This is a genomic window from Alkanindiges illinoisensis, assembly GCF_004377485.1.
Classification (GTDB): Bacteria; Pseudomonadota; Gammaproteobacteria; order Pseudomonadales; family Moraxellaceae; genus Alkanindiges; species Alkanindiges illinoisensis_A.
Genome location: NZ_SNTY01000058.1, coordinates 57672 through 141532, shown reverse-complemented (window position 1 = coordinate 141532; position 83861 = coordinate 57672). Strand labels below are relative to the sequence as shown.

Annotated in this window: 80 protein-coding genes, 2 tRNA genes, 1 other RNA gene and 1 pseudogene (1 of these 84 only partly in view); 47 read left to right on the top strand and 37 right to left on the bottom strand. The window is 46.5% G+C overall.

Annotated elements, in window-relative coordinates:
- Window positions 1–545: 545 nt before the first annotated feature.
- A complete protein-coding gene (locus E2B99_RS14945; protein WP_240687819.1) occupies window positions 546–3266 on the top strand; it encodes an Ig-like domain-containing protein in 2721 nt (906 codons plus the stop codon).
- Complete coding sequence (locus E2B99_RS14940; RefSeq protein ID WP_240687818.1) at window positions 3263–8248, top strand: beta strand repeat-containing protein; 4986 nt, start codon at window positions 3263–3265, stop codon at window positions 8246–8248. Before E2B99_RS14945 ends, E2B99_RS14940 begins: the two co-directional genes overlap by 4 nt.
- Before the next feature lie 162 nt (window positions 8249–8410).
- Here the strand turns inward: E2B99_RS14940 and E2B99_RS12000 are convergent, their stop codons facing one another.
- Entirely contained in the window at window positions 8411–8746 is a 336-nt protein-coding gene (locus E2B99_RS12000; RefSeq protein WP_134245208.1) for a TIGR01244 family sulfur transferase, read from the bottom strand.
- 203 nt (window positions 8747–8949) lie between these two features.
- Here E2B99_RS12000 and E2B99_RS11995 point away from each other — a divergent pair, with 203 nt between their 5' ends.
- From E2B99_RS11995 to E2B99_RS11985, 3 genes are read left to right on the top strand one after another with little or no spacing between them, the layout of a single operon-like run.
- Window positions 8950–9837, top strand: coding sequence for an alpha/beta hydrolase (locus E2B99_RS11995; RefSeq protein ID WP_134245206.1), 888 nt, complete (start codon window positions 8950–8952; stop codon window positions 9835–9837).
- Window positions 9838–9861: 24 nt separating this feature from the next.
- Window positions 9862–10281: a thioredoxin TrxC gene (trxC, locus tag E2B99_RS11990; RefSeq protein WP_134245204.1), complete on the top strand. Its 420-nt coding sequence runs from the start codon at window positions 9862–9864 to the stop codon at window positions 10279–10281.
- A 33-nt stretch (window positions 10282–10314) separates the two neighbouring features.
- Window positions 10315–10677, top strand: a complete 363-nt coding sequence (locus E2B99_RS11985; protein ID WP_026471288.1) for an acyl-CoA thioesterase — start codon at window positions 10315–10317, stop codon at window positions 10675–10677.
- A 91-nt stretch (window positions 10678–10768) separates the two neighbouring features.
- Here the strand turns inward: E2B99_RS11985 and E2B99_RS11980 are convergent, their stop codons facing one another.
- Both E2B99_RS11980 and E2B99_RS11975 read right to left on the bottom strand, forming a co-directional pair.
- A complete protein-coding gene (locus E2B99_RS11980; protein ID WP_026471287.1) occupies window positions 10769–11269 on the bottom strand; it encodes a DUF4442 domain-containing protein in 501 nt (166 codons plus the stop codon).
- A 44-nt stretch (window positions 11270–11313) separates the two neighbouring features.
- On the bottom strand, window positions 11314–11802 hold the full coding sequence (locus E2B99_RS11975) for a YajQ family cyclic di-GMP-binding protein (RefSeq protein ID WP_134245202.1): 489 nt from the start codon (window positions 11800–11802) through the stop codon (window positions 11314–11316).
- Window positions 11803–11897: 95 nt separating this feature from the next.
- Between E2B99_RS11975 and E2B99_RS11970 the strand changes: the two genes are divergently transcribed.
- Window positions 11898–12212 (top strand): rhodanese-like domain-containing protein, encoded by a 315-nt coding sequence (locus E2B99_RS11970; protein ID WP_134245200.1) that lies wholly within the window; start codon window positions 11898–11900, stop codon window positions 12210–12212.
- 1 nt (window position 12213) lies between these two features.
- On the opposite strand, the gene mnmC is transcribed toward E2B99_RS11970, so the two are convergent.
- The 4 genes from mnmC to E2B99_RS11950 all read right to left on the bottom strand — a co-directional run bounded on the left by mnmC (window position 12214) and on the right by E2B99_RS11950 (window position 15881).
- The gene (gene mnmC / locus E2B99_RS14640) at window positions 12214–14304 is read right to left on the bottom strand and encodes an FAD-dependent 5-carboxymethylaminomethyl-2-thiouridine(34) oxidoreductase MnmC (RefSeq protein WP_430981479.1); all 2091 of its coding nucleotides are present in this window, start codon (window positions 14302–14304) and stop codon (window positions 12214–12216) included.
- Between the two features lie 230 nt (window positions 14305–14534).
- Entirely contained in the window at window positions 14535–14918 is a 384-nt protein-coding gene (locus E2B99_RS11960; RefSeq protein ID WP_134245198.1) for a hypothetical protein, read from the bottom strand.
- A 14-nt stretch (window positions 14919–14932) separates the two neighbouring features.
- On the bottom strand, window positions 14933–15229 hold the full coding sequence (locus E2B99_RS11955; protein ID WP_134245196.1) for a YciI family protein: 297 nt from the start codon (window positions 15227–15229) through the stop codon (window positions 14933–14935).
- Window positions 15230–15260: 31 nt separating this feature from the next.
- The gene (locus tag E2B99_RS11950; RefSeq protein WP_134245194.1) at window positions 15261–15881 is read right to left on the bottom strand and encodes an inner membrane-spanning protein YciB; all 621 of its coding nucleotides are present in this window, start codon (window positions 15879–15881) and stop codon (window positions 15261–15263) included.
- Window positions 15882–15925: 44 nt separating this feature from the next.
- Here E2B99_RS11950 and E2B99_RS11945 point away from each other — a divergent pair, with 44 nt between their 5' ends.
- Entirely contained in the window at window positions 15926–16774 is an 849-nt protein-coding gene (locus E2B99_RS11945; protein ID WP_134245192.1) for a PHP domain-containing protein, read from the top strand.
- Between the two features lie 21 nt (window positions 16775–16795).
- Here the strand turns inward: E2B99_RS11945 and E2B99_RS11940 are convergent, their stop codons facing one another.
- A complete protein-coding gene (locus E2B99_RS11940) occupies window positions 16796–17701 on the bottom strand; it encodes a bestrophin family protein (RefSeq protein WP_134245190.1) in 906 nt (301 codons plus the stop codon).
- A gap of 21 nt (window positions 17702–17722) precedes the next feature.
- The gene (gene radC / locus E2B99_RS11935; RefSeq protein WP_134245188.1) at window positions 17723–18403 is read right to left on the bottom strand and encodes a RadC family protein; all 681 of its coding nucleotides are present in this window, start codon (window positions 18401–18403) and stop codon (window positions 17723–17725) included.
- A 269-nt stretch (window positions 18404–18672) separates the two neighbouring features.
- Here radC and coaBC point away from each other — a divergent pair, with 269 nt between their 5' ends.
- Window positions 18673–19920 (top strand): bifunctional phosphopantothenoylcysteine decarboxylase/phosphopantothenate--cysteine ligase CoaBC, encoded by a 1248-nt coding sequence (coaBC, locus tag E2B99_RS11930; protein WP_134245226.1) that lies wholly within the window; start codon window positions 18673–18675, stop codon window positions 19918–19920.
- A gap of 85 nt (window positions 19921–20005) precedes the next feature.
- Here coaBC and E2B99_RS11925 read toward each other — a convergent pair whose 3' ends face one another.
- The 5 genes from E2B99_RS11925 to rsgA form a co-directional block, all read right to left on the bottom strand.
- The gene (locus E2B99_RS11925; RefSeq protein WP_134245186.1) at window positions 20006–20806 is read right to left on the bottom strand and encodes a YdcF family protein; all 801 of its coding nucleotides are present in this window, start codon (window positions 20804–20806) and stop codon (window positions 20006–20008) included.
- Window positions 20807–20935: 129 nt separating this feature from the next.
- Window positions 20936–21400 (bottom strand): protein-export chaperone SecB, encoded by a 465-nt coding sequence (secB, locus tag E2B99_RS11920; RefSeq protein ID WP_026471274.1) that lies wholly within the window; start codon window positions 21398–21400, stop codon window positions 20936–20938.
- A 60-nt stretch (window positions 21401–21460) separates the two neighbouring features.
- Window positions 21461–21730: a glutaredoxin 3 gene (gene grxC, locus E2B99_RS11915; RefSeq protein ID WP_134245224.1), complete on the bottom strand. Its 270-nt coding sequence runs from the start codon at window positions 21728–21730 to the stop codon at window positions 21461–21463.
- 51 nt (window positions 21731–21781) lie between these two features.
- Window positions 21782–22189 carry a rhodanese-like domain-containing protein gene (locus E2B99_RS11910; protein ID WP_134245184.1) on the bottom strand — a complete coding sequence of 136 codons (408 nt, stop codon included), beginning with the start codon at window positions 22187–22189 and terminating at the stop codon, window positions 21782–21784.
- Window positions 22190–22360: 171 nt separating this feature from the next.
- Window positions 22361–23410, bottom strand: coding sequence for a small ribosomal subunit biogenesis GTPase RsgA (gene rsgA / locus E2B99_RS11905; RefSeq protein WP_134245182.1), 1050 nt, complete (start codon window positions 23408–23410; stop codon window positions 22361–22363).
- A gap of 633 nt (window positions 23411–24043) precedes the next feature.
- On the opposite strand from rsgA, the gene orn reads away from it, so the two are divergent.
- The 4 genes from orn (at window position 24044) to E2B99_RS11885 (ending at window position 27468) form a co-directional block, all read left to right on the top strand.
- Complete coding sequence (gene orn, locus E2B99_RS11900) at window positions 24044–24592, top strand: oligoribonuclease (protein ID WP_407636757.1); 549 nt, start codon at window positions 24044–24046, stop codon at window positions 24590–24592.
- Between the two features lie 240 nt (window positions 24593–24832).
- A complete protein-coding gene (locus tag E2B99_RS11895) occupies window positions 24833–25990 on the top strand; it encodes a GGDEF domain-containing protein (RefSeq protein ID WP_134245180.1) in 1158 nt (385 codons plus the stop codon).
- A 73-nt stretch (window positions 25991–26063) separates the two neighbouring features.
- Entirely contained in the window at window positions 26064–26798 is a 735-nt protein-coding gene (locus E2B99_RS11890) for a Bax inhibitor-1/YccA family protein (protein ID WP_134245178.1), read from the top strand.
- 154 nt (window positions 26799–26952) lie between these two features.
- Window positions 26953–27468 (top strand): hypothetical protein, encoded by a 516-nt coding sequence (locus E2B99_RS11885; protein ID WP_134245176.1) that lies wholly within the window; start codon window positions 26953–26955, stop codon window positions 27466–27468.
- 64 nt (window positions 27469–27532) lie between these two features.
- Here E2B99_RS11885 and E2B99_RS11880 read toward each other — a convergent pair whose 3' ends face one another.
- Entirely contained in the window at window positions 27533–28171 is a 639-nt protein-coding gene (locus E2B99_RS11880; protein ID WP_134245222.1) for a glutathione S-transferase N-terminal domain-containing protein, read from the bottom strand.
- 293 nt (window positions 28172–28464) lie between these two features.
- Between E2B99_RS11880 and E2B99_RS11875 the strand changes: the two genes are divergently transcribed.
- On the top strand, window positions 28465–28761 hold the full coding sequence (locus tag E2B99_RS11875) for an SDR family NAD(P)-dependent oxidoreductase (RefSeq protein ID WP_134245174.1): 297 nt from the start codon (window positions 28465–28467) through the stop codon (window positions 28759–28761).
- A gap of 114 nt (window positions 28762–28875) precedes the next feature.
- Here E2B99_RS11875 and metG read toward each other — a convergent pair whose 3' ends face one another.
- Window positions 28876–30972 (bottom strand): methionine--tRNA ligase, encoded by a 2097-nt coding sequence (gene metG / locus E2B99_RS11870; protein ID WP_134245172.1) that lies wholly within the window; start codon window positions 30970–30972, stop codon window positions 28876–28878.
- A gap of 119 nt (window positions 30973–31091) precedes the next feature.
- On the opposite strand from metG, the gene apbC reads away from it, so the two are divergent.
- The 9 genes from apbC to E2B99_RS11825 all read left to right on the top strand — a co-directional run bounded on the left by apbC (window position 31092) and on the right by E2B99_RS11825 (window position 41712).
- On the top strand, window positions 31092–32408 hold the full coding sequence (apbC, locus tag E2B99_RS11865) for an iron-sulfur cluster carrier protein ApbC (protein ID WP_240687821.1): 1317 nt from the start codon (window positions 31092–31094) through the stop codon (window positions 32406–32408).
- Between the two features lie 94 nt (window positions 32409–32502).
- The gene (locus E2B99_RS11860) at window positions 32503–32718 is read left to right on the top strand and encodes a hypothetical protein (RefSeq protein ID WP_134245168.1); all 216 of its coding nucleotides are present in this window, start codon (window positions 32503–32505) and stop codon (window positions 32716–32718) included.
- Window positions 32711–33400: a nucleotidyl transferase AbiEii/AbiGii toxin family protein gene (locus E2B99_RS11855; protein ID WP_134245166.1), complete on the top strand. Its 690-nt coding sequence runs from the start codon at window positions 32711–32713 to the stop codon at window positions 33398–33400. The genes E2B99_RS11860 and E2B99_RS11855 overlap by 8 nt, the downstream gene beginning before the upstream one ends.
- A 112-nt stretch (window positions 33401–33512) precedes the next feature.
- Window positions 33513–34082, top strand: coding sequence for a dCTP deaminase (gene dcd / locus E2B99_RS11850; protein WP_134245164.1), 570 nt, complete (start codon window positions 33513–33515; stop codon window positions 34080–34082).
- 62 nt (window positions 34083–34144) lie between these two features.
- Window positions 34145–34753, top strand: coding sequence for a Uma2 family endonuclease (locus E2B99_RS11845; protein WP_134245162.1), 609 nt, complete (start codon window positions 34145–34147; stop codon window positions 34751–34753).
- A 332-nt stretch (window positions 34754–35085) separates the two neighbouring features.
- Window positions 35086–37245: a hypothetical protein gene (locus tag E2B99_RS11840; protein ID WP_134245160.1), complete on the top strand. Its 2160-nt coding sequence runs from the start codon at window positions 35086–35088 to the stop codon at window positions 37243–37245.
- 10 nt (window positions 37246–37255) lie between these two features.
- Window positions 37256–37921 carry a DUF6160 family protein gene (locus E2B99_RS11835; protein ID WP_134245158.1) on the top strand — a complete coding sequence of 222 codons (666 nt, stop codon included), beginning with the start codon at window positions 37256–37258 and terminating at the stop codon, window positions 37919–37921.
- Window positions 37922–37946: 25 nt separating this feature from the next.
- Window positions 37947–40253 (top strand): DUF6160 family protein, encoded by a 2307-nt coding sequence (locus E2B99_RS11830; RefSeq protein WP_134245156.1) that lies wholly within the window; start codon window positions 37947–37949, stop codon window positions 40251–40253.
- A gap of 22 nt (window positions 40254–40275) precedes the next feature.
- The gene (locus E2B99_RS11825; protein WP_134245154.1) at window positions 40276–41712 is read left to right on the top strand and encodes a hypothetical protein; all 1437 of its coding nucleotides are present in this window, start codon (window positions 40276–40278) and stop codon (window positions 41710–41712) included.
- 230 nt (window positions 41713–41942) lie between these two features.
- Here E2B99_RS11825 and cysN read toward each other — a convergent pair whose 3' ends face one another.
- The 3 genes from cysN to smpB all read right to left on the bottom strand — a co-directional run bounded on the left by cysN (window position 41943) and on the right by smpB (window position 45392).
- Window positions 41943–43571, bottom strand: a complete 1629-nt coding sequence (gene cysN / locus E2B99_RS11820) for a sulfate adenylyltransferase subunit CysN (RefSeq protein ID WP_134245152.1) — start codon at window positions 43569–43571, stop codon at window positions 41943–41945.
- A gap of 126 nt (window positions 43572–43697) precedes the next feature.
- A complete protein-coding gene (gene cysD / locus E2B99_RS11815) occupies window positions 43698–44606 on the bottom strand; it encodes a sulfate adenylyltransferase subunit CysD (RefSeq protein WP_134245150.1) in 909 nt (302 codons plus the stop codon).
- A gap of 306 nt (window positions 44607–44912) precedes the next feature.
- Window positions 44913–45392: an SsrA-binding protein SmpB gene (smpB, locus tag E2B99_RS11810; protein ID WP_134245148.1), complete on the bottom strand. Its 480-nt coding sequence runs from the start codon at window positions 45390–45392 to the stop codon at window positions 44913–44915.
- 155 nt (window positions 45393–45547) lie between these two features.
- Between smpB and coaD the strand changes: the two genes are divergently transcribed.
- From coaD to E2B99_RS11785, 5 genes are all read left to right on the top strand, one after another.
- Window positions 45548–46039: a pantetheine-phosphate adenylyltransferase gene (coaD, locus tag E2B99_RS11805; RefSeq protein WP_134245146.1), complete on the top strand. Its 492-nt coding sequence runs from the start codon at window positions 45548–45550 to the stop codon at window positions 46037–46039.
- A 39-nt stretch (window positions 46040–46078) separates the two neighbouring features.
- The gene (locus E2B99_RS11800; RefSeq protein ID WP_134245144.1) at window positions 46079–46351 is read left to right on the top strand and encodes a YfhL family 4Fe-4S dicluster ferredoxin; all 273 of its coding nucleotides are present in this window, start codon (window positions 46079–46081) and stop codon (window positions 46349–46351) included.
- Between the two features lie 56 nt (window positions 46352–46407).
- Window positions 46408–46771: RNase P RNA component class A (gene rnpB / locus E2B99_RS11795), an RNA gene on the top strand.
- Between the two features lie 107 nt (window positions 46772–46878).
- Window positions 46879–46955, top strand: a tRNA-Met gene (locus tag E2B99_RS11790).
- Window positions 46956–47277: 322 nt separating this feature from the next.
- Window positions 47278–48144 (top strand): spore photoproduct lyase family protein, encoded by an 867-nt coding sequence (locus E2B99_RS11785; RefSeq protein ID WP_346554164.1) that lies wholly within the window; start codon window positions 47278–47280, stop codon window positions 48142–48144.
- An 18-nt stretch (window positions 48145–48162) separates the two neighbouring features.
- On the opposite strand, the gene E2B99_RS15120 is transcribed toward E2B99_RS11785, so the two are convergent.
- Window positions 48163–48330, bottom strand: coding sequence for a winged helix-turn-helix transcriptional regulator (locus E2B99_RS15120; RefSeq protein ID WP_134245220.1), 168 nt, complete (start codon window positions 48328–48330; stop codon window positions 48163–48165).
- Between the two features lie 734 nt (window positions 48331–49064).
- On the opposite strand from E2B99_RS15120, the gene E2B99_RS11775 reads away from it, so the two are divergent.
- The 4 genes from E2B99_RS11775 (at window position 49065) to E2B99_RS11760 (ending at window position 53752) form a co-directional block, all read left to right on the top strand.
- Window positions 49065–50045: a metal-dependent hydrolase gene (locus E2B99_RS11775; RefSeq protein WP_134245140.1), complete on the top strand. Its 981-nt coding sequence runs from the start codon at window positions 49065–49067 to the stop codon at window positions 50043–50045.
- Window positions 50046–50270: 225 nt separating this feature from the next.
- Complete coding sequence (locus E2B99_RS11770) at window positions 50271–51236, top strand: metal-dependent hydrolase (protein WP_134245138.1); 966 nt, start codon at window positions 50271–50273, stop codon at window positions 51234–51236.
- 66 nt (window positions 51237–51302) lie between these two features.
- On the top strand, window positions 51303–52130 hold the full coding sequence (locus E2B99_RS11765; RefSeq protein ID WP_134245218.1) for an SDR family NAD(P)-dependent oxidoreductase: 828 nt from the start codon (window positions 51303–51305) through the stop codon (window positions 52128–52130).
- 56 nt (window positions 52131–52186) lie between these two features.
- Window positions 52187–53752, top strand: a complete 1566-nt coding sequence (locus E2B99_RS11760) for a flavin-containing monooxygenase (RefSeq protein ID WP_134245136.1) — start codon at window positions 52187–52189, stop codon at window positions 53750–53752.
- A 132-nt stretch (window positions 53753–53884) separates the two neighbouring features.
- Here E2B99_RS11760 and E2B99_RS11755 read toward each other — a convergent pair whose 3' ends face one another.
- Window positions 53885–54448 carry a TetR/AcrR family transcriptional regulator gene (locus E2B99_RS11755; RefSeq protein ID WP_134245134.1) on the bottom strand — a complete coding sequence of 188 codons (564 nt, stop codon included), beginning with the start codon at window positions 54446–54448 and terminating at the stop codon, window positions 53885–53887.
- 197 nt (window positions 54449–54645) lie between these two features.
- Here E2B99_RS11755 and E2B99_RS11750 point away from each other — a divergent pair, with 197 nt between their 5' ends.
- From E2B99_RS11750 to epsC, 4 genes and pseudogenes are all read left to right on the top strand, one after another.
- Window positions 54646–55209 (top strand): hypothetical protein, encoded by a 564-nt coding sequence (locus E2B99_RS11750; RefSeq protein WP_134245132.1) that lies wholly within the window; start codon window positions 54646–54648, stop codon window positions 55207–55209.
- A gap of 29 nt (window positions 55210–55238) precedes the next feature.
- On the top strand, window positions 55239–56036 hold the full coding sequence (locus tag E2B99_RS11745) for an SDR family NAD(P)-dependent oxidoreductase (protein ID WP_205669677.1): 798 nt from the start codon (window positions 55239–55241) through the stop codon (window positions 56034–56036).
- 304 nt (window positions 56037–56340) lie between these two features.
- Window positions 56341–56589: a hypothetical protein gene (locus E2B99_RS11740; RefSeq protein ID WP_134245130.1), complete on the top strand. Its 249-nt coding sequence runs from the start codon at window positions 56341–56343 to the stop codon at window positions 56587–56589.
- A gap of 544 nt (window positions 56590–57133) precedes the next feature.
- Window positions 57134–58069: pseudogene (epsC, locus tag E2B99_RS11735) on the top strand (serine O-acetyltransferase EpsC).
- Between the two features lie 33 nt (window positions 58070–58102).
- Here epsC and E2B99_RS11730 read toward each other — a convergent pair.
- A complete protein-coding gene (locus E2B99_RS11730; RefSeq protein WP_240687820.1) occupies window positions 58103–59017 on the bottom strand; it encodes a LysR family transcriptional regulator in 915 nt (304 codons plus the stop codon).
- Between the two features lie 229 nt (window positions 59018–59246).
- Between E2B99_RS11730 and E2B99_RS11725 the strand changes: the two genes are divergently transcribed.
- From E2B99_RS11725 to E2B99_RS11680, 10 genes are all read left to right on the top strand, one after another.
- Window positions 59247–60488, top strand: a complete 1242-nt coding sequence (locus E2B99_RS11725) for an acyl-CoA dehydrogenase family protein (RefSeq protein ID WP_134245126.1) — start codon at window positions 59247–59249, stop codon at window positions 60486–60488.
- Window positions 60489–60546: 58 nt separating this feature from the next.
- The gene (locus E2B99_RS11720) at window positions 60547–61683 is read left to right on the top strand and encodes a phosphotransferase family protein (RefSeq protein ID WP_134245124.1); all 1137 of its coding nucleotides are present in this window, start codon (window positions 60547–60549) and stop codon (window positions 61681–61683) included.
- A gap of 6 nt (window positions 61684–61689) precedes the next feature.
- Complete coding sequence (locus E2B99_RS11715; protein ID WP_134245122.1) at window positions 61690–62382, top strand: histidine phosphatase family protein; 693 nt, start codon at window positions 61690–61692, stop codon at window positions 62380–62382.
- Between the two features lie 99 nt (window positions 62383–62481).
- Window positions 62482–63255: an SDR family oxidoreductase gene (locus E2B99_RS11710; RefSeq protein ID WP_134245120.1), complete on the top strand. Its 774-nt coding sequence runs from the start codon at window positions 62482–62484 to the stop codon at window positions 63253–63255.
- 51 nt (window positions 63256–63306) lie between these two features.
- Window positions 63307–64419 carry an amidohydrolase family protein gene (locus E2B99_RS11705; RefSeq protein WP_134245118.1) on the top strand — a complete coding sequence of 371 codons (1113 nt, stop codon included), beginning with the start codon at window positions 63307–63309 and terminating at the stop codon, window positions 64417–64419.
- A 320-nt stretch (window positions 64420–64739) separates the two neighbouring features.
- Entirely contained in the window at window positions 64740–65765 is a 1026-nt protein-coding gene (locus E2B99_RS11700) for an MBL fold metallo-hydrolase (RefSeq protein ID WP_205669676.1), read from the top strand.
- A 450-nt stretch (window positions 65766–66215) separates the two neighbouring features.
- Window positions 66216–66292, top strand: a tRNA-Met gene (locus tag E2B99_RS11695).
- 265 nt (window positions 66293–66557) lie between these two features.
- Window positions 66558–67148 carry a BLUF domain-containing protein gene (locus E2B99_RS11690; protein ID WP_134245116.1) on the top strand — a complete coding sequence of 197 codons (591 nt, stop codon included), beginning with the start codon at window positions 66558–66560 and terminating at the stop codon, window positions 67146–67148.
- A 102-nt stretch (window positions 67149–67250) separates the two neighbouring features.
- On the top strand, window positions 67251–67517 hold the full coding sequence (locus E2B99_RS11685; protein WP_134245114.1) for a hypothetical protein: 267 nt from the start codon (window positions 67251–67253) through the stop codon (window positions 67515–67517).
- Window positions 67518–67595: 78 nt separating this feature from the next.
- A complete protein-coding gene (locus E2B99_RS11680) occupies window positions 67596–68063 on the top strand; it encodes a DUF305 domain-containing protein (protein WP_134245112.1) in 468 nt (155 codons plus the stop codon).
- Window positions 68064–68119: 56 nt separating this feature from the next.
- Here the strand turns inward: E2B99_RS11680 and E2B99_RS11675 are convergent, their stop codons facing one another.
- Window positions 68120–69241: a hypothetical protein gene (locus E2B99_RS11675; RefSeq protein ID WP_134245110.1), complete on the bottom strand. Its 1122-nt coding sequence runs from the start codon at window positions 69239–69241 to the stop codon at window positions 68120–68122.
- 6 nt (window positions 69242–69247) lie between these two features.
- Window positions 69248–70897 carry an NAD+ synthase gene (locus E2B99_RS11670; protein WP_134245108.1) on the bottom strand — a complete coding sequence of 550 codons (1650 nt, stop codon included), beginning with the start codon at window positions 70895–70897 and terminating at the stop codon, window positions 69248–69250.
- Between the two features lie 442 nt (window positions 70898–71339).
- Here E2B99_RS11670 and E2B99_RS11665 point away from each other — a divergent pair, with 442 nt between their 5' ends.
- Complete coding sequence (locus tag E2B99_RS11665; protein ID WP_166739042.1) at window positions 71340–71819, top strand: type IV secretion protein Rhs; 480 nt, start codon at window positions 71340–71342, stop codon at window positions 71817–71819.
- A 75-nt stretch (window positions 71820–71894) separates the two neighbouring features.
- Here the strand turns inward: E2B99_RS11665 and msrA are convergent, their stop codons facing one another.
- From msrA to lgt, 6 genes are all read right to left on the bottom strand, one after another.
- On the bottom strand, window positions 71895–72419 hold the full coding sequence (msrA, locus tag E2B99_RS11660) for a peptide-methionine (S)-S-oxide reductase MsrA (RefSeq protein ID WP_134245104.1): 525 nt from the start codon (window positions 72417–72419) through the stop codon (window positions 71895–71897).
- Window positions 72420–72485: 66 nt separating this feature from the next.
- Entirely contained in the window at window positions 72486–73004 is a 519-nt protein-coding gene (locus tag E2B99_RS11655) for an META domain-containing protein (RefSeq protein WP_134245102.1), read from the bottom strand.
- Window positions 73005–73176: 172 nt separating this feature from the next.
- Entirely contained in the window at window positions 73177–74265 is a 1089-nt protein-coding gene (locus tag E2B99_RS11650; protein WP_134245100.1) for a DUF4105 domain-containing protein, read from the bottom strand.
- 14 nt (window positions 74266–74279) lie between these two features.
- Window positions 74280–74804 (bottom strand): dihydrofolate reductase, encoded by a 525-nt coding sequence (locus E2B99_RS11645; RefSeq protein WP_134245099.1) that lies wholly within the window; start codon window positions 74802–74804, stop codon window positions 74280–74282.
- 40 nt (window positions 74805–74844) lie between these two features.
- Entirely contained in the window at window positions 74845–75687 is an 843-nt protein-coding gene (locus E2B99_RS11640; RefSeq protein ID WP_134245098.1) for a thymidylate synthase, read from the bottom strand.
- Between the two features lie 105 nt (window positions 75688–75792).
- Window positions 75793–76608 carry a prolipoprotein diacylglyceryl transferase gene (gene lgt / locus E2B99_RS11635; protein WP_134245097.1) on the bottom strand — a complete coding sequence of 272 codons (816 nt, stop codon included), beginning with the start codon at window positions 76606–76608 and terminating at the stop codon, window positions 75793–75795.
- A gap of 109 nt (window positions 76609–76717) precedes the next feature.
- On the opposite strand from lgt, the gene E2B99_RS11630 reads away from it, so the two are divergent.
- Window positions 76718–77506: an NRDE family protein gene (locus E2B99_RS11630; protein WP_134245096.1), complete on the top strand. Its 789-nt coding sequence runs from the start codon at window positions 76718–76720 to the stop codon at window positions 77504–77506.
- A 5-nt stretch (window positions 77507–77511) separates the two neighbouring features.
- Here the strand turns inward: E2B99_RS11630 and E2B99_RS11625 are convergent, their stop codons facing one another.
- From E2B99_RS11625 to E2B99_RS11595, 7 genes are all read right to left on the bottom strand, one after another.
- On the bottom strand, window positions 77512–77961 hold the full coding sequence (locus E2B99_RS11625; RefSeq protein WP_134245095.1) for a DUF2059 domain-containing protein: 450 nt from the start codon (window positions 77959–77961) through the stop codon (window positions 77512–77514).
- Between the two features lie 38 nt (window positions 77962–77999).
- On the bottom strand, window positions 78000–78623 hold the full coding sequence (gene rdgB, locus E2B99_RS11620) for an RdgB/HAM1 family non-canonical purine NTP pyrophosphatase (protein WP_134245094.1): 624 nt from the start codon (window positions 78621–78623) through the stop codon (window positions 78000–78002).
- Window positions 78624–78736: 113 nt separating this feature from the next.
- On the bottom strand, window positions 78737–79327 hold the full coding sequence (locus tag E2B99_RS11615; RefSeq protein ID WP_134245093.1) for a tetratricopeptide repeat protein: 591 nt from the start codon (window positions 79325–79327) through the stop codon (window positions 78737–78739).
- Window positions 79324–79917: a methionine biosynthesis protein MetW gene (metW, locus tag E2B99_RS11610; protein WP_134245092.1), complete on the bottom strand. Its 594-nt coding sequence runs from the start codon at window positions 79915–79917 to the stop codon at window positions 79324–79326. Before metW ends, E2B99_RS11615 begins: the two co-directional genes overlap by 4 nt.
- On the bottom strand, window positions 79907–81157 hold the full coding sequence (gene metX, locus E2B99_RS11605; protein ID WP_134245091.1) for a homoserine O-succinyltransferase MetX: 1251 nt from the start codon (window positions 81155–81157) through the stop codon (window positions 79907–79909). Before metX ends, metW begins: the two co-directional genes overlap by 11 nt.
- A gap of 162 nt (window positions 81158–81319) precedes the next feature.
- Window positions 81320–82999: a 2-isopropylmalate synthase gene (gene leuA / locus E2B99_RS11600; RefSeq protein ID WP_134245090.1), complete on the bottom strand. Its 1680-nt coding sequence runs from the start codon at window positions 82997–82999 to the stop codon at window positions 81320–81322.
- Window positions 83000–83346: 347 nt separating this feature from the next.
- Window positions 83347–83861: the 3' portion of a Fe2+-dependent dioxygenase gene (locus E2B99_RS11595; protein WP_134245089.1), read on the bottom strand. Its footprint extends 169 nt past the window's final position; 515 of the gene's 684 nt are visible here — the last part of the coding sequence; the start codon falls outside the window, past its right edge; its stop codon occupies window positions 83347–83349.

Here is an 83861-nt window from a genome sequence, read left to right as displayed (position 1 = left end):
CCTTCCCGAACTCAGAAGTGAAACCACGTTGCGCCAATGGTAGTGTGGCATTCGCCATGTGAGAGTAGGGCATCGCCAGCTCATTATTCCTAAGGGGATCAGTTCAATACTGATCCCCTTTTTTATTTAAGGGCCGTGCCCTACAGGTCTTGCGTGGCAGTGCCACTCACAGCTCATTATTCAAACCGCATCAGTAAACTGATGCGGGTTTGTTTATTTCTACAAAAACGTGCCCTGCACCTGCGCTAATGCTTCGGCCTTGCGACTGGACAAAGCCTCAAAGCGAGACACTGTAAAAATATTTAAATGTATTAACGATGTTTTATAGGGATTATTTTCTTCATCCTTATAACGCTTTTAAAGTTTTTCTTCACATTAAATTATTTTTTCAATAAAAATAGAAACATTCTAAATACTCATTGATAAACATGTACGACTTAAGTAAAGTCTTACCTAAACCAGCCAGGTAAGGCAACTGCTTGTAACACAAGAATCGTTCTAAAGCATTTGACTTCTAAATTTAAAAAACTCCCGGGTAAGCTGTAATGACAAATCTTCAAATTCATCTTCAAAAAGCAAAGCGTCTTGGCGTAAACCTAACTGTTCTTGCTACTTCAATATCTTTGGCTGCTTGTGGCGGTGGTGGCAGCGAAGGTTTTTATGGCAATGGCACTTCTGGTACAGGCAATAATGCAGGTACAGGTAATGATACGCAAGTTAAGGAAGTAGCGGGCATCACTTTAGCTTTAAGTAAAAATGAGCTTAATGTTAAAGGTGATACTATTACACTCACTGCTAAAGCGGTAGATAAAGATGGCGGAGGTGTTGCGGGTAAAAAAATTAGCTTAAACATAAAAGATGCCATTAAAAATGGTGCAACGGCTGACTCTTCTGAAGTTATAACGGATGAAAAGGGTAATGCCACATTTACTGTAACTTTAAATGGTTCAAACTCTACTTTATCAGAGTTATTATTTACTGTAACTGTTGCAGGCACTACTATTAATGATGTAAAGAAAGCAGCAGTCACAGGGGCGGGTACTGTTACCCAAAGCCAGTATGAACTAAGATTTGATACTGCTGCCTCTTTGAAAGTGATTGGTGGAGAGACAAATGTTCGTGTTCGTGCTGTAGATGCCAATGGTGGTGGTGTACCTAATGAAAAAGTTGCTTTAAAAGTTAAAGATTTTCAAAAAAATGGTGTAACGATTAAAGGGCTATCCACCGCAACAACTGATAATCAGGGTTATGCAGAATTTACGCTTGAGTTGCCAGCCGGAAAAGAGGCGGATCGCGCTGCCCTTATTGCAGAAGGGGTAGGTTTAGAGGCAATATTAACTGAAGCAAACGGTGCTACTAAAACCCAAGTTTACACGCTAGGAGTCAGCTCGGTCAGTAACGTTGTGAGTAACTTGACTTTAGTAACTGGTAATAATAACAAGGTAGATGCTGTAGATGGTTTAATTAACGTTATAGTAACGGCAAAAAATCCAGAAGGAATTGTAGTTGTCGATAAAGATATCCAGTTAACCCTGGATGAGCAAGCCGTAAAATATGGCGCAAAACTGGTTAATACAGTTGTTAAAACTAATATTAAGGGTGAAGCAGTCTTTACCATTCAAACCGGTATTAATCAAGATAATCCAGATGGTAAAATGCTGGTTAGTAATGGAATTACTGTTCAGGCATTATTAAAAGAAAATGCTGCTATTGCTACCCAAAGTACAAAGATAACTGTAGTAGCACCAGTAGCGGAAGATGTGACCAGTTTGAGTCTAGCCACTGCGAATGATATTAATATCTCAGGCGGAGAAGCTGTTATTACAGTAACTGCCAAGGATAAAAATGGCGGTGCATTGGTGGGTAAAGCAATTAATTTAAGTATTCCACAAATTGCAGGACTCAGTATTAAAAATGGTTCCAAGATTATTACCGATAGCAATGGACAAGCTAAATTTAATGTAAGTTTTAATTCTTCAAATGTTCCTAAGACCACGACTGATGAGTTATTGAGTAAAGGTATTATCGTTAGTGCCCAATATACGGGTTTAAATAATCAGGCAATTACTCAAACTACAAAATTAGGCTTTTATCAGATTAATGTAGAAAAAGAAGTTCAGCGCATTGAGTTGACAGCAACCAAGGGAATTGTTTCTTCTACTGGGGATTCTGTTCAGGTAGTGGCGCGGGCACTCGATAATGAAGGAAAGCCAGCGATTAATAAAGCCATTAGTCTGGGTCTAACCGATGAGGTACAGCAAAATGGCATAAGTTTTGATGGTGCAGTGACAAAAAACACTGATCAAAATGGCTATGTGACTTTTACCATACGTACTAATGCACTTAATGAACAGGCTATTGAAAAGCTGGTTAGCTCTGGAATTGCAGTTGCAGTAAGTACCAAGCTCACTGATGGCAACTCAGTAACTCAAAATACCACCATTATGGTCGCTGCCTCTGCACTGTCTACCGCAGAAGTGGCTTACTTGGACATTGTTGAACCTGCTTCTTTGGATGTCAGCAAAGCCAATAAAAATATGGCAGTTGTAGTACGCGCGTATAAAAGTAATGGCGCGACCGCAGCCAATAAAGATATCCGTTTAACTTTGGATAAAAGTTACTCAGCAATTTCAATTGATAATTCAGCGCCTACCACCAATAGCTCAGGCCAGGCTACTTTCATATTAAAGTATGATCCTGCACAATTGTCTGCTAGTGAGCGAAATGAACTGCTTCAGTCTGGTTTAAGTGTTACGGCAAGATTTGGCTCTGTGACGCAAAAGACCAAAGTTTCTTTTTATAGTCTTGAAGCGAACATCCAGCGTATGGACTTAGTGGTGGACAAGCCAGCACTGGTTACTAGCGTGGGTAGCGCGCAGACCGTCAAGGCCACCGTGACGCTAAAAGATGCTAATAGTGCAGCAATCAAGAACCGTCAGGTCATCATTGCTGTAGATCCTGCTGCCTTACAGCAAGGCGTGAGTTTTACCGGAGGAACTGGTGGTGCAATAGCTGTAACTACTGATGCCAATGGTCAGGCAACTGTTGAGTTCACGGTTAATGCTAAAGACCAGGCGATGCTAGATGCCTTGCTATCTTCTGGTATTGGTATCGGTGCCTCAGCAGTACAGGGTGATGGCAGTGGCACGATTAGCCAGAGCACCAAGATCAACGTTCTGTCAGAAGCGGCTGAGAATGAAGTAGGGTATCTGACTGCTGAGAGCAGTGATGTGATTGCCACCACAGGCGGCATATCCACCAAGTGACTTACACTGCTGCAACCAGCCTGAGTGCAGAGCAGATTAAGGCGCTACTGGCGGGGATCTCGGCCACAGCCAGCTATACCAACAGTGCAGGCAAGACCATCACGCAAGGCACTACCGTTCAGTTTTATGTCAACCAGCAGAATATCCAGCGTATGGATCTGGTGGTGGACAAGCCAGCACTGGTTGCTAGCGTGGGTAGCGCGCAGACCGTGACCACTACCGTAACGTTACGGGATGAGCAAGGTCAACCTATTGTTAACCGTCAGGTAGCTTTGGCGCTTAATGATAGCGCGTTCCAGGCTGGGGTAAGATTTGCCCAGACTTTAGGTGGCACTGCACTGGTCTATACCAGCAGTACAGGTCAGGCAAGCATTGAACTGAGCGTTAATGCAGCAAATACTGCATCCTTTGATAGTTTAGTTGCAAATGGGATTACCATTTCAGCAGCGGCAGTACAGGGTGATGGCAGTGGCACGATTAGCCAGAGCACCAAGATCAACGTTCTGTCAGAAGCGGCTGAGAATGAAGTAGGGTATCTGACTGCTGAGAGCAGTGATGTGATTGCCACCACAGGCGGCATATCCACCATTAGCGTTAAGGCATTCAATGCCAAGGGCATCGCAGCTGCAGGCAAGACTGTTAAGCTAAATCTTGGTGCTATTCCTAATGGTTTAAACATTAAATTGGATAACGCCAGCCAGGTAACTGATGCTGCTGGCAATGCTACATTTAAAGTGACTTACACTGCTGCAACCAGCCTGAGTGCAGAGCAGATTAAGGCGCTACTGGCGGGGATCTCGGCCACAGCCAGCTATACCAACAGTGCAGGCAAGACCATCACGCAAGGCACTACCGTTCAGTTTTATGTCAACCAGCAGAATATCCAGCGTATGGATCTGGTGGTGGACAAGCCAGCACTGGTTGCTAGCGTGGGTAATCCACAAACCGTGACGGCCACTGTGACGCTAAAAGATACAGCTGGAGCAGCAGTTGAAGATCGTCAGGTAACATTGGCGCTTGATCCGAATGTTCTGCAAAATGGCGTAAGTCTAACTGGTAGAAATGGTGTTGTTGAGCTGATCAATGGTGGTTCAACCACTGTTCAGACTAATAATAAGGGGCAAGCCACAGTAACCTTGAGTGTGAATCCCGCAAATCAGACTGCGCTTAATGCCCTCCTGGCTTCAGGTATTGGTATCGGTGCCTCAGCAGTGCAGGGTGATGGTACTGGAAGCATTAGCCAAAATACCAAAGTTGATGTGGTGTCTGAGGAAGCTACTTATCTTACCATGAGCAGCAACACAAGTATTGCCACCACAGGTGGAGAAGCTGTTGTTACTGTTAAGGCAATGAGCGTCAAGGGCATTGCAGCGGCCAACCAGAAAGTTAAGCTATCACTAGACCTTACTGGTCTGCCAAGTGATCTTGACCTTAAAGTTAATGGTGGTGACGCGCGACAAGGTGTAGAGGCAACAACTGATGCCAAAGGTGTGACACAGTTTACCGTGCTGTATACTGCTAAATCGAATTTAAGTACCGAGCAAATTCAAAAGCTATTGGCAGGTATTCAGGCAACAGCCAGCTATACCGCAGCTTCAACTAATGAAAAGACTACTCAGAGTACAATAGTTCAGTTCTACGTGAACCAGCAAAATATCCAGCGTATGGATCTGGTTACTGCAATGAGTCAGTCACCTACTCAAAATGGTGGTGCGCTCTCACTAAGGCTCAATGATAAAAAATGGTTTGACGCTACAGTGACGCTCAAAGATAGGGATGGCAAGCCTATTGCTAACCGTCAGGTGATTTTATCGCTAGATAATATTGCTGTGGATAACAATATCTTGTTTAGATTGGTTAATTTTAAAGGCGTGATTGGCGGTTCGACTGTTGTAACAACCGATGTTAATGGCCAGGCCAAAGTAACCGTTGAAGCGTTAGTGCAAAATCAGGCTGACCTTGATGCTCTGGTTGCCTCAGGCATTACCATTAATGCCTCAGCAGTACAGGGTGATGGTTCTAGCACTATCAACCAGACTACCAATGTCCGTGTAGTGTCTGAAGCAGCTGAAGCTGAAGCTGCAAATGCAGTAAGCTACTTAACAGCTGTCAATTCGCAATCTTTGGCGACGACGGCTAATGGCAGCACTGAAATTACCGTTAAGGCTTTTAATGCGAAAGGAGACGGGCTTGCAGGCAGAGGCATTTCACTGGCATTAGCTGATATTCCAGCAGGCTTGACGATTACGGCAGCGCCTAGCTCATCCATGTCAGATATTACTGATAGTAAAGGCGAGGCAAAATTTACCGTAACTTATACCGCGCCAGCTGATGCTAACCTTACCCCTGTTCAAATTAAAGGCTTATTAGCAGGAATACAGGCAACAGCCAGTCATACTGATAGCGGCAAGGCGATTACTCAAAGCACAAAAATTCAGTTCTATGCCAATAGTGCTGCAATTGCTAGGGATGCACAGCGTTTAGAGCTGAGCACTTCCAAAGGTGAAGTAGTGGCAAACAGCGACAGCTTTACGCTCACCACTAAAGTAATTGATAGAAGTGGGAACCCGGCAGCAGACAGATTCGTTAATCTTAGTCTGGATGCAGCAGCAATCCAAAATGGCGTAACTATTGCTGGTATTTCCCAGCAAAAGACCGATACCAATGGTAACGTCACCTTTACAGTGAATGTAAGGGGCGCAAACCAGCAGATGATTGACAATCTGGTTGCGAATGGCATTGGTTTGACTGCTTCAGTCGTTCAGTCTAATGGGGCAGAGATTAAGCAAACTACCCAGGTAATGGCAAAGGCTCCACAAACCTTGGCTGTAAGTAAATTAGAGGTTAATCCTTCGTCTGCAAGTATTGAAAGTACAGGCGGTAGTACGGTTATTGTTGTTCGTGCTGTTGATGTTGCTGGCAATCCTGTAGTTAATCAAGATATCAGTTTTGCTTTGGGTGGAGTCAATGCCACCAATGCCCGGGTGAGTGTGGATAAAAATTCTGCCACTACCAATAGTCAGGGCTATGCATACTTCACTGTAAATATTGCGAACGGTGATGTAGACAATGACTTGGTTAAAGATGGTTTAATCTATGCTGTAAATACTATTAATCAAAACGATGGTAACTCGGTAAATCAGGTTGGCAAGATTAATGTGAGTATACCAGCAGGTACGTATAACCTGCTCCCGTTAACGCCATCCAAACCCTCATTGTTAATTACAGGCGATACAGTTACTGTCACCTCTAAGTTGGTTGACAATAACGGTGCCCCGTTAAAATCCCAGCCAGTGACTTTAGTGGTGAATAATGTCGCGGTCAACGGTGGGGTCAATGTTGAAAGCGGTATGACAGCCGTTACTGACGTAAATGGTAATGTCAGTTTCAAAGTTACTTTACCTGCTAAAACCAACCAAGCTCAGATTAATGAGTTATTAACGAATGGTCTGATTATTAAAACGTCAGTGACACTGCCGAATGGTAATAAGCGTTTTAGTGCTGATCTGAAACTGGCAGTGGAAGATGCCATTAATTCGAATACTCTATCATTTGGTAGCGATAAATGGAGTCTTAATGTTGATGGAGATAAAGCTGTAGTTAGTGTATCTCTTAAGGACTTAAATGGTAATCCGGTTAAAAATAAAGAGATTAAACTTAAGATAAAACAAACTGCTTCTACAACTGCAACTAACGTAGGAGTGGATGTAGGGGAAGCTGATCTAGAGCCAGTTCGCCCGCTTAAGCGTGAAGCGGTAGTAGTATCTGATGACAATGGTAACGCTTTCTTTACGGTCATTATTCCAACCGATGGTCATGATAAAGATACATTAATTGCGAGTGGTATTGAGCTTGAAGCAAGCCAAACCAATGAGCAGGGCATAGTTAAAAGTAATATTGCGCGTCTGGCTGCCTTCCGGCCAACTCTTCCAGGTTCTCCGCAGCCTCAACCCCCACGTTATAATTTACGTATCAGTGTAGCTAAGCCAGCGCTAAATGTACGGAGCGATACTACTGATGTAACACTTACATTGCTTGATCAAAACGGTGGCGGTATAGCGGATAAGTATGTGAGTCTGAACATTGCAGACATTATTCGTAATGGTGCATCTATCGTCGGGCCATCTATGCTGATGACAGATATAAATGGTCAGGCTACCTTTAAAGTGAAGGTAGACGAAACTGCACGAAATCAAAATTATTCTGCTGCTGATTTTGCGAACGATGAACTGAATATAACAGCAATGTTTGTGGAAACAGGGTATCAGGATGCTATCACCCCTTGGAAGATTGATGTAGTTCAATCCACGCCACCCACCCCGGTAGGCAATATCACTTTTGGTGATGCAGCAGAAATCCAGAAGTCTGCAGATGGCCTGTATTACACTGAAAATTTATCAGCACATCTGGTGGACAGTACAGGCCGTCCAATTGCAAATCAGCCTGTTGCACTTGGGGTTAATATTAGTCGTATCTGGAAAGGCTTTTACAAGACTAAGAAACAGCTTGAAGGTGAAAATCAGGCAGCTATTCTAACCTTGCAAAATCAGCAGACTGCAATACCTGCAAATGATAACATTGAGCCTAATCAAACACTCACAAATAATCAGCGACGTCAAATCTTACAAAATCAGATTGATGCGCTGAAAAATATTGTGCTTCCAGGCCGGGATCAAGTGAGTTGCCCTATTTTCCCAGTTTCTGCAAATACAGCACTGGCAACAGCTTTTATTAATACACAGGGTAATGAAGCAACTACTGCCAATTACATTACTGACAGTACTGGAAAATTTGATTTCCAAGTTCGTTACTTGAGAAAGTATGCAAGTTGGCAGAGTGTTAATGTAACTGCTAGAGTTACTTTGAATGGCCAAACGTTACAGGCGGCACTTGCTTACCCAATGGGTATTCTCAAATCTGATGCCGATGCAGAAACAGGTCAACCGTTTGATAACAGCCCTTACGGAACGAGCTGCCCATAACTTTCACAGGTATAAAGAACGGCTCCCTGCGAGCCGTTTTTTATTACCTATTTTTTATCTTATAAACCATGCCCAATACTGACCGTAGCGGTAGGTCGAACCTCAAGATTTTGACAACCGCTTAAGGTACAGCAAAATAAAGATAGCATTACAACATATAGTTTAATCATCCAGTAAATCCATTTGCTTAGCCAGTTGATATAAATTGCTGGAACGACTACCGGTACGGCAAAACATCAAAATAGGCTTGGGCAATTCATTGTAGTGACGGGCAAAGGCTTCCACATCAAGCTGGCTAATTTGCCCAGCCACTACGGGCTGAAACACATAATCAATGCCAGCATTACGTGCAGCTTCTTCAAGCTGGGCACTGGTAGGTTGATCATTACCACCCTCAAAATCCGGACGGTTATTAATGAGGGATTTAAAGCCCTTTTGTGTCACTTCCGGCATATGTTCAGGATAAAGCTGTCCTGCAAAACCCACTTGATCGGTCATATTCGATTTCCCATTCATTAAAAAAACATATGGCTAAACTTTACCTAAGTTAAGACAGTATCAACAAATAATTTCAGCAAAAATATGTTGATGACTGGTTAAATGATGAATCTTCTATTCTATACTGTAACCGGAAAACAGGGACTAAAAAACCATGAGCCATGTATGTTTAGGCATCTACTTCTAGGACAGAGGAATAATAAATGGGACAGTACAACATAGAACCATTATTTTTAAAAAGTAGTGGAGAAACACTGGGCGCGGACTTTTATCGACCCGCCAAGGTACGTAAGCCTGCGGTCATTATCATGGCACATGGCTTTGCAGGGGAACGCAAGTTTAGCTTACCCGATACAGCCGCCGCCTTTGCTGAGGCAGGCTACGCGGTTGTATTGTTTGATTATCGCGGATTTGGTGGTAGTACTGGCAAGCCGCGTGAGCTGGTATCAGCGCCCAATCATGTCGCGGACTGGAAGGCTGTATTGACCCAGGTTAAAAAGCGCAAGGATGTGGATACTTCGCGTATTGTGCTGTGGGGCATGTCCATGAGTGGTGGTCATGTGATCACGACGGCTGCCCGGGAAAAGGGCATTGCTGCCATTATTGGGCTGGTGCCGCATGTGGATGGTTTTGCCAGTGCCATGATGTATCCCAAGCATTTGCTGCCGCGCGCTACAGCTTTGGCCTTGCAGGATCTGGCTGGCTCCAAGATTGGCCGTGACCCGATCCGTATTCCGGTGGTGGCTGAGCAGGGCCTGCGCTGTCTGACCGGAGATGATTGTTATGCAGGTTATATGCAAATGGTACCCAAAGGCAGTAGCTGGGTAGGGTTAGTGCCTGCACGCATTATTATTACAGTGAATCAGTACCGGCCTACCAAGGAAGCAGCCAAGGTTCAATGTCCAGCCTTGGTTATTGCAGCACAACAGGACAGCCTGATTCCGTTATCCGCAACTCGCAAGGCCGCTGCAAAGATTAAGCAGGTTGAATATCTGGAATGGCCAATCGGGCATTTTGATTTGTTGCAAGGCCGCTGGTTTGAGGAAGGAATCCGGGTGCAACTGGCTTTTTTAAAGAAACATATTGGTTAATGGGTAAATTCACAGGATAAAATCATGATTGTTGCCTGTCCGCATTGTCTGGCAAAAAACCGGCTGGAACAAAGCCGTTTGGGTGAACAACCCAAGTGTGGTCGCTGCCATGAGGCGTTGTTAAGTGGTAAACCGGTGGAGCTGAATGATCAAAACTTTCAGCAATTTATCAATTCTACTGAATTGCCTGTACTGGTAGACTTCTGGGCGTCATGGTGTGGGCCATGCAAGTTGATGGCACCGCATTTTGAACATGCTGCCGGGCAGCTACCTGCTGTTCAGTTTGTTAAAGTCAATACTGAGCAGGCAACCAGGACAGCGCAACAGTTTGCCATTCGCAGTATTCCAACGCTGGTAATATTAAAGCAGGGTAAGGAAGTGGCACGGCAGGCTGGTGCCATGACCTCAGCACAAATCCAGCAGTGGCTGCAGGCGCATCAGTAATTTTATCAGGTACTTAATTGACAAGGGTGAACTATGCCAGAAGGTGATTTGTCTTTACAGGTAATTCCAATGCCTGCGGACACCAATTGGAATGGAGATGTATTTGGCGGCTGGCTGGTTTCCCAAATGGATTTGGCCGGGGCCGTACATGCGCGCAGGCTTTCCCGCGGGCGTGTTGCAACCATTTCAATTAACAATATGGTGTTTCATGTGCCAGTTAAGGTAGGCGAGGTGCTGGCCTGTTATACCCGTATTGTCAAAAAAGGCACGACATCAATGCAGGTGATGGTCGATGTCTGGGAAAGTAACGATATTGAAAATCCGGTGCTGGTAACCAATGGTATTTTTACTTATGTGGCCATTGATGAGCATGGTAAAAAACGTCCACTGCCATAATTGGCTATAAAAATTCAATTCACTTGAATAAAAAAGCTGCCCGTCACATTGATCGGGCAGCTTTTTTAATAATCAGACTCAGTTTAAGTCATTAAGCCTGTTTCTTTTTCTTGGGAAGCCATGCCCAGTTCATGGTGCATTGAATGGGTGACTGGCCAGATTCATCTACGACTGTGATCGGAACAATCAGCTCACCTTTTTCATTGTCTGCAATATACTGGCGCTGCTCATCACTCAAGGTGGCTGTAGCGACCAAATCGCCTTTGGCAATACGTTTATAATCCACATGCAAGGACTTGATCAGCATGATGCGGTTATCTGGCACATTCAGGCCCACCACAAAACCTGTGGCAGTTTCGGCCAGCAGTGCCATAGCTGCGGCATGAACGCCCTTAATATGGTTTTGCATGGGGCGCTTGTTTTTAATGCTGACCACGACTTTTTCCGGGGTGACATGCTCATAGCGAATCCCGGCAGTGCCCACCATAGGAACAATCGTGCCAAATGCTTTGGAAATGGCAAAAGTACGCATGGATTCAGGCAGTTTTGAGGTGGCATTCACCACTTTCATCATACGGTTTGGTTTGGTCATAAAGTTTCCCCGGAAATTTAAAGTAAAAAATTGTGAAGTAAAAATCAGTCTTTGAAATTGTTAAATTGAAGAGGCAGGCCAAATTGCTGTTCTTTGAGAAATGCCATGACCTGCTGCAAGGTATCACGTTTTTTGTCGGTAACCCGGATTTTATCACCCTGAATGGACGATTGTGCCTTAATGCCGCTTTCCTTGATGGCCTTGTTGATTTTCTTGGCGGTATCAGAGTCAAGGCCATCTTTAAGCTTGATCACTTGAACAGTGTGCTTGCCTGAGGCAGTCATTTTTTGCGGATCCAGGCTTTGCAAATCAATTTTGCGCTTATGAAAGTGGTTTTCCAGCATGTTATAAACCTGTTCAACCTGAAAGTCACTTTCGGCACTGATCTTGATTTCTTTGGCTTTTTCATTCAGCTCAATACTGACCTCAGAACCACGGAAGTCGAAGCGGGTCTGGATTTCTTTTTGGGTATTTTGAACCGCGTGGTTGACTTCAAAAATTTCCAATTCCGATACAATATCAAATGACGGCATGATTTATCCTTTACATTGAGTGGAAAATTATTGTAAGAATGCTAGGTGGTATTGTAGTTTTTGCCAAGTGCTGATTGTAGTCAAGGAGTGTATAAATGATTCGCAAGCTTGAAATTACAACCTTTGATTTCCCGGACAATGCAGTCATCTGGGATGTAAGGGACGCCAAGGCCTTTGCTGAGGGCCATGTGAAAGGTGCAGTAAACCAGCCGATTAATGATTTATCTGCGGATCAGTTAAGCCAGATTGATGCGGGTCAGCCCATTTATGTGTTGTGTGGTGGTGGTAGCAAAGCCCCCCGAGCTGCCGAGCTGCTACATTCTTTTGATGAAAACCGCGATATTGTAGTGCTGATGGGTGGCACCCGCGCTGCCAAAGCTGCTGGCATCGAACTTGAGCAGGGGCAGTAATTTATTCAAGGCCATTTTGCCTGTAAGTTTGAGTAAAGCGATTAGGATCAACACTCGCAGCCACGCTGGCTGACACTGGCCAGACTTCACCCAGTAACTGTGCACACATCAGTTCAGCGCAGAGTGGCGCAAAGCTAAAGCCTTTTGAACCCAGTCCTGTGAGTGTCCACAGGCCTGCATGCCCATTAATCTGGCCTGCCAGCGGTAAATAATCCGGCGACTGGGCACGAATGGCTGCACGGCCTTGCCAGATGCTAATGGGTGGAAAGCTGTCGGCAACGGCTGGTGCAATGGCCTTGATTAAATCAAGGTTATGTTGATGGTCAGCCAGCCGAAGATCAGTCTGGTTATCCTGCCGGATAAACGAGGCGCCCAGTAAAACAGTAGCTTCAGATTCGGGGTGGTTAAGCTGGGCTATATAGCCGCCATACGTCATGGGCAAAGGCAGGGCAGGCATTTTATCAGGCTTGCTAAACCATGAAACCTGCCCCCGAATTGGCTTTAGTTGCGGTAATAGGTTGCAGAGTTGCGGACTATTTAATGCCGTACAGATCACCACATGATCATAAATCCCTAAACTTTCTTGCTGGCTATTGATAAGCTGCCATTGTGCGTTTTGCGAAGGGATATCCAAGGCATGTATCTGGGAAATTTCCGCCTGATGGTACTGAATCGCAGGATTTTGCAGGATGACTTGTGCTAGCTGATGCGGGTTAAGTAAGCCTGCCTGCTTAAACCAGATACTGGGTAATGCACTCCCAGAGTCAACTTGAGAGGGCTGTCCCATAGCTTGTGATTCAAGAAGGTCGTGGTGATAGGCGCTGGCTTTATCCAGTTCCTGCTCTGCACGCTGGTTCAAAAGATGAACAATACCGGTTTTCTTCACCACAGTTGCAAACTGCTGCCAATAGCGCAAGCTAAATAGGCAGCCCAGATTCAGCAAATTGCCAGAAAACTTTGTCAATGCAACCAGCTTGGGTGCAAGCAAAGCGCGTGGATTGCCGGATGCGCCGGCCAATGGCTGTGCCTGATCATACAAATCACAGGTATAACCACGGCTTGCCAAGGCATGTGCCATGGATAACCCGGCAATGCCAGCCCCAATAATGGCAATTTTGGGCAGGGGTTTTGTTGGTTTCAATATGGCCTGTTGGTCTCGGGTTTCTAATCCTTGCACCTCAGGCATAGCCTTCGGGCTTGTGCTCGGGAAACGATTATTAATCGTTTCTATTTCATGTACCTCAAGCATAGCTTTCGGCCTTGCACTTGGGAGGGAATTATTAATTGTTTCTGTTCCTCGTACCTCAGGCATAGCCTTCGGTCTTGCGCTCGGGAAATGATTATCAATCATTTCTGTCCCTCGCTCAGGCCACCACGCTTTCAGCATTTCGCGTTTGCGGCCAAAACCAGCAGGCCGGGTGACCTTAATGCCAAACTGGCGTAAGCCCTGCTTGACCACGCCGGCTACGCTAAAGGAAGCAAAGGTGGTGCCGGGGCCAGAAAGCCGGATCAGGTGCTTGAGGATATTGTCCTGCCAAAGTTCCGGATTGCATTTGGGTGCAAAACCATCCATAAACCAGGCATCAACCGGATGGCTGGTTTGAATTTCTGGTAGGCAATCCGCTGCATCACCTAGCCATAGGTCAATGGAAAAACGCTCGCCAGCAAACACCAACCGATGACAACCTGGCAAGGCAGGTGGATACTGGTCAATCAGCTGACTGGCCACATGAGCAAGCTCAGGCCATGCTTTTAGGGCACGCTGTAGGTCATCACGCGATAGCGGAAATTTTTCTACGCTAATGACATGCAGGCGACTGTGGTTGTTGGGTCGGCATTGTTGCCACAGCTGCCACAGCGCCAGAATGTTTAGGCCTGTGCCAAAACCAGTTTCGCCAACACAAAAATACTGATGCGAGTGCAGTTGTGCCAAGCGCTCAGCCAGTTCATTGCCTTGCAGGAATACATGCCGGGTTTCGGCCAGTCCGTTGGCTTTGGAAAAATACACATCGCCAAACTGCTTGGATACCGGAATTTCAACACCGTCCTGAGTGATCCACTCAAGGTCGGCATGCAGGATAGGAGCAGTCAGGCTGGAGGACACGCGTATTAAATCCTAAAAAAGACAATTAAAACTAAAGAGACCAAGCGCTAGAGCAGTCATTTTATCCAACAGATATGCGCTTGCGACAAAGGCAAGATGCGGTTCAATAAATCTGGTAAAGGGCTAGAGGGAGCTAATCTTGCTTGTTCAGGCATTACTTTGCATCGGACAGGCAGATATAGCATTAGTAACAAGACAGCTCAGACTTTTCACGGTCATTACCAGCGACGGGTACGTTTGCTTAAAATATAGTTGGCCAGAATAAATCCAATAAACGCACCAACGGCCAAAGTCACGGCCCCATACAAAAACATTTGCGCGCTACGTTCACTTTGCAATACCTGCACTTGCACAGTGAGGTTGTCGTTCATCAGTTGCAGTTCCTGATTGCGCGCCAGTGCATCCTGATTGGCCTGTTCCAGTTGAGCCAGCCGGGCAGTATTTTGCTGGATTTGCTGGTGCAACTGCTGGTTAATAACAATCCCGGTAGAAGTGGCAGTTTTTGCAGGCGCAGTTTTGGCATTGGCAACAGGGGCTGCATAGGCCAGCGTGCTCAACAGCATACCAGCCAGCAACAGCCAGCCTGTTAAAATTATCCCCATTGTGCGTAACACCATTACGGCAGAGCCTTAATAAATGGCTTAACGTCAATCTGGCTATACACACCTTCGAGCAGGTAAGGCTCCTCGGCCAGCCATGCATCCAGACTGGCACGATCCGGAAAATCCAGCACCAGCAGGCTGCCATAAAATCCCTGAGCAGTATCATCTGCATTTTTTGGACAAGGCCCGGCCAGAATAACCCGGCCTTGTTCGTTAAGCGCTTTTAAGCGCTCCAGATGACGTGGACGAACTTCCATCCGTTTGGCCAAGTGGTCAGGAGCATCAGTGCAGTGAATGGCAAATAAAGGCATGCGGTTTCTCGGGGTTTAACTAATGATGCGCTTAGCTTTCGTTGCTGGAAATCTTGATGTGTTTTCTCAGAATAACCATTTGGGCAATCAGGAAACTAAACATGACAATTATATCGCCGAATGCCGTGAATTCGCCCCAGTATTTGCCATTAAAAAAGAGAAAAGCAAAGAAAATATGCAGTGATGCCATGAAAAAGAAAAATAGCCCCCACGCCAGATTCAACTTTTTCCAGTTGCGGTCATCCAGTTCAAACACCGGGCCAAACAGGCGCTGAATGAGTGGCTTACGGTCTTTCATGAGCATTGGGCTAAGCAGGAAGCCAAAACCAAACACCACGTTAATGATCACGGCTTTAAGGCGGATATAAAAATCATCACTCAGCATCAGGGTAATGCCGCCAAAGATTACTGTCATACCCAGCACAAACCACTGCGATTTTTCCAGCCGGAACTTCTGGAATACCAGCAGCGCCCCATAGACCACCAGGGTTGAAATCAGCAGGGCACAGGTGGCCACCAGAATGTTGTTGTTATCAGGCGCGCCTTTACTGCCAATGAGCTGCAACAGGGGATGGGTGCGATCCGCCGGATCCGTGGTTTTGTAGAAGTAAAAGAATATAATTAATGGAACATAGTCCAATAGGGCTTTCATGCTACAGTGAGCCAGGTCAAATTAAAGTGCCGAAAGTATAGAATATGCAACGCATGGATTTACATACCCACAGCCATTTTTCTGATGGAACTTTGTCACCGGCAGCCTTGATGGAGCATGCCAGTTGCAGCCGTGTGGATATGCTGGCGCTCACTGACCATGACACGCTGGATGGCTTGCCTGAAGCACGGCTGGCTGCTACAGAGCATGGTGTCACGCTGGTAGAAGGTGTAGAAATTTCAAGCCAGTGGCATAAGCCCAATAAAAAAAATCCGTTTGGCGTGCATATTGTGGCGCTGGCGCCAAAGAATCTGGCCCCGTTGCAGGAATTATTGGCCGAGCAGCAGCAGATTCGGGCTAACCGCGCTGTGCAAATTTGCCAGAAACTGGAAAAAACCACCAAAACTGATCCGTGGCCTGAAGTATTGGCACTGGCGGATGGCCGGGCAGAAGGCGTTACCCGCTCGCACATTGCCAGCTGGCTGGTGCAAAAAGGCATTGTGGCGCGGCAGCAACAGGCCTTTGACCAGTACTTAAAAGAAGGTAAAAGCGCATTTGTACCGCTGGCATGGGCAGAGATGGATCATGTGCTGAACATCATTAATGCCAGTGGTGGACAAGCAGTACTAGCACATCCAACCCGTTATGGCTTATCGGCCACGCATATTCGTTATCTGGCAGGATTATTTAAAAGTCTGGGTGGACATGCGATTGAGTTACCATCAGCTGTTGAGCCACCAGCTACCCGTGCCATGATGGATTACCTGATTGCCCAGCATGACCTGGCGGTATCGGTTGCCAGTGATTTTCATGGCAGCAATATGCCGTGGCTGAAACTGGGACAGGTGCCTGTGATGAAAGAAAACCAGCGTGGCGTGTGGGAACAGTTCTAACTGAGCTGCTTTAATCACATATCAGGTCAGTACATGGTCAATTGGCTGTAGCGGCGCGGGAATATCGGCAGCATTTAAGCCCGTTAAAATATCAATTTCCATGGTACGCAGCAGGGCGTCCAGCGGCAGGTCATTTTTTTCCAGTCCAAACGGTTCTTCCAGTTCACTGCCCAATGCATCCAGCCCAAAAAAAGTATACGCCAGCAAACCCACAACAACTGGGGTAAAAAATCCAAGACTATGTGCCAAACCAAATGGTAACAGCAAACAAAACAAATAAGCCGTGCGGTGCAACAGCAGGGAATACGCAAAGGGGAGCGGCGTTGAGACAATCCGGTCGCAGGCTGCCTGTACAGCTGCACATTCAATTAAATGGCTGTTCAGTTGCACATAGCAAATGTCAGTAAGTTCACCGTGTTTCAAACTTTGCATTAAGACCTGATGTGCTAGCAGTAGCGCATATTGCGGCGGATTACTGTGCAGCTGGATTTCCTGAAATTGAACCGGGCTAAGCCATTGCTGAATTACTGTCGATAGCGGAATTTTGCGCAATCTGGCCAACAGTGCATAATTAAATACCAGAACATACTGCATCAGTTGCTGGCGTTGCGCAGCTGGCAACAGTTGGCTATTGCGGTCCAGATGCCGTACCTGGGCAATCAGGTTGCCCCACAGCTTGCGCGCTTCCCACCAGCGTTCATAACAGGCATTATTGCGAAATACCAGAAAAATGGACAGGGTCAGGCCAATCAGCGAAAACGCTGCAATAGGCACATCAGCCAGTGCATGAATCGCCCAGTGATTGAGTAGCAGTAACAATGCAGACAAACCAATCACGGTTAACAGTTGCGGCATGATTTGCGGCAATATTGAACCTTGCATGGCCAATAGTAGCCGGACTGAATTGGGACGTTCACGAACAATCATAGTGCCACAAACCTGTAAATTTTAACCCGGCATATCGCCCTGTTCAGCAAAGGATAACACCCTGTCCTGACCCACAATCACATGATCGACCAGCTTGACATCCAGTAGCTGGCAGGCCTGTGTCAGTTGCAGGGTGAGCTGATGGTCAGCGCGCGAAGGATCAGCCGGGGCATCGGGATGATTATGCGCCACAATCAGGTTCACTGCACGATGTGTAAGTGCCAGTCGCATGATTTCCCGGATATGCACACTGCACTGGGTAATTGAGCCATAAAAGATTTTTTCAAACTGGATCAGGCGCAGCTGGCTGTCCAGAAACATGGCCGCAAATACCTCACGTGGTTCATGGCGTAATTGCTGTAAAAAATACTGTTTGACCAGCGCGGGTTCATCCAGTTGGTGATGTTGTTGCAACTGATGGCTAACATAGCGCCGACCCAGTTCCAGTGCCGCCATCAGGTGCGCGACCTTGGCTTCACCCATCCCATGACAGGCCAGCAACTGCGCCTGACTGGCATTGAGCAAATCAAACAGGCTACCAAATTCGCCAATCATGCTGCGTGCCATTTCAATGGCAGAGGCTCGTGCGCTTCCTGTGCGCAAAAAAATCGCCAGTAGCTCGGCATCAGACAGTGCCGCAGAACCTTGCTTTAACAGTCGTTCACGCGGTCGTTCAGAGACAGGCCAGCATTTAATACTCATTATTGATCCGTTTATTTGTGGTCATTAGGGCTACAATGTTCTTTGTCGTTCTGTTTATAAAAATCTTTGATTTCTGGTTTTCACCGCTTTTAAAGCGTGGGCATTTTAATATGAATGTCTGGTTTGGCGCCAAGGTTTTATTTGGGTAATAAACACTTTAGTGCTATTGTGTGCGCCATGTTGCAGGTGCGAAACAACAGGTATGGGAAAACAGCATGAGCACGACATCAAGCCAAGACAATAGACATCAAGATGGTAAAAATCCGGACATGGATCAGGCTGGCCAGCAGGCTGGTCGAATTGTACTGGGCGTTAGCGGCGGTATTGCGGCCTACAAAAGCGCCATACTGGTACGCCGCCTGAAAGATGCCGGGTTTGATGTACGTGTAGTGATGACGCAGGGCGCGCTGGCATTTATTACCCCACTGACTTTTCAGGCATTGTCCGGCAATCCGGTGCATACCACCTTGCTTGATCCGGCTGCTGAGGCAGGCATGGGTCATATTGAACTGGCACGCTGGGCCGACCTGATTCTGATTGCACCTGCCAGCGCTAATACTGTTGCACGGCTGGCGGCTGGGTTGTCTGATGACTTATTGACAACTGTGGTACTGGCCAGCAAGGCTCCAGTTTGGCTGGCGCCTGCCATGAACCAGCAGATGTGGGCCAATGCACTCACTCAGCGTAACCTGCAAACCCTGACTGATTATGGCATGCAGGTGATTCAGCCCGATGCTGGTGAGCAGGCCTGTGGTGATGTAGGATTAGGCCGTATGCCGGAGCCTGAGGCACTGGCTTTACAAGTGGCAAATTATTTTCAACAGCTTGCCCAGCCAGCACACTATCAGCCAAAAATTCTGGCAGGACAGCATGTGGTGATTACTGCCGGGCCAACCCGGGAAGCCATTGACCCGGTGCGTTATGTGAGCAATCACAGCACGGGGAAAATGGGCTTTGCACTGGCTGAAGCTTGCCGTGATGCAGGCGCACGCGTGACATTAATAGCAGGCCCGGTTACTTTGCCAACGCCGCAGGGAATTGAACGCATTGACATTGGTTCGGCGCAGGAATTGCTGGCCGTGTGCTTGAAAGTGGTAAATCAGGGCTGTGATATTTTTATTGCAACCGCTGCCGTGGCTGATTATCGCGCTGCCGAAGTGTCACCGCAAAAAATCAAGAAAGCAGGGGAGCAGCTTACCATTCAACTGGTCAAAAACCCGGATATTGTGGCCACAGTGGCCCAACAGGAAAAACGTCCGTTTATGGTGGGCTTTGCGGCGGAAACCCAGCACATGGAACAATATGCCAGTAGCAAACTGGTGAGCAAAAAGCTGGACATGATTGCCGTGAATGATGTGTCCCGTTCAGATATTGGCTTTGGTAGCGACCACAATGCCATGACCGTGTTTTTTGCGGAAAACTATCACTTGGTGCAGCAGCATCTGGACAAAGCGTCCAAAGCGCAGATTGCATGGCAACTGGTGGAATGTATTGCCAAGGCGCAAGCAGCACGCTAATAGGTTTAGAGAGTTAAAATTTCATTGTTTGATGTTATAAGCCATCAAAATGATAGTGTTTTATTTAATATTCCATAGCGCCCAATTAATATTCATTCAGCACCCAGCCACTCAAAAACGCAAAATACTCACGCAGCCAGGCGTTATAGCGCATCAATAATGGCGTTGGTGCGCTAATCATGGTGATGTGCTGATAACCCTGTTTTATAGCAATCGCTGCTGCCCGAATGGTATGAAAGTCACTGGTAACAATAGCCACCGGATCAGTCAGATTAATCTGATGCTGCGCCAGTATGCCTTTGCTGTTTTTCATGTTTAGTTCGGTACTGGTGCTTTGATCTTCCAGCGCCATATGTGACAAAGGAATCGCATAATGCTGCCGAAGATAGCGTGCCATAATCACAGCTTCAGTTTCCTGTTCGCCAAAATCAAGCCCGCCACTTAAGATGAGCAATGCCTGCGGTGAAGTTTTTGCTACCGGCACAGCAGCATCAAGGCGCTTGGCCAAAGCTGCGGATGGCTTGCCGTTTTCAACACCACTACCCAGTACAATGATGGCTTTAACAGGAGTGCTTTCAATGGTGTGACGCATGTTTTGCTGAATCTTTAAAGCAAACCAGCCCAGACTCACACACCAGAGTGCAAACAGGCACCAGCCAGTTTTCCAGAGCCGTCTGATGTACATATGCTGATTAAGCCAATAGTGGATTTTATGCCACCCAATAGCGTAAATGAGAAAAACGGCGCCAATGAGCAAGGGCAGGACAATACCAATATGCAGTTTTTTCTGAATAAGTAAATACAAGCTGTCCAGAAGTAAAACTAAGCCCAGGATCAGCAGCAAAAATCTTGGTATGAAACTAATAAGTGAACGATAAGAAATCATAATTTTTTTAAGGCAGCTTTTTTGGGTGTTTGGCAAGCATTTAACAGTTATAAATTTTAGCTAGTCATCAATCATGCACGTATAAAAAAGCCACAGCAAAACTGTGGCTTTTAACAGCGCTATACAGAATTAGGCATTGCCAGTAGCAGCTTGCTGTTGTTCCTGCTGGGCACGTGCCAGATTTTCAGCAAAGGCCGCATCAAAATTAATCGGTGCCAGCAGCAGTTGCGGGAAACTACCTTTGGTCACGATGTCATTAATGGCTTCACGCGCAAACGGAAACAAAATACTTGGACAATAGGCACCCAGCAGTTGTGGCAGTTGTTCCTGATCAATATTTTCCATCAGGAAAATACCAGCTTGCTGAACTTCGGCAATAAACGCAGTTTCCTGCTGGTTTTCAGCGCTGACAGTGACTTTTAATACCACTTCATAATGAGTGGTATCAATTTGCTCAGCGCTAGAGGACAAATTGATATTTAACTCAGGCTGCCATTCTTTGGTAAATACTTTAGCGCTGGGCACTTCAAATGAAAGATCCTTGGCGTAAATACGCTCCAGTGCCAGTTGTGGTTGAGCTTGTTGTTCACTCATAAACATGTCCCTAATCTAATGTCGTTAAATGTGTTGCATTAAAAAATCGGTCTAGGCCGATTAGCCATTATTGGCGTTAAGCAATTCGTCCAGCTTGCCCTGCTTATCCAGTGCATATAGCTGGTCAAAGCCCCCAATAAACTGATCATTAATAAAAATTTGCGGTACAGTACGATGCTTGGTGCGTGCCATGAGTTCAGAACGTACTTCACTAGGCTGTTTGTTCAGGTCAATTTCCTCATACGCAATATTCTTGCGCTGCAATAATTGTTTTGCACGGACACAGTACGGACAAACTGTTGTGGTATAAACAAGAACATTGGCACTCATCATCGTACTCCAGTCAATTTCTATTTCATCTATATTTAATGTGCAAGCATACTAGCGCGCCTTAACCAGCGGCAAGCCTTGCGCCTTCCAGTTACTAATGCCACCATCCAGCCGATAGCATTTGGTGTTGGTAATCATTTGTACAGCAGAACCTGCAACCTGACCCATGTTGCAAATCATGACGATGGGACGGTCACTCTCGCGCAGCTCTTCAACATGGTTTTTAAGCTGGCTGAATGGAATATTACGGCTTCCACTAATGTGTCCGGCCTTAAAGTCCTTTGCATCACGCAGGTCAATTAATAAAGCATTTTCACGCTGAATTAAAACGCCAAGGGACTGAGGAGATATCTTGTGGCCGCTACGACGGTTTTCAAGGATAAAAAACAAAACAATCAACACCCCCAGAATTCCAAACAGGAAGGGATGATTTTGCATAAACTCTAGCCAGCGTTCCACAGTGCACCTGATCACATCTAAAATTGCACACAGTATACCGATAATCTGCTGCTTTTTTGCAGGGTTTTATATGATTGCTTTGTTTTAACCCAGCCATAGGAACATAGCCCCAGTCCTAAAAATAGGGTGCTATGCTTAAATCATAGAAACAGTAAGGATGTTGCAGGCGCTTTAACCGTCATTCTCGCGGACTTCGGCCTCCAGCCGGTTCAGGCTTTTGAGGCGGCGTTCCAGAATTTCACCACGCTCGCTGGCGGCCAGTAATGCACAGCCGGGTTCCTGCCGATGCATACAGTTACGGAACTTGCAGGTGCCATAATAATCCTGCATTTCAACAAAACCAGCGCGAATAGCGTCCACGTCAAGATGCCATACGCCAAATTCACGAATGCCCGGCGAGTCAATCAGTGCGCCACCGTCCGATAGGGGAATCAGTTTGGTGGTGGTGGTGGTATGCTGGCCCAATGCCGAGTTTTCAGAAATAATATTGGTTTTTTGCAGGGCATTGGGTGCCAGCACATTAATCAGTGAGCTTTTACCCACGCCAGACTGTCCCACAAACACCACAGTCTGCTGTACCAGCCGGGCTTTCAGATTTTCCAGACCTTCATTTTTATTGGTAAGCAGGGTTTCATAACCCAGTGCCTGATATTCCGCCAGCAATTGATACAGCTCGTCATTTTCTTTTAACAAGTCAGATTTGTTAAGCACCAGTAGCGGCTTGATTCCGGCCTGTTCGCACGCCACCAGATAACGGTCAATCAGCAGCGGTGAGGGCACTGGAAGCGGGGCAAATACAATCACAATCAGGCTAACGTTGGCGGCAACCGGTTTTACCTTGTGATAGCGATCTGGACGGGTCAGCAGAGAGGAACGCGGATGCATGGCATTAATCACACCCAGCCCTGTATTGCTATCGGCCTGCCAGCGCACCCGGTCGCCAGTGACCAGCAATTCCAGGTTGGTACGGGTATGACAGCGCCAGACTTCACCTTCCACCACAGGACGCCAGAACGGTTCAGGCTCACCTTCTTTTACCACCGGAGGAGTTTGCTGTTCAGGGACTGACAATGCCTGAACTTCAAGCTGGCGGCCATAATGCGCCACGACCAGCCCTTCAAGCTGCTGACTGTCATCAATATCATGCTGGCGACGTTCCTGCTGTGCCTGCATGCGGCGTTCCTGTTGTTCAGTCAGGCGACGTTTGCGGATTAAAGCCATAAGCCTAAAAAAGCTCCATAGAGGGTCAGTCCCATTGTTGGGTGCGCGGTGAATTTACAGTGGAAAACTGCCTATTAGTATACGGTTTAATTAATGGGGCAGGTAAATAGTTTTATCAGTGTAAAACCTAAAAGAGGGCACGGAGTTGAAGCAGTGTGTTTTGAAATTTTTGTTGTCAAAGCTGGTTTTAATGAGAAAACAAAGTGAGCTTAAACTAAAAACCCCGCACCTTTCGATGCGGGGTTCCTTCAATTGCCCACTACGAGAGCAGGCAACAGAACAGGGACCATTAATATAGCGGAAAATACTAGCCTAAGAAGCAGGAGGGAATGACTGGATAGTTTGTCAACAGCAGCACAGAAGGACTTGACGTTTTTAAAATGTCAATTTTTTATAAAATTAGAGTAGTTTTTAGTATAGCTGATCCTGATTACAAGCAATTGGCCGAAAATTTCATTTTAAAAGTCAGTTTGGTCAATAAGTGCACATGCAAAATTATACTTTTGTGGCAAACAGTCATAGCTAACTTTCCTGAACTATTAAAATTGTTGTGAATTTTTTTTATTCATGTAGCAAGACCTGTGAGTTTGCTAATATAACTCTTTTAGCATAAGACTTGTGGATGCAACACTGATGAGTAGCAGCGATCAACGCTTGATATGGATTGATTTGGAAATGACCGGTCTGGATACCGACCGTGATCATATTATTGAAATTGCTACCATTGTGACTGATGAGCATTTGAATATTCTGGCAGAAGGCCCGGTGCTAACAGTGCATCAGAGCGATCAGGTGCTCAATGCCATGGACGAATGGAACACACGCCAGCATGGTCAGTCCGGCCTGATTGAACGGGTACGCCGTAGTACTTTAACCAGTCAGGATGCCGAAGCACAAACCATTGCCTTTTTAAAAAAATGGGTAGACCCTAAAAAATCACCGATGTGTGGCAATTCCATTTGTCAGGATCGCCGCTTTATGCACCGTGAAATGCCGGCACTTGAGCAGTATTTCCATTATCGCAATCTGGATGTGTCATCGGTTAAGGAGCTGGCACGTCGCTGGCGTCCAGAGATTATGTCTGGCTTGAAAAAGCAGGCAACCCATCTGGCGCTGGATGATATTCGTGATTCGATTCGCGAACTCAAGTATTACCGTGAATACTTTTTTAGAATTAATTAATACTGTATCCTCAATTTATCAATAAAAATAAGCAGATAGCATATTGGCATTTTGTTGTATGTTATCTGACTTTTATCACAGTTTGTCGTAAGACTAATGATTTAGTAGACAAAATTTTCTGAGAACGCTATTGTCAAAGCAACATGGACGTGGCGGTTAATTGTATGCCAGTTAAACTGTAGTTAAAAACAGTCTGGCAGGTTTAACCAGTAAGTGGTCCCACCCAACGAGGACAGGGTTATGGGGTTTAGTAATAGGATTATAAGACATTTTGACGATGTACTGGACTGGACGCCGGTACGCAAGTCACTGCTGGTTTTGGTCATTTTGATCGTTATTTTGGTGCACTACTGGGCTTTTCAGCTATACCAGATGTATTTTCCCAGTAAATATATTAATTATGATTTCTTAATGGGCACGCAATGGGGCCTGCCATTAATAATTTTTCTGGGAGTGTTGTTAATATATTTTGGCAAACGGCTAGAGGACAAGGACTGGGCCCAGCAATTATTTGCCTACCTCAGCACGTTTTACTATTCAATTACGCTGGTCATTTTGGGGTATGTCATTGGTTTGTCCAATATGACCACTGGCCTGGTGATGGCAGGTGCGCCGCTGTTTGGCTTTGTGCTGTTTCAGCGCAAGATTGTATATGCGGCATTTTCCACCGCAACCGTGATGATTCTGGCGTTGTCCACATTAAGCGCCTATGGTTATATTCCCTATGCCCCGTTGTTCAAGCCCGAGTTTTTTTATGCCTTTAAGGCACGGCCTTTTTACCTGCTGTGTATGATTTATTTTGCCTTGCCGCATTTTGTTACTATCTTCGGGTTTTGTGATTTGTTCTTTATTCGCTGGCGGCAGCGTGAACGCAATATTCACCATATCAGCATTACCGACAGCCTGACCAATTTGTACAACCGGCGTGCCATTACCCATTGTCTGGAAAATGCACTGGCACAAAATGCCGAGCTGGTGTATCCGGTTTCTGTGGTGCTGCTGGATGTTGATTTTTTCAAGAAAATCAATGACGCGCATGGTCACTTAATTGGTGATAAAGCCTTGCAAGTGGTGGCTGCTACCCTGCAAAGCACATTACGCAAAGCCGATCAGGTAGGGCGCTATGGCGGTGAGGAATTCCTGATTGTGCTAAGCCAGACTGAGCTGGAGCAGGCAGTGATTATTGCAGAGCGTTGCCGGGTAGCCATTAGTAATGCCTATGTGAGCGATGAGCAAGACCAGCGCTTGCAGGTAACGGCCAGTTTTGGTGTGAGTTGCAGCGAACAGTGTGGTTATCAGTTGGACAAAATTGTGCGTCAGGCTGATAAATACCTGTATGAAGCCAAGCATCAGGGCCGTAACCAGGTGGTTTCAATTTTAAATACAATTCGCACCTAACTCTTCATATAATGGTGATAAAGACATGCTGTAATCTGTCTAACCTGTAGTGCAACCAATAAAGAGAAAGAAGATGCAAAGTAATAATCCAATGTTTAAAAAGGTCGGGTTTGATGCGACCTATACCGAGCCGATGACGGTATCCGGGGCGGTTAATAAAGCGGTACTAATGACTGGTGTGGCCACTGCCATTGCTTTGGTGTTTTATTTTTACTGCCTGAATCTGGGCTATATCAATAGCCCGGCCATGCTGGGTGCAGTGGTTGGTGCAATTGGTGGTTTTGTTCTGGCGCTGATTATGACTTTTAAACCGCATACCAGTAGCAGTCTGGCTTTGCCGTATGCAGTGCTGGAAGGCTTGTTTCTGGGTGGTATTTCAGCTGCTTATGAATACCGCTATCCGGGTTTGCCGCTGATTGCCGTGGCTGCAACCTTTGTCACCACGTTTGGGCTGTTAGGGTTATACAAAGCTAAAATTATCCAGGCCACTGAAAAATTCAAGGCTGTGGTGCTGTCTGCCACCCTTGCTATTCTGATCTTGTATCTGGTGCAATGGGTGATGGTGCTGGCATTTGGTAATAGCATTCCTTTCCTGTTTGAAAACGGCATGATTGGCTTGGGCTTTGCGGCATTTGTGGCAGTTATTGCCTCATTAAACCTGATTCTGGATTTTGATCTGGTTGAGCGTTCTGCTGAATATCATGCGCCTAAATATATGGAATGGTTTTGTGGTGTTGCGCTGCTGGCCACATTGGTCTGGATGTATATTTCATTCCTGCGCCTCTTGGGCATTATTCGTTCCAATTAAAACGCAGTCGCGTTATATCAAGCCTCAGGACAGAAATGTTTTGAGGCTTTTTCATTGGGCCAGCTTTAAATGTGCGACAATGGCCTATTCTGACCGTATTTATTCTGTTGAGCTTCTCGTGCTAACCAAAACGGGGGCGAGGAAAACCAAGCGCATGACATCTGACTTATCCAGCAACTCACCCGAGCAGGCCATCACTTATTTAAATAGCTTAAAGCAAACCGCGCTGGATGAAGAGGCGCATGCCTTTATTCGCAAAACCTTGACTAAGTCCAATGAAGCCAGCACTTATACGCAGGCGTTTAGTGTTTTATACCAGCGTTATGAGGAAATGCTACAGCAAGCTACTATTGCAGCGTTTGGCTTAAATGACTTTCAGGCCAAGAAAATACTCTACAAGAAAGACCGGATTCGCCTGTTTAAAAAACATGGTATTGATTTTAATGCACTGGCAGGTGCTGATGCGATGAATACCCTGTCGCTGATTGTGAATGCTTCCCACTATGAAGGCTTGGTCACCGAAGCACTGGCCGATAAATTTCCATACTGGAAGGAAGGCTTTGCCATGGTACAACTGGATCAGGCCTATAAAAAACTGGTGCCACAATGTATTGAGCACCAGCAGGCATTACTGGATGCTCTAATTAATGTGGTACAGGAACAGTACTAACCAATCTATTGGTTTTATTTGCCCGTAGCACCAAAGCCTAGGAGCTGCGGGAGAGTGATGTAGCTTAAACCATTACGTTATCTTTTTGCGCCAAAGCACGCTGCACCGCAGGACGGGATCTTAGGCGCTCAATCCACTGATTCACATGCGGATATTCAGCAATACTGATGTCCTGCCATTCCCAGCTTAAGGCCCAGCCAATAATGGCCATGTCAGCAATGGAATATTCACCTGCCACATAGTCACGGTCTGCCAGCCGTTTATTTAGCACGCCATACAGCCGCTTGGTTTCATCCACATAACGATTAATGGCATAAGGAATTTTTTCCGGGGCAAAGCGGTTAAAGTGGTGGTTTTGTCCCAGCATGGGGCCAAAGCCACCCATTTGCCACATCAGCCATTGTTCAACTTCAATCCGTTGTCGCTCATCCTGCGGATAAAATAAACCTGTTTTACGTCCCAGATACTGCAAGATCGCACCAGATTCAAAAATTGAAACTGGCTGGCCATCCGGGCCATTGGGATCAATAATGGCGGGCATACGGTTGTTGGGCGAAATGTCTAAGAACGCTGGTTTGAATTGGTCACCCTTGCGGATATCCACCAGTTGAATGTCGTATGGAAGCTGCATTTCTTCCAGAGCAATAGTGATTTTATGGCCATTTGGAGTAGGAAAATAAAAAAGCTGGATAGGAGCTTGCATGCCTGTTGTCATATTGGAACCAAAGTATTTGCTATTGGGAAAGGTATAACGGGTGGCTTTTTGAATATCAAGTTTAATCACGTATGTCTAAAAGTTGGTTTTTTGCATAATAAATGTCCTTTATTAAAAAACTCTGCTGTAAGTTCGTTTTGGGAACTAACGAGTTAATAAGTAGACTTGTTTTATTTATAGCCCTATTAAGGGCATTAAAGCTGTACAGCAGAAATATTTAAAACAGTCAGACATGGCAATATGGATAAATAAGTGATGAATACTAAAGACTTAAACCACAAGTGATTCGCCAGCGTTGTGCGGTAGTCGTTGGCATGGGTGCCTCACACGGAATCGGCGCTGCCGTTAGCCGTCGTATAGGCCACGAAGGTCTGCTGGTGTATGTAGCAGGGCGCACACCGGAAAAACTGGAGGGGGTGGTTGCTGAAATTCAGCAGGCCGGTGGACAGGCGGAAAGTTACATTCTGGATGCTACCAAGACGCGTCAGGTAGACGCATTATTTAGCCATATTAATGCACGCCAGCAGGCTATTGCCCAAACCTGCTGGCACATTTATCAGCAACCCCGTTCAGCGTGAAGTCAGGAATTAAGTGTATGGAAATAACTGCCATTCTAATAGGTTGATGTCAGCCTGATTTATAAAAAAAGGGCTGATGAATGCAGCCCTTTTAATTAGCTATTTATTTAGGCATTAACTCACCTTATCACCCGGCTTGGCACCAGAATCCGGTGAAAGCAGGAAAATGCCTTCGCCATTACCTGCGGCCAGCACCATGCCATTGGATACACCAAAGCGCATTTTACGGGGCGCCAGATTGGCCACCAGCACGGTTAAACGGCCCACAAGGCTGTCTGCTTCATACGCACCGCGAATTCCACTAAATACATTGCGTGGTTCTGCTTCGCCAACATCCAGCGTTAGTTGCAACAGTTTGTCCGAGCCTTCTACGGTTTGCGCATTGAGAATTTTAGCAACCCGCAAGTCAACCTTTAAAAAGTCATCAATCTTGATACTGTCGCCAGTCGCTATATCAGGTTTGTTGGTAGCCGTTTTACTGTCTTGCTTGGTAGATGCTGGTTTGGCAGCTTTAGGCGCTGTAACTGGTGCAGCTGTGCTGGTTAATGATTCTTTGGATGCTTCCACCATCAGTTCTACTTTGGCTTTATCCACCCGTTGCATCAGCGGCTGGAAGGTATATACCTCATGATCCAGCAAAACCTGCTGGCGTGAGGCAAAGTCCATGCTGTCCAGTTGAAAGAACAGTTGCACCTGTTTAGCAAGGCTAGGCAAGACTGGTGCCAGATAGACCACCAGTTGGCGGAACAGGTTAAGGCCGACGGAACAGACATCCTGCACTTCAGTGTACATGCCATCCATTTTGGCCAGTGCCCACGGTTTTTTCTCGTCAATATACTGGTTGGCTTTGTCAGCAAGACTCATAATGTCACGAATAGCCGTGCTGAATTCGCGTGCTTCATAAGCTTTGCCAATTGATTCACCGGCATCAATAAAGCTTTGCACCAACTCAGGCTCACTGCACAGTGCGGACATTTTATTGTCATATTTGGTGTTAATAAACTTGGCACAGCGGCTGGCAATGTTTACTACCTTACCCACCAGATCACTATTGACCTTTAAAATAAAGTCATCAAGATTCAGGTCGCTGTCTTCCACTTTATCCGATAGTTTGCTGGCAAAATAATAACGCAGGTATTCCGGGTTCAAATGTTCCAGATAAGTTTCAGCCTTGATAAATGTACCACGTGACTTGCTCATCTTCTGGCCATTTACGGTCAAAAAGCCATTCACAAAAACACCGGTGGGCGTACGATAGCCAGCACCTTCCAGCATGGCTGGCCAGAATAGCGCATGGAAATACACAATATCCTTGCCAATAAAATGGTACAGCTCAGCCGTGCTGTCCTTGCCCCAGTAATCCGTGAAAGTCAGGCCAGCCTGTTTGCCTGCTTGCGTGGTTACATAGTTTTCAAAACTGGACATATAGCCAATTGGCGCATCCACCCACACATAAAAATACTTGCCCGGCGCATCTGGAATTTCAAAACCAAAATACGGTGCATCGCGTGAAATATCCCAGTCGTTTAAACCCGCTTCAAACCACTCATTCAGCTTGTTGGCAATGCTCACTGGCAAGCGATTTGGTGTGCGGGTCCAGTCCTGTAAATACTGCTCAAAATCAGGCAATTTGAAAAAGTAGTGAATCGATTCTTTTTCAATCGGTGTAGCGCCACTCAACGTGGAGTAGGGATTTTTAAGCTCGGTAGCATTATAGGTGGTGCCACACACTTCACAGGAATCACCATATTGATCCGGCGCGCTACATTTGGGGCATTCACCCTTAATAAAGCGATCAGCCAGAAATAAGCCTTTTTCCGGGTCAAACAGCTGCTTGACCGGACGGGTGCTGATATGACCGGCATCACGGTTTTTAATATAAATTTCCTGTGAGCGGTGGCGGTTTTCTTCACTGTGCGTGGAGTGGTAATGGTCAAAACTAATCCCAAAACCGGAAAAATCCCGTTCGTGTTCACGCTGTACCTGTGCAATTTGCTGCTCTGGCGTCACGCCATTGGCCTCGGCTTTAAGCATGATTGCCGTGCCGTGTGCATCATCTGCACAGACATAAGTTACCTGATGGCCCATGGCGCGCATTGCACGTACCCAGATATCAGCCTGAATATAGCCTAATAAATGGCCTAAATGGATGGGACCATTAGCATAGGGAAGCGCATTCGTGACTAAAATGCGACGTACAGAATATGGCACGGGCTTATACTCTCTTGGTAGTCTTATGATAGCGGTTAATATAACATGCTTCACCGCTAAAATTGCCCGCTGTTGACCTGTTTGGAGTTGTCGTTATGTCGTGGTTTAAACCGTTTAAAATGGAATTTGCGCCATTTGCTGAGTTCGGAAATCCGCAGATTGATGAAATTCTCAAAAACCATTACTTGCCGAATACCCAGCATACTGTTTTATCGCTGGTTACCCAGCGCCAGCAGCAAAATGATGTACTGGGCTTAACGCTCAAGCTGCCAGCAGGGTATCAGGTCAATTCAGAAGCTGACTTTGAACAGTTACATAACAGTCTGGCAAGTGATCTGGAAAAAGCGGGCATTCGCGAGCTTAACCTGCATTTTGTGACGCAAAAGGCCAGTGGAAGTCAACAACAGCAAAGCCAGATGAATTTACCACCAGTGATTGATGCACAAGTAGCCGCTCAAGCCAACTCTGCCTTAACACGGGCAGAATTACCCCCAGTAACTAATGCGCAAGCACAATCTGCTGTTCAACATCAAACAGCACACGCTGAAGCAGGCGGCAGTGAAGCCGTGCAACGTGAAGATCAACTCACTTCAAAGCGTCCGGCACCACCAACCCAAAGCCAGCTACAAGCTCATCCGCGTATCAAGCATGTGATTGTGGTGGCGTCAGGTAAAGGCGGTGTGGGCAAATCCACCACGACGGTGAACCTCGCGTTAGCCTTGCAGCAAACGGGTGCCAAAGTCGGCGTGCTGGATGCTGATATTTATGGCCCAAGCGTCCCAACCATGCTGGGCACAGCAGGTAAAACCCCGCTAATAGAAAATGAACAGTTTATTCCGTTAGAAGCCTTTGGTATGGCCGTGCTGTCTATTGGCAACTTAACGGGTGATGACAACACCCCTGTCGTTTGGCGCGGCCCCAAGGCAACAGGTGCACTGATGCAACTGTTTAACCAGACCGCATGGCCTGATCTGGATTACCTGCTGATTGACATGCCGCCGGGCACAGGTGACATTCAACTCACGCTGGCGCAGCGCATTCCGGTTACCGGGGCTGTAATTGTTACCACACCGCAGCATGTGGCATTAATGGATGCGCAAAAAGGCATTGAGCTATTTAACAAGGTCAATATTCCAGTGCTGGGCGTGGTGGAAAATATGTCCACGCATGTATGTTCCAATTGTGGCCATACGGATGAAATCTTTGGTACAGGCGGCGGTGATAAATTAAGTGCTACCTATCAGGTGCCTTTATTGGGTCGTTTGCCGCTTAACGCCAGTATTCGCCAGAATGCAGATCAGGGCACGCCCAGCGTAATCGCAAAAGACAGTGCCAATGATAACGTTGCCAGTCAGTACAAAGACATTGCACTGGCCATGCTGGTGCAACTGGCGAAACTTCCCACTCGCAAGCGGGATAACAATCGGATTCTTTGATGGTCTGCTTTGCCTGATGGGTATACGCCACTGTATCAGGCAACATGTTATGATAATAGTAGTATGAGGTTCTGTTTTCTCAGGGAGACTGGGCATGACTATAGCAAATACAGTTGTTTTACAAGACTATCCCCAACTTAAGCTCATTGCATGGCACTGGCAGGGATGTAATGCTATTGTGGAAGAGGAAGCATTTGCGCTTTATGAGCGTAACTGGCGTTATATTGACGAGGCAACGTTAAAGCCGCATGAACGACAACTAATTACCGAGCTGAGCAATAAATTTGGTCACGGAGTGATGAATGTTTAAGCGGCTGCACCATCAGCATATTAGTCAGGCATTAAACTTGCTTAATTCAGAGTTATTGCAGGAAGCTGAATGTTATTTCGCTGGGGGTACAGCAATTACACTGCTGCTTGAGGAATACAGAGAGTCGGTTGATATTGATTTTTTATGCGCTTCAAAGTATGGCTACCGCCTATTACGCAACACAGTTTCACCCAATACACTGGGCGCATTATTTAAACAACCCATTAAATTATTACGTGAAGTTCGCACGGATCGTTATGGTATTCGAACGTTCATTGAAATTAACGACACGCCCATAAAATTTGAAATTGTCAGCGAGGGACGTATTCCAATTTCTAGTGCTGATTATCCTCATTTTAATATTCCCTTGCTATCAAGACATGACATGTTTGCTGAAAAACTGCTTGCCAATACAGACAGGGGACTGGATAAGTCAACTGCTAGCAGGGATATTATTGATATTGCAATGATGATCCATCATTGGGGAAGCATTCCATTAGAAGCATGGAGCAAAGCAGAAGAAGCCTACGGTGGGACAGTGGCTAAAGCTTTTCATGCCTCCTTGCTGTTAATTCAAGATGAGAACTACTTAAGACAATGCTTAAAAAAAATGAATATGGCCGATGAGCTTATTCAAACAATATATTCGGCACTGAGTCGGCAAAATTTATCAAAGTCTTAGGGAGACATTTTTATCAATGTGTCAAAGCGGCAAAAATAGGCATTGTGATGCCAAATAAGTTGTTTTTAAGGTAAAGTAGCCGCAATTTTTTAAACCATATCTGGGAAAATCAATGAGCATTAAATCGGATCGCTGGATTCGTGAAATGAGCGAAAAGCACGGCATGATTGAACCCTATGCCGAAAATCAGGTGCGTCTGGATGACAATGGCCAAAAGCTGATTTCTTACGGTGTATCCAGTTATGGCTACGACGTACGCTGTGCGCGTGAGTTTAAAGTCTTCACCAATGTGCATTCAGCGATTGTCGATCCCAAGAATTTTGACGAAAAAAGCTTTATTGATATTGAATCCGATGTTTGCATCATTCCACCCAACTCTTTTGCCTTGGCACGTACTGTGGAATACTTCCGCATTCCACGCAATGTACTCACCATTTGTCTTGGCAAGTCCACTTATGCACGCTGCGGTATTATTGTGAATGTCACCCCGCTGGAACCGGAATGGGAAGGGCATGTCACGCTGGAATTCTCCAACACCACCAACCTGCCAGCACGTATTTATGCAGGAGAAGGTGTGGCACAAATGCTGTTTTTTGAAAGCGATGAAGTCTGCGAAACCAGCTATAAAGACCGTGGTGGCAAGTATCAGGGGCAGCGTGGCGTCACCTTGCCTAAAGCTTAAGAATTCGCTAGTCTAATATTTAGCCAGTTTTATTATAGCCAGCACGAGGAGAAGTTATTGCCATGACTATTGTCAGCAAGTTTTCTACTATCAGTGAAGCAGAATATCTGGCTGGTGAGCAGCTGAGTGATATTAAACATGAATATATAGACGGCCATGTTTATGCCATGGTAGGCGCGCACAGTAATCACAACCGCCTTGCTGGCAATATCTATACTGCTTTTCACGTTCATCTGAAAGCTAAACCCTGCCAGCCTTATACCTCAGATATGAAAGTTAAGACTGGCAGTAAATACTTTTATCCTGATGTAATGGTGGACTGCACCGATGTGGACGGTTATTTTACCGAAACTCCAACGCTTATTGTCGAGGTCTTATCAAAATCTACCCGTCAGCATGACAAGACTTTCAAACGCGACCAATATATAAAAATTCCCACATTACAGGAGTATATCTTGATTGAACAAGACTTTGTGGATGTGGAAATTCAACGGCGTAGTAATGGCTGGCAATCTGAGCATTTTTATTTGGATGATGTAGTAACATTTGAATCTATTGAACTACAGACCACGGTATCGGCTATTTACGATCGGGTGAAAAATGAAGACATGCTAGAGTGGCAGGCGCAAAAGGCGGAGCAGTCGGCAGAACCTGAACAGCTTTCCGAATGAGCAAAAATGTAGCTTATGCCTTTTGATGTGGCATTAAGCTTGTGTCGTTACGGCTTAAGCCATGACGGATGGAAAAATAACCCGATAAGTGGTTAAGTGGTTTCAAGCGATTGTTTTTTATAAATAAAATTTAAAAAATTTGCCCTAAAGCATATATAACCATAAAACAATTTTTGCATTTTGCCAAATAAGCCTCATAATATAAAGTGTAGTACTGTATACCGTACTATAGACATCACAAGGCACAATAATAATACCTTTGATGTATGAGGACCAAGAGGATTGAACTGCTTTACGGCAGTTAGGCATTTAAAGAAGGAAGGTTAGCCAGCATGTCTTATTTACGCGTTAAGTCCGGTTTACGATCTAATTTTAGGCTAAGCACACTGGCATTGTCTGTAAGCCTGTCTTTAATGTCCTCTCATGGGTTTGCCCTTGAAGCTCTGGATGATGAAAGCCTGGCGGATTCTACCGGTGAGGGCCTTGCCTTTTTGCCTCAGGATTTTGGCGTGGTGATGCAAGGCACCACCTATCGTGACACAAATGGTAATATTTCGAGTCTCAATAATCCCAATCAAGCCGATTTAGATAATCGTGCCAATGATACAGGCTATATTCGCCTGATTCCGGTCGGCCCTTTAACTGCTGAATCACAGGATACGAATAAAGATGGTGCGGTTAATACCAGTGACCAGCCAGTAGGAAAAGCCGATATTTATCTTTATGGTTTGGCTATTTCTCAATCCAGTCAAAATTATGGTGCGGCACGTTCCAGCACCGACTGGAATGGCAGATTTGGCCGCAATATTGACTCCTGGGGCAGTGCCATTAACCCCTGGGTTTTTAAAGTTGCAACAGAAAAAGATGTACCAAACTTTTCAGCAATTTCACCAGCTGATGCCGGAAAAGGTGATGTCAGTTATTTAGCGCTGGAAGCGCCGCTGTATCATGCTGATAGTGATGGCAATTCTGCCGATGGGGTTAATGCCGGGATTGCAGGTTTAAGCCCAGCAGAACAATCCGCCTATAACCTTAAATTAGGGCTGTGGGCAGATATTTTTGTCCGTGATCCCAAAGTGGCTGAAAATCTGACTTCTACAGGTACCCAGTTTGATTTGGGCGGCGCAGGGCGTGCTAACCGCTTGCGTTTTCAGGCGGTGTGGGATGGTTTTAGCCTTAATGGTTCAAACCTGAAGATATTCCAGACTCTGGGTGGGGCAACCAACACCGGGGGTATGAGTAGCTTTTACAATAATACCCTGGGTATTTCAGGATTGCTTCGTTTAAACAGTGGCGATGGACAAACCTTAAGAGCAAGTGTTTCTGGCACAGAAAGTAAAAGTCGCGCTGAAGGCGCATGGACGCTTTTGCATGATGGAAGTGCTGCCGATTTTGCTACTACCAGTGTAGCTGGTTCTGGTGCCAGTTGTAATAATGGGACTCAGTCTGCTGCCCCAAATTATGGAGCTACTGGTTGCCAGTATCAGGTTAGACAGCGTGCTATTACTGATACTTCTACTGCTGCTACATGGACGCCGCCTAGTAAAAGCAGTGTTTTACGCATTAGTACTCGCGAAACAGGCAATACAGGGCGCTTGGCAACTCCTGCTATTAATGCTGGGGTAGCACCCAGTTTTGACCCTAACGAAGGTTTATTTTTATATAATCCAAATATTAACCTGGTATTGGGTTCTTTATACCAGCCGTTAACGGTGGGGGTGGCACCCGATGGTAAAAATATTACCCTGGAAATTGCCCGTATTCCCAATAAGGAAAGCATTTACAAGCAGGTATATACCAACTATGCAGATATTAACCCCGCAACAAATGGTGGATATTATGGTTCAACCTGTAATATTTATCAGTGTGGCGCACAAGCTAATTTAGATGGCACAAGGTATCAGGGTTCCAATGCAACCCATAGCAGTATTACGATAGGCTCAACAGTTTATAACCCTACTACCAATACGCTAGAGGCCTATAAGGGAATTGAAGCTGTAGGTATTTCCTTTGGCGCTATGAATTCCTATGCCAATACTGCTAAGGCTACTTATACAGAGCTTCAGCAGCGTCAGCGTCAGCAGGCTACAGTGGGTACCTGGACATATAATTGTTCATCCACTTTTTTTGGTGGAAGTTGTGGTAATTCCAGTACTGGAACAATGTATGACTGGGTTTATAACAACAATGGCACATATGAAACTAATGATCGTCAGCCTTTACCTGCTAATGGAACAAACAGTAGTAACCCAGGCGTGGTACCCAGTAGCGCTCAATTTCCGACAGTAACCAATAGAACATGGGATGCCTCTAGCGCAACATGGATGACAGCTGATTCCACTGCTCAAAACTTTGTAGGGATTGTTCCCTCAACGATTCCGGCAGCGCCTATGGTTAATGCTACGCCATCATCTGCTGCCAATAACTTTGGCTCTGCTGCTATTGATGGCTTATTAATCCAGCATATGAAAATAACCACCAAAGGCCTATAAGGAGTAAGTGATGAAAAATTTAGTTTTAGCTTGTTCCTTACTGTTGGCATCAGTTTCAGCCAGCGCTGGTTTAGAGCCATTGGCCAATAGCGAGTTGCAGCACATAGATGGCCAGGCCGGTGCAGATATCAGTCTTGATTTACGTCTTAATCAAACCAGCCGCGGCTGTGCAAGCCTGGAATTCTGCCGTTTGGCTGTTTCGATTAACAATCGTTATGATGATGGAACGCAGGATAGCTACGATGCAAATGGTAATCGGGTTGCTTCTGCCACCGGCAAAAAATTATGGCTGGTGTTTAAGGGAGTCCAGGGCGCAATTAATATTCAGCAAATGGCACTGGATGGTGCAGATTTAAAGTATGGCAATATTACCAAACCTGCTGTTCAGCTGGGTTTTGATCCACTAAAACCCATACAGATACGCAATCTGGGTTTTAGCGCCCTGTCTATTGAAACCGATGGGGGTGTTAATGAAAGCGGCACACCCGGTTATCTGGCGATGGGTAGTGGGGGTAGTGGTGCCAATGCCTATAGTGCCGGAAAATATTCAGATCCTACCAATCAGTTTGATTTTGGCAGGGAAACTGGGTTTACAGGGTTAAACATTAACGCCAACCTTTCTGTAGCAGGCACGATCAAGATCTTCAGTTGTGATGGGTCACATCCACGCTGTTAATCATATGGATTTAGGGATAAAAGCCATGACATTCAACAATAAACGTTCTCGCTATTTTGCACTGTCAACTTTGGCTGGCAGTTTGCTGCTGGCTCAGGGTTCGGCCTACGCCTTGCAGGAAATGAATGAACAGGATATGCGTAAAATAGATGGCCAGGATGGTATTTATATTGGTACAGAATATGATCGTATAGACGTGGATAAGGTCTATTGGGAAGATAAAGCCGGCACAGCATCAAATAGTGAAGAAAGCCTGAGGGCCTATGCCAATGGTGTTTCAATTACTCCAAATGTAGCGGGAGAAAAAATTGGCGCAGGCATTAGCATCAATACCGGGAGTAATGGAACAACAACCGGAATAGACCTGGATGTCAACGCAACGCTGGGTACTGTGGCGGTCAATAGTTTGCAGATTTGCAATGAAACAGCAGCAAATGAAACAGCAGCAGGCTGTGACCCTAGTATAGGTAGCCTGGCGCTTCAATCCAGCACGCCAGTACAGTTTCATTTGAATAGCCAGGATGGATTTTTTAGTGAAACCGGTCAGGCCGAGTTAACGCTGGGTTTGCGTAATATCAATGTTTACCTGGGACAGCAGCAGAGCCCTAGCATTACCAATCAGCTGATCATGCGAAATTTTAACTTTAATTTCTTTGGCCAGGGCAATATGTTTGTTAGTGATACCGGTGGGCTGCGCTTTCAAACTGGCCCAACAGGATACGTTGATTTTACCCGGGTAAACGATCCCCAATACACGGGGGGGAGTTTTAATGGCAGCAACCCCGGTTTAAACCTTGAGTTTATGCATAAATCCAATGCAGTTGCTGGAGTATACAGTACCGATGGTGCCAAAGGCATTATCCGGGTAGGGGCCAGTGGCCGCATGAAAAATGCCTATCTGGTAGTTAGGGGGGTGGATGCCCGCGATGCCAGCAATAATATTTTAGGCTATGCCTCCAATACCACTGCTGCAGGCAGCGGAAGCAATGCCAGCGTGATTGGCAGTACAGGCATTGGCTTTAGGATGAAAGGCGAGTTTACCCGTGATGCAGCCGATGCAGATGGGGGCACGCCCACTACCCTTGAGCTGGGCGGTGCCGGTAAAAATGCTTATGGGGTTGAATTTGGCAAGCTGACCCCGCTATTGACCCGTACTACAGAAGGGGGCGCCTTAAATAGCGGTCGTGCCTATTTTGATAGTGGTGACGTATATATCAACCTTGCCAATACCAAAACGTTAAGCATGCCTGAAAACAGTGTGCTTAATACATCCAAAATTGGCAATACCGACACGCTTACAAAACCAGTAGATTATACCCAGCAAATTCATGGGCAAACCAGCAATCCAAGCAGCGTGGTGATTGGTGTTCGCGGCATGGAGTTTCAGGCCTTGTCACGGCGTGCGCGGTTTATAGTCAGTAGTGATGTAACCAGCGGCATGAATGGCTATATAGCGCCCAATGCAGGACTGGACAATACCTGGGGTATTGGTTTACCCATTTATAATTTAAATGCCAACATTGCTACCTATGGTACGACCTATACTGGGTTATTGGCAGATGGTAGCACTGTTACGGGTTCACAGCGCTTGGGCTTTGCTGCTGCATTAAGTACAGAAGGCGTAAGTAGTGATGGTAGTAAGACAACCTCTATTTTCCTGATTGATGGCGGGCCAAATGCGAACGATGGCGGTAATCCCACAGATTACTACTTTGGCCTGCGCAATATTGATATGTACCTGAAAGGCTATGGTTCTGTTGGCGTAGAAAATGGCAAGTTAAATGTGGATATGCCCAATTTGCTGATAGCGATGTCTACCGAAATTGCAGCAGGCTACTTGCCGGGTGCCAAATACAAGACTTGTCCTGATAATGGAGGTTCTTGTTATTCGCCACTTGATAATTTCAAGCAAAAGACAGATGTATTATTTGGCTTGAAAATTAAACTGGATGGCGCCATGAATTTTGCGCTGGTGCCCAGTGAAGCAGGGTCTTTGTCAGGCCCTCAGGAAGGCGCCAACCGCCTGGGATTTATTGGTTCGTATAATATCAATAATGGTGCCGTCCAGATTGTAGAGCCAACTGATGGTTCTATTTTAGGACTAGATAATATTTCTGGTCGAGTAGGTTTTGATAACGCCATTGTAGTTAATCAGGACAATGTTGGTTTTAATGTGGGTTTAAAATTTAATCCCAATCAAACGCCTGGGGATGTCTTCCGGGTGAAAGATATTAATCTGTACCCAGCAGGTGGCACGGCTCAGCGTTTAGGAGAAATGGTTATTACCGGTGGAACCTTAAACGCCAATATGACCATTGTGCCACGTAACTGATCGGCTAAGGATGAGCAAAGAAATGGTAAAATTTAATCAAGTTACTTTGGCAGCTTCTATTGGTGCATTACTGTCATTGAGCACAGTTACTTTTGCAGGCCAGGGGTTAACCAGCTTGTCTGATGAGGAAATGGCTAAACAAACAGGTCAGGTATTATTTAATGCCTCTTATTTAGCGCCTTCCGATAGTGGTAACTTTGAAAGCGCTAACAATGTGGGGTTTTACAAGCTTGGGCTGGAAGCTGAACTGCAAATTAATGCCAATATCAAAAAATTGCAGCTTGGTTGTGGTGGAGTTAATGGTGCCAATGGATGTGATATTGACATAGATAATTTAAGTCTGAGCGGAAATTCAGCCACAAGAGAGGGCAGGGTTGGTTCCGATGCAGTATTAACTAATCCATTTATTGAGTTTGCTATAAAAAATCCGGATAGTGCCTCCTTAAGAGAAGTGGTGGGTTTTAGGGTAAGTAGTGAGAAAATGCAGGGACTGTTAACTGCAGGTACTGCAAACTCGAGCACTGCCAATGGTATTAACAGTATTTCCGGTTATATGAAAGTCCAGTCAGACCCCAGCGGGATCATTAAAGGCTATGCAAAAACCATGGCTACAAGAGATAACTTGTATGGGCCCAATGAGGTACAAGGTACGTTGCAGGCCTTGGGTTTAGGTGGTGTAGCAGAAGCTGACTTTAAGACGACCAATGGCGGTTTTAATGTTCCAGCCATTAATAACAATTACTTTGAAACACCAGCGATTAAGGTAAATGGCACTAGAATTAAATCTGTAACGCTAAGCGCACCCGTTAAAGTACCCAATATTTATGTGGGTAATGGGGCAGACTATCCGGTGGCTGGAACAGTGCAGTACAATGCCACACCGCACCAGGCTGGCATACCAGAGCCTTCTGCAATATATACCCAGGGTGGCCCGGTAGAAGCTACTGTCACTCAGTGTAGGGTTATAGCATGTCTTATAGCACCCAACGGCACCAAGTTACCCAACGTATACATGAACGGAACCATTAGTAATATTACTGCCAACCTGAATCTTCAGCAGTCTTTAGGGTTAATTCACAGTTTACCTATTGATTCGCCATTTTATTTAAGCCTTCAGAAAAATGCCATGCACTGGCCTGGTGCCAAAGCAGATGATATTGCTCAAAAAGGATGGTGGCTTTCCCTTGCCGATCCTGTAAATATTGGTAATGTTAATCTAACCGATGCCATAGACATTAGTCCATTATTTCCACAAATATCCACCTTTGTTTCTCAGTATCTACAAGCCAATCCGGCTAAAACCAATGATCTGGCCGGCTTACTGAATATTGGTGATTTAACTGCTAACATTGGTACCATTGATTTAAAAGATGCACCGCTGACGTTAAACCTTAGTAACTTGCAGCTGACCAATCAGGACTTTGTACCAAACTGCTATGGCGGCCTTACCTTCTGCTAAGTGTTACGGTTGTTAAGTTTTCCTGTTAAGTAGTTTTCCTGTTAAGTAGTTTTCCATCCAATAAAAAAGCGGCCCAAGCCGCTTTTTTATTGCCCTATCTCTTTATAAACTAATGGTGACAGCTGACACGTACAGTCTTATCACAACTACTATCAGTCTGACCACAGCCACTACAGGCTCATCACAACCACTACAGGCTCTGCATAACCATTATTGCTTCGCCGCAACCACTACAGCCTTACAAATTCAACAATTTGTTCAACCGCTTGCTCAAGGGAGGCTGCTGTCACTGTTGAGTCGGCCTGAATCTGCTCACTCACCAATACAGCAATTCCTGTGCCGCGCAGCAGGGCCGCATCATGCGCATTGAGTGTGGCATTGGCAATGGCCACAATGCCACGCTGTAACAAGCGTCGTTCCAGGGCTTCAGCTTGACCAAGCAAAGGCGCAGGCAAGGCCAGCACCGCAGGTTTTTGACCCAGCCGTGCGGCACGCTCTTCCGCACTAACTGGCCGCTGCTGATCGGACAATTGAACAGTATCTTCAATCATGCCGGCGCCAATGGTGACGTTGCTTAAGCGGTCAATAAAAATAAACGAACCGGTATAGCGGCTGTCGGCATAGCGATCAAAGGCAATCGGGCGGTCAAACTCGACCACTACATCGGCAATGCCATTGAGTTCGACCTGTTCGGCGCTGTTTTGTTGTAGTGTATTGACATCAACCCGGTAATTAATCTGACTTACGATAGCAGGTACATTTTGTGAACCCACCTTGATGTTATACAGCTTGCCCTTAACCAGTGGCTGCTCGGTCATCCACACCACGGTAGCACGTACCGCGCGTGACATCAGCGGCTGGTTATCGGCATGGGTAAGCATGTTGCCACGGCTAATGTCGATTTCATCATGTAATGTAAGCGTAACTGCTTGCCCGGCAAAGGCTTGTTGCAGGTTGCCATCATAGGTCACAATTTCCTTAACGGTGCTGCGCTTACCAGAAGGCAGCGCCACAATTTCATCACCCACACGCACCGAACCTAGCGCAATGGTACCGGCAAAGCCACGGAAGTCCAGGTTGGGACGGTTAACATACTGAACCGGAAAACGGAAATCACGCTTGGCGGTATCGCGGTTAATTTGCACGCTTTCCAGAATCTGCATTAGGGTTTGGCCCTGATTCCCATTGGTGTGGTACCACGGGGTATGCGTCGATGGATTCACCACGTTATCGCCATTTAGGGCAGACATTGGCACAAAGTGAATTTCACTGGGCTTGCGGTTGCCAAGCTGATCAACAAACTTGAGGTAATCCTGCCTGATTTCATCAAAACGGCTTTGCGAGTAATCCAGCAAGTCCATTTTATTGACTGCCACAATAATGTGCTTAATGCCCAGCAGTCCTGCAATGTAGCTGTGACGGCGGGTCTGGGTTTGCACCCCATAACGCGCATCAATCAGGATAATGGCCAGGTCACAGGTTGAGGCGCCAGTGGCCATGTTGCGGGTATATTGTTCATGCCCCGGCGTGTCGGCAATGATGAACTTGCGTTTTTCGGTTGAAAAGTAGCGATAGGCCACATCAATGGTAATGCCTTGTTCACGCTCGGCTTGCAGGCCGTCAACCAGCAGCGCCAAGTCAGGAGCATCACCAGTAGTACCCACTTTTTTACTGTCACGGGTAACGGCTTGCAGGTGATCTTCGTAGATCAGTTTTGAATCATACAGCAGGCGGCCAATGAGGGTACTTTTACCATCATCCACATTACCGCAGGTTAAAAAGCGGAGCAGGTCTTTTTGTTCATGCTGCTTTAAATAGGCCAAAATATCCTGGCTAATCAGCTCGGACTGATGAGACATTCCAATAACTCCAAAAATTTTATATGGTGGCTTTCTATGCGCAGACGGGCTGTAGGCTGGCTATAGAACAATCAGGAAAAACGCTAGAGTGCCAGTCAAGGTAATGCCAGCACCAGTTGCATCTGATTAGAAATAACCTTCCTGCTTTTTCTTTTCCATTGAGCCGGCTTCGTCATGGTCAATCATGCGGCCCTGACGCTCGGAACTGGTGGCCAGCAGCATTTCCTGAATGATTTCAGGCAGTGTGTCGGCAGCAGATTCAACCGCACCCGTTAATGGATAGCAGCCCAGCGTACGGAAGCGTACGGACTTCATTTGGGGGACTTCACCATCACGTAGCGGCATGCGTTCATCGTCCACCATAATCAGGGTGCCGTTGCGCTCAACTACCGGACGCTCAGCTGCGTAATACAATGGAACCAGCGGAATTTGTTCAAGGTAGATATATTGCCAGATGTCCAGCTCAGTCCAGTTGGACAGCGGGAACACGCGAATACTTTCGCCCTTGTTCACTTTGCCGTTATAGATATTCCACAGCTCAGGACGCTGGTTTTTAGGATCCCAGCGATGCTTGGAATCACGGAAGGAATACACACGCTCTTTGGCGCGGGATTTTTCTTCATCACGACGTGCACCACCAAAAGCAGCATCAAACTGGTATTTGTCCAGGGCCTGCTTGAGTGCCTGTGTTTTCATGATGTCGGTATATTTGGAGCTGCCGTGGGTAAAAGGGTTGATGCCCGCTTCACGGCCTTCCTTGTTCTGGTGAACAATCAGCTCAAGGCCCAGTTTGCTGGCCATTTGATCACGGAAGCTAATCATGTCCCTGAATTTCCAGCCGGTATCCACATGCATCAGTGGAAACGGGAGCTTGGCAGGGTAAAATGCTTTCATGGCCAGATGCAGCATGACCGCAGAATCCTTGCCAATGGAATACAGCATCACCGGATTATCAAATTCGGCGGCAACTTCACGAATGATGTGAATGCTTTCAGCTTCAAGCTGTTTCAGATGTGTGAGTCTTTCCTCAGTCATTTATTTACCCAGCAAGGACTAAATTTTAAACGCAGTATTGTAACACGTTTTGCCTTGGGCTATGGCGGCTTTTACAGGAATCAGACTCAGATAGGCTGATAAGCGATATTGATAAAACTGCTAAATACTCGGATATTTATTAATTTTGGTTAGAATAATAGAGATAAAAAACTTAGAGATCATTTTCAAATTCGTCTAGCCCGTGAAATTTAAAAATAACGGTTTCATAAATTAACTCAGTGAGAGAGCCAGTTGAAGGTTACAATCATAGTTATAATAGTAAGGCTAATCTAATAAAAGCGGTGCTTAGGCAGTCCTAAACACACGCTGTTTTTCACGCGACCAGTCACGGTCTTTTTCCGTTGCACGTTTGTCATGCAGTTGCTTACCTTTCACCAGTGCAATTTCACACTTAACCAAAGCACCCTTCCAGTAGCAGGCTAATGGTACACAGGAATAACCCTTCTGGTTGACCGCACCCATGAGTTTTTCAATTTCACGGCGCGACAATAAAAGCTTGCGGGTGCGATTGGCTTCAGGGACCACATGGGTTGAGGCAGACAACAGTGGCATGATCTGGCTACCAAACAAAAATGCCTCGCCATTTTTAAAAATGACATAGCTTTCAGACAGGTTCATTTTGCCGGCACGCAAGGATTTAACTTCCCAGCCCAGTAGCGACATACCAGCTTCAAATTTTTCTTCAATAAAATAGTCGTGACGGGCACGACGGTTCTGGGCAATCGTACCGCCCTGATGCAGTTTTTTAACAGTAGCTTTATTCATATTTATCAAGAATCCAATAAGAACACTAGTTTACCTAATTTTAGCGGCTGGCTTTAGTTAATTTTGGTTATAGCATTAATCAATCATGCTGACTTCGCGTTAAAAACAAGTTTTTGCTAAACTAGGGCAAATTTATCGGCAACCGAGCATAAGCAATGGCCACTAAAGTACTTTATCCGGGCACATTTGATCCTATTACCAATGGCCATGTTGACCTTGTTGTGCGTGCCTCCAAGATGTTTGATGAGGTGGTGGTCGCCATTGCAGCAGGCCATCATAAAAATCCGGTCTTTAGCCTGGAACAGCGGGTTGCCCTGGCACAGCAGTCATTAAGTGATCTTAAGAATATCAAGGTGATTGGGTTTAGTGGCTTACTGGTGAATTTATTTCAGGAACAGCAGGCCACCGCAGTGCTGCGTGGTTTACGTGCAGTGTCTGACTTTGAATATGAGTTTCAGCTGGCCAATATGAACCGTCAACTGGATAGCCAGTTTGAATCGGTGTTTTTAACGCCATCCGAGCATTTGTCTTTTGTATCATCGACCTTGGTACGTGAAATTGCCCGGCTTAAAGGTGATGTCACCAAGTTTGTGCCTAAAGCCGTATCTGAAGCCTTTGCCCAAAAGCATGCGCAAGGTGGCTGGTAAAAAAGGCGAGTAGTTTTACTGATAAACCCGGGATAAGCCATGGCCTTAAAAATTACGCTGGAATGCATTAATTGTGATGTGTGCGAGCCGGTGTGTCCCAATCAGGCCATTTATATGGGTGAGGAGATTTATCAAATTGATCCTGACCTATGTACCGAATGCGTGGGACATTTTGATACGCCACAATGCCAGCTATTTTGCCCGGTAGACTGTATTCCGCATGACCCTGAGCATGTGGAAAGTCAGCAAGCGCTGCTGCAAAAATATGAAGGGTTGCAGGCTTTGCAAAATGAGCCTGCAAAACCCGAGTGAAAAACATTTGAAAAGTAACAGCGCACGGCTGTTTTTTTTGTTACCATGCGCGCCTTGAAGTGAGTTGGACGGTCGCTGCTGTGGAGGTTATCAAAACTAAAGCAGGGGAGGAAAGTCCGGGCTTCATAGGGCATGGTGCCAGGTAACGCCTGGGCGGTGAAAGCCGACGGAAAGTGCAACAGAGAGCAGACCGCCAGCTTGCTTAGGCAGGTTGGTAAGGGTGAAAGGGTGCGGTAAGAGCGCACCGCGTGTCTGGTAACAGGTCACGGCATGGTAAACCCCACCAGAAGCAAGACCAAATAGGAATCCTTTGGCGTGGCCCGCGTTGGATTCGGGTAGGTTGCTTGAGCGTATTGGTGACGATACGCCTAGAGGAATGATCGTCCTCGACAGAACCCGGCTTATAGACTCACTTCAAGCCTGATTCCTGAAAAAAATTTGATTTATTTGCCTGCTTTTTATGCGCGCACGCTAAAAATAGGCTTGACGGCAGTCTAAGAAATAATGATAATGCGCGCACAGTTTAAGGCTATGTAGCTCAGTTGGTTAGAGCACAGCACTCATAATGCTGGGGTCGCAAGTTCGAGTCTCGCCATAGCCACCATTTTATAGGTCACTCACCCGAGTGACCTTTTTTTATGCGTTTTGTCCTGTTAGATGATGCCCTAAGCAGTTATAAAATACCTTGCAAGCACGTAAGTTAGATTCACTGAATTGCCTAAGAAAAACGATAATATGCTAGACAGTGAGGACTTTTGACCACAGCAAAAACGCTGGTTAATAAAATTTATCCTGTTAAATTTATTGTTTTGGTTTAAAAGGAATGATTAAACGCCAGTTATGAATATACCTTAGTGCTGCGATGTCTATTGAGGGTTAATGGGTATTGCCTATCGTTATTCTATCCATCCAGGAGCACAGCTTGAATGATGAGATACATCAATAGACGTGCGCTCACCTGTAGAGTCTCCAATCGAAGTACAAATTTCATTGCGCCTGATCTGGTGACGGGGTGTGCTTATCGCTGTGGCTACTGTTATATGCGGCGTAATAAGCCTTTTGGAATTGATATTGCCAAAAATCAATCCGATATTATTGCAGCCATTGATCAGCATGTGAATGGATTGGCGTGGCCAAAGAATCCTGATCAAACCCATGAGACTTACTGGACCTATGACATTGGCTGCAATACCGATGTGGCTTTACATGTTAAACATGCGGACTATCTTCAGCTGTTTGATTATTTTAAAAGCAGTGAAAAAGCCTTTGGTTCTTTTGCCACCAAACGGGTGAATCTCAAATTACTGGACTATGATCCCAATAATAAACTACGGATTCGCTTTTCAATTATGCCTGAAACATTTCGGCAGATACTGGAACCTGGCACCTCATCTATCCTAGAACGGTTAGACGCGGTTCAGTTATTTATTAAGGCGGGCTGGGAGGTGCATTTAAATTATTCGCCGGTAATTGCCTATAATCAGTCATCACAGCAGTATGAAGAGTTATTTAGATTGGTCGACCATAAAGTACCTGATCAGTATAAAGATAGGGTTAAAGCTGAAGTGATATTTTTAACCCATAATGAAAAGATGCATCTCTACAATGTACAACAAGGCCATGAAGCGATTGAACAGCTCTTATGGCAACCACAGTTTCAGGAAATAAAACAGTCGGGTTATGGTGGGGAAGTGCTTCGCTACCGATATGATATTAAGGCACAGATGATCCGTAAGTTTAAGCAGCTGCATCAGGCCATCATTCCCTGGAACACCATCCGCTACATCTTTTAATGGCCACTTGAACTGGCTTTACATCTCTTCTTTTAACAGTGACGATTGGTGGATTTGCAGACAGCGCCTGGCATGGTTTTCACCCCAGACGTGGATGGCTTGCACCATGGGAAACAGGGTTTGTCCCTGTTCAGTCAGCGCGTATTCAACTTTGGGGGGAACTTGCTGATAGTCAAACCGCCTGATGACGCCATCACTGACCGGGCAATGGCAACATCTGTTGGTTGTTCATACAACAGCATATACAACACCTTGATAGTATCATCGAATCTATAAACTGGCGTTAACAGGTGCAAACGAACGGTCTAACGATTTTAAGTTGCATCAAACCCGCACTTAAAACTGTGACCGCTTGCTCACAATGTGCTGGGTTATCGGTCTAAAATCTGAATAGTATCCTAAGAATGCTAATTCAGCTCGATATTTACCGCTAAATCAAGTCCAAGAGTCTTAATATAATGATAAGCTCTGAAGAAGCTATAAAAATATAATCATTAATTTAAACGACTAAATTTATTAGAAATTTCTAAAAAATAAAATTATTTTTTTGATTGGCTTGATCTAGCCAAGATCTTTTAATGAATGTTTTAATCATCTCCTGACTTGGTTTTTTTATTTAAAAACACCCGACTTGAATCCGAACAAACTGTCATTCTAAGATGGAGTACGGTAAGGTCAGGCTCAAACCTTGCAAAGCGTATGTTTAATCTGTGCTAGGTCGCCATGTTGATGGTCATGCTAGAGAGACAATAACTTTTGCGGCCCGAGCATTACTACTTTTTAAGCTGCAGAAACATGCAAAAGCAGACGCCATAAGCATGGGCTATCGGTTAACAAATCCATTTTAATAGTTGGAAGTCAACCCAACTCGGCTAGCGTCTGCCATTTTAGATGAACCATTTCAGTGCGAGGTATTTGTAATGATTACGACAGCGATTCGGAAAACAGTTTCCCGTACATTCAAGCCCAGTGCATTGAAACCACGGAATCAAGCACAACTGCCTGATTTTGCCATAAAAAGTTCTATTCCAATTCGCCATTTAGCCATTGGATTCAAAGGCAAGGAAATTGATTTATCATTTTATATGAACAATCAGTTTGCCACCCTGTTTTTTGCCACTCTATCGGTTTTTTTAACCTATGGCGAAGATCTGGTGATTGAAACGGCGCGCCATCATCGCGAGTTTATTAAAGATCCGGTATTAAAGCAGCGTGTTACTTCGCTGATTGGCCAGGAAGCTATTCATTCCAAATTGCACAACGAATTTAATGATGCAATCACTGAGCTGCAATATCCGGTAAGGTTATATCGCTTTCTGGGCGAGCAGTTTTTTAAGCACGTTTTCCTGCGTTTCCCACAGCCCCTGAAGTTGTCGATGATGGCAGGTATCGAGCATTTTACTGCAGTGCTGGCCGAATACATGATGAAGCATGAACAGAATTTTTATCATTCTGACGATGCCAAAACCCGTGCATTGTGGATGTGGCATATGCTGGAAGAATCTGAGCATAAAGACATTGCTTACGATGTGTACCAGCTGCTAAATGGCAATTATAAGTTGCGGGCTGGTGGCTTTCTGTTGGCCTATATCACTATTCTGGTGCTGGTGCCATTTGCTGCCTTTATGGTGCCTGTCTTGCGCAAGCCGCAGGAAATGCTAACCGGTAAATTCTGGAAAGACATGCGCCGTGGCATTAACCTGCTGTTTAGTCCAACAGAAGGCGTGTTTGGCAGTACACAAGGCCAGATTTTTGATTATTTACGTCCAGACTTTCACCCCAATGACCATGACACCACTGAGTATCTGGACTATTACAAGAACAAGCTGCTGACCGAGGGTGGGGCATTGCATTCTTTCTTTATCAAGGAATTCACCCCCAAGGTACAGCAGGCAGCCTAACGGCCTATATGTTTTTTGCTACCCAGCAGCAATAAGGGCCGGGTAGCGAAAACTATCAAAAAACTGGCAAGTTTTTCTCATTTGCAAGCTACGGGCATTGTGCTGAGATGCTAATTCTTAACCAAGCAAGCGCTTGCTCAATCGATACAAAGGCCCGGATCAGGGATTTTCTTTGCAAGTGTTTCTTAAGATGAAGTTAATGTTTTTATTTAGATAGGTGTTGTTATGATTGCTACCGCCGTTCGGAAATCACTCAAGAAGCTCAAGTTCTATCGTGAAATTCAGCTACCTGATTTTGCCAGCAAACAGCCTATTCCAATTCGTCATTTCAACTTTAAGTTTGATGCCAAAGAGCTGGATCACCGTTTTTTCCGTAATACAGAACTGGCCTCTGCCTATTTTGAAGCCTTGTCAATTTTCCTGACCTTTGGTGAGGATCTGGTGATTGAAACGGCACGCTATCATCGTGACCTTGTGCAAGACCCGGTACTAAAGCAACGGGTCACTGCGCTGATTGGTCAGGAAGCCATTCACTCCAAGGTACATAATGAGTGGAATGAAATCCTGAAAAAACATGATTTTCCGGTTGAGTTTTATCGGTTTCTGGCCAAAAACGTATTTGATTACGGCTTTTTAAGGTTTCCACAGCCGTTAAAGCTATCTTTGATGGCCGGGATTGAGCACTTCACTGCGGTGATTGCTGAATATGCCATGAAGCACGAGTATATTTTTGACGCCATCATTGATGATGAAAAAACCAAAGCGCTATGGCAATGGCACATGCTGGAAGAGTCCGAGCATAAGGACATTGCCTATGATGTATACCAGTTGTTAAACGGCAGTTATGCCTTGCGTATGGCTGGTTTTGCGCTGGCAACCTTTACCATTATCGGGCTGGTATCGCTGGGTGGCTTTTTAATCCCATTTTTGCGCAAACCGTCCAACCTGGTAAGTCCAACCTTTTGGAAAGATGCGCTTTATAGTGCCAAGGTCATGTTTAGCCCAAAAGACGGGGTATACGGCAGTACCATTCGCCATGTGTTTGATTATGTGCGCCCGGATTTTCACCCAAATGACCACGATACCAGTGAGTATCTGGATTATTACAAGGACAAGCTGCTAAATCAGGACACTGGCCTGCTGGCCCGTTATATGACCAAGGAATTCTTTCCCCCGGTTCGTGCAGCCTAAGCGTTAATCCCTGTGTCGCCATAACCCGACTTATGGCTACTTTTCCCTGATTGTTTTGGATAAATGATAATGTTATTTGGCAAGAAAGAGCAGAAGCCCAGCCACAAAGCCTATGCAGTGGTGACGGGAGCAGGCAGTGGGATTGGCCGTAGCTTTGCGCTGGAACTGGCGAAACGGGGTGGCACCGTGGTGTGCTCAGACATTAACCTTGATGCCGCCAGAGAAACGGTAGGCCTGATTGAAGCCCTTGGTGCAAAAGGCTTTGCCGTACAGTGTGATGTGGGAAAAGAAGAGCAGGTCACGCAGCTGGCCGAGCAAGCCGGGCAGTTGATGCAAAGCCCGGTTACGCTGGTGATTAATAATGCGGGAATCGGCCTGGGTGGCAAATTTGATGAAATGACCCTGGAAGACTGGCAGTGGTGCATGAATATCAATTTATGGGGCGTGATTTATGGTTGCCGTGCCTTTGTACCGAAATTTAAGCAACTGGGTCATGGTGCCATTATCAATGTGGCTTCCGCTGCTTCTTATACTGCCGCGCCCGAAATGACCGTTTACAACGTGTCTAAAGCCGGGGTTCGGGCCTTGTCAGAGACACTATCGGCGGAACTGAAGAAATTTGATATTAAAGTCAATGTGCTGTGCCCGACCTTGGTGCCAACCAATATCATCAAAAATGGCAAGGTGCCGCATAAGGGGCTACTGGATTATGCCTTGACCAATCTGGCCTTTACCACCAGTGACAAGGTGGCAAAACTCACGCTGGATAATTTGGATAAAGGCAAGTTGTATACCATTCCGCAAATCGATGCCAAGCTGTTCTGGCTGATGAAACGCGCATCACCAGACCTTTACACCAAGTTTCTGGGCATAGGCTACAGACTGTTTAAATAAGCAGGCTGTTTAAGACAGCGTCTGTGTAATTCACCAATTTAGAGGTAGGTTTTTTCATGACAACAGCAGCAAAAACAAACAGCCGTGCCAAAAAAACGGCAACTCCGGCACACATCTATGACACCTTTATTGTGGGTGCGGGCATTTCCGGGATTGCGGCAGCCATTCGCTTAAACAAGGAAGGCTACAGCAATTTCAAGATTATTGAAAAAGCCAGCCGCGTGGGTGGAACCTGGCGCGAAAATACCTATCCGGGGTGTGGCTGCGATGTACCCTCATCGCTGTATTCCTACTCCTTTGCGCCAAGTGCCAAGTGGAGCCACCTGTTTGCCCGCCAGCCGGAAATTTTGAATTATCTGGAAGAAACCAGTAACCAGTTCAACATTACCTCGCTGATTGAGTTTAATAATGAACTGCTCAGTGCCGAGTGGAATGAAGCCCAGCATGTGTGGCAACTGGAAACCACCAATGGCCCGTATTTGTCCAGAACGGTGATTTTTGCCACTGGTCCCATTACGGAAGCGCAAATTCCAAAACTCAATGGCATTGAAACCTTTACCGGTGAGATGTTCCATTCTGCCAAGTGGAACCATGATTATGACCTCAAAGGCAAACGGATTGCCGTGATTGGTACAGGTGCATCCGCCATCCAGTTTGTGCCACAAATCCAGCCACTGGCCAAAGAACTGTATGTGTTCCAGCGGACTGCTCCGTGGGTGGTGCCAAAGCCGGATACAGACCTGAGTGAATTTAGCAAATCAATCATTGCCAAATATCCAGTGATTCAAAAAAGCTGGCGCAAGGCCGTGGCACAATCACTGAATGCCATTAACTTTGGCCTGAGAAATCCAGCCGTGTTAAAGCCAGTGGGCGAAATTTTTAAACAGGTGCTTAAAGCTCAGGTAAAAGACCCGGAACTGCTGAAAAATGTGACCCCTAATTTTACCATTGGCTGTAAGCGCCTGCTGTTTGCCAACAATTATTATCCGGCCTTGCAGCAACCCAACACCACGCTGATTCCGCACGGTCTGGTGAAGGTTGAGGGCAATACCGTGGTGGCTGCCAACGGCGAGCGCCATGAAGTGGATGTCATTATCTGGGGCACGGGCTTTGAGGTGTCTCATCCGCCAATTGGCAAGCGCGTGAAGAATGAAAAAGGTGAAGTGCTGGCTGAGCTGTGGAAAAATACCTCGCCAGAAGCCTATCTGGGCACCAGCATTGAAAACGTCCCCAATGCCTTTTTGGTACTGGGGCCAAACGTACTGGTATATGATTCCTTTATTGGACTGGCCGAAGCCCAGCTGGACTACATTGTGGATGGCCTGCTCAAGATCAAGCAACAGGGCATTAGCAAACTGTCAATCAAGCCTCAGGTGTTAAGACATCATAACGAGCAGGTGCAAAAACACCTGAAAACCACGGTATTTAATGCGGGTGGTTGCCAGAGCTATTATCTGGATGCCAATGGCCGCAACTTTGCAGCATGGCCGTGGTCGCTGAAAAAACTGAAAGCCCGACTGAAAACCTTGAATCTTGAAGACTACACCCTGCAATATGGTGCAGCCGCCAATAGCGATACTAATACTAGCGTTGCCGCCAATACCGCAAAGCAGGCGTCATAATCCTGTTTGACGAATCATGAGTTGTCGTTGCAACACCATAAGGCCTGTCGATTGATGGGCCTTATTATTTTATAGGCATTGCTATGGAGATACTTATAAGTCCAGATATTTAACGGGTTACTGAATTTCGAATTAATTAGTACGGACGCTGGTCTGTTGCGGAATACCAAGACTCAAGGTTTGGCAAATTTGCTGTTTCTGGCTGGCGCTTAGAGGATGGGTCAGCAGGCCTTCAATGGTAAACACCCAAATGTTCATTACAGTCTCAAGATGGTTTGCAGCAATTCCTGCGGCTTCAAGCTCTACGCGCAGCATGGCTTCAATCAGGCGATGAAACTGCTCATGCCAGACCTGAATAGCCGGGGCCAGCAGGGCACGGGCATGTACTGTACTCACCAGTGGACTAACCAGCTCCAGTTGATGAACCACCCACAATAAGCGCGCCGCCATGTCTGTAAATGACTGCTTCAGGTAATCTGCCAGACGTGCTGCCAATTCCCGGTCCAGCACCGCAATCAGCACATCATCCTTATCCTTGAAATACCAGTAAATGGTATTGGGGGCGATACTGGCTGCATTGGCCAGCCGGGTCATTGAGGTGGCCTCGTAACCCTCGCGTAGGAACAATTGCTGTGCAGCGTCGATAATCAGGTTGCGCTTTTCTTCCCGATCCTGCATGCGGTTATTACGTGGCATTAGGCCTCCTGTAGTTAAATCACGCTTTAAATCAAAGCCTAAACTAAAATCCGGTCTTAACTGTTCAAACTGCCAATAAATTGCTCTTGCTACACAGCCAATGACAACGATCCAAAGTAGCTTGACAGTGTTACATTAAGCTGGCTAGTATTATATCTTGAATGGCGTTCAAGATAAATAACCAGTTTGGGGAATCCATGAATAACAACAGCAAATTAATTGATGTGCACCAGCTTGCCACCGATCAGCTGGTGGCATTGTTTTCCACCTTGCAGGCACCTAGCATTGAGGAAATGCATGGTGAATATGCTGCCAGCATGCTAAGCCAGCCTAATCCACTGGCCACCCTTGCAGGTTTAAGCCTGACCAATCCGCTGTTGCCATGGCAATCCAAGGCATTTCGTCCGGTTAACCAGCTCACGGGACGGGGTTACAACACTTTTTTGCTGGGCCGCAAGACCATCCAGCTTTATCCCATGCACACCCTGATTGCACCCTCACGCTTTGACGGGCAGCCTGCCTATCAACTGGTGTACCGCTATTTTCATTCGCTGTGCGGTGCCATCAACATGGTGGATGAAATCCGCCGTCTGGATGACGGACGTTATCTGGGCATTGGCACCTGGGGGTTTAACAAGAAACAGTGCCAGATTCCGTATCCGTTTTTATTGCAAGGCCCGCATCATGACTACCGTGGTGATATTGGCCGTCGCCGCCGTGGTTTTGAGGTTAGCAGCGCTCAAATTCCAGCTTTAACCTAATCCTAAACTTAGTCCTATCAGTGAGCAACATGATGAAAAAACAAAACCGTACAGCATTAATTACTGGTGCTTCAGCAGGGATTGGCGCGACTTTTGCGCGTTTTCTTGCCAGTGAAGGCTATGACCTGTTACTGGTTGCGCGCCGGGCCGAACGACTTGAAACGCTGGCCGCAGAACTCAGCAGTAAGTATGGCATCCAGTGTGATATTTTTGCTGCCGATTTAACGCTGACCAGCGCCCCTGCTGACATCATGGCCTATGCACAGGCGCAGGGTATCAGGATTGATGTGCTGATTAACAATGCCGGGCTGTCTGGCAAAGATGCCTTTGCTAATACGCCATGGGTGACATTGGCGGCTGAAATTCAGCTCATGGTGACCGCAGTAACCGAATTGTGCCATCGCGTCATTCCAGACATGCGCAAGAAAGGCTGGGGCCGTATTATCAACCTGTCATCGGTTGCGGCCTTTTCACCACCGGGCGCCAGCCTGCTGTACACGGGCATTAAAAGCTATGTGCTGGATATTTCACAGTCGCTGGATATGGAACTCAAACCGCAGGGCATTCATGTCACGGCCTTATGTCCGGGTTTTACCCATAGTGAATTTCACGACATCATGGGCACGCGCAATCAGGCCAGCAAGTTGCCGGATATTTTGTGGCAGCAGCCAGAAGATGTAGTGCGCGAAGGCTGGGCAGCAGTGATGAAGGGCAAGCCGGTGTGTGTACCCGGCACCATCAACAAGCTGATTGCCAGCAGCGTGCGACCATTACCGATTAGCCTGCAATATCACTTGGGTAATCGCCTGAATCCGTTTAAAAACTGATTGTTTAAACATACGTGCATTTAATCGTTAGTCTTTTAAGATTTTAAGGATCGAATGAGCAGCGCTATCCAGTTCATTTTAATGATAGCGCTGCTACCAGAACTGGATTTTAAAAATAATGAATCAAACCAGTATTAAGCTTTAAACATGGTACTTTGGTCTATTTTTCTAAAGAATATAAATGACTTATTCAGGCCAACTGTTGCTGGCTTTACCGATAAAAATGCTGTGACTTTATACCTTTTTAGTCAAAAAAGCGCATAATCAAAGGCTATGACTAGCCAGTAACACGAGAAAAACAGCAATGCGCAGACTGATTATTATTTTATTAATTGTTGGTGGATTAGGATTTTTATTTTCAAAAAGTTTTAATCAGCAGCCTGCTCCAGCTACTGTACAGAACCCGGCTGTTACAACACCAACGACACCGATTGCTGGCCCGGATCATGCAGCCATTACCAATATGGCACTGCAAAGTGAAGCCAAGGCTAAACAGGCCGCAGCCATTGCAGCCACTGATCCTGTGGCCGAATATGAAAAAAGCCAGGAGTAGCCATAGGCTTTAGCGTGTTTTAAGGACTGATTTGTCTGCTTAATCAGCCGCTGTTAACTGCTTGATGCGAACCAAACCTGTTAGCCAAGACAACTGGTTTTAAACAGGCGCTGGCTCTGCATAAAACGGAATATGCTTGGCAGTTTTTATGATTTTCCCATACGAGCTTCTTCTTCTACACTGTCACGTTATGCGCTGACATGAGCCTATCAAGATCAGCCCATTAACAGCAGCTCATTAAAAACAACCTGAAACGCGGTTTAGCCAAAGGGTAGGCTTTAGTTTTTCCTGTTTCGCTGCGATTCGCTGTCAGGCATTTTTTATTCCGATTTTATTTAGAGTCACCACATTGCCTTATCCCGTAAATCGTATTTACACAATATGCTGTTTTATCGCAGCTTTACTACACAAATGAACTTGCAGGAATAGGGGGCAGGCGCGGTTTAATAGCGTGTTCATTAAATAAATATAGCCTGAATTTTTTAAGTTTTAGAGACCAGATTTCGGGTGCTGATTTTCGAATAATGAGTTTGAGGTGGTTGCAGTGGCAAACTGGAAAATTGACAATATTGTGTTGGGCTTGCAACAGGCACGCCATGACTGGCGTGAGTCACAGCATCGTCCCAAGGAGTTTGGTGGCCGTGAATTGCCCTCAAAAGAAACCTTGAAAGCCATTGTCGATGACCTGTGCGGTATTTTGTTTCCCATGCGGCTTGGCCCGGCAGACTTGCGGCAGGAAGGCGAGGATGTCTATATTGCCTTTACCCTGGACAAGGTATTGTCGGCACTGTATGAGCAGGTGCGCCTGACGCTGGCCTATGAAGCACGCTACCGCATTTCAGCTACCATCCGCGACAGTAATCACCAGCCTGATCCGGCCATAATCCAGCAACAGGCCAGCAGCGTGGTATAAACGTTTGCCAATGCCTTGCCGGATATTCGCCGTCTGCTGGATAGTGACGTACAGGCTGCCTATGAGGGTGACCCAGCCGCGCGCAGTGTAGACGAAGTATTGCTATGCTATCCGGGACTGCTGGCAATTACCTATCACCGGCTGGCGCATGTGCTGTACCAGAACAATATCCCGTTACTGGCACGCATGATTGCCGAACTGGCGCACTCAGCCACGGGTATTGATATTCATCCGGGTGCGCAAATTGGCAAACGCTTTTTTATTGATCATGGCACAGGCGTGGTGATTGGCGAGACCTGCATTATTGGCGAGCGGGTACGCATTTATCAGGCCGTCACTTTGGGTGCCAAACGCTTTGAGGTGGACGATGAAGGCCACCTGCAAAAGGATTATGCCCGTCACCCCGTGGTTGAAGATGATGTGGTGATTTATGCTGGGGCCACGATTTTAGGCCGGGTTACCATTGGCAAGGGTTCGGTGATTGGTGGCAATGTGTGGCTTACCCATGATGTGCCAGCGCATAGCCAGATTATGCAAAGCATGCCCAAGCCCAAAATCAGTGTTTAAGCCTGTTTAGTTCAGCAGGCTTAAGCAGATTATTCATTCAACGGGCTGTTGCGTGTTGAGCAGCGCCATCAGCTGCTGGCGAAACCACAGTGTTTGCTGCTCCAGATTTTTGCCCCTATCCCAGTATAAATGCAGTTCAAGATCTTCAATGACAATGGGTAGCGGCAAAATCTGAATCTCCAGGTGTTCAGCCACCTGATGCGCCAGACTGCGCGGCATGGTTAGCAATAAGGCGCTGCTTTGCACAATACGGCCTGCCGATTCATACTGCTGGCAACGTATTTTAATCTGCCTTTCAATGCCTTGTTTTGCAAATAAAAAATCCTCTACCGCACGTCCAGTACGCCGGGCAGACACGGCAATATGTTCAGCCTGAATATAGTGACTGGCCGCAGTTTCCACACTAAGTCCCGTTTGTGCCAGCGGATGTTCGGGACGACTCAACACCACAAATTCATCACGCAGCAGCAACTGGTGCGCAATGCCGCGCTCACTGGGCTGGGCAATATCAATCGCCAGATCAATGCGCCCGCTGCTTAAATCACTGCGCAGGGTTTGACGGTCAATCCGTACACTATGAAGCTGGATTTGCGGCACCTGCTGCTGAAACCATTGCACGATTTGCGGTAAAAAAACCGGCTCAATTTCATCATTCATCGCAATGGTCAGCTGCTTGATATCGCGGCTAGCCTCAAATGATGTCGAGCGCTGCATGGCTTGCTGAAACAACAGGAGTGCCTGTTCAATGTCTGGCCACAAACGGTTTGCCAGAGGAGTTGGGCACATACCGTGGCCTTCGCGTATAAATAGCGGATCATCCAGTTGCTCGCGCATGCGTCCCAGCGCATGGCTAACGGCAGATTGACTTAAAAACAACTGTTCGGCAGCGCGGGTCAGGTTACGCTCCCGGTAAACCACAGCAAAAATACGGAACAGGTTTAAGTCCATCCGGCTTAATGGATGACGGCTTGGCGTGATGTTGTGGTTTGACGTATTGTCATTCGGCAAGTTGCTATTTTGGAAATTAGCATTCAGTAAGGGACCACCATGCACAGTATTCATACTATAAAATTAAAATAATTCATTTTATTCATTGTATAAAACCCATTAGATTTAAGCCAGTCGATAAAACAAATCATGCCATAAACAGTATCACCGCACAGACAGGACAGCTTACATGAACTTTGAACTCAGCCAGCGCGGGCAGCAATACCTGGAAAAAACCAGACAATTCATCCAGCAACATATTGAACCCATCGAAGCGGAGTTCTGGCATGAAGTCCATAGCACCAACATTGGTGGTGACTGGACCACCTGGCAATGGCCAGATGTGCTGGAAGAGCTTAAAGCCAAGGCTAAAGCAGCAGGCTTGTGGAATATGTTTTTGCCGGACGAGACGCTGGGCGCTGGTTTGACCATTCAGGAATACGCACACATTGCCGAGCAAACCGGACGCAGCCTGATTGCGCCCACGGTGTTTAACTGCAATGCGCCCGATACCGGCAACATGGAAGTGCTGTGGCGCTATGGTTCTGAGGCACAAAAACAGGAGTGGCTGATGCCGCTGCTGGCTGGCGACATCCGTTCGGTATTTTGCATGACCGAACCTGCTGTTGCATCTAGCGATGCCACCAACATGCAGGCCACTGCCGTGATTGAAGGCGATGAGATTGTATTAAATGGCCGCAAGTGGTGGTCATCAGGGCTGGGTGACCCCAATGCCCGCATTATTATTTTTATGGCACACACGCCCGATGACAGCAAGGATCGCCATCATCAGCATTCCATGGTGCTGGTGCCGGTCAATACATCGGGCGTGACCATTGAGCGTATGCTACCCGTCTTTGGTGACTACGATGCACCGCATGGTCATGGCGAGGTGAGCTTTGACAATGTGCGTGTGCCAGTGAGCAATTTTATTGGCGGGCCGGGCGAAGGCTTTGCCATTGCACAGGGCCGTCTGGGGCCGGGCCGCATTCATCATTGCATGCGTTGCATTGGTGCTGCGGAAAAATCACTGGAGCTGATGATTGACCGTGGCATGAGCCGCGTGGCTTTTGGCAAGCCAATTTTAAATCTGGGTGGTAACCGCGAAAAAGTAGCTGAAGCCCGCATTGCCATTGATCAGGCGCGCTTATTGACTCTATATGCCGTATGGAAAATGGACAATTTTGGCAATATGGCGGCCATGACTGAAATTTCAGCCATTAAAGTGGTTGCGCCAAATGTGCTGGAAAAAGTGGTCGACATGGCCATGCAAATCCATGGTGGGGCAGGCATGTCACGCGATACGCCACTAACCGGATTTTTTGCACAGGCGCGCAGCTTGCGATTGGCGGATGGCCCGGATGAAGTGCACAAAGGCGTGATTGCCCGCATTGAACTGGCCAAACGCGGCTATTCCAGACGTTCCAAATAAGCAAAGACAATTGAGCTGAGGCAACAGGAAACAATAGGAAACAATAGGAAACAACAAGATGTCAGTGATTGATATTGGCGGCACGGTGCGTGATGGTGAGGAACTGGATATTGCGGCAGTAGAGCAATGGCTAAAAACGCAGGGAATGGATTTGCAGGGCAATGCGCGGGTGACCCAGTATTCCGGCGGTGCATCCAACTGGACGTACCGCATTGAATATGACAATCAGGATTTGATCCTGCGCCGTCCACCCGCAGGCACCAAGGCCAAATCCGCACATGACATGGTGCGTGAATACACCGTGCAAAAAGCCCTGAAGCCTGCTTATCCACTGGTGCCGGACATGGTGGCGCTATGTACTGATGAATCGGTGCTGGGCTGCGATTTTTATGTGATGCAGCGGGTAGAAGGCATTATTCCGCGCGCCAATTTGCCCAAGGAAATCAACTTTGGCAAAAGCGAGGTTCGGCAGCTCTGTATCAACGTGCTGGATGCCCTAATTGATTTGCATCAGGTGGATTATCACGGCACCGAACTTGAAAGCTTAGGTAAAAATACGGGTAAAGGCGCAGGCTATTGCCAGCGGCAGGTGGAAGGCTGGGACAAGCGCTATGAAAAGGCCCGTACCTTAAATGTGCCCAGTTTTAAGCTGGTGCGGCGCTGGCTGAAAAATAATCTTCCCGCCGACAGCAAAACCTGTGTCATCCATAATGACTGGCGCTTTGACAATGTGATTTTAGACCCGGGAAATCCAACCCAAGTGATTGGTGTGCTGGATTGGGAAATGGCAACACTGGGTGATCCACTAATGGATCTGGGCAGTGCGCTGGCGTACTGGGTGCAACCGGATGACAATATGATTTTGCGCGCCATGCGTCGTCAGCCCACGCATTTGCCTGGCATGTTTAGTCGCAAGGAAGTGGTGCAGTATTACCTTGATAAAACCGGCATGCACACCCGCAACTGGACATTTTATGAGGTGTTTGGCATGTTCCGGCTGGCAGTGATTGCCCAGCAGATTTATTACCGCTATTACCATAAGCAAACCCGCAATCCGGCCTTTAAAAACTTCTGGCTAATTGTGCATGCCTTGCATGTGCGCTGCCTGACGCTGATGGCACAGCATACCGTGGCACGCTTTAAGGCAAACGCAAGCCTTGGGTCAAAACGAAACAGCCAGAAAAAAGGACAGTAAGCAGCAATGGCACTCATTACCTTAATCCGGCACGGCCAGGCCTCGTTTGGTGCGGCCAATTATGACCAGCTTTCACCCACGGGCTTTGTGCAGTCCAGACAGCTGGGCGAGCTGTTTGCCAGTCAGCAGCAACAGTTTGACCAAGTGTGGATGGGCGCAATGGCCCGTCACCAGCAGACTGCAGAAACCTGTCTGCAAGCGGCTGGTTGTGTACTGGATCCAGTCATCCATGCGGGCTTTAATGAATTTGACCATGAACAGGTTTTGATGAAACTTGATACAGCGCGCTATCCCACCCGAGAAGCACTGATGCAGGCCATTGCGGCCACTGAGCATCCCAAAAAAACGCTGGGTAAACTGTTTGGTGCCGCCATGCAGCGCTGGCAATGTGGCGAATATGATGGTGATTACAGTGAAACATGGCCGCAGTTTCAGGCGCGTAGTATTGCTGCACTCAATGATATTGTGGCGCAAAGTGTAGGGCAGCATAGCGTGGTATTTAGCTCAGGCGGGGTAATTTCCGTGATTGTGCAAGCGCTGATGGGCTTAAGTGATCAGGCCACCTTTGAGCTGAACTGGGCACTGGTTAATTGCGGTATCACACAAATTCGCAGCGATGGCCGCAAACATACTGTACTGAGTATTAATGAGCACAACCATTTTCGTGGTCAGGCCAGTCACTTGCTCACGTGGCATTAACAGCAGGCATTAAAATCGGGCATTAATCCCAACTATTCATGATGTGCTGGTGGGCTGGTCGCACTCTGGTTTTTTATTTGATAAAACAGGAACAAGAATATGGCAACAAATCCGCAAGTATTAAGCAGCAATGGCAAGGTGATTTTAATTACAGGTGCCAGTTCAGGCTTGGGCGCAGGCATGGCACGCGAATTTGCTGCACTGGGTTATAACCTGGCCTTATGTGCACGCCGGCTGGAACGGCTGGAGCTGCTAAAAGCCGAGCTTGAGCAACAATATGGCATTACAATTGCCATTCAAAGCCTTGATGTCAATAATTATGACCAGGTGTTTAGCGTGTTTCGCGAGTTTGCTGCGCAGTTTGGCAGGCTTGACCGCATTATTATCAACGCTGGCGTGGGTGAAGGCCGCCGCATTGGCAAGGGTCATTTTGAGATTAACCGCAAAACTGCCGAAACCAACTTTATTGCTGCACTGGCGCAATGCGAAGCGGCGGTTGAGATTTTCCGCAAGCAAAATCATGGACATCTGGTGACGATGTCTTCGATGTCGGCCATGCGGGGTTTGCCAAAACACCTGTCTACGTATGCTGCCAGCAAGGCCGCACTGGCGCATTTAACCGAAGGCATCCGTGCCGAGCTGATTGATACCCCCATTAAAGTCTCAACCATTTTCCCGGGCTATATCCGCACCGAACTTAACGAAGGCGCCAAAAAACTACCATTTGAAGTCAGTGAAAAAGTGGGTAGCAAAGCGCTGGTTAAAGCCATTGAAAAACAGCCGATCAAGGCCTATGTACCCGACTGGCCATGGAAACCATTAGGCTTTTTGATGCGTCATTTGCCGTTGCGACTGGTCAATAAATTAAGCTGATTGTTAGCACCCATCGTATTTAAAACAAATAGATTCAACAGGGAACAGGGCATGAGTTTAATTAATTTTCCAATAGTTGATCCGCATATTCACCAGTGGGATCCGTACCATACGCCGCATCGGGCTGCGTTGCTGGTCAGGTTACTGGGTAAAGATCCACAGCTGATGGATCAGGTGGCGCGAAAAGCCATGGCAAAGCCGTTGGTAAATTCACTGGGTCTGACCGATTATGCACTGGCACCGTATTTACCAGCCGATTATGCTGCTGATCTGGACAATGCTGGATTGGCTGGCGATCAACTGTCTGACCAGCAACAGTCCGGTTATCAGGTCGAGCAAGTGGTGCATATTGAAGCCAGCTGGCATGACCATAAAGGCACTGGCGTGGTAGGCGAAACCCGCTGGGTGAAACAATTGCCGTTTGAACAGCATGGCATTCGTCTGGGTGGGATTGTCGCTACAGCTGAGTTTAGCGACCACCGGTTTAAAAAAATCCTCGAACTGCATCAGGCACAAACGCCCTTGTTGTGCGGCTTGCGGCGCATGGCATCGCATCATCCTGACTGGGGCGTGCATCAATGGAGCGATGAAGCGCATTTGTATACCAGCCGCAAGTTTCTGACAGGCTTTGAACAGTTTGCCAAAACCGGCCTGAGCTTTGATGCATGGGTATATTCCAGCCAGATTCCCGATGTCACCCAACTGGGCAGGCGTTTTCCAGAAACGCCGATAGTCCTGGATCATCTGGCCACACCCGTTGGACTGTTTGGGCCAGTGGGCAACCATACCGGGGTAACGCATGCTGCCCGTCAGGACATTTTTGCACGCTGGCAAGATGATATTGCGCAACTGGCTGAACAGCCCAATGTGTATGCCAAAATTTCCGGCCTGATGATGCCGGTACTCGGCCATGCGTTTTATAAAAACCGCGAGTTGGCCAGTGCCAGCCAGATGGTTGATTTACTTTCTCCACTCATTGAACATGCCATTGCCGTGTTTGGGGTTGAGCGCATCATTTATGCCTCCAACTTTCCCATGGACAAGGTCAATACCAGCCTGAGCAACCTGATGGAGGCTTATGCCCGCATGATTCAGCCGTATGGAGATGCTGCCATGCATGCTATTTTCCGCGATAATGCCAAGCGTTTTTATCGGCTGGATTAATAAATTAATTCATTTAAACGAAAAATTTTATCAGAAAAACTGGCTGTATGATGAACGTACAATCTGGATTTCCGTGAGAAATATGAAAACTAAGTTATTGAGTATAAAAATATTTATGGAAAATTTTTTGCACTGTAGCGTGAATTATTAAAATTATGCGTATGGGAAATATGCATTTTAGCAGTGAAAGAAACAGTCTGAGTAACCGTCTGGCGCAATTTGTATAAAAGCTGGTAGAAGCTGTCAAAACTTTTGTCTTAAAAAAAATAATACTGCCAGTTAAATATAAGCCTATGCAAGCAATCAGGACGCAACCAGCCATGAATGACAACAAAAATCGTGCAACCCGCGCTTTGCAGCCTCCAGTAACTAAATGGAGTTCGCCCAAAATGAATCACTTTAAAATCAGCACAGCAGCTATTCAGGATAACAATCGCCAAAGTACACCCCATGCCAAGAATGATCAGGCCAATAATGGTGATAAACAACGTAACTCTAGCAAGGCTAGCATTATACGCATTCATCATTTAAATTGCGGCACCATGTGTCCGGCCTGCCAAAAGCTGATTAATGGCTATGGCAGCTGGAAAAAACCGGCCCGGCTGGTTTGTCATTGCCTGTTGGTTGAAACCACCCTCGGATTGATTCTGGTGGATTGTGGCTTTGGCAGCCGTGATATCCAGAATCCCCGTGGCCGACTGGGGGACACTTTTTTACGACTGGCCAGACCCACGCTCGACAAGACCGAAACGGCGCTGTATCAGATTCAGGCGTTGGGTTATGACTTAAAAGAGGTACGCCACTTGATGCCAACGCATCTGGATCTTGATCATGCTGGCGGCTTAAGTGACTTTCCTGATGCCAAAGTGCATGTGCTTGAGCCGGAATTCCTACAAATTGTACAAGCCGAGATGCGAGACCTATTGCGTTTCCGTTCAGTGCAGTTTGAGCACCAGCCACAATGGGTGGTACATAGCCAGCATCAGGATCGGGCACAAAAATTGTGGTTTGGCTTTGAAGCCATCGCCCCAATTGCCGAACTGGCTGATGACTTGCTGTTGATTCCATTGATCGGTCATACCAAAGGGCATGTGGGTGTTGCAGTACGGCAGGATAAAAAATGGCTATTGCATTGTGGTGATGCCTATTTCCATCACAGCCAGATTAGCGCACAGCCACGCATGCCAGCAGGCCTGCGGTTTTTTGAAAGGCTGGTTCAGACCTACGCGCAACCACGGCGAGAAAACCTGGCGCGCTTACGACAACTGGCGCTCCAGCATGCTGACGAAGTATCGTTATTTTGCGCCCATGATCCAGAGGAGCTAAGGCGTTATCAGGTTAGTTAAGACAAAGATAGTCAGCCTAGGGCAGTCAAGGCAGGATTAACAAAATAATAGTTAGCTAATTAATAAATAGCTCAATCAGCGAGACAATGTTCTAACTGTTCTGGTTGCTGGCACTTTAACCCATCGCAGGAAGTATGCTGGTTAAGCGCTTGCTGGTCATGACGCCCCCATTGTAATCGGGCTTAAATATCTGTTCAGTAGTCTATGGCTTCCTTGTTAAGGTAACTGAGAGCCTGCCATGAAAATGAACCAGATCATCCTGATTTCTGTTTTTTTACCCTTGTTCCTGATTGCCACCTATGTGCTGTTCAGTACGTCGATGATAAGCTATCACTAAGCCATTTTTTGAGCAAAAACACACAGATTTAATTAAATAACGTGCAATGGATAAAATAAACCAAAATTTTTGTTGACTGGGAAGCCACAGGCGCGTATAAATGCCACCTCTGCTGCGGGGTGGAGCAGTCTGGTAGCTCGTCGGGCTCATAACCCGAAGGTCGTTGGTTCAAATCCAGCCCCCGCTACCATTGTTTAATGAGACAATGGTAAAGATTTCTGAAATACAAGTTTTATAGTCCAGTCTCTCAGACTGGACTTTTTTTATGTCCAACTTTTATCTGCATGTAGTGCCATTAAATCACCTACAGGGATTGATAAGCCCCAGCTTCATAATTAGTAAGAAATATTTACGTTTATATTAAGTTATTTTTAAAAATAATAGATTTGATTATTTTTTAGGCGTACACTGAAGCCTCGAGAAGCCAAGATGGCTCCGCTTAATAGAAGATAATAATGATACCTTATGTTCGACTGGCCTATGCCAGTACGGCAACTGCCAATCCGGCGCATATCCGCAATGATCTAATCCAGATTTTTGAATCTGCCCAGCAGTATAATTTTAACCATCAGCTTACTGGCGTACTGCTCTACGGCAATGGCTATTTTTTCCAGTATATAGAAGGCAGAAAACCCGAGGTTGACCGCCTGTATCAGCACTTGCTAAAGGATTTGCGCCATCAGGGTGTTTCACTGCTGTTTTACGATGTGGTAGAGCAGCTCAAGTTTGACCAGTGGGGCTCGTGCTATACCCATTTTGAACCACCTATTGAACATTTTTTCCGGCAGCATCAGCTGGCAGGCTTTAATCCTTATTTACTCAATAATCAGCTGATCCATTCATTTCTCGATGTGCTATACAGCCGTAATTCCAATAGTTCTGCCAGTGCTACGCAGGCATTAAGAGGACTTGAAGCTAATCAAAGTAGTTATGTCATGAGCCTTAAGGATATGGCCACTGTGGGTGTGCTTATCCTGTTAATCCTCATTCCATTGTATTTAATTGTTACCTTAATGCCGAGTACATCCGGTTTTTTCCTGTTTTAACCCAGCTTTGTGAAGATTAGATTATTTTGTTTAACTAAACAGATATAGCACCGATTTTTTCTCGTTTTACCATAAAAGGATAGGAAATGAAGGGAGAGCAGCATGATTATTGACTTACTGGTACAAGACAATCCTAATGTCTCTTTTTCCATTGATGGCGAACCTGCCTATATGGAAGACGATTTATACATTCACCGCATTACGTCCGGCTATGAAAAACTGTGGCAACAACTCAAGCTAGAAAAATTCATGCATGTGGCGCTTAAAAAAACTTTCCAGCATACATTGAGCAAGGTTTATCTATACGATTTACAGCATCATACGGTGCTTGACGAAATCGGGTTTTGTGAAGTGATGACGATTCATTAGACTTTTTTACTGAACTTGTACTTTAATGATTGCCAACACTATCTAGACTAAGGACTATCTGTGCCATGAGGAAAATCTATGAACCCTTATGTAAAATTTTGCCTAATGATTTTGACATCTACACTGGCCATGTTTGCCATGATGTACAGCAATGTGTACCAGGCTGACCATATCTACTTCAGTGAAACCCGGGTCTACATGGCAATATTTATGGGCGCGGTTATGGCAATTATCATGCTGGCCTTTATGCAGGGCATGTACAAGAATAAAAAACATAATATGATGGTTTATGCGGCCAGTATAGTTATTGCTACATTATCATTATGGCTAATGCGTTCCCAAGCCACGGTAGATCAGGTGTCATGGATGAAAGCCATGATTCCACATCATTCTATTGCTATTCTTACCAGTGACCGCGCCAGCATCCAAGACCCACGAGTGCGAGCACTTGCTGATGGCATTATTAAAACGCAAAAACAGGAAATTACCCAGATGCAACAACTGATTGATGAGCTGGAGCATGACAAAAAAACAGTAATTCAGTGAGCTTGTCTAGTTTGTAAATTCCACTTTTTATCATTCGTATAAAAAGTGGAATCAGCCTAAACGGGTGGTTGAGGCTGGTATAGCGCAGGATTAGCCAAACCCTGCTGAATCAGCTTTAATGTGGTTACATTAGAGTAAAAATCAGCAAGCTGCAAGCGAATCAACTGATCCAGCACATGATGCTGGTTGAGGGCTGCAATAGCTTGTGGCAAAAAACGGTTCCCGTCGTTAATCAGGTGCTGCTTGCTAATGCCAATTTCTTCCAGCAATTCGGATACCGGATAGGCGCCATACACTTCAAAAAACACATCAATGCCAGTGAAGATCAGGCGCTGCAAATATTCAGTCTGGCGTAACTCACGCCACAACTCATAAATCAGCACAAAAAATTCTTCAATGTCCAGCGCTTCAATGCCGCTAGACAATTCATTGAATGGAATGTCTTTGATATTCAGCCAGACTTGCCATGCAATATCTTTTAATTCTTCAGCATCCAGATTCAGTAATTGTGTACCCTGATTCTGGATAAACTGGCTTAAATGCTGCTCAGCAATGGATAACAGTTTTTCTTCCTGCTGTAACAACAGTTTCATCAAACGTGGCAGCAAAGGGGTTTTGGCCATCCAGCCGCTGCCCAGTTGCTCAGAAATTTGTTCACGCCAGTTGGGCAGCTGTTTTTTAAGCAGGCTTGAAATAATCTGGCCAATCACCTCATGCGCTGCCGGGCTTTGCAACACGGCCTGTACCAGGTGGTGACGTACCTGATCCAGCTCCAGAATCTTGTCAATCCACTGTTCTAGCTGATGGCTGGAAATCAGGGTTTGCAGAGTAGGCGCCAGATGATTGGCTTCACTATACAAGCGTTGCGCCATCGCACCAATCAGTTCAATGACACCAGCCCCCAGATTCAGGTCAAAAGCATAGACCTGAACCACATCACGAATACTTTGGGCACTGACCACTTCTTCCAGTGTAATGTCCTTGCCCTGTTCCAGACAAAAATTAATCAGGCTGGCTGCGTGATCACTCACCTCGGCATCACTCAGGCGCGCTTTGACAAACGCCACCTGAGCTTCAAGTAACTGTTCAGCCAGAATGCGTGCCTGCGTTGCAGGATCAGAGGATGCTACAGTTTGATTTAAAGCCTGATCAGGTGTCTGAGCGGATGACTGGGTCATTAAGGATTAATCTCCGGCCTGCCAGCCATTCACCAATGGATAGCGACGTTCGCGGCCAAAAGCCCGGCTGGTAACACGTGGGCCGATAGCTGCCTGACGGCGCTTGTATTCGTTCCTGTCCACCATCTTGATAATCCGGTTTACCACATCACAATCAAACCCTTTTTCCACCAGTTCAGTCTGGCTCAGGTCATGCTCAATGTAGCCCTGTAAAATGGCATCCAGAATTTCATATGGGGGTAATGAATCCTGATCCACCTGATCCGGGCGTAACTCGGCAGAGGGTGGACGGGTAATCACACGTTCTGGAATAACCGGACTTTCTTCCAGCGAATTGCGGTAGCGGCACAGCTCAAACACTTCAGTTTTGTACACATCCTTAAGCACATCATAACCACCAGCCATGTCGCCATACAAGGTGGCATAACCCACTGCCATTTCCGACTTGTTGCCGGTGGTGAGTACCAGATGACCAAACTTGTTGGATAGTGCCATTAGCAATGTGCCACGGGTACGGGCTTGCAGATTTTCTTCGGTAACACCGACATCACTGTCCCCAAAGAATGGATGCAAAGTATTGGCAAAGCTATGCACAATGTTGTGGATTTCAGCCACGTGATAAGCCACATTCAGGCGCTTGGCCTGTGCAGCCGCATCGTCTAAGCTAATTTGCGCAGTATAGGCAAATGGCATCATCACGGCATTTACACGTTCTGGCCCTAATGCATCAACAGCAATGGCAAGGCACAGGGCAGAATCTACACCACCTGAGAGGCCCAGAATGACACCGGGAAAACCGGAGCGGTTCACATAATCCCGGACACCAACCACCAGCGCTTGATAGGTTTCGGCAATAGGCGATAACGCGGCAACTGCTGGCTGCTGGTTAAAGGCATGCTTTTCGCAGTCAAACTCCACCAGCAATAGCTGTTCACTAAAGCGATTGGCTTCAGCAGCAATACTGCCATCGGCATTTACTGCCATTGAACCGCCATCAAATACCAGATCATCCTGTCCACCCACACAATTGACATAAGCCAGCGGGATTGCATTGGTCTTGGTCTGGTTTTGCAATAATTCCTTGCGACGGTCATGCTTGCCGGTTTCAAACGGTGAGGCATTGAGCACCACTGCCAGATCAGCGCCCAGTTTTTTCAAATGGCAAATCGGTTTTTCCTGCCAGATGTCTTCGCACACCAATAGCCCAACTTTCTGGCCTTTGATTTCCAGAATCACATGCTGGGAACCGGTGGTAAAATAGCGGCGCTCATCAAAAACACTATAATTGGGCAAATACTGCTTGTGATACACACCCAGAATCTTCCCATCACACAGCACTGCTGCCGAGTTATAGCGCGGCTGTTGTTGAGGATTCGGCTGGGTGGCATCATCATCCTGATGCGGATAACCCACCACCATGGTAATGCCATTAACCTGCTTGAGAACATCCAGCGCGTGACGCACCCGCTTGTTCATGCTGGCACGTAACAACAAGTCTTCAGGGGGATATCCGGTTACTGCAAGTTCAGGGAAAACAATGACATCAGCACCTTTTTGTTTGGCTTGTTCAGCAAGCTGTACCATTTGTTTTGCGTTTGCCAGGAGGTCACCAACACGGGGGGAATATTGCGCCAGGGCAAAAGTTAACACACTCATAATAATCCGATTTCCTTAATACCCTAACCAGTGGCAGGGTAGGCGTTACACTGCATTGTTGATTGGCGAATGCGATATGACTGTTATAAATTGCATTGCGACAACAAAGGCTTATAGTGCAAAAAAGTCATTAAAATTAGCAGATATTGTACTGCATTTATGTTGCCGATAGAAAAGTTTCGACTAAAGAAGCTCCTAAAAACTGCGAAATATCATAACATTCAATGTTCTAAAACCGAGTTCCTGATAGCACCCTACTATTTTTAACAGTAAATTAATGTAAAGAAGTGATGTAGTAGGCTTATAGTATAGACTGTTTTTTAATGACTGCTGACTGGCAAAGCCGAATAAGGCTTGGGCTGGTGATCGCAGGCTAATACACATAACAGTATATCGTTCTGCAATGTTTTGCAGCGTCTAAGCTTTATGGATAGGCCCTGATTTGCTAAATCATTTTTTGCGTCTAAAAGCCAGCCGTGACCTAACGCTGGGTGAAAAAAGTCTGGCTTATTCTGTTTTTCATGAGCAGCTTGATCTGGACACACCCCGTATTTGTGCCAGTTCATGGGTAATCCGGGGTTATGCTATTAGCCCAAATGGTCATATTTATTTTAATCCCGCAGATTATCTGGATGACTTTTCCAAAGCACCCTTGGGCAAACAAGCCTGGTTTATTCATGAAATGACCCATGTCTGGCAGGTACAGCAGGGCATGAAGGTGATCCGGCGTGCGGTACTGGATCGGCGTTACCAGTATTTGCTAAAGGAAGGCAAAAGCTTTTTTCAATACGGCATCGAACAGCAGGCGCAAATGGTACAGGACTTTTTTATTCAGCGCAGTTTGGGTCAGGACTGCCGCGCACTGGAAAATTGCCTGCCATTTTTTGCCAGATCTACCACAGCAGTACCTCCCTCAGTCTAAGGCCATATAAACCTCAGACCCTATTTGTCATGAGCTTTATATTAATTAACAGGTGTAGTCTGCCAAGCCATATGTTTAAGCCAATTGATCGGAAAAATACTGTTTAAGCTTGGAGAGCTTGGGTGGAATGGCAAAATTACAATAGCCCTGGGTTGGATTCTTGCTATAAAAATCCTGATGATAGCTTTCAGCCTCAAAAAATGGTACTGCCGGGCTAAGCTCAGTCACGGCATGAATGCCTTGCTGTTTGAGCTGTTCAATCTTGGCCTGTGCACTCTGTTGCTGCTGTTCATTCTGGTAGTAAATCACTGAACGATACTGACTGCCGACATCATTGCCCTGACGGTTTAAAGTGGTTGGATCATGGGTGGCAAAGAAAATATCCAGCAGGGTTTCAAAACTAATGATGCTGTCATCAAAATCCACTGCAATCACTTCAGCATGGCCTGTTGCACCGGAACATACCTGTTCATAGCTGGGATTGGCTCGTGCGCCGCCTGCGTAGCCACTAATGACCTGGCTTAGCCCTTTAACCTGACGAAAAACGGCTTCAGTACACCAGAAGCAGCCACCACCAAAGATTGCCCGTTGCTGTGCCATTGCACTCTCCTAATCAATACAAGCTAACATGATAGAATCTAAAAATTTCTCAAGAATCATTTTTAACTAATTGGCTGTTGAGCTACCAGCCTTGCGTAGCGTAATCAGTTTATCACCCTTGTTGTCCAGCAAAATCAGATAGTCACTTTCAAACCGGTAGGCTGTAGTACGGTTTAATGCGTCACTAAAATTGCGTGACATAGTTTCATTACCGGGAATGCACGCCATTCTGGTACTAGCCATCTGGCCGAATTTCAGGCTGGTCATGTCGGCCTGATAGCTGCCCATAATCCGGTTGCAGCCATCATTGCCGGAAAAGCGCTGGGTATTGGCATCAAGCTGAAGGGCAGGACGTAACTCCGAATTTACCGTGGTGCTGGAACCATCCATTGGCTGGATGAGTTCCCAGCGTGAGGCGGTTAGAATTTTAAGCGGATTGGAAGTGGAAATATCCGCCTTTGCTTGCAGCTCACCTGCCTGATTTAGGGAAGGGGTTGTACTACAGGCTGCCATTCCAATAGTGGCACAGGCCATCAGACCATAAAAAAAATGACGATAATGCGGAAAAAAATTATCAAGGGACATTATTGGTGTTTTCCTGTTTTCTGCTGCAACGATGATTTATCAAAGCAGAAATCTGGATAACACTCTATAGATGCTATATGGCAACTATGTCACCGAATGTTGATTTGAATATTATTCGCTGCACATTGTGGTGATAAGTTCACTTTCCCTTAAATGTAATAAAAACAGGATGCTAAGGCACAGGCTGAACGGTGGGCTGATGCCGGATAGCGGCAGAAAAAGCAGCAGAGTTACTTTGGCCAGACGGCTTGCTAGATTGGGCATAGCGCTCGGCATAAGGATTAATATAAGCCTGCTGCTGCACAACGCTAAAGGGTAATTGCTGGTTTAGCCCGCGGTGCTCATAAATATACTGCGGCAAATAGCCACTTAAAATAATGCGATAATCCAGCGGTAACCCCGGGTCAATCAGCCGGGCCATGTTAAACACAATGGTGGTGCAGTTACTGGTCAGGGTATTGTAGAAGCGTGGCTGTTGTTCAAGCTCACGCGCTTCTTGCAGATAACTATTAAACAGGCTGCGGATGGTTGCCTTTGAAACCTGCATGCGGTACAGGTAAACCTGCTCTCGCCGGATATTGGTGCGGGTATAGATAATATCGCGTTCATCAGCAGCAATCAGGCTTAATTCAAATTTGCGAAAAAAACCGCCAAACGTGGAAAAAGCTTCATGCTGTTCACGGCGGGTTTCAATGGAAAAGGTGACATACTGGCCATCACTAAAGCCAAAGCTCAGCAGCACATGGGCAATCTTTGGCCCCATCCAGTATGAGGTAATAACATCCAGCGAGGACAGTTTGTTGAGGTCATAGTGACGGGTTTCCCAGCGCGAGGTAAAATCCGTAGGGCTGCGCCAGTCAAAGTTTCTGACATGATGCAGGGTTACCAGATTGCCTGCCTGTTCAACTTGCAATTGCCGGGCAACATCAGGCGCCCATGGTTTGTTTTGTTGCGGTTGAATAGTATGCCACCAGCCTAGCAGAATCAGCCAGCACACGGCATAAACCCCGGCAACCCCAAAAGCTCGTTGTGTGGATGAATGTCTGGTAAACCAGCCTGTCAGCACGGCAATACTAAGCAGCCACCAGCCTATAATTATAGTAATGCTTAACCACGCACTTACTGGCAACTGAAACCACAACGCCATACTTGCCCATACACCTGAGCACAATACAGCAAGCATCAGCAGCACTTGCAAGACAAACGACAAGCCCCGTTTAAGGCGATGGGCCAAAGCGTAGTTGCCGTTTTGCCGGTTCATTCAGCAGTGATGCGTTATAAAAGAACGGGCTGGCGCTGGTAGCGCACAAATTCAAAGGCGACCCCGGTTTTTTCATCCTGCATAGGCTGGCGGCTAATGGCCTGAAAGCTGTCGGGAACGACGGGATAAAACGTATCGCCCTGAACGTCAAGACTGACATGGGTGAGTTCTAGCCGGTCAGCAATGTCCAGTGTTTGCCGGAAAATTTCGGCACCACCAATAATAAAAATGAATTGCTGTTGCAATTGCTTCACATCGGCACTGGCCAGATTAAGGATGTCATCCAGCGTATGTGCAACCTTCACCTGATCGGCCTGCCAGCTTGTATCACGCGTGAGTACCCAGTTAATACGGTTGGGTAAGGCGCGGCCCATCGAATCATAGGTTTTACGGCCCATGATAATCACGCCATTTTGGGTAATACGCTTGAAGTGCTTGAGGTCTTCACTTAAATGCCAGGGCAGCTGGTTATTGACACCAATGCAATGCTGCTCATCCATAGCAACCACATGCACAATTTCCAGTCCGTTCCAGGCCATATTGATTTCTCTTAATTTAAATAGGGTGAGAGAGCAAACTTTATACCGCAACAGGTGCCTTAATTGCCGGGTGATGCTCATAGCCGACCAGTTCAATATCTTCAAATGTAAAGTCAAACAGGTCAGTTACTGCCGGGTTAAGTTTCAATTGGGGCAGAGGCAATGGATCACGGCTAAGTTGCAGTTCGGCCTGTTCAAAATGGTTGCTATACAGGTGACAATCGCCGCCGGTCCAGACAAAATCGCCTACCTGCAAATTGCACACTTGCGCAATCATATGCGTGAGTAAGGCATAGCTGGCAATATTAAATGGCACACCCAGAAAAATATCAGCACTGCGCTGATACAGCTGGCAGGATAATTTGCCATCCTGTACAAAAAACTGAAACAGTGTATGGCAGGGCGGTAGTGCCACTTCATTGGCTTCACGTGGATTCCAGCCGGAAACAATCAAACGGCGCGAATTGGGATTGGTCTTGATTTCATTGACCAGCCATTTAAGCTGGTCAAAACCATCATTGTTATAGCTGCCATCAGCGGCTTGTGTTGCGCCAAAATTGCGCCACTGGTGACCATATACCGGACCCAGTTCGCCAGCTGGACGGCCAAAACGTGCAGTTTGTTCGCTGGTCGCCCATTCATCCCAGATGGTGACTTTATTGTCCTGCAAATACTGCACTTTGGTGTCACCACGCAAAAACCACAACAGTTCTATGGCAACCGAGCGAAAATGCACCCGCTTGGTGGTGACAATTGGAAAGCCCTTGGACAAATCAAAACGCATCTGATGACCAAAAACTGACACCGTACCAGTGCCTGTGCGATCTGACTTTTTGCCACCGTGTTCAAGCACCAGTTTTAATAAATCAAGATATTGTTGCATAGCAGTCCAGCCGGTTTTGCGATTAATCAGAGGCGTTATTATTGGATAGAACCAATAAAAAAGCCACCGTAAAAGTGGTGGCTTAGAAGTAGATTTAGGCTGTTCTTAAGTGTTTTTCTGCAGACCCCAGTCATAAATTCGGCGCTGGTAGGCATACCACAGCAGCCACATGCCAATGATAATCATGGGGAAGCTGAGCATTTGCCCCTTGGTAACCCAGCCCAGCAGGATAAAACCCTGATCGGCATCCGGCTCACGGAAAAATTCGACAAAGAAACGCGCTATGCCATAGCCAATCAAAAATATTGCAGAGACGGCCATACGCGGACGCGGCTTGGCACTAAACCACCATAGCAGGATAAACAGTAAAATGCCTTCCCCCAGTGCCTGATAAAGCTGGGAAGGATGCCGTGGTAATTTGTCCACATGCGGGAAAATCATGGCCAGTGGGTAATTGAGATTTTCAACCGGACGCCCAACCAGTTCACCGCCAATAAAGTTGCCAATACGGCCAAAAAACAGCCCAGTGGGCACGCAGGGTGCAATAAAATCCAGCGTCTGAAAGGCTGTTTTCTGGTATTTGCGCGCAAACAGCACCATGGCCAGCATCACACCCAGAAAGCCGCCATGAAAGCTCATGCCACCAGTCCAGACCTGAAATAGCCAGAGCGGATCGTCCAGAAACTTGCCAAATTCATAAAACAGTACATAACCAATACGCCCGCCCAGAATCACCCCAATTGCCCCATAAAACACCAGATCGGACACCATTTCCGCAGTCCAGCCATCGCGGGATTTTGTGCGATATGTGGCCAGTGCGTAAGCCGTCAAAAAAGCCAGTACATACATCAGGCCATACCAGTGTACTTTAACAGGCCCTAGGGATACGGCGACAGGATCAAACTCAGGGAAGACCAGCATAATTATTCCAGTACGATTTTTCAGCGTGGTTTAGCAAAGTTAAATTGCAAAGTAGCGGCATTCTAGCGCATTCTATAGCCCAAATTGTGACTGTTTTTATTTGAAATCTATGTGCATTACTGCGTTGGCATGGCAACTACTGCCGGATCGTCCGGTTTTTCTGATGAGTAATCGCGATGAGTTTTATGCGCGTGCATCAGCACCATTGGGTGAATGGATTGATAGCACTATTGTTGCCGGACAGGATTGTGTGTCGCATGGCACCTGGCTTGGCATGACCAAACAGGGCAAATGGGCTGTACTCACCAATTACCGTGAACCCCAGTCGGCACAAGCGCATGATCGCTCGCGTGGCTTACTGGTGACCGATTATTTAAACAGCGACACTTCACCCATGGCCTTTGCACAACAGCTGGCTGCCCAGCATAGCTATGCCGGTTTTAACCTGATTGTGGGTAATCTGGAGCAGGCCGTGGTGCTGAGTAACCGGGGCACGCCACCCACACCACTGGCCAGCGGGTTATATACCTTGTCCAATGGTTTGATTAGTGAACCGTGGCCAAAAATGGAGCGCCTGCGTTTGCGCGTAACTCAGGAGGTCTTACCATTAATGCTGGCCAGCAAAGCCGGGCAACCCGTGCCAGAGGATGTGGTGAATACGGTATGGCACATTTTGAATGACCGTATTCAGGCTGAAGATGATGCGCTACCTAACACTGGGATTAGCCCGGATTGGGAAAAACTGCTATCGTCGATTTTTATTCAAACGCCAATGTATGGCACCCGGGTATCCAGCATTCTGACGCTGGACAGGGAAGGCTATGAATTTCTGGAAAAAACTCATGTGCCTGAACAGCCAGAACCAGTGTTGATAAAAACGGGTTACTGGAATACATAGCCTGATTATGGGGCAGGGCTGGATTGCAATTGTTGCAGGGTTTTATGTATTGCCTCATGAAGGCTGTCACTGGATAAATCAGCCAGTTTGACCGCAACAGCAGGATATTTTGCAGCAACCTGCTGTCCACCGGGACTTTGGTAAAAACCAATAAGTGCTTTCATATCCTGTTCGGAATAAATTGAACCGTACGCCTGAATCAGATCACTCAGCATTTTTTCCTGATCAATATTTTGCTCGAGATTGGTAAAAAAGCTTTCAGGGGTATCTGGCGGAAAACTACTGCGGGTTTGCTGTATGACAGACTGAATGGTGGCTTGCAGCATTTTCTTGGAATTATCTAGCGTGACAATTTGCTGGGCTAGCGCCAGTTTTTCTGGGGTAAGGTTATTGAGTGCTGCATAACTTGGACTAACCCATAAGCCTGCTAAAATTAATGCCAGTAAAGGTTTCATTGCAGCCTTCCTTTGTTGTTGAAAACAAGTTTTTAGTATTAAACCAGACTTTCCCTAAACAACTGCATGGCCTGCCCACGATGGCTGATTTTATTTTTCTCAGCCTTGTCCAGCTCGGCACTGCTTTTGCCAAGTTCAGGCAGCCAGAATAGGGGGTCATAGCCAAAACCGGCTCTACCACGCGGCTGCTTCAGAATTTCGCCCTGCCATACTCCTTGATAAATCAGGGGTAAGGGATCATCCTGATGGCGCACCAGTGCCAGCACACAAACAAAATAACCCTGAATGACTGTGGCTGTGCTAGCGCGGTACGGTTTTAAATCGTCTAGCAACTTCTGGTTGTTCAAGGCATCATTACCATGCTCACCGGCATAGCGGGCAGAATAAATCCCCGGTGCGCCATTTAATACAGGCACACATAAGCCCGAATCATCCGCCAGTGCAGGCATGCCTGATAATGTGGCTGCATGGCGTGCTTTTAAAATGGCATTTTCAATAAAACTTAAACCATCTTCTACCGCATCAGGAATGTCAAAATGCTTTTGGGGAACTACCTGAATCGGCAGGTTTAAGGTTGAAAAAATATGCTGGAACTCGGCAATCTTGCCTGCGTTGTTACTGGCCAGAACCAGCTGATCTTGCGCTAACCAGTCGTGCTGCATATTTTTTCCAATTGTGATGTGCTGTTTAACTGACAGTTTAATGAGATAAGCAGGATATAAAAAAGCACCCTGCAGTAGGGTGCCTTTTCATTTAAAGTTTTCAATTGAACTTTTTAGTCCATGGTCTGGAACCAGCGATCGGCACGGTCACGCGCGGCCTGAATATCCTGTTGGGTCAGGTTGGCAGCCAGCTTCAGGATCTTGCCCTGTGCCTGCTTGCTGACATTACGATCCAGCATGCCATCACGTGAAGCCAGCTCATACCACTGATAAGCAGAAGACATGTTCTGGTTACGCTCTTCAATCAAAGCCAGATTGTAGCTGGCACGATTATCACCCTGTTTGGCCGCTTTTTGTAACCAAAGCTTGGCATTATTAATATCCTGTTTCACACCACGGCCTTCAGCATACATTTGCCCAACGTTTAGTTGCGCAGCTGATACACCCTGATCTGCCGCTTTTTTGTACCATGAAAATGCCTGAGCAAGATCAGCATTAACACCCTGACCCAGCTTGTAACGGGTTGCCAGATAAAACTGGGCAGGCGCACTACCAGCCTGTGCAGCGGCCTGTAAGGAAGGCACTGCCATAGTGGCATAATTGGTCGATGCGTTGACACTGGCCGGGTTCATAATGAGTTCGGCATGCGCAGCACCCGCTGTAATGCCAAGGCTTAGCATGAGAATAGCAACTTGTTTTTTCATGTTCGGCTTACTCGATAAATTGCAATCTCCCCAAAAAGGTTGGGGATATGCTTCATTAAAAAGCTTCCTTGCTGATCACCATTGACCGCAAGACGGTTAATTATGTGTATGTGATTTGCGGCACAAAGGGCTTCAAAGTCACGAAAGGTACACAAATGGATATTTGGCGTATCGTACCACATATATGGCAATGCGTCAGATACAGGCATTTTTCCCTTTATACCTAAATAGCTTCTGGTTTTCCAGTGGGCAAAATTGGGAAAAGTGATAATTGCCTGCTTGCCCACCCGTACCATATCCAGCAACAACTGGTCAGGCGCTTCTACGGCCTGTAAGGCCTGTGCCATCACCACAAAGTCAAAACTCTGATCATCAAAACGGCCCAAACCTTCATTAAGGTCTTGTTGGATAATGTTTAAACCACGGCCAAGCGCTGCGGTAATCTTGTCTTCATCAATTTCCAGACCATAACCATTGATGTGCAATTTACGCTGCATGTGCGCTAAAAGCTCGCCATCACCACAGCCCAGATCCAGCACACGTGAGTGAGGTTTAATCCATTTTTCTGCCAACTGTTGATCAAGACGCATGGGTATTGCCTCCATCAACATCCGAATTTTTTATTGAGGAATGTGTAAAAGAATGTGTATTTTGCAGCTGATTCTGTGGATACAAGGGCGCACTTAAAAAGGCTTTTAGGCTATTCACATAGCGTGGAATCGGGAATAGGAAGGAATCATGGCCTTGCGGCGCATCAATATCCAGATAGCTTACCGGCTGACGGTTCTTAATCAAAGCATCCACAATTTCCTGCGAACGGCTGGGGGCAAAGCGCCAGTCGGTGGTAAAGGAAATAATGAGGAAGCGACATTGCGCACGGCTCAATGCTTGGGTCAGGTTTTCATCATGATCGCGCGCCGGATCAAAGTAATCTAGTGCTTTGGTCATAATCAGGTAGGTATTGGCGTCAAAGTTGCGGCTAAACTGTTCACCCTGATAGCGCAGATAGCTTTCTACCTGAAATTCAACATCGTAGCCATACAAGAACTTGCCGGATTTTAGATCACGGCCAAATTTTTGCTTCATGGCGTCATCAGACAAATAGGTAATGTGTCCCACCATACGGGCCAGAATCAGGCCGCGCTTCGGAAAAGTATCCTGCTCCAGATAGCGCCCGCCATGAAAGTCCGGGTCTGACAAAATAGACTGACGTGCCACTTCATTAAAGGCAATATTCTGGGCAGACAGTTTTGGCGTACTGGCAATCACCGCACAGTTTTTAAGGCGATCAGGATAATCCACTGCCCATTGCAGCGCCTGCATACCGCCCAGTGAGCCGCCAATCACGGCATGCCAGACCGTAATTCCCAGACGATCTGCCAGTAAGGCCTGGGTATGCACCCAGTCGCGCACTGTCACTAATGGAAAATCCGGGCCATAAGGACGGTTTTCATTATCAGGATTGGGTGAGGTTGGGCCAGTAGAGCCGTGACAGCCACCAATATTATTGAGTGCGACCACAAAAAACTGATTGGTATCAATGGCTTTGCCGGGGCCAATACAGCTTTCCCACCAGCCGGGCTTATTGTCCTGCGTGCTGTGATAACCCGCTGCATGATGATGGCCGGACAGCGCATGGCAAATCAGGATGGCATTGGACGCATCATTATTTAAGCTACCATAGGTTTCAACCATCAGTTCGAAGCGCGGCAGGGTGCGGCCGCATTCCAGCAATAAGGGTTGCTCAAAATGTTCACAGCGTGGTGTTACAAGACCTACTGAGTCGGCAGGAAACCCGTTAGCAGTAGACGAGTCAGACGATAAACCCACGATAAAAAATTATCCTGATAGCAGTTAAACCAAACCCCCGAGTGTACGGGGGCTGGGCTGGGAGGGCAAGAGGAGAATGCCCGTTTGCTGTGCAAATCAGCATTAACATTGATGCGGTACAGCGCACTGAACCAGCAACAATGTTAGCAGCAAATCAGTACCTTAAGCGGTGAGCTTGGCCTCAGCTTTGCGCAGTTGCAAGCGATTGGCACATGACAGAATGGCCTGAATGGATGCCGTGACAATGTTGTCATGCACACCAAGACCAAAGGTGCTGTGCTGTTGCTCGGTATCATTCAACTCTACAATCGCCAGTGCCTGTGCATTGGCGCCTTGACCAATTGAGCGCTCTTCATAGCTCAGCACGTCAACGGGCAGGCCCAGCGCATTAATCACCGCTGAAATTGGACCATTGCCAGTGCCTTCAAATACATGGTCGCCACCATTATGCTCAATGAATAGCTTGATATGCTGTTTGCCATTTTTGTCGGTCAGTTCATAATTAATGTGCTGGTAGGGACGATGCACCTGCACATAGGCCTGATTGAGCAAGTTCCACAACACCTGTGCCGTTACCTCGCTGCCATGGGTGTCGCTGTAATCCTGTACCACCTGACTAAATTCAATTTGCAGGCGGCGCGGCAACACCACGCCATAATGTGCTTCCAGCAAATAGGCAATGCCACCCTTGCCTGACTGGCTATTGACCCGGATCACGGCATCGTAGCTACGGCCGAGGTCTTTGGGGTCAATCGGCAAATAGGGCATATCCCAGAAGCCATTCGGGTCCTGCTGTTCAAAGCCTTTTTTGATCGCATCCTGATGACTGCCGGAAAACGCTGTAAATACCAGATCACCCGCATAAGGATGGCGTGGATGCACAGGCAGGCCGGTACATTCTTCAATAGTGCTGATAATTTCATTGATATTGGAAAAATCAAGATTTGGACTAATACCTTGCGTGTACATATTCAGGGCTATTGTGGCCACGTCGACATTACCCGTACGCTCGCCATTGCCAAACACACAGCCTTCCACACGGTCAGCCCCTGCCATAATGGCCAGTTCGGCCGCAGCGACGCCACAGCCACGGTCATTGTGCGGGTGCACGCTAATAATCACGCTGTCGCGCATGGCCAGATTGCGGAGCATCCATTCAATCTGGTCGGCATATACATTGGGGGATGCAACTTCCACTGTGGCAGGCAGGTTTAAAATAATCTTGTTATCCGGCGTGGGCTGCCAGACTTCACATACCGCATCACAGACTTCTTTGGCAAAATCCAGTTCGGTTGCGGTAAAGGTTTCCGGGCTGTACTGGAATGTCCATTGGGTTTCCGGTTGCAGTGCTGCCAGTTCCTTCACTTTTTGCGCGGCATTAATGGCCAGTTGCTTATTGCCTTCGCGATCTACTTTCAGCACTTTTTCACGAAAGGTTGGTGAGGTGGCATTATAAATATGCACAATTGCCTGTTTGGCGCCTTTTAACGATTCAAAGGTGCGTTCAATCAAATGATCACGAGCCTGAGTGAGCACTTCAATGGTGACATCATCAGGGATATAATTTTCTTCAATCAGCTTGCGCACAAAATCAAAATCAGTTTGTGAGGCAGAAGGAAAGGCAACTTCAATTTGCTTAAAGCCAATTTTGACCAGCATTAAAAACATTTTTAGTTTTTGATCAGGATTCATGGGTTCAAACAAGGCCTGATTGCCATCACGCAAATCGGTGCTCATCCAGATAGGGGCTTTGTCAATTTGCTGGTTGGGCCACTGGCGGTCTGGCAAGTTCACTTGCTGGTACATGCGGCGATATTTGCTGGCTGGATTGGCTAACATCATCATTCTCCCGGTCAGTACTGGGCTGACTGAATATTAAAATGGATATCAATAGATTTTAAAAAGTGCTAAAACTGCTGGGCTAAAAGTCAGTAGGATTTAAGTTACGATAAAATAAGTGGCTAAAACGCAATACTGATTTTTAACGGGTGTCTGGGCGACACAGGGGGCGAGAAAAAATATTATATGCGCGCAAGGCGCAGCAGTAGCAGGCCAGAATTATTATTAAGTAGGCCAGAAAAATAAGGGGCGAAGAATGCAGCGTTATTGTTCATACCCTGATAATAAGCGTTTTAAGCAGGCTGTCAATAGCCAGTATTTATATTCTTATATGCGGCATTAATGAGCTGTTAGACCTCGGCCCACATCCGGATCAGGTTATGGTACAGGCTGGTGAGCTTGATCACTTCAGGATATAGGTCACCGTGCTGCGCGCGCAGGCTTTGGATGCTTTCATCCAGATTGAACAGCAAGTGGCGCTGGCTGTCATCACGGATCATGCTTTGTACCCAGAAAAACGAGGCGACCCGGCAGCCACGCGTAACTGGCGTGACCTGATGCAGGCTGGTGGACGGATATAAAATCAGGTCGCCAGCAGGCAGCTTGATTTCATGGAAACCATAAGTATCTTCCACGACCAGCTCACCACCGTCATAGTCATCAGGATCGCTTAAAAATAGCGTACAGGACACATCAGTCCGGATATGCTGGTTAGTGCCACGAATCAGGCGAATGGCATTGTCCACATGAAAACCAAACGATTCATTGGCTTCATAGCGGTTAAACAGTGGTGGAATGATCTGGTGAGGCAGTGCAGCCGAAACAAATAGCGGATGATTCCACACCGCAGCAATAACCTGTTCGC

Bases quoted from the DNA above. Each gene is read 5' to 3' on its own strand.
- E2B99_RS11745 (WP_205669677.1), top strand. From the start codon at position 55,239: ATGATGAAAAAACAAAACCGTACAGCATTAATTACTGGTGCTTCAGCA.
- E2B99_RS11615 (WP_134245093.1), bottom strand. From the start codon at position 79,327: ATGAAAAAACAAGTTGCTATTCTCATGCTAAGCCTTGGCATTACAGCG.
- E2B99_RS11650 (WP_134245100.1), bottom strand. From the start codon at position 74,265: ATGAACCGGCAAAACGGCAACTACGCTTTGGCCCATCGCCTTAAACGG.
- E2B99_RS11655 (WP_134245102.1), bottom strand. From the start codon at position 73,004: ATGTCCCTTGATAATTTTTTTCCGCATTATCGTCATTTTTTTTATGGT.
- E2B99_RS11680 (WP_134245112.1), top strand. From the start codon at position 67,596: ATGAACCCTTATGTAAAATTTTGCCTAATGATTTTGACATCTACACTG.
- E2B99_RS11995 (WP_134245206.1), top strand. From the start codon at position 8,950: ATGGGACAGTACAACATAGAACCATTATTTTTAAAAAGTAGTGGAGAA.
- grxC (WP_134245224.1), bottom strand. From the start codon at position 21,730: ATGAGTGCCAATGTTCTTGTTTATACCACAACAGTTTGTCCGTACTGT.
- E2B99_RS12000 (WP_134245208.1), bottom strand. From the start codon at position 8,746: ATGACCGATCAAGTGGGTTTTGCAGGACAGCTTTATCCTGAACATATG.
- E2B99_RS11825 (WP_134245154.1), top strand. From the start codon at position 40,276: ATGGTAAAATTTAATCAAGTTACTTTGGCAGCTTCTATTGGTGCATTA.
- E2B99_RS11670 (WP_134245108.1), bottom strand. From the start codon at position 70,897: ATGAGTGTGTTAACTTTTGCCCTGGCGCAATATTCCCCCCGTGTTGGT.
- E2B99_RS11760 (WP_134245136.1), top strand. From the start codon at position 52,187: ATGACAACAGCAGCAAAAACAAACAGCCGTGCCAAAAAAACGGCAACT.
- E2B99_RS11750 (WP_134245132.1), top strand. From the start codon at position 54,646: ATGAATAACAACAGCAAATTAATTGATGTGCACCAGCTTGCCACCGAT.
- rdgB (WP_134245094.1), bottom strand. From the start codon at position 78,623: ATGCAGCACGACTGGTTAGCGCAAGATCAGCTGGTTCTGGCCAGTAAC.
- trxC (WP_134245204.1), top strand. From the start codon at position 9,862: ATGATTGTTGCCTGTCCGCATTGTCTGGCAAAAAACCGGCTGGAACAA.
- leuA (WP_134245090.1), bottom strand. From the start codon at position 82,999: ATGATGTTAGCCAATCCAGCCAGCAAATATCGCCGCATGTACCAGCAA.
- E2B99_RS11725 (WP_134245126.1), top strand. From the start codon at position 59,247: ATGAACTTTGAACTCAGCCAGCGCGGGCAGCAATACCTGGAAAAAACC.
- E2B99_RS11800 (WP_134245144.1), top strand. From the start codon at position 46,079: ATGGCCTTAAAAATTACGCTGGAATGCATTAATTGTGATGTGTGCGAG.
- msrA (WP_134245104.1), bottom strand. From the start codon at position 72,419: ATGGCACAGCAACGGGCAATCTTTGGTGGTGGCTGCTTCTGGTGTACT.
- E2B99_RS11970 (WP_134245200.1), top strand. From the start codon at position 11,898: ATGATTCGCAAGCTTGAAATTACAACCTTTGATTTCCCGGACAATGCA.
- E2B99_RS11775 (WP_134245140.1), top strand. From the start codon at position 49,065: ATGATTACGACAGCGATTCGGAAAACAGTTTCCCGTACATTCAAGCCC.
- E2B99_RS11705 (WP_134245118.1), top strand. From the start codon at position 63,307: ATGAGTTTAATTAATTTTCCAATAGTTGATCCGCATATTCACCAGTGG.
- E2B99_RS11885 (WP_134245176.1), top strand. From the start codon at position 26,953: ATGACATCTGACTTATCCAGCAACTCACCCGAGCAGGCCATCACTTAT.
- E2B99_RS11890 (WP_134245178.1), top strand. From the start codon at position 26,064: ATGCAAAGTAATAATCCAATGTTTAAAAAGGTCGGGTTTGATGCGACC.
- metW (WP_134245092.1), bottom strand. From the start codon at position 79,917: ATGCGTCTTGATCAACAGTTGGCAGAAAAATGGATTAAACCTCACTCA.
- E2B99_RS11700 (WP_205669676.1), top strand. From the start codon at position 64,740: ATGAATGACAACAAAAATCGTGCAACCCGCGCTTTGCAGCCTCCAGTA.
- E2B99_RS11755 (WP_134245134.1), bottom strand. From the start codon at position 54,448: ATGCCACGTAATAACCGCATGCAGGATCGGGAAGAAAAGCGCAACCTG.
- coaBC (WP_134245226.1), top strand. From the start codon at position 18,673: ATGGATCAGGCTGGCCAGCAGGCTGGTCGAATTGTACTGGGCGTTAGC.
- E2B99_RS11710 (WP_134245120.1), top strand. From the start codon at position 62,482: ATGGCAACAAATCCGCAAGTATTAAGCAGCAATGGCAAGGTGATTTTA.
- E2B99_RS11940 (WP_134245190.1), bottom strand. From the start codon at position 17,701: ATGATTGTTCGTGAACGTCCCAATTCAGTCCGGCTACTATTGGCCATG.
- E2B99_RS11830 (WP_134245156.1), top strand. From the start codon at position 37,947: ATGACATTCAACAATAAACGTTCTCGCTATTTTGCACTGTCAACTTTG.
- E2B99_RS11955 (WP_134245196.1), bottom strand. From the start codon at position 15,229: ATGCCTTTATTTGCCATTCACTGCACTGATGCTCCTGACCACTTGGCC.
- E2B99_RS11880 (WP_134245222.1), bottom strand. From the start codon at position 28,171: ATGCAAGCTCCTATCCAGCTTTTTTATTTTCCTACTCCAAATGGCCAT.
- E2B99_RS11895 (WP_134245180.1), top strand. From the start codon at position 24,833: ATGGGGTTTAGTAATAGGATTATAAGACATTTTGACGATGTACTGGAC.
- E2B99_RS11860 (WP_134245168.1), top strand. From the start codon at position 32,503: ATGACTATAGCAAATACAGTTGTTTTACAAGACTATCCCCAACTTAAG.
- E2B99_RS11975 (WP_134245202.1), bottom strand. From the start codon at position 11,802: ATGCCGTCATTTGATATTGTATCGGAATTGGAAATTTTTGAAGTCAAC.
- apbC (WP_240687821.1), top strand. From the start codon at position 31,092: ATGGAATTTGCGCCATTTGCTGAGTTCGGAAATCCGCAGATTGATGAA.
- coaD (WP_134245146.1), top strand. From the start codon at position 45,548: ATGGCCACTAAAGTACTTTATCCGGGCACATTTGATCCTATTACCAAT.
- E2B99_RS11960 (WP_134245198.1), bottom strand. From the start codon at position 14,918: ATGGGGATAATTTTAACAGGCTGGCTGTTGCTGGCTGGTATGCTGTTG.
- E2B99_RS11950 (WP_134245194.1), bottom strand. From the start codon at position 15,881: ATGAAAGCCCTATTGGACTATGTTCCATTAATTATATTCTTTTACTTC.
- E2B99_RS11770 (WP_134245138.1), top strand. From the start codon at position 50,271: ATGATTGCTACCGCCGTTCGGAAATCACTCAAGAAGCTCAAGTTCTAT.
- E2B99_RS11640 (WP_134245098.1), bottom strand. From the start codon at position 75,687: ATGCAACAATATCTTGATTTATTAAAACTGGTGCTTGAACACGGTGGC.
- E2B99_RS11630 (WP_134245096.1), top strand. From the start codon at position 76,718: ATGTGCATTACTGCGTTGGCATGGCAACTACTGCCGGATCGTCCGGTT.
- E2B99_RS11715 (WP_134245122.1), top strand. From the start codon at position 61,690: ATGGCACTCATTACCTTAATCCGGCACGGCCAGGCCTCGTTTGGTGCG.
- lgt (WP_134245097.1), bottom strand. From the start codon at position 76,608: ATGCTGGTCTTCCCTGAGTTTGATCCTGTCGCCGTATCCCTAGGGCCT.
- E2B99_RS11625 (WP_134245095.1), bottom strand. From the start codon at position 77,961: ATGAAACCTTTACTGGCATTAATTTTAGCAGGCTTATGGGTTAGTCCA.
- E2B99_RS11985 (WP_026471288.1), top strand. From the start codon at position 10,315: ATGCCAGAAGGTGATTTGTCTTTACAGGTAATTCCAATGCCTGCGGAC.
- E2B99_RS11645 (WP_134245099.1), bottom strand. From the start codon at position 74,804: ATGGCCTGGAACGGACTGGAAATTGTGCATGTGGTTGCTATGGATGAG.
- E2B99_RS11925 (WP_134245186.1), bottom strand. From the start codon at position 20,806: ATGATTTCTTATCGTTCACTTATTAGTTTCATACCAAGATTTTTGCTG.
- E2B99_RS11845 (WP_134245162.1), top strand. From the start codon at position 34,145: ATGACTATTGTCAGCAAGTTTTCTACTATCAGTGAAGCAGAATATCTG.
- rsgA (WP_134245182.1), bottom strand. From the start codon at position 23,410: ATGGCTTTAATCCGCAAACGTCGCCTGACTGAACAACAGGAACGCCGC.
- E2B99_RS11720 (WP_134245124.1), top strand. From the start codon at position 60,547: ATGTCAGTGATTGATATTGGCGGCACGGTGCGTGATGGTGAGGAACTG.
- E2B99_RS11945 (WP_134245192.1), top strand. From the start codon at position 15,926: ATGCAACGCATGGATTTACATACCCACAGCCATTTTTCTGATGGAACT.
- dcd (WP_134245164.1), top strand. From the start codon at position 33,513: ATGAGCATTAAATCGGATCGCTGGATTCGTGAAATGAGCGAAAAGCAC.
- orn (WP_407636757.1), top strand. From the start codon at position 24,044: ATGAGTAGCAGCGATCAACGCTTGATATGGATTGATTTGGAAATGACC.
- E2B99_RS11730 (WP_240687820.1), bottom strand. From the start codon at position 59,017: ATGGACTTAAACCTGTTCCGTATTTTTGCTGTGGTTTACCGGGAGCGT.
- secB (WP_026471274.1), bottom strand. From the start codon at position 21,400: ATGAGTGAACAACAAGCTCAACCACAACTGGCACTGGAGCGTATTTAC.
- radC (WP_134245188.1), bottom strand. From the start codon at position 18,403: ATGAGTATTAAATGCTGGCCTGTCTCTGAACGACCGCGTGAACGACTG.
- cysN (WP_134245152.1), bottom strand. From the start codon at position 43,571: ATGTCTCATCAGTCCGAGCTGATTAGCCAGGATATTTTGGCCTATTTA.
- E2B99_RS11980 (WP_026471287.1), bottom strand. From the start codon at position 11,269: ATGACCAAACCAAACCGTATGATGAAAGTGGTGAATGCCACCTCAAAA.
- E2B99_RS11675 (WP_134245110.1), bottom strand. From the start codon at position 69,241: ATGACCCAGTCATCCGCTCAGACACCTGATCAGGCTTTAAATCAAACT.
- E2B99_RS11690 (WP_134245116.1), top strand. From the start codon at position 66,558: ATGATACCTTATGTTCGACTGGCCTATGCCAGTACGGCAACTGCCAAT.
- E2B99_RS11835 (WP_134245158.1), top strand. From the start codon at position 37,256: ATGAAAAATTTAGTTTTAGCTTGTTCCTTACTGTTGGCATCAGTTTCA.
- E2B99_RS11685 (WP_134245114.1), top strand. From the start codon at position 67,251: ATGATTATTGACTTACTGGTACAAGACAATCCTAATGTCTCTTTTTCC.
- E2B99_RS11855 (WP_134245166.1), top strand. From the start codon at position 32,711: ATGTTTAAGCGGCTGCACCATCAGCATATTAGTCAGGCATTAAACTTG.
- smpB (WP_134245148.1), bottom strand. From the start codon at position 45,392: ATGAATAAAGCTACTGTTAAAAAACTGCATCAGGGCGGTACGATTGCC.
- E2B99_RS14945 (WP_240687819.1), top strand. From the start codon at position 546: ATGACAAATCTTCAAATTCATCTTCAAAAAGCAAAGCGTCTTGGCGTA.
- E2B99_RS11785 (WP_346554164.1), top strand. From the start codon at position 47,278: ATGATGAGATACATCAATAGACGTGCGCTCACCTGTAGAGTCTCCAAT.
- cysD (WP_134245150.1), bottom strand. From the start codon at position 44,606: ATGACTGAGGAAAGACTCACACATCTGAAACAGCTTGAAGCTGAAAGC.
- E2B99_RS11740 (WP_134245130.1), top strand. From the start codon at position 56,341: ATGCGCAGACTGATTATTATTTTATTAATTGTTGGTGGATTAGGATTT.
- E2B99_RS11840 (WP_134245160.1), top strand. From the start codon at position 35,086: ATGTCTTATTTACGCGTTAAGTCCGGTTTACGATCTAATTTTAGGCTA.